Here is a 115,343-nt window from a genome sequence, read left to right on the forward strand (position 1 = left end):
CCGGTTTCCTCCGCGGGGGAGTGAGGTCTGGCGATGGTGACGTTCGCGCAGGCGCAGGAGCGTGCGGAAGAGTGGATCAACGGGGACGTGCCGTCGTATCAGCACCGTGAGGTGCGGGTGCGGGAGTTCGATCTCGGGTTCGTGGTGTGGGCGGAGGACCGTGCGGACGGGCCGCGTTCGGACGGCGGCGCGCAGCGGCTGGTGATCGCCCGGGACAGTGGTGAGGCCTCGTTGTGGCCCGCGCTGACGGTGGGTGAGGTGATCCGCCGGTACGAGGAGGAGTACGGCCGTGCGGAGGCGGCGCCGGAACCGGCGCCCGCGGCGCGGGTGGATCTGAATCAGACGTCGTTCTTGCTGAGTCCGCCGGAGTGGTTGCAGGAGGCTGCGGACCGGCTCGGGATTCCGGATCGCCGGGGGAGACGTCGGGCGGTTCGGCGGGGGCGGCCGATACCTCCGGCGGGGCCGGCGGCGCTGCCGCGGCGGCGGGCCCGGGGGCCGGTTCTTCCGGTGCCGGGGATTCGGCGCCGGGTGCGCCGGGGAGCGGTGCCGCCTGGCCTGCTGCTGGTGGGGGTGACTCCCGGGCGGGGGCCGCCGGAGTCGTTGCCGGGTCTGGTCCCGGTGCGTCGGGTGGGCCTGCCGGGGCGACGCCGTGGGCCGGTACGGACACGAACGCCGATGCCGGCGAGGACCGTTCCGTGCCGCTGCCGGAGACCGTGTTCGCTCCGCCGCTGAGCCGGTCCGACGACGACACGCCGCTGCCGGCGGCGGACGCGCAGACGGCGCTGATGTCGGGTGGCAGCCGGTTGCCGCCGACGGCGGTGAGCCCGGCGCTCCAGCCCCCGAACGCGCAGGGCGCGCCGGCGTATCCGCCGGCGCCGGACGCCGGGGACATCGCCGACGCCGCGACCCGCAAGGCGACGCCGCCGCGCCGTGGCTCGGGCCCGACGACGCCGCCTCCGCCGGGCGTCCCGGGTACGCCGGGCGCGCGGGCGGGGGGCACGCCCCCGCCGCCGTCCGCGCCCCCGTCGGGCCCCGGCACGCCGGGTGGTTCGGCGGGCGGGTACGTACCGACGCAGATGATGTCGTCGCTGGGGTCCAACGGCCTCGGTGGTTTCGAGGGACCGGAGGGCCAGGGAGGTTCGACGGGCGGCCGGCCGCAGCCCGGCACCCCGACGCCGCCGCCCGGTGCGCCGACGCCGCCGCCCGGTGGGACGCCGCCCGGCGGAGTGCATCATGCCGCGACGATGTTCGCCGACCCCGGCCGGCCGGGTACCGGTGGGGGCGCGCCGCAGCCGCCCGGCCCGCCCGGTGTCCCCGGCGCGCCGCAGCCTCCGGGTGCGCCGGGCGTGCCCGGTCCCCCTGGCGTGCCCGGCGCTCCGGGGGGCGCGGGAGGGCGTGGTCCCGTGCACCACGCGGAGACCATGCTGGCCGGTCCTCCGGTCGGCGGCCCCGGCGCGCCTCCGCCTCCACCCGGTGTTCCCGGGACGCCGCCGCCTCCCGCACCCCCTGGGGTGCCCGGCGGTGTGCCCGGTGCGGTGTCTCCGGCGTACGGCTATCCGCCGCAGCCCGTCGGACAGCCGACGGTCGGCCCCGGCTATCAGGCGGTTCTGCGCTACCGCGCGCAGGACGGTTCCGAGCGGCAGCTGATCCGGCGTTCGGCGCCGGGCACGCCGCACCCGGAGTGGAAGATCTTCCACGAGCTGCGCGCGATGAACGTTCCGCCGGGTCAAGTGCTCGAGTTGCACACGGAGTTGGAGTCGTGCGAGCTGCCGGGTGCGTACTGCGCGCGGATGATCCGGGAGCAGTGGCCGCAGGCGCGGATCACGCACATCGCCCCGTACGGCACGGATCATGCGAGCCGGCAGCAGGGTATGCAGCAACTGCTCGTGCATCAGGGTGAGTTGCACCAGGTGGCGGACGGGCCTGCCCGGCCGGCGCCGGTGCGTGCGCCGTTGACGCCGGTTCAGCCGGTGCCGCCGGTTCCGCCGGAGGTCGTCGGGCAGGAACTGGCGGGGGCGTTCGGGCCGGGTGTGTTCCGGTTCGAGCAGGCGGCGGTGTCCCGGCAGGGGGTGCCGCCGGTGGTGGCGCACACCCTGGTGGTGGCCGGACTGCCGCTGGACATGGGCCCGTTCTTCTGGGCGCAGGCCCAGCCGGGGCGTCCGGTGCCCACCCTGGCGGAGCTGGCCGCGGAGCGGGGCGCGCAGCCGGCCTCGGACGCGGGGTCGTACCTGGTGATGGGAAGCGACTTCGGCAAGGCGATCTGTGTGCAGTACGGCACGGCGAACATCGTCGCGGTGCCGGTGGAGGCGGTGCCGGGCGGGGCGCCCGTACCGCCGCAGTTCGTGAACACGGGGCTGCCGGAGTTCGCGCGCTGCCTGGCGTTGCTGGGGCGGATGTGGCGGCTGCGGTTCGGTCTGAACCAGGAGCAGGCGGGCCGCTGGACCGTCGACTTCCAGATGCAGCTGGCGGCGCTGGACCCGGCGGCACTCGGTTCGCCGGAGAGCTGGTGGTCGGTCCTGCTGGAGCAGATGTGGGACGGGCTGCTGTGAATTCTGTGCGCAGGGTGATTCCTCGCCGCTGACGGCGGCAAGCAGGTGGGGGCCGGGCCCGGTCGGATGTGACGACCGGGCCCGGCCCGCCTGTGTGGGCGGGTTCTCCCCGCTGCCTTCCACAGGCACGTGACTGGTGGTGCGGCTCAGTGCCTCCGGTGCACCGCTCCGGCGAGGATCAGTCTCTCCACCGCCTCGTACTGGTGTCGCTGTTCCTCCGATTCGGACCGGCCGGAGGCCATCGTGCCGAGCCAGCCGCAGGCGAAGCCGAGGGGGATGGACAGCAGACCGGTCGTGGTGAAGGGGAACCAGTTGAAGTCGGCGTTCGGGAACGCGGACACGGGGGAGCCGGAGACGAGGTTGGTGCCCGGCATCAGCAGCAGCACGGCGAGCGCGCCGCCGATGAGGGTGCTGAGCAGGCCGGTCCGGGTGTAGCGGCGCCAGAAGAGGCTGTAGACGAGTGCGGGTGCGAGTGCGGACGCGCCGAGACAGAACGACAGGGTGACCAGGGGTTGCAGGCTGTGGTGCTGCACCAGGGTGGCGAGCAGGATCGTGGGGACGCCCACCGCGAGCGCGGAGAGACGGGCGAGGGTCATCTCGCGGCGCGGTGACATCTCCTGGACGCGGGCCGCGAAGACGTCGTGGGCGAGGGAGTTGGCGCAGGCGAGGATCATGCCGGCGACGGAGGCGAGGACGGTGAGGAAGATCGCCGTGGTGACGGTGGTGAACAGGAAGGTCTCCGCCGTGGACACCTCGGGGCCGAACGCGGCCTGGGAGCCGAGCAGATAGGCGGTGTTGCCCCGAGGGTCGGCCTGCGCGATCGCTTCCCGTCCGATCAGCGCGGTCGCGCCGAAGCCGACGACGGTGAGGACGAGGACGAAGAGGGCGACGCTCGACACCGCCCAGGACATGGAGCGGCGTATCTGGCGGGTGCTGGAGGCGGTGTACATGCGCATGGTGACGTGGGGGAGGCAGGCGCCGCCGAGGACGACCGTCAGATGCGAGGTGATCATGTCCAGGCCGGGGCTGGCGCCGCCGCTGAACTGGAGGCCGGAGGAGAGGAAGGCCGAGCCCGCACCGCTGTTGTCGGCGGCCGCGTGGAACAGGGCGCCCGGGTTCCAGTCGAACCGGTGCAGGATGAGGGCGGCGACGACGATGCCCGAGCCGAGCAGCATCACGATCTTCATGATCTGGATGAGGGCGGTGCCCTTCATGCCGCCGATCGCCGCGTAGCTGATCATCAAGGCGCCCACTCCGATGATGCAGCCCGTCTGCAGCGACTCGCCGGAGAATCCCAGCAGGAACGCCATCAGCTGTCCGGTGCCGGCGAGTTGCACCAGCATCATGGGCAGCAGTGCGGCGAGGGTGACGGCGCAGGCGGTGATGCGTATCGCGCGTCCGTGCGGCATGCGCCGGGTCAGGACGTCGCCCATGGTGAACCGGCCCGCGTTGCGCAGCGGTTCGGCCAGCAGGAACATCAGCAGCATCAGCGACAGGGCGGTGCTCAGCGCGAGGACGATGCCGTCGTACCCGAACAGGGCGATGACCCCGCCGGTGCCGAGGACGGTCGCCGCGGAGATGTAGTCACCGGCGATCGCCAGGCCGTTGCGCAGGGAGGACAGGGAGCCGTAGCCGGTGTAGAACTCGTCGAGGTCGTCACGGTCGGGACCGGTCATCACGCACAGCAGCAGTGTGATCGTGACGACGGAGGAGAAGCCGACGAGCGCCATGGCCTGCGCGTTTCCGGTGAACTCCGGACTCATGGCGGTCATCGCGCCGCCTCCCGCTTGGCGTCCAGCGCGGCCTGCCTGCGGATGAGGTCCGCGAGGGGGTCGACGCGGCGACGCGCGGTGCCCTCGTACCTCGCGATCGCCAGCCAGGTCACGGGCACTTGGAGCACGGCGAGCAGCAGCCCGGTGGGCACTCCGTCGGCGACGGTGCCGGTCATGAACGACGGGGCGTACGCGGACAGGAACAGGAAGACGGTGAAGTACCCGAGCGCGGTGAGTGTCGCCACGCGCCGCTGCCGGCGGTAGGCGCTGCGCAGGATGCGCAGGTCACTGTGGTGTCCGAGCGGGGCCCGGGTCGCCGCCCGCCGCGGTGGGGGCGGGGCCGGGGGGTGGGGCGGGGGAGCGGGCTGCCACGGGTAGGTGGCGTAGGAGGGGGAGGTGGGGTACGCGTCGCGGTTCGGGGCGGGGGGATACGGGTTCTGGCGCGGGGGCGTCGGCGGGTTCCACGGGATGGGGTCCCATGGAGAGGGGTCCCGCGGTGAGGGAGAGGGGTCGTAGGACATCCCGTGCTCCTTGCAGGCTCGGGTCCGTGCGGGGACGGCAGGGAGTTGGGGGGTGGGGAGAGCGGGTCACGCACGTTACTCGCGCGTACGGCCCGGCGCCGCGTTTTGGCCAAACTGATCGGTCGGTATGTGATTTCCGTACCGCCCCTGGGCCGAACCGGGGTGTTACCCGCGTTAACTCAGGCTTTTGCCGTGTCCGTGCGTCCGTGTGCGAGGTGTCGGCGGATGTAGCTCGCCCCGGGGCGGTGGGCGACGGTTGTGTCCGCCACGCGCGTGAAGCCGTTGCGGGTGAGGACGGTCATCGACGCGGGATTGTCCCACGTGGTGACCGCGGTCAACGTCGTGAGGCCGTACGGCCGCGCCGCCAGGCGGCACGCCTCGGCCGCCGCTGCCGTCGCCACGCCGCGGCCCGCCGCACGTTCCCCCACGCGGTAGCCGATTTCGGCCGAGCCGTCCGCGACGTCGACCAGGTTCACTCGGCCGATGACACTCCCGTCCTCGTCCAGGACGACGTGGAAGTGGCAGGCCCCCGCCTCCTGTTCGGCCAGCAGGGAGGCGTGGCGGGCGGCGAAGCCGGACGGTGTGAAGTACGCGTCCCCCGGTCCGCTACCGAGCGGGCGAAGTAGGCGCGGTTGTCGTGCTCGAAGGCCAGCAGCGCGGGCGCGTGCTCCGCGCGGAGTCGTTCCAGGGTCGGCATGCCGAAACGGTGTGCGGGGAGCGCTCCTGGAGCACCGGGATTCCGCGGCTTGACCCTGACGTGGCGGGAGGGTAGACGCTGAGGGGGACATCAGGAGGAGACGACCCCGAGAAGTGTTCCGCCTGCCGGTGGAGAGCCCTTAGGGGTACCTCCGTACTACGGCTCGGGGAGGGTTCGTACCGACGGATGACGAGACGGGGCGGGTGCGGTCCTTAACCTGGCTTTACGCCGCTGGGGGCGGCGGAGCACACCCCGGGGGTGGGGTTTTCCTCAGGAGAAGACTGCGCTGGGCACCAGGGCGCACGAGCCTCCCCGCCGCCAGACTGAACCACGTCGAACGAACACGCACGAAGCGGCCGTCGGGCATGACGGCGACCGCGTCGGACACCGCTTTCCCCAATTTCTGACCGACATAGGAGAATTACCGTGACATCGGCTGTGACCATTCCCAGGCACGGGGGCACTGGAGGGCGTACGGCCGTTGCCGCGCGGGCGCGGCAGGTCGTGAAGGCGTACGGGTCCGGTGAGACCCGCGTCGTCGCGCTCGACCACGTCGACGTGGACATCGCCCGTGGCCAGTTCACCGCGATCATGGGCCCGTCGGGGTCCGGCAAGTCCACGCTGATGCACTGCCTGGCCGGCCTCGACACCGTCACCAGCGGGCAGATCCACCTGGACGAGACCGAGATCACCGGGCTGAAGGACAAGAAGCTCACGCGGCTGCGCCGGGACCGGATCGGGTTCATCTTCCAGGCGTTCAACCTGCTGCCGACGCTGAACGCGCTCGAGAACATCACGCTTCCCATGGACATCGCCGGCCGTAAGCCGGACCAGCCGTGGCTGGACCGGGTGGTGGAGACCGTCGGCCTGTCCGACCGGCTGAAGCACCGGCCCACCCAGCTGTCCGGCGGTCAGCAGCAGCGTGTCGCCGTGGCGCGGGCGCTGGCGGCCCGACCGGAGATCATCTTCGGTGACGAGCCGACCGGAAACCTCGACTCGCGCGCGGGCGCCGAGGTGCTCGGCTTCCTGCGACGCTCGGTCGACGACCTGGGCCAGACCATCGTGATGGTCACCCACGACCCGGTCGCCGCCTCCTACGCGGACCGTGTGCTGTACCTCGCCGACGGCCGCATCGTCGACGAGATGCACCAGCCGACCGCCGAACAGGTCCTGGACCGCATGAAGGACTTCGACGCCCGGGGGCGTACGTCATGACCGTCCTGAAGACCTCGATGCGCAACTTCCTCGCGCACAAGGGGCGGATGGCGCTGTCGGCGGTGGCGGTGCTGCTGTCCGTGGCGTTCGTGTCCGGGACGCTCGTGTTCACGGACACGATGTCCACGACGTTCGACAAGCTGTTCGCGGCCACGGCGTCGGACGTCACGGTCAGTGCCAAGGACGCCTCCGACAGCGGCGAGACCACCTCGGAAACCGGCAAGCCGCCGGTCATTCCGGAGTCCGTGCTCGCCGATGTGCGGAAGGTGGACGGGGTGAAGTCGGCCGAGGGGGCGTTGCACTCCACCTCGCTGACCGTCGTCGACGGCGACAAAGAGAGCCTCTCGCCCACCAGCGGTGGTCCGACCATCGTCGGCAACTGGACCGCCAACGACGCCCGCACCATGAAGATCACCTCCGGTGCGGCGCCCGAGGGCCCCGACCAGGTCATGGTCGACGCCGACACCGCCGACAAGCACGGCCTGAAGCTCGGTGACGAGATCGGCGTGATCAGCGTGGTCGGCACGCACACCGCGAAGATCTCCGGCATCGCCGATTTCACCGTCACCAACCCCGGTGCCGCGATCTTCTTCCTGGACACGAGGACCGCCCAGCAGGCCCTGATCGGTGAGAGCGGCGTCTTCACCTACGTCAACGCCACGGCCGCCGACGGCGTCAGCGACGCCCAGCTGAAGAAGAACGTCGTGGCTGCTCTGGGCGGCGACTACAAGGTGCTGACCGCGAAGGAGAGCACGGAGGCCGGCCAGAAGGACGTCGAGGGCTTCATGAGCGTCCTGAAGTACGCGATGCTCGGCTTCGCCGGGATCGCGTTCCTCGTCGGCATCTTCCTGATCATCAACACGTTCTCCATGCTGGTCGCCCAGCGCACCCGGGAGATCGGCCTGATGCGGGCCATCGGCTCCTCCCGCAAGCAGGTCAACCGCTCGGTGCTGATCGAGGCGCTGCTCCTCGGCGTCGTCGGTTCGGTGCTCGGGGTGGCCGCGGGCGTCGGGCTCGCGGTCGGGCTGATGAAGCTCATGGGCGCGATCGGCATGGAGCTGTCCACGGACGACCTCACGGTGGCCTGGACGACCCCGGCGATCGGTCTGCTCCTCGGTGTCGTCGTCACCGTCCTGGCCGCCTACCTCCCCGCGCGGCGGGCCGGGAAGATCTCCCCGATGGCCGCGCTGCGCGACGCGGGTGCCCCCGCGGACGCCAGGGCCAGCTGGATCCGGGGTGGCATCGGCACGCTCCTGACCGCGGTCGGCGCGTCCGCGCTGTACCTCACCTCGACTGCGGACGAGGCCACGGAGGGCTCGATGTGGCTGGGCCTGGGCGTGGTGCTGTCGCTGATCGGGTTCGTGCTCATCGGCCCGCTGCTCGCGAGCGGTGTGGTCCGGGTCCTGGGCGTCGTCGTGCTGCGGGTCTTCGGTCCGGTGGGGCGGATGGCCGAGCGCAACGCCCTGCGAAACCCGCGCCGCACCGGCGCCACCGGTGCCGCGCTGATGATCGGGCTGGCCCTGGTGGCGTGCCTGTCGGTGGTCGGCTCGTCCATGGTGGCCTCCGCCACCGACGAGCTCGACCGGACGGTCGGCACGGACTTCATCGTCCAGTCCGACAGCGGTCAGCTGATCACTCCGCAGGCGGTGAAGGCCGTGAAGTCGACGCCTGGGCTGGAGCGGATCACCGAGTACAAGTGGACCGAGGCGGACTTCAGCACGCCCGACGGCAAGACTGTCAAGGACACGGCGATCACGGCGGCCGACCCGTCGTACGCGAGCGACGTGCGGACCGAGACGGTCGCCGGGAAGCTCGCGGACGCCTACCGGCCCGACTCCATGTCCGTGCACGAGGACTTCGCCAAGGACCACGGCGTCAGCATCGGGTCGACGATCGGTCTGGCGTTCGAGGGTGGCTCCACGGGCCGGCTGACCGTGCGGGCGATCACCCGGAGCGACACCGGGATCGATCCCGGCGGGATGTACACGTCGATCGACACCCTCGCCAAGTACCTCCCGGCCGAAAAGATGCCGCTGGACCAGCTGGTCTTCGCCACGGCGAAGGAGGGGCAGCAGAAGGCCGCGTACACGGCGCTGAAGGACTCGCTGCACGACTACCCGCAGTACACCGTGCGCGACCAGACCGAGTACAAGGAAGCGCTCAAGGACCAGATCGGCCAGCTGCTGAACATGATCTACGGTCTGCTGGCCCTGGCGATCGTCGTAGCGATCCTGGGTGTGGTGAACACCCTGGCCCTGTCGGTGGTCGAGCGGACGAGGGAGATCGGCCTGATGCGGGCGATCGGCCTCTCGCGCCGCCAGCTGCGCCGCATGATCCGCCTGGAGTCGGTCGTCATCGCCCTCTTCGGTGCCCTGCTGGGCCTGGGGCTGGGCATGGGCTGGGGCGCCACGGCCCAGCAGCTCCTCGCGCTGGAGGGGCTGAAGGTCCTCGAGGTCCCGTGGCCGACGATCATCGGTGTGTTCATCGGCTCGGCGTTCGTGGGGCTGTTCGCAGCACTGGTCCCGGCGTTCCGGGCGGGACGGATGAACGTCCTGAACGCGATCGCCACGGAGTAGCCACCGCCACGGGGGTTGCGGGGAGAACGCCCGGCGCCGGATCTGTTTGTGCCCGGGCCTCCGGCCAGCCGAGTCGGGTGGTGGGTCGGCACCGGGCGACGGGCCACGACGTTGTCCACAGCCGCCCGTCGTCCGCGGGCGCAGCGTCGTACTCTGGACACCCCCGGCCCGCGGCGCGTGTCGGGCCTGTCGTGTTGCACACCCCCGGATGGAAGCGCCTCGAATGAGCCTGCACGGTCTGCTGGACGCCGTCGTCAAGGACACCGCCCTCGCGGAAGCGATCTCGGCGGCCGCTGACGGCAACCGCACGCACGTCGACCTGGTCGGCCCCTCTGCCGCCCGCCCCTTCGCCGTCGCGGCCCTCGCCCGGGACACCGGCCGTACCGTGCTGGCCGTGACGGCGACCGGCCGTGAGGCGGAGGACCTGGCGGCGGCCCTGCGCTCCCTCCTCCCGCCGGAGGGGGTCGTGGAGTACCCGTCCTGGGAGACGCTGCCGCACGAGCGGCTCAGCCCCCGCAGTGACACGGTCGGACGCCGACTGGCGGTGCTGCGCCGGCTGGTCCACCCCCGGGCGGACGACCCCGAGACCGGCCCCGTGTCCGTCGTCGTCGCACCCGTGCGCTCCGTGCTCCAGCCGCAGGTCAAGGGCCTGGGCGAACTGGAGCCCGTCGCTCTGCGGACGGGGCAGACCGCCGACCTGAACGAGATCGTCGAGGCGCTCGCCGCCGCCGCGTACGCGCGCGTGGAACTGGTCGAGAAGCGCGGCGAGTTCGCGGTGCGCGGCGGCATCCTCGACGTGTTCCCGCCCACCGAGGAACACCCCCTGCGTGTCGAGTTCTGGGGCGACGACGTCGAGGAGATCCGCTACTTCAAGGTCGCCGACCAGCGCTCCCTGGAGATCGCCGACCACGGCCTGTGGGCCCCGCCTTGCCGGGAGCTGCTGCTCACCGACGACGTGCGCGAGCGCGCACGGGTGCTCGCCGAACAGCACCCCGAACTGGGCGAACTGCTCGGGAAGATCGCCGAGGGGATCGCCGTGGAGGGCATGGAGTCCCTCGCGCCGGTCCTCGTCGACGACATGGAACTGCTGCTCGACGTGCTGCCCGAGGGCGCCATGGCCGTCGTGTGCGACCCGGAGCGGGTGCGCACGCGGGCCGCCGACCTGGTGGCGACCTCGCAGGAGTTCCTGCAGGCGTCCTGGGCGGCCACCGCGGGGGGAGGGGAGGCGCCCATCGACGTCGGCGCGGCCTCCCTGTGGTCCCTCGCGGACGTCCGGGACCGGGCGCGCGAGCTGGACATGATGTGGTGGTCGGTGTCGCCGTTCGCCGCCGACGAACAGACGGACAAAGACACCCTCAAGCTCGGCATGCACGCCCCCGAGACCTACCGCGGCGACACCGCGCGGGCACTCGCCAACACCAAGGGCTGGCTCGCCGACGGCTGGCGCACGGTGTTCGTCACCGAGGGCCACGGACCGGCGTCCCGCACGGTGGAGGTGCTGGGCGGCGAGGGCATCGCGGCCCGACTGGAGACGGACCTCGGCGCGATCGCCCCGTCCGTCGTGCACGTCGCCTGCGGCTGCGTCGACCACGGCTTCGTCGACCCCGCGCTCAAGCTCGCCGTGCTCACCGAGACCGACCTGACCGGGCAGAAGGCGTCCGGACGCGAGGGCGCCCGGATGCCCGCCCGGCGCCGCAAGACCATCGATCCGCTCACCCTGGAGCCGGGCGACTACATCGTCCACGAGCAGCACGGCGTCGGCCGCTACATCGAGATGGTGCAGCGCACCGTGCAGGGCGCGACCCGCGAGTACCTGGTGGTGGAGTACGCCCCCGCCAAGCGCGGCCAGCCCGGCGACCGCCTCTACATCCCCACCGACCAACTGGAGCAGATCACCAAGTACGTCGGCGGCGAGGCACCCACCCTGCACCGCCTCGGCGGCGCCGACTGGACCAAGACGAAGGCGCGGGCGAAGAAGGCCGTCAAGGAGATCGCCGCCGACCTGATCAGGCTGTACAGCGCGCGCATGGCGGCACCCGGGCACGCCTTCGGCGGGGACACGCCCTGGCAGCGCGAGCTGGAGGACGCCTTCCCGTACGCGGAGACGCCCGATCAGCTGACCACGATCGCCGAGGTCAAGGAGGACATGGAGAAGTCGGTCCCGATGGACCGGCTGATCTGCGGCGACGTCGGCTACGGCAAGACGGAGATCGCGGTGCGGGCCGCGTTCAAGGCGGTGCAGGACGGCAAGCAGGTCGCCGTCCTCGTCCCCACGACGCTGCTGGTGCAGCAGCACTTCGGGACGTTCGGCGACCGGTACGCGCAGTTCCCGGTGAAGGTGCGGGCCCTGTCCCGCTTCCAGACCGACACGGAGGCGAAGGCGGTCCTCGAAGGGCTGCAGGAGGGGTCGGTGGACGTCGTCATCGGCACCCACCGGCTGTTCTCCTCCGAGACCAGGTTCAAGGACCTGGGCCTGGTCATCGTCGACGAGGAGCAGCGCTTCGGCGTCGAGCACAAGGAGCAGCTGAAGAAGCTGCGCGCCAACGTCGACGTGCTGACCATGTCCGCCACCCCCATCCCGCGCACCCTGGAGATGGCGGTCACCGGCATCCGTGAGATGTCGACGATCACCACGCCGCCGGAGGAGCGCCACCCGGTGCTCACCTTCGTCGGTCCTTACGAGGAGAAGCAGATCGGCGCGGCCGTCCGCCGTGAACTGCTTCGCGAGGGGCAGGTCTTCTACATCCACAACCGGGTGGAGTCGATCGACCGCGCGACGGCCCGGCTGCGCGAGATCGTGCCCGAGGCGCGCATCGCCACCGCCCACGGCCAGATGTCCGAGTCGGCGCTGGAGCAGGTCGTCGTCGACTTCTGGGAGAAGAAGTACGACGTGCTGGTGTCGACGACGATCGTCGAGTCCGGCATCGACATCTCCAACGCCAACACCCTCATCGTGGAGCGCGGCGACAACTTCGGCCTCAGCCAGCTGCACCAGCTGCGCGGCCGGGTCGGCCGCGGCCGGGAGCGCGGTTACGCGTACTTCCTGTATCCGCCGGAGAAGCCGCTGACGGAGACCGCGCACGAGCGGCTCGCGACCATCGCCCAGCACACCGAGATGGGCGCGGGCATGTACGTGGCGATGAAGGACCTGGAGATCCGCGGCGCCGGAAACCTGCTCGGCGGCGAGCAGTCGGGACACATCGCGGGCGTCGGCTTCGACCTGTACGTACGGATGGTCGGCGAGGCCGTCGCGGACTACCGGCGCCAGCTGGAGAGCGGCGAGATCCAGGAGGAGCCGCCGCTCGAGGTCAAGATCGAGCTGCCCGTCGACGCCCACGTCCCGCACGACTACGCGCCCGGCGAGCGGCTCCGCCTCCAGGCGTACCGGGCGATCGCCTCCGCCAACTCGGAGGAGGACGTCAAGGGCGTACGCGAGGAACTCGTCGACCGCTACGGCAAGTTGCCGGAGCCGGTGGAGAACCTCCTGCTGGTGGCGGGCCTGCGCATGCTGGCGCGCGCGTGCGGTGTCGGCGAGATCGTGTTGCAGGGCAACAACATCCGGTTCGCCCCGGTGGAGTTGCGCGAGTCCCAGGAGCTGCGCCTCAAGCGGCTCTACCCCGGCACGGTCCTCAAGCCGGCCGCCCACCAGGTGCTGGTGCCCCGCCCGAAGACGGCGAAGGTGGGCGGAAAGCCGCTGGTCGGCAGGGAGTTGCTGGCGTGGGTCGGGGAGTTCCTGACGTCGATCCTGGGGTCGTGACCGGGAAGCCCCGCCGGCCGGCCCGGATGCGCGAGACATGAGCGAAGCCGCCCACGGCGGGGGATTCCGTGGGCGGCTTCCGGCCCGGACTCATGCCTACGGCTGATCGGGGCGGTCGCGCTTGATGCCGAGCCGCTCCTCGGCCTGCCGCTGCCCGGTGTCGATCTGGTCCTCGTACTTTCCGCCGGTCCGCTCGTTGAGCTTCTTCTCAGCGGCATCGGAGGCTTTCCTGGCCTTCTCCTGCGCCGACCTGTTGCTCTTGAACTTGTCGAAGATGCCCATCCGGAGCTCCTTCCGAGGGTGACTCAGCACCGACCCTACGCGTGACATGCGAGCCATGCCCCTTTTGGGTCGATGTGGTCTGGACCTCTCTCTGGCTACGGTGGGACCGGACGCTATACCGGCCGTTCGGGGGCGGGTACGGAAGAACGCACAGAGGAACAAGGCGAGGAGAGGGACGCCGTGGCGCGGTACTCGAGGTGGGGCGGGGCGGAACATGCGGGACGGGCCGGCGAGCGGGAGCGCCGCAGGAGTGGGCCGGGGCTCCCGCGCCGTACGGGGCCCGCGGTGTCGGCGCTGGCCGCCGTGGCGCTCCTCGCCGGCTGTGAGGGTGTGGTGGACACCGGTTCCCCCACCGGGGACAGCCCGGCGGCAGTGGACGGACACGCCGTCAGCCCCCTGGACAACCCGGACGGCACCGAGCCGGGCCTCGCGCCGCTGACCGGGGAGGCTGACCGGGCGGCGGGCATCGAGCTCATCGAGACGGTGGCGACCAAGGGGCGCGGGCCGAAGACGGGTTACGACCGCGACGAGTTCGGCTACGCCTGGAAGGACACGGCCGACGGCGTACCGCTCGCGCGGAACGGGTGCGACACACGGAACGACCTCCTCCAGCGCGACGGCCAGGAGGTGCGCTTCCGGTCCGGTTCCGACTGCGTGGTGGTGGCCATGACCCTGGCCGACCCGTACACCGGCAAGAGCATCAAGTGGCGCAAGGAGGACGCGTCCGAGGTCCAGATAGACCACGTGGTACCGCTCTCCTACAGCTGGCAGATGGGTGCCTCCCGCTGGTCGAGGGAGAAACGGGAGCGACTGGCGAACGACACCCTCAACCTCCTCCCGGTCGAGGGCCGCGCCAACTCCGCCAAGAGCGACTCCGGGCCCGCGTCCTGGCTCCCGCCGAGCAAGCGCGTACGGTGCGCGTACGCGGTCCGCTTCGCCCAGGTCGCCGTCAAGTACGAGATGCCGGTGACCACGGCCGACAAGCAGACGATGCTGCGACAGTGCGGCGGCTGACCGCCGCCGCGTGAGGGGCGGGCGAAGCGACCGGGACGACAACGGTTCGGTACAACCCGGACCGGTTGTCCCCGATGGCCTATACGCTCGGACTCCCAACCGATTTCCGCCCCGCGGCGGACTCACCCGCACGTGTGTACGCGCACTCGCGCAGACGCACCACGTGCACTGCGCACCACGTGCACACAGCACTACCCGTCCCATCGGCTACACCGGTCCAGGAGCAGTCATGTACGGCCACGGCGTGGCACCGCCCACCCGCAGCACGGCAACGGTCATCACCCTGCGCGTGCTGTTCGTCGCCGCCGGTTTCCTGTCCTGCGGGCTGCTGGCCTGTGCGCCGCTGTTCCGGGTGGCGCTCCTGCGGGGACGCGTCGCCGACTGGGTGGCGGCCTGGGTGAGCCTGCCTGTTTCCGTCTTCCTGCTGATGGTGATCGGCTCGCTGCCGGAGACGGACGCCCGTACCGACGTCGCCCTGGCCGGGCTGCTGCTCCTCGGCACCGGCGCCGCCGCGTACTACCTGACCGTGGACATCCGCTTCCACCACGGGTTGCGCCAGTACGGGGTGCACGGCCCGCCGTCGCCCCACGCCACGACGATGCACGCGTCGGGCACCGGTGCCCCCTCCCCGTACGGCTACCCGCAGCCCGCCTCGCCGTACGCGCCCACGCCCGTACCGCGTCCCCAGGCGCAGATGCCCGGGACACCCGGGCCGTCCGCACCGCATCCCGCGCCCGGACCGCACGGTCCCGCGCCGTCCACCCCCGTACCCCCGGTGCCGCAGCAGCGTCCCGGGCAGCCGGCCCGTATCGACCAGGTGCGCGCCGAACTCGACGAGCTCAGCGACTACCTGCGCAGGAGCGATGGGCACGAGGGCGGCGACCAGGGGCACGGCCACGACCGAGGCGGACGGTGAGTGTGACGGCGGGGCGTGTCGTCGCCGGCCGCTATGAATTGTCCACGCTCATCGGGCAGGGCGGCATGGGACAGGTCTGGACGGCCTACGACAAACGGCTGGACCGGCGGGTGGCGGTGAAACTGCTGCGCCCGGACAAGGTGGCCGGACAGGAGGCCGACGAACTGCGCCGCCGTTTCGTGCGCGAGTGTCGGGTGACCGCCCAGGTCGACCACCCGGGCCTGGTCACCGTGCACGACGCGGGCAGCGCGGGCGAGGAACTGTTCCTCGTCATGCAGTACGTCGACGGCGCCGACCTCGGCGACCACCTCGCCGAGCACGACCCGTACCCGTGGCAGTGGGCGGTGGCGGTGGCCGCGCAGCTGTGTGCCGCGCTGAGCGCGGTGCACGCCGTGCCGATCGTCCACCGCGACCTCAAGCCGCGCAACGTGATGGTGAAGCAGGACGGCACGGTCACCGTGCTCGACCTGGGGGTCGCCTCCGTGATGGACAGCGACACCACCCGCCTGACCCACACCGGTTCGCCCATCGGCTCGCCCGCCTACATGGCGCCCGAGCAGGCGATGGGCGGCGCGGTCGGCCCGTACACGGACCTGTACGCACTCGGTGTGCTGCTGCACGAACTGCTCAGCGGCGACGTGCCCTTCGCGGGCTCGACCGCGCTCGGTGTGCTGCACCGGCACCTTTACGAGGCGCCGCGGCCGGTGCGTCAGGTCCGCCAGGAGGTCCCCGAGGCCCTGGAGGCGCTGGTGCTGCGTCTGCTCGCCAAGGACCCGCAGCACCGCCCCGCCTCCGCCCAGGAGGTCTACGAGCACCTGACGCTGCTGCTGCCGTCGCCAGGTACGCCCACCGGGGCGCCCCTCGATCCCACGCGCCCCTTCCTGCGCCCGCACGCCCCCTGGCCGGACCGCGCGCGCACGCCCGCGCCCCAGCCCGCCCTCGCCACGCCGCCCGCGCCCGTCGCGGAGAAGGCCGATGTCGCCGCCGCCGTGGACGAGGTCAAGCGGCTGCTCGGCGAGGGCCGTATCACCCAGGCCGTGGACATCCTCGGCGGGATCCTGCCGGTCGCCGCGGAACAGCACGGCGAGCGCTCCCCGGTCGTGCGCACCCTGCGCAAGCAGTACGCGGCCACCCTCCTGGACGACGGCCAGTTCCGGCGCGCGCTGCCGGAACTGCGCCGCCTCGCCTCCGAACGCGCCGCCGAGGCGGGCCAGGCCGACCCGGAGTCCCTGCGCCACCGCTACGAGGCCGCCCAGTGCCTGGAACAGCTCGGCGACCCGGCGGCGGCGCTCGCCGAGTACCGGGCACTGCTGCCGTACTACGAGAACCGGTACGTGGCCGCGGGCGACCCGCAGCTCGCCCATGACGTCCGCCGCCGCATCGGCCACCTCCTGCTCGCCCTCGGCGACCGCCCCGCCGCGCACGAGACCCTGGTCCGGCTGCTGCACGACGTGGAGCGCTCCCAGGGCCCCGGCCACCCGCTCGCCGCCGACATCCGCCGGACGCTGCAGTGGCTGGGACAGATGCACGGATAACCCGGCCGAAGTGAATCGAAGCAGGACAGGACGGGCCAGATGGTCCGAACCGGGTGCGGCCGGGTCGGTGAGGGCGCGGCGGTGCCGAAGTCCTGGGGAATCGTTGGTCGAATGGGTTGGCCAGAGCTTGGCCGATGCCTACTATCGATCATCGCAGGACTTTGTGCACCGCCGCACAAGCTCTCCTCGGGAGGTTTCCTTGCACCGCCGTCGTCGCACCGCGCTCCTCCTCACCGCCGCCCTCACGGCAGCGGCCCCTCTGCTCACCGCCTGCGGGAACGACGCGCATCCCGGCGCGGCGGCCGTCGTGGGCGGCCAGCGGATCACGGTGTCGCAGCTGGAGAACCGGGTCGGCGAGATCCGCGCGGCCCAGCAGGACGCGGTGCCGGACGCCCAGTACGAGCAGGCCATCGCCCGCACCGGTAGCCTCACCCGCGACACCCTGCACGGCATGGTCCTGGACCGTGTGCTGGAGCGCGCCGCGCGCGACGCCGGGGTGAGCGTCACGCCCAAGGAGATCCAGCAGATGCGGGCCGGCCTGGAGGAACAGGCCGGGGGCGCCGAGGCGCTGGAGACGGCCTGGCTGCAGCAGTACGGCATCCCGCCACAGCGCCTCGACGACAATCTCCGCCTCCAGGTCCAGGCGCAGAAACTCGCCCAGCGGCTCGGCACCGACACCAGCCGCCCGGAGTTCTGGCAGGCCCTGTCCAAGACGAGCGAGAAGCTCGACGTCGACCTCAACCCGCGCTACGGCGCCTGGGACGTCGAGAAGAGCAGCCGCGTCGACGCCACGACCCCGTGGATCCGGGACGTCACAGCGGACGGAACCCAGCCGATCGCCTGACGCGCCAGGCATACCGTCACACCATGCTGGCCCCCTGTGGACAACTTTCGGGGGCCGACGGCGGTGTGGGTTAGTTTCGGATCGTGAACGCAACCAGCCCCGCAGCCCCCTCCGTCGCACCGCCCGGCCGCATCGTCCTGCTCACCACCAGCCACCGCGTCGCGCCCGGCCTGCTGTCCTGGCCCGCCTGGCAGGCCCTGCACGCGGCCGACCGGGTGCTGTGCGCGGACGGTGCCCATCCGCAGCTGCCGTATCTGCGGGAAGCGGGGATAGCGGTCGCCGAGGTGTCCCCGGCCGCCGAGGACCTGGTCGACGCCTGCGCCGGCGGCCGGACCGTGGTCGTCGTGGCGACGGGCGAGGGCGAACCCGCCCTGACCGACGGCCTGGCCCGTCTCGCGGGCACCGGCCGCGTCCGGATGCCGGAGCTGGAACTGCTCCCCGCCTCCTACGACCTGCCGGGCGCCCGCCTGCTCGACCTCGTCCAGGTCATGGACCGCATCCGGGCCGAGTGCCCCTGGTCGTCACTGCAGACCCACAAGGGCCTGGCCAAGTACGGCATCGAGGAGGCGTACGAGCTCGTCGAGGCGATCGAGGAGGGCGACCGGGACGAACTGCGCGAGGAACTGGGCGACGTCCTCCTCCAGGTCGTCTTCCACGCCCGGATCGCCGAGGAGCACCCGGAGGAGCCCTTCTCCGTCGACGACGTGGCCGGCGGCATCGTCGCCAAGCTCATCCACCGCCACCCCCATGTCTTCGGCGACGAGACGGCGACCACCCCCGAGGAGGTCAAGGCGCACTGGCTGCGCACCAAGGCGGTCGAGAAGCGGCGCGCCTCGGTCACCGAGGGCGTCCCGCTCGGCCAGCCCGGCCTGGCCCTCGCCGCCAAACTGGCCTCCCGCGTCCGCACGGCGGGCCTGGACGTCCCCCTGCCTCAGGTGGAGGGCATCGGCTACGAACTGCTCGCCCTGGCGGTGCGGGCCGAGGCGGAGGGAGTCGACCCGGAGGCGGCCCTGCGCGCGGCGGCCCGCGCGTACCGGGACGCGATACGGGCCGCGGAAGGGGCCGGCGAGGAGACGGGCGGAAAGTAGACGGGCGGGGAGGGGACGGGGGGGGAGGGGACGGGGGGCCTTCGGGCGGGGAGGGGACGGATACGGTCGGAGGGTGACCGACCAGCCCCGGGCCCAGTCCGAGAACACCGCCCCCGAACTCTTCACCTGGGAGTTCGCGAGCAACCCCTACCCCGCCTACGCCTGGCTGCGCGAGCACGCGCCCGTGCACCGGACGCGGCTGCCCAGCGGGGTGGAGGCCTGGCTGGTCACCCGGTACGCCGACGCCAGGCAGACCCTCGCCGACCCCCGCCTCTCCAAGAACCCGGCGCACCACGACGAGCCCGCCCACGCCAAGGGCAAGACCGGCATCCCCGGTGAGCGCAAGGCCGAGCTGATGACGCATCTGCTCAACATCGACCCGCCGGACCACACCCGGCTGCGCAGGCTGGTCAGCAAGGCGTTCACGCCGCGCCGTGTCGCCGAGTTCGAGTCCCGGGTGCAGGAGCTCACCGACGGGCTCATCGACAGGTTCGCGGACCGCGGCTCCGCCGACCTCATCCACGAGTTCGCCTTCCCGCTCCCCATCTACGCCATCTGCGACCTGCTCGGCGTTCCACGGGAGGACCAGGACGACTTCCGGGACTGGGCGGGCATGATGATCCGTCACCAGGGGGGACCGAGGGGCGGGGTCGCCCGGTCGGTGAAGAAGATGCGCGGCTACCTGGCCGACCTGATCCACCGCAAGCGGGCGGCGCTGCCCGCTGAACCCGCCCCCGGCGAGGACCTCATCTCCGGCCTGATCCGCGCCTCCGACCACGGCGAGCACCTCACCGAGAACGAGGCCGCCGCCATGGCGTTCATCCTGCTGTTCGCCGGCTTCGAGACCACCGTCAACTTGATCGGCAACGGCACCTACGCCCTGCTCACCCACCCCGAGCAGCGCGACCGGCTGCAGAAGTCCCTCGCCGCCGGGGAGCGCGGGCTGTTGGAGACCGGCGTGGAGGAACTCCTTCGCTTCGACGGACCCGTGGAACTGGCCACCTGGCGGTTCGCCACCGAGGCGCTCACCCTTGGCGGGCAGCACATCGCGGCCGGCGACCCGGTTCTCGTCGTCCTGGCCGCCGCGGACCGCGATCCGGGGCGGTTCGCCGATCCCGACGTGCTCGACCTCGCACGGCGCGACAACCAGCATCTGGGGTACGGCCACGGCATCCACTACTGCCTGGGCGCTCCGCTGGCCCGGCTGGAGGGCCAGACCGCGCTCGCCACGCTGCTGACCCGGCTGCCGGACCTCAGGCTCGCGTCGGATCCGGCCGAACTGCGCTGGCGGGGCGGGCTCATCATGCGCGGACTGCGCACCCTGCCGGTGGAGTTCAGCCCTCCGCCGAAGTGACACCTTCGGGCGGCCGCCGAACCGACCCGCCGCACGGGGCCGTGACGGCCGCCGGGTCGCCGTCGAAATGGCCTTCGTGCGGCCTCCGTACGCCTCCGAAGTGACCGTCGGGCCCCCTCCGGACACGGTCCGTCGCCTCTTCGGTGGAGCGGCGCAGACATGACACTCGCTCAACTCTGTGATCTTCATGTGATCTGCGCGGCATGAACTTGTGACAAGTGATTGTCTGCGGCTACGTTCACCCCTCAAGCACGGTGCCTCGGTTGCACAGCTCCGCAGTTCGACTCGCCGTGCGGGTAACTGTTGTCCTGCGAAAGGTCTCCGCATGCTCTCCGGGAACGGTCGTCACCGTCGCCCTCGCCAGGCTCCGGCTCTTCTCGTCACTGCCGGAGTGACCGGCTCAGCCATCGCGATTCCGCTTCTCGGGCCGGCGGCGCCAGTGCGGCCGAGGGCTCGACCTGGGACCGGGTCGCGGAGTGCGAGTCCGGTGGCTCTTGGAGCCAGAACTCCGGCAACGGCTACTACGGCGGCCTGCAGTTGACCCAGGAGGACTGGGAGAAGTACGGCGGCCTCGACTACGCGTCCAGCGCCGACCAGGCCAGCCGCGGCCAGCAGATAGCCGTGGCCGAGAAGATCCTCGCCGACCAGGGGGTCGGCGCGTGGCGGGCCTGCGGCCTGCTGTCGGGCCTGAACGCCGACTCGGGCAAGGCCGTCATCGACATCGGCGCGGACGGCGGCTCGTCGTACGGCTCGTCCGGCACCGGAGACTCCGCCACTCCGTCGCCGTCCCGGCCCTCCGGCGCCTCGTCGGACAACAAGGGCACCGCGGGCGGCAAGGGGGAGAAGGCGGGCGAAGCGTCCAAGTCCGGCGGTTCGGACGCCGAACCCGGCGCCTCCCCCTCTGCTTCTGCTTCCGCTTCGCCCTCGGCCTCCGCTGAGGGGAACGACTCGGACAAGTCGGGGCAGGAGGTCGGTTCTTCGGAGTCGTCCGCGAGTGAGGCTCCCAGTGGTCGCCATCGCGGCGCCGGCGCCGAGGAAGAGGTGCGCGAGGACCGTGAGGCCGGAGCCCCCGGCCGGCACGCCTCACGCGGTCTCGGTTTCCCGCGCGGCCTCGACGTCTCGTCCCCGGCCGACAGGGTCCCCGTGGACGCCGGAAGCGACTCCTCGGCCGCCGCCGACTCCCTTGCGCTCGGCGGCGGATGGCTCGCCCGGTACAGCGGGGGTGACGAGGTCGTGGGTACGGCGGCCCCCAACCTCATCCTTCCCGGTCAGGCGCTTGCGCTCGGGTTCGGGTCGGGTGAGGGCTGACATCCGAAAGGGTGCGTCGATGACGGCAGTTGAGGTCACGGTTCGCGCTGAATGTCCGTTATAAAGGCGATGAGAGATAGGTCTCAGAAGCCCTGATCGTCTTTGATTATCCGCGGGGCGCGTGTCTACGGTCAGGACCGCTCGCCATCGCGGGCCCCGGCTGCCGCCACGCCGAATCCTGCCAGTGGCAGCACGGGAACACTCGTCGCGTCATGCGCCGTAGGCAGGAGCGGGGGACCCAAGGTAGGCGCCGTACCCGGTGATTGACGCCGGATGCGGCTAGGGGTGGAGCCGCGTCCCGGGAGGGACGCGGCCGGGCAACTCAACCGGCCCGAACCCGACAGCTCACCTCGTAGGCGTCGGTGAGGGGATCCATCCATGCTGTTCTCCGGCAAGGGCAAGCACCGTCGTCCGTCCAAGGCCACCCGTGTCATCGCCGTCGCCGGCGTCACCGGTGCCGCCGTCGCCGCCCCGCTGATGGCGGCCGGCAACGCTTCCGCCGCCACCGCCTCCGAGTGGGACACCGTCGCCCAGTGCGAGTCCGGCGGCAACTGGTCCATCAACACCGGCAACGGCTACTACGGCGGTCTGCAGTTCTCCGCCTCCACCTGGGCCGGCTACGGCGGTACGAAGTACGCCGCCACCGCCGACCAGGCCGGCAAGGCCCAGCAGATCGAGATAGCCGAGAAGGTCCTCGCGGGTCAGGGCAAGGGCGCCTGGCCGGTCTGCGGCAAGGGCCTGTCCAACGCCGCCTACACCGGTGGCGGGTCCGCCGAGGGCGCCGGCAGCTCCGAGAGCACCGGGAACCAGAACAGTGGTTCCCCGCAGAGGACCCAGGAGCAGAGCACCCAGGAGCAGAGCACCGGCTCCGCCCCCGAGCGCTCCACCGAGCAGAAGGCCTCCCGCTCCGAGGAGCGTCCGGCCGCCGAGAAGAAGACCGTCACCACCCCGACCGGCGAGAAGGTCGAGAAGGGCGACGGCGAGTACAAGGTCGTCAAGGGCGACACCCTCAGCTCGATCGCCGAGGAGCGCGACGTCGAGGGCGGCTGGAACAAGCTGTTCAAGCTGAACGACGACATCGTCGAGGACGCCGACCTCATCTACCCGGGCCAGCAGCTGCACCTGAAGTAAGGCAGCGGCCGCGGGCTCAGGGCTCCGTCCCCGCGGAGCCTCCCCCGTCCCCGCGGGGGCTCTCCCCCGCCCCGGTGCGTGTTCCCCGTACGCACCGGGGCGGGGCTTTTCCGTACGTGGCGGGGCCTTCCGGCGCTCGGTGCCGGTCGGCGGGCGCGAGGGTGATCCCGGTTTCCGGGCCCGTCTTTGTTCCGTTCGGAAACAATTTACTCTCGGTTCCGTCCGAGAGGCGGCCGACCGGATGGCCGATCGCCCGGAGCCGGATAGGCTCGGTTCCGCAGGGCCCCCGCGGCCCGGCTGATCCACGCCACATCCATGAAGGAGATGCTCGTGCCGTCCATCGACGTCGTCGTAGCCCGGGAAATCCTGGACTCCCGAGGCAACCCCACGGTCGAGGTCGAGGTCGGCCTCGACGACGGCAGCACGGGTCGTGCCGCCGTCCCGTCCGGCGCCTCCACCGGCGCCTTCGAGGCCATCGAACTCCGTGACGGCGACCCCGACCGTTACCAGGGCAAGGGAGTGGAGAAGGCCGTCCTGGCCGTCATCGAGCAGATCGGCCCGGAGCTCGTCGGCTACGACGCCACCGAGCAGCGCCTGATCGACCAGGCGATGTTCGACCTGGACGCCACCGACAACAAGGGCTCCCTCGGCGCCAACGCCATCCTCGGCGTCTCCCTGGCCGTCGCCCACGCCGCCTCCGAGGCCAGCGACCTGCCCCTCTTCCGCTACCTGGGCGGACCCAACGCGCACCTGCTGCCGGTGCCGATGATGAACATCCTCAACGGCGGCTCGCACGCGGACTCCAACGTGGACATCCAGGAGTTCATGATCGCCCCGATCGGCGCGGAGTCCTTCTCCGAGGCCCTGCGCTGGGGCACTGAGGTCTACCACACGCTGAAGAAGGTGCTGAAGGGTCGCGGCCTGTCCACCGGCCTCGGCGACGAGGGCGGCTTCGCCCCGAACCTCGGCTCCAACCGCGAGGCCCTCGACCTCATCCTCGAGGCCATCGAGGAAGCCGGTTACGCCCCGGGCGAGCAGATCGCCCTCGCGCTCGACGTCGCCGCCTCCGAGTTCCACAAGGACGGCACCTACCTCTTCGAGGGCAAGGAGCGCTCCGCCGCCGAGATGACGGAGTACTACGAGGGGCTCGTCGCGGACTACCCGCTCGTCTCCATCGAGGACCCGCTGTTCGAGGACGACTGGGACGGCTGGAAGGCCCTCACCGACAAGCTCGGCGACAAGGTCCAGATCGTCGGCGACGACCTGTTCGTCACCAACCCGGAGCGCCTGGCCCGCGGCATCGAGGAGGACGCCGCCAACGCGCTGCTGGTGAAGGTGAACCAGATCGGTTCGCTCACCGAGACCCTGGACGCCGTCGAGCTGGCCCAGCGCAACGGCTTCAAGTGCATGATGTCGCACCGCTCCGGCGAGACCGAGGACGTCACCATCGCCGACCTGGCCGTCGCCACCAACTGCGGCCAGATCAAGACCGGTGCCCCGGCCCGCTCCGAGCGCGTCGCCAAGTACAACCAGCTGCTGCGCATCGAGGAGATCCTCGACGACGCCGCGGTGTACGCGGGCCGCAGCGCCTTCCCGCGGTTCCGCAACGCCTGACGCGGCTCCGCCGGTCGTCCGTACGTCCCCGGACACGGTCCCGTACCGTGTCCGGGGACGTACGCGCGTATGAAGTGTGAACGGGAGGCGGGGACATGGCCGTGAAGGACCGGGACCGTTTCTCCACCGCGACCAGGATCCGGCTGATCGGTGAGCAGACCGCGGCCCGGGTCTACCGCTCGCAGACCAAACGCCAGGCCCGCCGCTCCCGGCTGACCGGCCGGGCCGCGTTGCTCGCCATGGTGGTCTGCTCGCTGATCGTGGCCCTCGCCTACCCCATGCGGCAGTACGTGTCCCAGCGCGCCGACATCGCCGACCTCCAGCAGGAGCAGGACGAGGCCCGCCGACGGGTCGAGCAGTTGCGCGACCTCAAGGCGCGCTGGCAGGACGACGCCTACGCCGAGCAGCAGGTCCGCGCGCGGCTGCACTACGTCATGCCCGGCGAGACCGGCTACATCGTGATCGACCCGGGCACGGCCGAAAAGTCGCGCACCGACCTCGGAGCGGCCGACCGCCCCTGGTACGCGAACATCTGGGACGGGGTCGACAAATCCGACGCCGCCGCGCGGTGAGCCCCCGGGTTTAGCCTTATAACTCTTCCACCCTCCCGGACCACCACTTCCCGGAGACCCTCCCGGAAGCCCCCTGGGGCCCCTTCAGGAATCCGGAAGGCCGCACACCCGTACAGAGACCCGCAGAAAGACACGTATGGACACCCCCGCCCGCCGCCCGGCCACCACCCCTCAAGGGCAGCGCTCCGCGCTGGCACTGTTCGATCTGCCCACGACCCCGCGCACCGAGCCGACCGACGCGGACGTCGAGGCCTTCAAGCAGCAGCTCGGGCGGCCCCCGCGCGGGCTGCGCGCCATCGCGCACCGCTGCCCCTGCGGACAGCCCGACGTCGTCGAGACCGCGCCGAGGCTGCCCGACGGCACCCCCTTCCCGACGCTGTACTACCTCACCTGCCCGCGAGCCGCCTCGGCGATCGGGACACTGGAGGCGAACGGCGTGATGAAGGAGATGACGGAGCGGCTGGCGACCGACCCCGAGCTGGCGGCCGCGTACCGCGCGGCGCACGAGGACTACATCCGGCGCCGTGACGAGATCGAGGAACTGCAGAACTTCCCGAGCGCCGGCGGGATGCCGGACCGGGTGAAGTGCCTGCACGTCCTGGTTGCCCACTCGCTGGCCGCCGGCCCCGGCGTCAACCCGCTGGGCGACGAGGCGCTCGCGATGCTGCCGGAGTGGTGGCGCAAGGGCCCCTGCGTGACCCCGCCCGGCGACGACGGTGCCTTCGCCGGTCCCCCCGAGGAGGGTGCGCAGTGACCCGGGTCGCCGCCATCGACTGCGGTACGAACTCCATCCGGCTCCTGGTGGCCGACGCGCACCCGCGGACCGGTGAACTGACCGACCTGGACCGGCGCATGACGATCGTGCGGCTCGGCCAGGACGTCGACCGCACGGGCCTCGCCCCCGAGGCGCTGGAGCGGACGTTCGCCGCCTGCCGCGAGTACGCGGGGATCATCAAGAAGCACGGCGCGAAGCGCCTGCGCTTCGTGGCCACCTCCGCCTCGCGCGACGCCGGGAACCGGGACGCGTTCGTGCGCGGGGTGCTGGACATCCTGGGTGTGGAGCCCGAGGTCATCTCCGGCGACCAGGAGGCCGAGTTCTCCTTCACCGGCGCCACCAAGGAACTGACGGGACGTGCGGACCTGCGCCGCCCGTTCCTGGTCGTGGACATCGGCGGCGGCTCCACCGAGTTCGTCGTCGGCGACGACCACGTGCGTGCCGCCCGGTCCGTTGACGTGGGCTGCGTACGGATGACCGAGCGGCACCTGGTGCGGGACGGGGCGGTGGCGGACCCGCCGACCGAGCAGCAGATCGCGGCGATGCGCGCCGACATCGAGGCAGCCCTCGACCGTGCCGAGGAGACGGTCCCGCTGCGCGAGGCGCGCACCCTGGTCGGCCTGGCCGGATCGGTCACGACGGTGTCGGCGATCGCCCAGGACCTTCCCGCGTACGACTCGACGGCGATCCATCACTCCCGGGTCTCCCAGGAGCGGGTCCGCGAGATCACCGGGTGGCTGCTGCGCGCCACCCACGCCGAGCGCGCGGCGGTCCCGTCCCTGCACCCGGGCCGCGTCGACGTGATCGGCGCGGGCGCTCTCGTCCTCCTCTCGATCATGGAACGGACCGGTGCGAAGGACGTCGTGGTCAGCGAGCACGACATCCTGGACGGCATCGCGTGGTCCGTTGCCACTGACGAGTAGCACTCTGCTGAGCAGCGCGGATACCGTTTGAGCGGTGATCGGAAGGGGCCGATGGGCCCTTTCCGGCGGACGCCGACGGGAAAGTTCGTGAACTTCTTCACAAGGAATCGGCTCCAGTGAGTTGAAGAACTGGGTCCGGTTGACCCTTTCGGGCCTCCAAACCCCCTTTGAACGCGTTCAGAAGGTGGGGGTGGACGTCTCGGGGACGGCCGCTCCGAAGCCCCCGTCCACGGCCTCGCCGTGCCCCGAAATCTGAAGAGAGGCAGCTCACGCGGCATTGACAACGGGCCGCATGGTGTACTCGTTCCTGTTTCCCGGCATGGGCTTGGTCATAAAAGCCGGGAAGTGTAACACAAGCACTGCCCGAGCTTGTGAAGGGGCGCACGAGCTCACCTCCCGGGGCGGGTGGATACTCGATGGCATGAGCACCACGGAGCGTCCCAGGATCCTCGTAGTAGGCGGTGGGTACGTAGGCCTGTACGCAGCTCGACGCATCCAGAAGAAGATGCGTTACGGCGAGGCGACCGTCACCGTCGTCGACCCGCGGTCGTACATGACCTACCAGCCCTTCCTCCCCGAAGCCGCCGCCGGCAACATCTCCCCCCGGCACGTCGTCGTCCCCCTGCGACGCGTGCTCCCCAAGGCGGAGGTACTCACCGGCCGGGTCACCACCATCGACCAGGACCGCAAGGTCGCCACGGTCGCGCCGCTGGTCGGCGAGGCCTACGAGCTGCCCTTCGACTACCTGGTGATCGCGCTCGGCGCGGTCTCCCGCACCTTCCCGATCCCCGGCCTCGCCGAGCAGGGCATCGGCATGAAGGGCATCGAGGAGGCCATCGGCCTGCGCAACCACGTCCTCGAGCAGCTCGACAAGGCCGACTCCACCACGGACGAGGAGATCCGCCGCAAGGCACTCACCTTCGTCTTCGTCGGCGGCGGCTTCGCGGGCGCGGAGACCATCGGTGAGGTCGAGGACCTGGCCCGGGACGCGGCCAAGTACTACAAGAACGTGTCCCGTGAGGACATGCGCTTCATCCTCGTCGACGCCGCCGACAAGATCCTCCCCGAGGTGGGACCGAAGCTCGGCCAGTACGGCAAGGAGCACCTCGAGAGCCGCGGCGTCGAGGTCTACCTCTCCACCTCCATGGACTCCTGCGTCGACGGCCACGTCGTGCTGAAGAACGGCCTCGAGGTCGACTCCCACACCATTGTGTGGACGGCGGGCGTCAAGCCCAACCCGGCCCTGGCCCGCTTCGGCCTGCCGCTGGGCCCGCGCGGCCACGTCGACACCCAGCCGACCCTCCAGGTCACGGGCAGCGACTACATCTGGGCCGCGGGCGACAACGCCCAGGTGCCGGACCTCGTGGGCCGCAAGGCGGGCAACGAGAACGCCTGGTGCCCGCCGAACGCCCAGCACGCGCTGCGCCAGGCCAAGGTGCTCGGCGACAACGTGATCTCCGCCATGCGGGGCTTCCCGCAGAAGGAGTACAGCCACGCCAACAAGGGCGCGGTGGCGGGCCTCGGCCTGCACAAGGGCGTCGCGATGATCGTCGTCGGCAAGATGAGGATCAAGCTCAAGGGCCGTCTCGCCTGGTACATGCACCGGAGCTACCACGGCATGGCGATGCCCACGTGGAACCGCAAGATCCGGGTCTTCGCCGACTGGACGCTCGCCGTGTTCCTCAAGCGCGAGGTCGTCTCGCTGGGTGCGATCCAGTCCCCGCGCGAGGAGTTCTACGAGGCCGCGAAGCCGGCACCGGTGCCCGCGGCCGCCGAGCCCGCGAAGACCGGGGAGAAGACCAGGGCCAAGGCCTCCTGACCTCCGGCCCGTCCGGCCTCAGGGTCATCGGTCACCTTCGAAGGGGCCGCCCGCCATCCGTGGTGCGGGCGGCCTCTTCGGTGTTTTGCCCATTTCTGACGCGTGCCGGGGGCCGTCCGGCGGCCCGCAGGTGCTTACGTGGGGAGGACATTCCGGGATCCCCTTCCCCAAGCTCTCGACCTCGCTCGAGCAGGGGAGGCACCTATCGGAGGTGTAACCATGAGAGACGTCGCTCCGCGGCTGAAGGGCCTCGTCGAACAACTGCTGGGCACACCCGTCCCGCTGCGCGTCCGCGCCTGGGACGGATCACAAGCCGGCCCCCGGGCACACCGACCCTCGTCGTACGCAACCGCCGGGCCGTGCGCCACCTGCTGTGGAAGCCGGGCGAACTCGGCCTCGCCCGCGCCTGGGTGACCGGCGACCTCGGCGTCGACGGCGACCTCTACACCGCCCTCGAGCTGATCTCCGGCCTCATCTGGGAGCGCGACGAGGACGCCCGCACCCTGGCCCAGTCGCTGCGCGACCCCGAAGTCCGCTCCGCCGTCCGCGGCCTCCTCGCGCTGGCGGGCCCGCCGCTGCCGCCCGGCCCGCCCCCGGAGGAGGCCCGCAGGCCCCGCCGCGGGCTGCACACCAAGCGCAGCGACCGACGCGCCATCAGCCACCACTACGACGTCGGCAACGACTTCTACGAGATCGTCCTCGGCCCGTCCATGGTGTACTCCTGCGCCTACTGGGCGGCCCCGCCCCCGCAGGGCACCCTCGAGGAGGCCCAGCGCGACAAGCTGGAACTCGTCTGCCGCAAGCTCGCCCTGAGGCCGGCCGGCGCCTGCTGGACGTCGGCTGCGGCTGGGGCTCCATGGCGATGCACGCCGCCCGCGAGCACGGCGTGAGCGTCGTCGGCGTCACCCTCTCCCAGGAGCAGGCCGCCTACGCCCGTAAGCGCGTCGCCGAGGAAGGGCTCACCGACCGCGTCGAGATCCGGGTACAGGACTACCGTGACGTCCCGGACGGCCCCTACGACGCGATCTCCTCGATCGGCATGGCCGAACACGTCGGCGCCCAGCGGTACTTGGAGTACGCCACGATCCTGTACCGCCTCCTGGGGCCCGGCGGAAGGCTGCTGAACCACCAGATCGCGCGCCGCCCGCACCGGGACGAGTCGGCGTACCGCCTGGACCCGTTCATGGACGCCTACGTCTTCCCCGACGGTGAACTCGCCCCCGCGGGCACCACGGTGTCCCTGCTGGAGCGGGCCGGCTTCGAGATGCGTGACGTCGAGTCGATCCGCGAGCACTACGCCCTCACCCTGCGCCGCTGGGTGGCGAACCTGGAGGCGGGCTGGGACCGGGCGGTCGCGCTCGCCGGCCCGGGACGCACCCGCGTCTGGCAGCTGTACATGGCCGCCTCCGCGCTCGCCTTCGAGCGCGGAGGCATCGGCGTCAACCAGGTGCTGGCCGTGAAGACCCCCGGCTCCGGCGTCTCGGGCCTCCCCCTGCGCGCCCGCACCTGGAACTGACCGGCTCACTCGGGGTCCCGATGCGAAGGCGCGGGCCCGTTGCGGTGACCGGTCACCGCAACGGGCCCGCGCGGACTGCTCGGCTACTCGGCCTTGATCGCCTGCAGCACGTTCAGCCGCGCCGCCCGCCGGGCCGGCCACAACGCCGCCAAGACGCCCACGACACCGGCCAGCAGCAGGAAGATCGCCAACCGGTCCCAGGGCAGGACCAGTTCGTACGTCGACATCCTGGTACCCACGAGCTGACCGGCCGCCCAGCCGAAGAACACGCCCAGGCCGATGCCGAGCACCCCGCCGAACAGGGAGATCACCAGGGACTCCAGGCGGACCATCCGCTTGACGCCCCTGCGGTCCAGGCCGATCGCGCGGAGCATGCCGATCTCCTGGGACCGCTCGAACACCGACATGGCCAGGGTGTTGACGACCCCGATCACCGCGACGAGCACGGCCATGGCCAGCAGCCCGTAGACCATGTTCAGCATCAGCGTGAACATCCCCGCCAGTTCGTCGGAGAGGTCCTGCTTGTCCTGGACCTTGATCGCGGGGTTGCTGCCGAGGGCCCTCTCCAGGTTGTCCTTCGCCGTGTCGGAGGCGCCGCCGGAGGTCTTCACCAGGACCTGCATGTCGCCCGGGTCCGACTGGTGCGGGGCGAGCGTCGCGGTGTCGAGCATGATGCCGCGGAACATCGCGTTGCCCTCGTAGACACCGGCGACCGTCAGCTTCTGCTTCTTGCCGTCCTCGTAGGCGACGGTGAAGCCGGAGCCGGCCTTCCAGCCGCGGCGCTCGGCCGTCTCGTGGTCGACGACGATCCGCGTGCCGTCCACCTCGAAGGCGCCGTCCCGGACCGGGAACTCGGTCAGCTCGCCGATCGTGGCGCCGTCGACGCCGGTCAGGAAGGAGGTCTCCCCGTCGATGCGGGCCGCCGAGTTGCGCAGCGGGCTGGTGGCGGTGACGCCGTCGGCCTCCCGCAGCGTCCGCCCCACGTCCGGCGTCAGCCCGTTGCCGTTCGCCATGAACACCACGTAGTCGGCCTCGATCGCGGAGGCCGCCATCTTGTCGATGGACTTCTGCAGGCTGCCCGCCACCACCGTCATACCGGTGATCAGGGTGAGTCCGATCATCAGCGCGGACGCGGTCGCGGCGGTACGGCGCGGGTTGCGCACCGAGTTCTGCCGGGCCAGTCTCCCGGACACCCCGAAGACGCGGAGCACCGGAGCCGCGGCGGCGATCAGCGGGCGGGACAGCAGGGGCGTCAGGACGAACACACCGATGATCAGCAGCACCGCGCCGAGCCCCATGGGGGCCTGGCCGTCCGCGCCGTCCATCGTCGTGGCCACGAGGACCACCGCGACACCGGCCCCCGCGAAAAGCGCGCCCAGCGTGTTGCGCAGCACCAGCGACTTGGTCGTCGCCTTGGCGTGCACCGAGCTCATCGCCGCCACCGGCGGGATCTTCGCGGCCCGGCGACCGGGCAGCCAGGCGGCGAGCATGGTGATCAGGATGCCGACCGCGAACGCGGTGCCGACGGTGCCCGGCGTGATCACCAAGGGTCCGTCGGGCACGGTCGCGCCCAGCGACCCCACCAGGGAACGCAGCCCGGCGCCGATGCCGATACCGGTGAGCAGCCCGACCACGGCGGCGACCGCGCCCACCAGGAACGCCTCGATCAGCACCGACCGCGTGACCTGCCGGCGGGAGGCGCCGACCGCGCGCATCAGCGCCAGTTCCCTGGTGCGCTGGGCGACCAGCATGGTGAAGGTGTTGGCGATGATGAACGTACCGACGAACAGCGCGATACCGGCGAACACCAGCAGGCTCTGCTTGATGCCGCTCATCGACGAGGCGATCGTCTCCGCCTGTTCGTCGGCGAGCTCGGCGGCGGTCCTGGTGCTGACGGCGCCGGCGGGCAGTGCCTCCTCCAGCTGCGACTGCAGCGCGGCCTCGGAGACACCGTCCTTCGCCTTGACGGCGATCTCGTCGAACGTGCCCGCCTTGCCGAACAGCTTCTGCGCGGTCGCGGTGTCGAACAGGGTGAGGCTTCCGCCGGCCGCGACATTGCCGTCGTCCGTGGTGAAGACGCCGGTGACGACCGGCTCCAGCACGGGACCGTCGACCGACATCCGTACGGTGTCACCGACCTGGTGGCCGGTGCGCTCCGCGGTCGTGGAGTCGATGAGGATCTCGCCCGCGCCCTTGGGCGCACGCCCGTCGGTCAGCGGGTAGCGGGGGTCGTCGTCGCCCCAGTAGTTGCCGCCCTGCGACTGGAATCCGTCACCGATCAGCTTGCCGTCCTTGTCGGCGATGGCGGTGAACCCCTGGACGACCCCGATGGCCCGTGCGGCGCCCGGCACCCCGGCGCTGTCGTCGACCATGGCCGGGGTCAGCTCGTGGTACCCACCGATCCTGTCGCCCTCGGGCTCCTTCCACTCGGCGGTGACTGCGACGTCGACATGGTCGAAGCCCTTGGCGGAGCTCTTCTGGAGAGCGTGGGAGAGGGTGTTGGTGAAGACCAGGGTCCCCGACACGAAGGCCACGCCGAGCATCACGGCGAGCACGGTCATCAGGAGCCGGGCCTTGTGCGCGAGCACATTGCGCAAGGCGGTACGGAACATGGGTGTCTTCTCGAGTCCAGACGTACGGGGGGCGGGGGCGGGACATGCACCGGGGCGTCGAGGCGCCGACCGATGACGCCGCCTCAGTCGGTGGCGGGGATTCGGGTGATGACGATGTCTCAGCTGGTGCGGCCCTTGGCGTTGAACTTCTTCATGCGGTCGAGCACCGAGTCGGCCGTCGGCCCGTGCACCTCGTCCACGATCCTGCCGTCCGCGAGGAACACCACCCGGTCCGCGTACGCCGCGGCGACCGGGTCGTGGGTCACCATGACCACCGTCTGCCCCAGCTCGCGCACGGAGTTGCGCAGGAAGCCGAGCACCTCGGCGCCGGAGCGGGAGTCGAGGTTGCCGGTGGGCTCGTCGCCGAAGATGATGTCGGGCCGGGAGGCCAGCGCCCGCGCCACGGCGACCCGCTGCTGCTGGCCGCCGGAGAGCTGCGCGGGCCGGTGGCTCAGCCGGTCGGACAGGCCGACCATCCCGATCACGGTGTCCAGCCACTGCCTGTCCGGTTTGCGCCCCGCGATGTCCATCGGAAGGGTGATGTTCTCCAGGGCCGTGAGGGTCGGCAGCAGGTTGAACGCCTGGAAGATGAAGCCGATCTTGTCCCGGCGCAGCGTGGTCAGCTGTTTGTCCTTCAGGGAGCCCAGCTCGGTGTCGCCGATGCGCACGGAACCGGACGAGAACGTGTCGAGACCGGCGACGCAGTGCATGAGCGTGGACTTGCCGGACCCCGACGGGCCCATGATCGCGGTGAACTCCGCCTGCCGGAAGTCGACGGAGACCTGGTCGAGGGCGACCACCTGGGTCTCGCCCCGGCCGTAGATCTTCGACAAGTCCGTGGCGCGCGCGGCCACGGCGGTGGCCCGGTCGGCAATGGGTGCGATGGTCACGGGATGGGCACTCCTGTCGGGACGACTGTTTCGCGACGACGTCTTTCGCGACGACGTGTTGCGCGGGAACGGGGACGTGGTCCATCGTTCCGCGCGCTCACCGCCGTGTAGTCACCCGCTGCTCCGGTTGTGGGGGGCGACTCCGGGCTGACCACCGGGGCCGCTGTCATACCTGGGGATGACGGACGACCCCGACCCCGGGAAGGAGCCGGCCCGCGCGACGAACATCGTCAGAACAGGTGGAGTGACCTTGTTCAGACGGTGAAATTCCGTCATTCCGCATGCGCGGCCGGCCCCCACTCGCAAGGCTGGTGGCAAGTGCTGATGGCGTTTTTCGTTTCCTGATGCTCTCTCAGGCGCCAATAAAATAAGACAACATGGGCCCACCACCCCGCTGTTGGGGAGGGGGGTCCCGATAGGCTCGGCGTGTGCCCGACGCGGAGCCCATGGCCTGCCCGGATGGTGGAATGCAGACACGGCGAGCTTAAACCTCGCTGCCCCGGCGAGGGGCGTGCCGGTTCAAGTCCGGCTCCGGGCACCTTCCACGCCCGCGGCCCCTTCCCGGGAAGCCGTCAACGAGGCGGGCCTGCCCGTGGGGACCCGGCGTGCTCCGGCCGTGGTGGGTGAATCCGCCCGTCCGCACCCGCTGAGCGGTCCGCGCCGACGGGCTGGGGCACGTACCCGCGTACGGCTGCGCACCCGCTTATGAGTACGACGACTCATCTATGAGTACGACGACTCATCGGAAACGGGTCATGGGGAGGTGATGATCCGGGTGTCCGAGGCGGTCCGCGCTTCGGGCGCTTTCTCGACGGGGTGGGGCTGTGGCCGTTTCGTCGTGGCTGCGGGTGCTGGTCGCAGGGGTCGTCGTGCTCGGGCCGGTCGGGTGCAGCAAGGCGGATCGTGCGGTGATCGGGGCGCCGGGCTGTCCGGACGGCGGGTCCGGGCGTCCGGAGCCGGCGCGTCCGGAACCGGTGCGGTGTGGGCGTACGGCCCGCATTTCGGTCCGCCCGCCGGTGCGCGGGCCGAGGGCGCGGTGCCGGGGTGGACGGATGTCGTCTCGGTCGCCGACAGCGGCCACACCACTGTGGCGGTGAAGGCCGACGGCACCGTCTGGGCGTACGGCCACAACACCAAGGGCTCCCTGGGACGCGGCACACACGAACGCGTGTACGGAGGTGCGCCGCGGAAGGTGGCCGGGATCAGTGACGCGCGCGCCGTCCACGTCGGCGGTTCGACGTTCATCGTCGTACGGCGGGACGGCACGGTGATGGCGTGGGGGGCGGAGGACATCCTGGTCAACGCGGGAAAGCGGCAGGGGCACGACGGTGTGACCACGCCCCGGGCCGTCCCCGGCGTCGACGGCGTCGTCTCCATGGGGCCGGGCTCCCTCAGCATGTTCGCCCTGCGGTCCGACGGGCGGGTGCTCGGGTGGGGCATCAACCTCACCGACGTCCTGGGGGACAAGGACGGCACCGGCCTGACGAGGATCGACGGCGTCGAAGGCGTCGTGGACGTGGCCTCGGCGGACGGCGCGGTGGTCGCGGTGAAGAGCGACGGCCGGGTCTGCGCCTGGGGGAACAACGCCCACGGGCTGCTCGGCGTGGAGCCACGCGGCGGTCGGACCGGGCGTCCGGTGCTGGTGCCGGGTCTGGAGAACATCGTGCAGGTGGCGGGCGGCAACGACCTCGCCCTCGCCCTCGACGAGAACGGCGCCGTCCGGGCCTGGGGGCGCGGGGTGAGCGGTGCCCTCGGCGACGGCGACAGCTCGGACCACTCCTCGGCGAAGCCGGTCCGGGTGCGCGGCCTTCCCGCCATTCGCCGTATCGCGGCCTTCCAGTACACCGGCTTCGCCATCGACACCGACGGCGGGCTCTGGGGCTGGGGCTCCGGACTGGTGCTGGGTGACCACGGCGAGGGCCGGACCGGTGGGGCGCCCGTGCGCATCCCCGCTCCCGGGCCGGTCCTCGACGTCTCCGGCCGGCACGTGATCGTCGCCGGGGGCGCCGGGCAGGGTGCCGGGGAGGACGCCGCCGGCGCGAGCGGGTGGGGCGGACAACGGTGATCTCCGGCCGGGCCCGGACAGGTTCCAGGTCTGTCATGTCCGGGCCCCTGAGGTGAGGGGAATCACGCAGCCGCGTAGCGTGTTGCGCAGCACGACGAGGGAAAGATCCTTCCCAGGTAGGGGGGTCTTTCCTTTGCCTACCCATTACTCTTGAGCCCAAGGCCATGCTGTGTGGCCATGGAGGAGTGAAATGAGGAGCAGAAACCCGGTCTTCTCGCGACGGGGGTTCAGCCGCGACAACGGCTACGCGGGCTTCAACACCGCGCCGCAGGCCGGGGGTCCCGCTGTCGCCACGCAGGGCAACCCGTACGCGCAGCCCACCGGCAACCCGTACGCGCAGAACCCCTACGCGCAGAACCCGTACGGACAGCAGGATCTGCAGCACGGTGCGCCGCCGCAGGCGCCTGCCGCGACCGGCCGGATGACCATCGACGACGTCATCATGCGCACGGCGAGCACGCTCGGCCTGCTCATCGTCACCGCGGCCCTCTCCTGGGCCCTGCTGCCGGTCGACGACGCCAACATCAGCCGGTCCTACGGCATCGGCATCGGTGCCGCGCTGATCGGCATGGTCCTGGCGCTGGTGCAGTCGTTCAAGCGCAAGGCATCGCCCGCGCTGATCCTGACGTATGCCGCCGTCGAGGGCGTCTTCCTCGGCGTCATCTCCAGCATCGTCGACAACCGCATCGCCGACGGTGCGGCCATGCAGGCCGTGCTCGGCACCATGGCGGTCTTCGCCGCGGTGCTGGTGGCGTACAAGGCGGGCTGGATCCGCGTCAACCGCCGCTTCTACGGCTTCGTGATGGCGGCCGCGCTCGGCTTCATCCTGCTGATGGGCGTGAACCTGCTGTTCGCGGTGTTCGGCGGCGGTGACGGCCTCGGCTTCCGCAGCGGCCCGCTCGGCATCGTCTTCGGTGTCGTCGGCATCATCCTCGGTGCCTGCTTCCTCGCCCTGGACTTCAAGCAGGTCGAGGACGGCCTTGCCTACGGTGCCCCGCGCGAGGAGGCCTGGCTCGCGGCCTTCGGCCTCACGCTGACGCTGGTGTGGATCTACCTGGAGTTCCTGAGGCTCATCTCGATCCTCAACAGCAGCGATTGACACCACGCCGACGCACCGGCACACACGCGGCATACGCGCGAAGGGCCCCGGGTCACCCGGGGCCCTTCGCCGTGGTGCGGACAGGGCACGGCGGACAGTGAGCAGTGGAGTGGGAAGTGCCGACCGGGGCGGCGCACGTGCCTAGAGCAGCTTGCGCGCGGCCCTTCTCAGGTCGTACTCGTGGACGATCGCCTTGGCGTGGCCGTACGCCAGGTCGTATGCGTGGCGGAGCCGGCTGACCTTCTCCTCGAAGCGGAAGAGAGACGGGCCTTCTTCGACGGTGCGCAGCCAGTCGGAGACCTCACGACCGGTGCAGTGCGGGATGCGGGCGAGCAGGTCGCGATGGGTCTCCTCGGAGAAGACTCGGGACATCGGCGCCTCCAGCGCAGGGGATGTAAGCCGGTCCTTCGGGTCACCGTGCCCGAGGGTTCGCCCGTTGGCGACAGCCCCGCCAAGCCGCGTACGCTCACCGCGTGCTTGATACGACGCCCCTCACCCGTGCCGTGGATCATTTCGCCGACCGCCTGCGGGCCGCGCCGCAGAGCCGACTGCAGCGGGGAGCCGCCGCCGAGGCACTCGCTCTGGCCAGGGAGTTGGCCCGGTGGACCCAGCGCGTCGAGGAACCGGGCACCGAGCTGCGCGAGATGCCCGACGCGGGCATGTTCGCCGCCGCGGACCAGATCTCCGTCGCCGGCCACGACCTGGCCCTCGTACTGAAGAACGAGGGGGAGGTCGAGGAGGCGGTGCGGCTCGTGGAGGAGGCGCAGAAACGCGCCGGGGTGTAGGGGGTGGCGGTGTGGAGCACCCCGGGTCCGCGACGCCTGGCACGGCACCTCGCCGCGTTGTCGCATCACCCGAGTACGCCCAGTAAGCGGGTGATGCTCCGCCTTGCGAGGCACGCACCGGGCGCCGCGGCCTGATCCGGGGTGCCCCACACGCCACCCCCGGGCCCACCAGCGGGGCGCGACACCCGGCGCGTGCGGAGCCCTTGTGGGACCCCCGCGTGACGAGCCCGGGTCAGAGGGACGCGATGACGCGGTCCGCCAGGATGTAGACGTTCTCCTCGCCGCAGGCGAAGGTCAGCGCGTACGCGCCCGAGATGCCGGAGCCGCCGAGCAGGAACGGGGCCTTGCCCTCGCGCAGGGCCGTGGCCAGGCGCTCCGCGGTCTCGCGGTGCCCCGGTGTCATGCACAGCGTCGTGCCGTCGGCGAAGACGTAGACGTCCAGCGTGCCCAGCGGGCCGGGGCGGACGTCGGTCAGCTCCACCTCGGAGGCGGCCAGCTCCTCCAGCGTGGACACGGTGCACTCGTCGTCGCCGGCGGCCGGGGCCGGGTTCGGCACGAAGTCCGGGTGCGAGGGGTGCCGGCGACGGGCCGCGGCCAGCTCGGGGGAGTCCGCGGGGGTGCCGCCCTGGACGAAGTCCTTGGGGGCGTACTCGTCGGCGTCGGAGCCCGGCTCGGTCACCGGCTCCAGACCGACGAGATCGGCCTGCCGCGGCAGGAACAGCTCACTGTCGGCCAGGCCCAGCAGGGTCGGCGAGTCGGAGATGTCACGGGCCTCCTGGGCGGCCCAGAACGCCCGCGCCTCGGCGAGCTCCCGCTCCCGCTCCTCCGCGAGCGCCTCGGCCACGGCCGCGCGTATCTCGTCGGCGTCGGCCGAGCGGGCGGTGGGCAGCAGCGCGCGTGTGGCGGCGGCGCGGTTCTCGGCCAGCTCGGTGTGCAGAGCCGCGACCTGTCGGCGCAGCACCAGGATGCTGCGCAGGACAGCGACGCCCACGGCGCCGGTGGCGGCCGTGGTGACCAGCAGGGCGATCGGCATGGCGCTCACTGACGTACTCCCGGTTCAAAGTCGACCCCCGACTTCCTACATCAGCTTGAAGCGCGGACTAACCATCTGTCAGTGCGTAACGTCACAAAACGGACAGAGTGCGGTTTCTGGGCCGGATAGGGGAAAGGCTCTGACCTGCGTGAATCCCGCGGCGAGGGAGATAGGTCACATCCTGGGGGCGATTGGATCACGGAACGGCCCGGAACCCCGGTGGTTCGAGAGTTCCGGGCCGCCGCCTCACCGACCGTGCCGCTCCTGCTACTTTGCGGCGTCGCCGCGGCGGTCGGTCGAGGCGATCAGCTGAGGCGCTCGATGACCATGGCCATGCCCTGGCCGCCGCCGACGCACATCGTCTCCAGGCCGAACTGCTTGTCGTGGAACTGGAGGGAGTTGATGAGCGTGGCGGTGATGCGGGCGCCGGTCATGCCGAACGGGTGGCCGACGGCGATGGCACCGCCGTTGACGTTCAGCTTCTCCAGCGGGATGCCGAGTTCGCGGTAGGAGGGGATCACCTGGGCGGCGAACGCCTCGTTGATCTCGACCAGGTCGATGTCGTCGATGGTGAGACCGGCGCGGCGCAGCGCCTGCCGGGACGCGTCGACCGGGCCGAGGCCCATGATCTCGGGGGAGAGGCCGGAGACGCCGGTGGCCACGATCCGGGCGAGTGGGGTCAGGCCGAGCTCGCGTGCCTTGGTGTCGCTCATGACGACCAGCGCGGCGGCGCCGTCGTTGAGCGGGCAGCAGTTGCCGGCGGTGACCAGGCCGTCGGGGCGGAAGACGGGCTTGAGGCCGGAGACGCCCTCCATGGTGACGCCGGCGCGCGGACCGTCGTCCTTGGCGACGACCGTGCCGTCGGGCAGCGTCACCGGGGTGATCTCGCGCTCCCAGAAGCCGTTCCTGATGGCTTCCTCGGCGAGGTTCTGCGAGCGGACGCCGAACTCGTCCATGTCCTGGCGGGTGACGCCCTTGGCGCGCGCCAGGTTCTCGGCGGTCTGGCCCATCGCGATGTAGGCGTCCGGGACGAGACCGTCCTCGCGCGGGTCGTGCCAGGTGGTGCCCTCCTGCTCCGCGACGGCGGCGGTACGGGCCTCGGCCTCGGCGAAGAACGGGTTGTGGGTGTCGGGAAGGCTGTCGGAGTTGCCCTTCGTGAACCGGGAGACCGTCTCGACGCCGGCCGAGATGAAGACGTCGCCCTCCCCGGCCTTGATGGCGTGCAGCGCCATGCGGGAGGTCTGCAGGGACGACGAGCAGTAGCGGGTGACGGTGCAGCCGGGAAGGTGGTCCATCCCCATCTGCACGGCGACGATGCGGCCGAGGTTGTTGCCCTGCTCCCCGCCGGGCAGGCCGCAGCCGAGCATCAGGTCGTCGATGTCCTTCGGGTCCAGCTCGGGGACCTTGGCGAGGGCGGCCTGGATGACCGAGGCGGTCAGGTCGTCCGGGCGCAGGTCCTTCAGGGAGCCCTTGAAGGCGCGGCCGATGGGGGAGCGGGTGGCTGAGACGATCACGGCTTCGGGCATGACGGCTCCTGAGGGGAGGGGCGGCGCGTAGCGCCTCGTTGAGGGGTGGTGGTCGGGCGGCGGAGGACGTACCGGGTGGTGGGGCAGGGCTGCTTGGGAAGTTACCCGCACGTAGCGGCAGGGTCACGAGAGGCGCGGTGTGACGCTGACCGCAGTCTACTGAGCGCTTGCTTTGGCTGGGGATTCCCCGGAATCCTCCGCCGGAGCGGCTCGCGGCTCGGTCTCCGGTTCCGGCACCCGGCGGCGCTTGCGGCGCTTGAGCAGGGCCCAGGGGCCCCGGGGAGCCGTCGGCGCGGCCGCGGTGACCTCGGTACCCGCCTCCGAAGCGGCCTCGGCCGCCGCCCGGGCGACAGGGAGGAAGCCCTCGCGGCGGGCCGCGTCCGGACGCTCCTCCAGCGCGGGCCACAGGCAGAGCGCGGCGCAGACCGTCGGCAGGACGGCCATGGCGGCCGTGGCGTACCCCTCGGCGGAGGGGTGGTAGCTGTCGGGGCCGAAGAGCTCACGGGGGTTCGCCGCGAACTCGGGGCCCAGCAGGTCGCCCAGCGACACCGTGCGCCCGCCCTGTTCGACCGCGCCGATCGTCTGCGCCGCCGCCAACTGCCGGGAGGCCCGCCGGGCCAGCCAGCGCAGGGGCTGCTGGACCGGCTCGATGGTGCCCAGGTCCGGACAGGTGCCGACGACGACCTCCGCTCCGGCCGTCCGCAGCCGGCGTACCGCCGAGGACAGGTGACGGACGGAGAGGGCGGGCGACAGACGGTGCGTGACGTCGTTCGCCCCGACCATGATCACGCAGATGTCGGGCACCCGGGCCGGATCGGCCAGGGCCCGCGTCACCTGCCGGTCCAGGTCGTCGGAGCGGGCTCCCGGCACCGCCACCGTGCTCAGCCCCACGGGCCGCTCCGCGATCGCCGCGACGCCCGACGCCAGCAGCGCGCCCGGGGTCTGCCCGGCCCGGTGGACCCCCTGCCCGGCGGCCGTGGAGTCGCCCAGCATCGTCAGCCGCAGCGCCGGTACACCGGGCACCGTGTAGGCGGCGCCGTACAGGCCGTCCGCGTTCGGCACGTGCGGCATCCTGCCGTTGTCCACCCGCCGTCGCGCCAGCCGGGCCTGGGCCAGCAGCAGCCCGACGCCGGCCACACCGGCCAGGCCGATCCCGCTGCCCCCGTACGCCGCGCCCGCCGCGATCCGCCGGGCCACCCTCGCCCTCGACATGCGTGTCATGCCTCGCCGCCACCTCCTCGAAGCCGTACACCCAGTGCTTGCCCCGTACGGACCGTCGTCCAATCTCAACGGTGGGTGAACGACCCGGCCGGGTCGGAGCGGGCAGCGGCTCAGAGGCAGGCTCTAGGCTGGCAGCACCACGACAACCACCTCTTTTGCAGCATCCGGAGACAACGGTGCAATTCCACGACTCGATGATCAGCCTCGTCGGCGACACCCCGCTCGTGAGGCTCAACAACGTCACCAAGGGCATAGGGGCGACTGTCCTGGCCAAGGTGGAGTACTTCAACCCCGGCGGATCGGTGAAGGACCGCATCGCCCTGCGCATGATCGAGGCGGCGGAGCAGAGCGGCGAACTGAGGCCGGGCGGCACCATCGTCGAGCCGACCAGTGGCAACACCGGGGTCGGTCTTGCCATCGTGGCCCAGCAGAAGGGCTACAACTGCATCTTCGTCTGCCCCGACAAGGTCTCCCTGGACAAGATCAACGTACTGCGGGCGTACGGGGCGGAAGTGGTCGTCTGCCCGACCGCCGTCGACCCCGAGCACCCCGACTCCTACTACAACGTCTCCGACCGGCTGGTCCGTGAGACGCCGGGGGCCTGGAAGCCGGACCAGTACTCCAACCCCAACAACCCGCTCTCGCACTACCACTCCACCGGTCCCGAGCTGTGGGAGCAGACCGAAGGGAAGATCACCCACTTCGTGGCCGGAGTCGGCACCGGCGGCACCATCTCCGGGACCGGGCGCTACCTCAAGGACGCCAGCGACGGCCGCGTGCAGGTCATCGGCGCCGACCCCGAGGGCTCCGTCTACTCGGGCGGCTCCGGGCGGCCGTACCTGGTGGAGGGCGTGGGCGAGGACTTCTGGCCCACCGCCTACGACCGGACCGTCGCGGACGAGATCGTCCCCGTGTCCGACAAGGACTCCTTCCAGATGACCCGGCGCCTCGCCAAGGAGGAGGGCCTGCTCGTCGGCGGATCGTGCGGCATGGCCGTCGTGGCGGCGCTGCGGGTGGCCGAGCGGCTCAGTGAGGACGACGTCGTGGTGGTGCTGCTCCCGGACAGCGGGCGCGGCTACCTCAGCAAGATCTTCAACGACGAGTGGATGGCCGACTACGGCTTCCTCGAGGACGCCGGTCCGAGCGCCCGCGTCGGTGCCGTCCTCGACCACAAGGAGGGCGGGCACATTCCTTCCCTCGTGCACATGCACCCCGACGAGACGGTCGGGCAGGCCATCGAGGTGCTGCGCGAGTACGGCGTCTCGCAGATGCCGGTCGTCAAGCCGGGCGCCGGTCACCCGGACGTGATGGCCGCCGAGGTCGTCGGCTCGGTGGTGGAACGGGATCTGCTGGACGCGCTGTTCAGCAAGCACGCCTCGCTCGAGGACCCGCTGGAGAAGCACATGTCCGCCCCGCTGCCGCAGGTCGGCTCCGGTGAGCCCGTCGCGGACCTGATGGCCGTGCTGGGCAAGGCGGACGCGGCGATCGTCCTGGTCGAGGGCAAGCCGACCGGTGTGGTCGGCCGCCAGGACCTGCTGTCCTTCCTCGCCAAGGAGGGGAACTGACGGACGGCTGGTGAGGGACCGTCACGGAGGCCGGCGCCGGTCGGCGCCGGCCTCCGGTGTTCGGCCCTCGGTGTTCGGCCCTCGTGAAGCGCCGGTGAACCGGCCGTGGACGCCGGGGAGCCGAGTCGTGCGCGATCTTCATACGCGGTTTTCGTGGGATTCGCGGAAGTGGTACGCGGGTGTCATGTGCGCGCAGCACTCGCTTCACACCGGCCCGGCAGAGTGAGGGGTGTCGGCGGGAAGGCGTGGGCACCTTCCAGGCGTTCAGCGCGGGGAGGCTCCCCTTCCCGGGCCGACAGGGAACGGCGTCGAGGATCTCCGGAGCGGCTCCCGGACCTCCACGGACGCCAGGACGCGCGGCCCGGCCCGGCCGGCCCGCGTCCCCGCGCGGGGACCGCCGTCGTCCCGCCCCCCGGCGACGGGGGTGCGGTGGTCCCCGCGCACAGCCCTTCCGCGGCCGCCCTCGGTGGCCCTCCGCGGCCCCTCCCGTGTGCTCAGTCTTCCCAGGCGTCGTCCGGCTCCCGCCGTCGGCGGCGGGAGCCGAACAGGTCCGGGTTGACGCGTGCGGCCTGGACGACGTTCACGCCGACGATGCCCAGCCAGGCGGCCAACAGGCCGGGCAGATGCGCCACACCCCCGCCGATCGCGGACAGCGGCACCGCCAGGACCAGGGAGACGATCCCGAAGCCGAAGCGCTCGCCCCAGCTGTCCGTGGCCCTCGGTGTCCGGGAGTCCCGGGCCACCGTCATCTGCTGCTCGGCGAGCTGCCGGCGCACCCGGCGCTCCACCACGCCGTCGATGCGCTGGTCGACCTTCTCCATGAACGAGTCGACCAGCGCGGACTCGTACTCGTCGCCCAGTTCCCTGCGTGCCTGCAAGGTGGCGTTGAGTTCCTTCTTCAGCTCGGCGTCCCGCGCGTCCATTCCGCTCATGCCGACCACGGTAGGCAGGCCGGCGGCCCGTGACACTGGGGCTAGCCCCCGTTGTCGGCCGGGGGCCCGCAGGGGCCCGGCGCCCGTCCCGGCGCCCGTTGCCGGTGACCCGAGAACCACGTGGGGAGCCGAGCGACGACGGGCCCGTCGGTCGCCGGCTGTGCGAGAGGAGGGGCCGACCGTCCGTGGAGGGGACCGGCCAGGCCGTGGATGACCGCTTTCGGAAGAAAGTGATCACGCCATCCTTGGCTTGAATTGGGTGAGTCCGCTCCCAGCCATTGAAGACAACTCGACGCATCACTAGTGTCACGCCCTGTCGTGATCACTGACGGCCAACGGGGGTCAGCCGTGGACGGACTGAGGCAGCGTCAGGGTGGCATGCGGCGTCCGGGTGCAAGTGGCCCGGACGGACGGCCCGACGAGGGCGGCGGATGGTCGCTCGCCCCGGTCGCGCTGCTGCGTCACGCGGGGTTCCCCTGCTCCCTTCTGGAGCAGGTCGTCGACGAGCCGGCGGCGCAGGCCGCGGACGCCGTACTCGCCCGCCGCGACGAGGCGGTCCGGCTCGGGCGGCGGCTGAAAGCGGTGCTGCGCGAGGAGCGCGTCGGCACGCGGGGCGACATCGCCTCCGGGGTGGGCATGCTACGTCCCTTCCCGCCACGGGACCTCGCGCGCCTGGAGGCGGAAACCGGCCCGGTCGCCATGGAGTTGGTCAAGCGCTACCAGGATTCGGTGCGGGCCCTGGACGATATGTGGGTGGCCTTCGAAGAGGGCCACGCCGCCGCGCTCACCCGTGCTCGCCAGACCGTCGTGAGCCTGTTCCAAAACCCCGCCCTGCAGCAGGTCCTGCTCCTGTCGAACGACGCTCGTTTCGAGGAGTTCGCCGGCTGGATCGATGGTGGCGGAAGAGGGTCGGACGGACACGTCAAGCGGATGACGGACCTGCTCGCCATGTACCTCCAGCGGGTCACGACCAAGAACGAGACACACTCGCACTTCGGCCCCCTCGCGGTGACCCGGTTCGCACCGGGCGGTACAGGCATCTCCTGGTCCACCGGCCCGCTGCGGCGCGTCGCCTTCCTGAGCCACTGGGCGGGAGAGGCGATGGCCGAGGCGTTCAGCGGTCGTCCGGAGCACTTCGAGGCCGTGCGCCCCCGGCGCCGCCCGCTCGCGTTCGGCGAGGGCGCGCGGATCCAGCTGTACGCGTTCGAGACACGGACGGGCATGCCGGACGACTGGCGTTTCGTCGAGGTGACGGCCGACACCTTCGACGACGACCAGTCATGGCTGTGGGAACGGTGCGACGGCGAACGCACGGTGGCACAGCTCCGCGCCGCGTGGACACGCCGGGAGGGCGCCCCGCCCCGTCGCACCTTCGACGAGGTGCTGCACGAACTGGTCGGCAAGGACTGGCTGATCGGGCGCTGGGAGATTCCCGTCGGAACCGCCGATCCCCTCCGGACGCTGTCCGGGCACCTGGGGGAGGGGGCTCCCGATCTCGCGGTGGTGCGGTCGATCGCCGACAGGCTCCGGCGTTTCGCCGACGGCCCGGTCGAGGACCGCGCGACCCTGCTGGGCCGGCTCAAGGAGACCTTCGAGGAAGTCACCGGGGCCGCGGCCAACCGTTCCCAGGGCCTGCACTACTCCGACCGGAGCATTCTCTACGAAGAGGCCTACAGCCCTGTCAGGAACATGACTCTCGGTCGAGACGTTGAGGACGTCATCAGCCGCGAACTGTCCGTGGTCTACGACCTGACGCTGCTCGCTCCCCGGCTCCGGGTCCGCCGGGAGCGGGACATCCTGCACCGTTGGATGAAGGAACGTTTCGGTACGGGGAACCCCGTTCCGCTCCAGCACTTCTACGCAGGCTTCTTCGAGGACAAGCCGCGCCTCGCCCGCCAGTGCGAGGAAGTGGACCGGGACATCGCGGCGATCGACGACGAGATCACCGCCGTGCTGCTCGAAGGCGTCACCGGCGACGAGCACGAGACGGTCGTCGACCGGGATCGGCTGGAGGAACTGCTCGGACGCCACCCGGCCGCGCCACCCGCGCTGTGCAATCCCGACGTCATGCTTGCCGCACGGGACGCCGAGGCGCTCGCGAGGGGCGAATTCCTCGCCGTCGTGGGCGACTGCCATGCCGTCCGCGAAGCGCTCACCCACTCCAGTTTCGCCCCGCTGATGCAGGCCGAGGCTCCGGAGTTGCTCGACGAGGTCTACGCGCGCTACCGGGGCCTTCTCGACGACGACGAGGTGCTGATCGACCTCTCCCGTGCGCATCCGGACAAGACCGCCGCCCAGCTGACCTATCCCTGCCCGGACCTGGAGGTCCACGGCCTGTCCTCGAAGAGCCGGGACAGCGTGCTGCAGCCCGATCAGCTGTACGTCGTCACAACCGCCGAACGCCTGGAACTCCGCGCGAACGGAGTGGAAGGCCGGTTGAAGCTGCTCGCTCCACTGGCGGGCGGACCCAGCATCCGCCAGGACCCGCTCTCCCCGTTCGCCTTCCCCCGGCACTTCGGGGGCGTCGGACTGCGCAGCACCGGCCACGACCGTCTGCCGCGCATCCGCTGCGGCCGCGTCGTCCTTCACCGGGAGCGGTGGCGTATCCCCGCGGACGCGTTTCGCGGGTGGAGCCCCGGGACGCGCCGGGCCAAAGGAGACGCGGCCGAGTTCGCCGCCGCCCGCAGGCTCCGCCGAGACCTGGGGCTGCCCCGCCACGGCTTCCTGAAAATCCCCGGCGAGCCGAAACCGGTGTACGTCGACTGGGATTCCCCCCTCCTTGTCAGGCAGATCTTCCGTCTCGCCCGGAAGTCGGATTCCCCTCTGGAATTCAGCGAGATGCTCCCTTCTCCGGAGCATCTCTGGCTCGAGATCGACGGAGAGCGCCACACGAGCGAATTGCGCTGTGCGGTCTTCTCCCGCGGTATCCGCTGACCGGGCCGCACCGAGGATGCTTCCCATCGTCATCTACTGAAGGGACGACCGTGCCCAAGAGCTGCATAGTCCAACTCCCCTTCCCTTCCAGTCACGACCCCGACCCCCACCTCTCGGGCTATTACGACGACTACGACCGCAGATTCCGGGCCCTGCTCCCCGAGTACTTCATCCCGGCCGACGGCCTGTGGGAAATGCCGCTGTGGGTCGCCCATCTGACCGCCCTGCTGGACACCGCGGGAATCGACTCCGTCTTCCGTGACCTGTCGAGGACACCGGCGGAACCGGAAGCCTGCTCCGACCCGCTGCTGGCCGCGACGGCTCCCGGTGACCTGGTCCTCATGTCCCCCCTCGCCCAGAACTTCCGCCTCGCGCTGGACGTGGCCAAACACCTGGAGCACGCCGGACGCCGAGTCGTCCTCGGCGGGAACATGGCTCCGCTCGCCCCGGACGGTGCCGTCCACGCCGTGCACCGCGGCCAGCTCGACGCCACCTTCGTGCGCAGACTCGTGGGGCTCGCCTCCGGTGCGGGCGGAGGCCTGGAGAAACCCCTGCTGCCCGGACTGGCGTCCGAGCGGATCAGCTGGGCGCCGGACTACCGCCATCTCGGCGGCTACGGAGGCCAGGTTCCCCTTCTGCGGCTCAACGCCAGCCACGGATGCCTGTACCAGTGCTCGTTCTGCGGCGACGCCTGGAGCAAGCAGCTCACTCTCGTGGACAAGAGTGCCCTCGCGCGGGAAGTGGACGAACTCACCGCCCGGTTCCCGGACACCCGGCTCTTCTATATCGGTGACAAGACATTCGGCCAGTCACGCGAAGCGGTCGGCAACCTGTTGGACGTGTTCCGCGACCGGCCCGGACACCGCTTCATCGTGCAGACGCATGTGATGCAGGTGAAGGACTGGATCGTCGACGCCATGCTCGAACTCGGAGTCGTCGCCGTGGAACTCGGATTCGAGTCGGCCGACTCCCAGATGTTGAAAAGACTGAACAAACTCTCGCGAGGTCTCGAGGACTACACCAAGAAGATCCACCAACTCAGCGACGCCGGCCTGAGGGTCGTACTCAACATGATGGGTGGCCTCGACGAGGAAACGGAAGCCGCGCACGGCCAGACCGTCGAATGGATGCGGGAGAACAGTTCGAGGCTGTGGCTCTTCAACCTCTACAACTTCGTTCCCTATCCGCTCACCCCGGATTTCCCGAGGCTGCGTGAGCGCATATTCAACTGGGACTTCGCCGACTGGCGGGAGGACGTACCCGTCGTCTACCGGCCCCAGCACCTGTCGCCCGCAGCGAGCTGGGACCTGTTCCAGGAGAAGATCGCCGCGGCGCACGACATCATCCGCCCCCCGATGACCGTTGCCACCGCCCTCGCGCAGGAGACGTGACATGACCGAACTCCCCGACTTCGCAGCGCTGCAGAACAGTGTCAAGGCCGAGGACTTCGCGGAGGACCCGCTGCCGGGATGGGCCGGCGTCGCGACCCTCTTCGGCGCCCCCACCGCTCATGCCGACCGGGTGGACGTGGGGGAGGACGGCTGGGTGGTGTCCGGCGTTCCCTACGACGCCACCGCCAGCTCCCGGCCGGGGGCCGCGGAGGGGCCGCGGGCCATCCGCCAGGCGAGCCTGGTCTTCTCCAGCTATCTGACCAGTCTGGGCCAGTGGCGGATGTTGGACACCCGCACCGGCCAGGCCTTCCGCTACCGCGCCCCCCGGGTTGCGGACGCCGGTGACCTGCATGTCTATCCGACGGACACGGTGCGAACGTTCCAAGCCGTCGCCGCGGAGAGCCGCCGTCTGAGCCAGTCCGCGCCACGTCTGATCTTCCTCAACGGTGACCACTCGTGCACCTTCCCCACGTTCGCCGGCTTTCGCGCCGGGCGGCTCGACCGCCAACAGGGCCGCGTGGGATTCATCAACATCGACCACCACTTCGACTTCGGCAACTGGAGCACGCTGCACGGGCCGCTGTACCACGGCTCCAACTCGCGCAGAATCAGCGAGATCCCGGAGATGCGCCCGGAGGACATGGCCTTCGTCGGGGTGGGCGACGTGACCAAGTACGACCAGTTCCGAGGGCTCGTCGACAGTGGCTTTCACATCGTGCCGGGTTCCCAGATCATGAGGGACGGTGCCGCTGCCGCGCTGCGCCCCCTCATCGAGGAACTCGGCTCGCGGTGCGACACGGTCTACGTCTCGCTCGACATCGACGTGCTCGACAGCGCCGTGGCGACCGGCACCGGCCATGTGACCATGGGCGGCATCAGCAGCGGGGAGCTCCTCGACGTCTACGAGGAGCTCCGCGCGCTTCCCGTCGGCGCCGTCGACGTGGCGGAGGTCGCTCCTCGCTACGACCCGTCCGGCGGTACGGCGCAGATCGCGGCCCGCCTGCTCTTCGAGTTCCTCTTCCGCACGGAGTGCGCCCCGTCCGGACTCGCGCCCTGGCCTGCCGGCACGTCCGACGAATCCCTGGAGGAGCAGTGAAATTCACCCCCGCCGAGGCTCGGTTCGACTGCACCGCGCTTGCCACCGGACCGGAGGCCCGGCGAGAGCAGGCACTGGAGGACCTGGCCGCCGAGGCCGTCGACGTCATCCACCGGGTCGGTTTCGCGGTGTTCCGCATCGGCCGCCTACGACTGGGCGTCGAGGAGAGCCGTCGGCTGTCGACGGCCCTGGCCGAACGGCTCCGCGCCGCGCTGATCGCCCGTGGCGCCCCCGCGGAGATGCGGCTGGAGGCCGACCGGCCGCAGCAGACGTACGTGCCCGAGGGCTTCTCCACCCGGACCCTGTTGCCCCACCACGACGGACAGCACTGCTCGTACCTGACGCCCAGTCTCCAGGACGCGCGCGACTGGGATCCCGCGTGGCGGGAATTCGGCGGCTCCGGATACACCACGACTCCCGCGCACAAGATGTACCAGGGCATCTTCCTCCCCGACGTGGGAGAAGGGCTGAGCGTCACCACGTACTACGACTGGCTCGGCGTCATCGACGACGTGCTCGACCGGCGCGGCATCGACACGGGGGAGGACCGGACGGCCACCGCGGCACGCTGGATCGGGGACAACCTGCGTCGGGGGCTGGAGCGTCAGCCGGAGCACGGCTGTGCCTATCCGTCGTTCGGGGCCATGCTCGGGCTGGAGGAACCCCTGTGGCACGGCCTGTCCTTCCACCACGGCGAGGCCGCGCTGACGAAGGAGGAACGGGTCCGCCACCCCGCCGCCGTGCCGCTGGCCCAGCGCTGCGCCTGCGGGGAGTGTGAAGGAGAAGCGGCCCGTCTCTTCTGCCACCAGGTGCTCATGGCCACCGGCCTGACCTGGGCTCGGTTCCGGCGCCGCTGGGAGGTCCTTGCCCCGGGCGAGCACTGCGACCTGCTGTTCGGCCACAACCTCACCATGCTCCACGGCGGCCTGGCCGGCGGCCCGGGACGAATCATCGAGCCGTTGTGCCTGGTCATGGACACCCCGTCCGGTCCCGAGTACGAGCGATGGCTGGCCGCGTCCTGGCGGCGCACTCTGCCGGGAGCGCGTTGATGCGGGGGGCGTCCGCCACTCTCGCCACCCCGCTCGACCTGCATCTGCACACCCGGCACTCCGACGGGGACGAGTCTCCGGCCGAGCTGGCACGGCGCTGTGTCGACGCGGGGCTGCGAGTCGCCGCCGTGACCGACCACAACACCGTGGCGGGTGTCGCCGAGTTCGAGCAGGCCGTCGGCGGACGCCTCACCGTGGTACCGGCCTGCGAGATCTCCGCCACGTGGCGCGGCGAGGAGACGCACTGCCTGGCCTACTTCGTCGACCCCCGTGACCCGCGGTTCCGGGAGCGGATCGCGGGCGTCCACGACGCCGAACTGGCATGGTGGCGCACCTGGACCGACCGTGCGCAGGCCATCGGAGTGCCGCTCACCCGGGACGCGGTGGAGCGGCACCTCGGCGGCCACCGAGTGGCCTACGTGGGCGACTATCTGGCCCTCCTGCTGGAGGCGGCGCAGGCGCACGACGACCCGAGGTTCGCCGGGTACACGAGTGCGGAGTACGGCCGGCTCGTCGCCGACTGGTGCCGCCCCGGCCTGCCGCTTCATCTGCGGCATCCTGAGAAGCCCGACGTCATCGACGTCCTGTCGTGGATCGGCGAGGCGGGCGGGGTGGCCGTCCTCGCCCACCCCGGCACGTTCGTGGCGGGCCTGGACGATTCCGAGTGCGCGGCGCTGCTGGAGCCGCTGCGGGAAGCCGGACTCGCCGGACTCGAAGCGTGGACCAGCTGGCACACGCCGACCGACAGCGGCCGCCTGGCCGACGTGTGCGAGTTGCTCGGCCTCGTCGCGACCGCCGGGTCCGACTACCACGGGGCGCGCGTCAAACCCTGGGTGCCGCGCCCCGGTCTGCTGCCCGCGCTCCCCGCGGACCCCTTGGCCGTCATCGACGCGCTGCACGACCGCCGTCCCGTCCGTACGAGTCCCGAGGCAGGGCTGTGACCACCGCCGACGACCCACAGAGCACCACGGACCAGGCCCAGGGCGCCGCATGGAGACTCGTACCGGTCGTCGTGCTGCGGCAGGCCGGCTTCCCGATGGAGGCGCTCGAGCCGCTGGTCGACGCCACCGCCGCCGAGGAGGCCCACGCGCTCCTGGAGAGCATGGACCGACTGGCGTCGCTGGCGCGAGAACTCAAGCCGGTGCTGCGGCAGCACCGGATCCCCGGCTGTCCGCAGACCGCGTCGCGCGTGGGCCGGCGACGGCCGCTGACCGGCCGGGAACTGCGGCGCGCCACCGCCGCACTGCCCGACGAGGCGGCGCGCATCCTGCACACCTACCAGGCGTCCGCGGAGACGTTCGGCGGGGAACAGGAGGCCTTCACCGCCCGGCACCGCACCCGTCTGGACCGCGCGAGAACCGCCGTGGCCGAGGCGTTCGGCGACGAGCGCCTGCGGCAGGTGCTGCTGCTGTCGAACGACTCCGCCTACCCGGAGTTCGCCGCATGGCTCGACACCTTCCAGGGGGACATGGGCCGGCACACCCGCCGGATGACCGACCTGCTCACGATGTACCTCCAGCGGGTGACGACCAAGAACGAGACGCATTCGCACTTCGGACCGTTCACCGTGGGCCGGGTCGGGGACGCGCCGGGCATCGCGTGGACCTCGGAACGGGAGATGGAACGCCGGACGCTCTTCAGCCACTGGGCCGCCGAGAAGGTCGCCCAGAGCGCCGCCGCGGTCCCCGGCCTGTCCGATGTCGTACGTCCGCGCAGGCGCCCGTTGTCCTTCCTGCGCGACGGCCGTATCGACCTGTACGCGTTCACCACTCGGGACGGACTGGACACCGACTGGAATTTCCGGCACCTCGGGGGCCGGGAAGTGGCAGCGCACGAGGAATGGCTGTGGCGGCGCTGCGACGGCGAACGAACCCTCCACGAGCTGCGCGCGGAGTGGGACACCGAACTCGGCTCGCCCGCCCCCTTCGACCAAGTGCTGAAGGAACTGGTCGCGCGTGAATGGGTGGTCGCCGAGTTCGAGATCCCCGTCGGCGACCACGAGCCCCTGGCCGCCCTGCGCCGGCAACTGCTCTCCGCTCCGCCGGAGCGGGCCGCACCGGTCCTCTCGGCCATCGGTCACTTCGAGGAGGACCTGGCCCGCTTCGCGAAGCTGCCCCTGGCCGAGCGGCCGGCCGCGCTGGCCGCGACCAAGGCCAGGTTCGAGAAGCTGACGGGAACACCCGCGAACCGCAACAGCGGCCTGCACTACGCCGACCGGAGCATCCTGTTCGAGGAGGCCCACGGTGAGCCGGTCGGCCTGACCATCGGCCCGGACATCGCCCGCTTCATCACGGACGAGCTGTCGATCGTGTACGAGACGGTGCTCGCGCGTCCACGGCTGCGCATGCGGCGTGAGCGCGCCATTCTCACGCGGTGGGTGGCGGAGCGCTTCGGCGCCGACGTCGAGGTCCCGCTGGACCGCCTCTACTCGGAGTTCTTCCGGGACCGGCACGCCCTCGAGGGGGAGTGCGCCGCTGTGGAGGCCGAACTGGCGGCGCTCGACCGGGTGATCACCGAAGCCCTGCTGGGGGAGGGGGGCGTGGACCGGCCCGAGGTCGTCGTGGAACGGGACCGCATGGAGGCCATCCTCGCCGCCCATCCCCGGACACCCTCGGCGGTCGTCGACCCGGACGTGCTGTTCGCCGCCACGAGCCGTCAGGCCCTGCGCGAGGGCCGGTTCACCGCCGTGATCGGGGACTGCCACGCCGTCCGGGAGGTCATCACCCACACCAGCTTCGGCCCGCTGATCCAGGAACGCGCCCCGGAACTGCTGCCCGAGGTCCACGAGGGCTACCTGTCCCTGCTCGACGACGGCGAGGTCCTCGCCAACCTGTCCCGGGGCCACCCGGACAAGTCGTCGACCCAACTCGTCCACCCCTGTTACGACCTGGAGGTCTACGGCCGTTCCGGGCAGTCCCGCGACCGGGTGGTGCAACCCTCCCAGCTGTACGTCGTGCTGTGTGACGGGCGGCTGGAACTGCGCGCCCACGGGATCGCGGGCAGGCTGCGCCTCATGGCACCGCCTGCGGCGGACCGAGCATCCGTCAGGACCCGCTCTCCCCGTTCGCCTTCCCGCGCCACTTCGGCGGGGCGGGACTGGACGCCCCCGCCCTGGAGCACATTCCCCGTATCCTCTGCGGCCGTGTGGTCCTGCAACGCGAGACCTGGCGGGTCCCTGCCGCCCGGCTGCGCGGTGCGGACATGTTCGACGGCCCCGCGGGACGGACGGGTGCACAGGAGGCCGCGGAGTTCGTCGCCGCCTGCCGGCTGAGCTCCGACCTCGGCCTTCCCCGGCACGTCTTCGTCAAGGTCCCCGGAGAGCCGAAGCCGATCTACGTCGACTGGCAGGCTCCGCTCCTGGTACGGCAGTTGTGCCGGCTGGCCGCACGGAGGGACGGCACGTTGGAGATCTCCGAGATGCTGCCCACGCCCGACCAGCGCTGGCTGAGCGTGCACGGTCATCGCTACACCAGCGAGCTGCGGTGCGCCGTGTTCTCACCGGGGAGTCCGAGGTGAGCGCGCCCACCGCCTTCCGCTTCAGTTCCGGCTACCACCGGGTGATCGGTGCCGCGAGCGCGTCGGCGGTCGGCGACGGCATGCGCTTCGCGGCCCTTCCGCTGCTGTCCGCCGCGCTGCTGCACGACGCGTTCCAGGTGTCCGCGGTCACCGCGGCCACGACGGTGCCCTGGCTGCTGTTCGGTCTGCCCGCCGGGGCGTACGCCGACCGGTTCGAGCGCCGCCGCCTGATGGTCCTCGCCGATGTGCTGCGCGCCGTGACCCTGATCGTCACCGTGGTGCTGCTCGCCTGCGGCTGGCTGACGTTCTGGCCCCTGCTGGCCGTGGCGTTCCTGCTGGGTGTCGGGGAGGTGCTGTTCGACTGCGCGTCCTTCGCGCTGCTGCCGAGCATCGTTCCCAAGGAAAAGCTGGAGACGGCGAACGGCCGGCTCTTCGCGGTCCAGACGGTGGGCCGCGATCTGCTGGGACATGTGCTCGGCGGCGTGCTGTTCGTGGCGGGCCGGGCGGTCCCCCTCCTGCTCGACGCGCTCACCTTCCTGCTGTCCGCGGCGCTGCTGACCGGTGTTCGCGGGCCGCAGCCCGAGCGGTCCACCGCCAGACCGCGGCTTCTGACGGACATCCGCGAGGGATGGGTCCACGTGCTGCGTGACCCTCTGCTGCGCGCCCTGACCGTCTCCGCGGGCGTCATCAACGCCGTGTACCTCGGCCAGATCGCCGTCTTCGTCATCCTGGTGCGCGACGTGCTGGAGCTCCCGGACGCCGCATACGGAGCACTGCTGGCCGCCGGAGCCGCCGGAGGCGTGGTCGGCAGCGTGGCCGCGAGCCGTATGACCGGAGCGATCGGCCGAGTCCCCACCCTGATCGGAAACCTGGCACTCATGGGCGCCGCGGGCCTGGCGGTGGCGGCGACCGACAGCGTGTACGTGGTCACCGTCGCCTACTGCGCCGCCGGGTTCGGCCTCATGGTCTGGAACGTCGTGGCCGTCTCCCTGCGGCAGGAACTCATCCCGGACCGCCTCCTCGGCCGGGCGACCGGCGTGTACCGACTGTTCGCCTGGGGGACGATGCCCCTCGGCGCGCTGCTCTTCGGCTGGCTGAGCACGTGGGCGGGACCGCGGGCGGCCTTCGCGGCCGGCGGCGCGGTCACACTGGTGATGTGCCTGCCCATCGCTTTCACTCTGCTGAAGGACAGCAGGATCACCGACGACCGCAAGACCCCCGAGGGTGCACATGATGAGTGAGCGATTCGCCGAGTTGGACAGCCTGGCCGAGCGGTGGGGGCTGAGCGGTCTGGAACCGGTCGGCAAGGGGCTGGAATTCTCGGTCCACCGGGCGCGGGGGCGCGACGGGGAAACCGTCGCGGTGCGTCTCGCGCACCGGCGGTTCGACTCGAACGCCAATGACCCCCATGTGGATACCCGGGCCCTGCTCCTGCAGGAGTACGGAATCGCGCGGCATCTGGCCGCCCACGGTCTGCCCGTCGCCGAGGTGAAGGAACTCGTCCTGGCGGACGAACCGGGGTCCCCCGACGTACTGCTGTCCGCCTATGTCCCCGACGACGGCTCGGATCTCGACTCCTTCGCGCTCGGGCAGCTCCTCGCGCGGCTCCATCAGGTGCCGCCGCCGCGTCTGACGCCCGTCGCATCGGAGGGAGTGTCCACGGCGCGTGCGATCACCGCCCGTATCGGGCGGCGTTGGGCGGAGATCGGCCGGCTGGTCGACGACTGGCCCGAGCCGCCGGATCCGTCCCTCGTCGCCGGACAGCTCAGCGGCCTCACCGAGGGCAGCCTCCTGCACCTCGACGTCCGCAGCGACAACATCCGGCGCCGGCAGGGCCGGGTCGTCGCCCTGCTGGACTGGTCGAACGCCCTGCTCGGCTCACCCTCGGTGGAGTTCGGGCGCCTGATCGAGTACGCCCGGTACCCGGAGAACGAGCTCGATGTGGAAGCGATCCGCAGCGGATACGCGAAGACGGCGACGGCGCCGCCCGGCAGCGACCCGTGCCTGTTGGTGTGCCGACTGGACGCCGCGCTGATGCTGGCTCTCGTCTTCCTTTCCGAGGCACCCGACCCGAGCCGTGGACCGGCGGCGGCCGACCACGCACGAGAACTCGCGCTCAGGGTGACCGCACCTCACGCGTAACCGTTCACTCCACCGCGCATCCGCCGGTGTACGCGGGGCGGGCGGCCGGCTCCCGGTCGTGCGCGCCTCCGCTGTGCGACTGTATAGGGGCATGCAGGAATCGCGGTATGTGAATAGGCCGAGGAACAGGTCGAGGGGGAGCCACGTCATGAGTGTCACCGAGGGCCCTGGCGCGCGCCTTCAGGCGCTCTTCGAGGGGCACCGGCTGACACCCACGCAGCGGCGCATCGCGCACAGCATGGTGCGACGCGCCGCCGACGTCCCGTTCCTGTCCAGCGTGGAACTGGCCGAGATGGCCGGGGTCAGCCAGCCCTCAGTGACCCGGTTCGCCGTCGCCCTCGGCTTCGACGGCTACCCCGCGCTGCGGCGGCATCTGCGCGAGGTCGCGCCCGCCGGGCCCACGTCGGAGACCGGCCCGTACAACGAGTACCAGCAGGCCGTCGAGGCCGAGATCGCGAACCTGCGGCACCTCGCGGAGGTGCTGGCCGATCCGGAGCCCGTACGGCGGGCGGGACGGATCCTCGCGGCCAGCAGGCCGCTGCCCGTGCTCGGGCTGCGCGCGGCGGCGGCGCAGGCCCACGGCTTCGCCTACTTCGCCGCCAAGGTCCATCCCGACGTGCGGCTGCTCAACGAGGGCGGCACCATGCTGCACGACCGCATCGACGCCGCCGCCGGGGCCGGTGCCGGGGCCCTGCTGTGCTTCGCGCTGCCCCGGCACCCCCGCGAGGTCGTCGACGCACTCACACACGCCAGGGAGACGGGGCTGACCGTCGTCACCGTCGCCGACTCCGCCTTCGCGCCGGTCGCCAAGGTCTCCGACCTGCTGCTGCCCGCCGCCGTCGGCACCGGGCTCGCCTTCGACACGGCGTGCGCGCCGATGCTGCTGGGCCGGGTGCTGCTGGAGGCGATGTGCGACGACCTGCCCGACGCGCAGGCCCGGCTGGAGGAGTTCGACACGAAGGCGGCGGCCCGCGGCCTGTTCGTGGACTGACGGCGGGGCGGGGAGGTCCGGCGCCCGGCGCCTTGGGCGGTATCTCAGACTTCTCTCACGTCGATTCACTAATCTGCCCCCGGGGACCCTACGGACTCTCCACTGACGTGGGACGGGAGGCTGGACGTGATGCACGGAGGACAGGGGCTGGCTCGGGTGGCCGTCGTCGTACGGGCCGGGGCCGCCCCGCTGTGGTGGCTGGGCGTGTTCGCGGCGGGCATCGGTGTACTGGTGCCGGGACTGACCGGCCGCCGGATCGGTGTGCTGGCCGGGGCCGCGCTGTTCCTCGTGGCCATGGCCGTGGTGGCGTACACGCGGCGGGGGCGGTACCGCGCGCTGGCCCGGCCGGCGGTCCGGGCGGGCAGGCACGATGTGCTCCAGGACCGCGCGGTCAGCGTGCGCAACTGGCGTCGCGGCCACCGCTGGTGGCTGCTGCTCGCCTTCCTCGCCGCCCTGGGCTGCTCGTTCGCGCTCCCCGCGGCGGGCGGTCTGCTGCTCGCCGGGTGCGGGGCCGGCCTGTGGCTGAAGGCGTCCTGGATCGGCCGCCTGGAGGAGGCCGGCCAGATCCTGCTGTGGGTCCGCGTCGACCGGCTGCGCGCGGGCGCGGGCAGCCCGGTCGGCAAGGAGGTCAAGGCGTACCGCACCACAGGCATCGCGGCGGGCGACGCGACCCCGGGCGGGGCCCGCCGCCGCGCCTCGGCCCTGGTCTGACCCGGGCCGGGCGGGCGGATGGTCGGACGGGCGGATGGTCAGGCGGTCAGGGCGTCGGCGTGGGCGCCGCCCGATTCGGCCACGATCTCCTCGACGGTCTGGGCCGGGCGCACGAGCGCGAACGAGACCTGGCCAGAGCCGTCGGCGGTGAAGCCGTGGACGGCCGGTCGGGGGAGCGAGTTGTACGCGTAGTGGTGGGCGAAGTAGTACGCGCCCGTGTCCAGCGCCGCCGCGTAGTCGCCCTGCTCCAGCAGCGGCAGCGCCTGCGCCTGGGCGAGCAGGTCGCCCGCGAAGCAGGCCGGTCCCGCCACGTCCTGCACCACCGCCGGGCCCTCCTTCGGCCACCCCTTGGCGCCGTACGCGGCGATCCTGAGCGGCCACGCGGCCGGCGCGTACACCGTCCGTGCCGCCACCTGCACGCCCGCGTGCGTCACCGCGACCGGACGCCCGCCGGCGCTCTTGGCGTACTCCACCCGGGCGACGACCGTGCCGTGCTTGGCCAGCAGTGACCGCCCGAACTCGGTGATCAGCCCGTACCGCCCGTCGAACAGCCCCGGCACGGTCTCCTTCAGCAGCCGCGCGTACCGCGTGTACGTCGGGTCGGTCGCGTCGGAGGCGAAGTTCACCGGCAGGCCGCCGCCGATGTCGACGGTGTCGACCTGCTGCCGCCCCGCGCGCCGGTTGATCTCCTCCGCCAGCGCGTACGTCTCCGCCACACCCTTCGCCATCAGGGGCAGCGCGATGCCCTGGGAGCCGGTGTGCGCGTGTAGCCGGGTCAGCCACGGCCGGTCCAGAAAGGCCCGTACGACCCACTCCCGCGCTCCCTCGTCGCGCAGCGCCACCCCGAACTTCGAGGTCGCCGTGGCGGTGGACAGTGCCTCGATGGTGCCCCCGCCCACCTGCGGGTTCACCCGAATGCCAAGGGAGGAGCGGGGGAGCGGCGACCGGTCGGCCGCGCCGAGGCGTCGGCCATCAGGGCGTCGAGACGCGCCAGCTCCTGCGGATTGTCCGCGTTGACGGCGATGCCCAGTGCCAGTGCCTCCCGCAGCTCGGCCGGTGTCTTGGCGGGCGAGTCCAGCACCGTCCGCTCCGGGGGCACGCCCGCCGCCCGCGCCAGCGCCAGCTCCCCGGGGCTCGCCACCTCCGCCCCGATGCCCTCCGTGTGCAGCAGCCGCAGCACCGGCACCAGTGGGGTCGCCTTCACGGCGAAGGCGTGCAGCACGGGTGTGCCGGGCGGTGTCACCGCCGCGAAGGCCGCCCGCAGCTCGGCCGCCGACTCCCGGATGCCGGTGACGTCGAGCAGGGCCGCCAGAGGGTGGTCGGGACCGAGCAGCCCCTGCTCCACCGCGGCCCGCACCGCCTCGTCCCGCCGGGCCGCCCGCCCGGCGCCCGGTCCGGCCCCGCCGCCCGGCCCGCCCTCGTCACAAGCCATCGCTTCCCGCGCCTCCTCGGCGTTCTCCCTGTCAGTGCCCATGGGTCCAGCCAAACACCGTCCGGCGGCCCGCGCCGACACACCGGCCGTATTGACTAGCTCTATTCAGGCTGCGAATGTGTGAATATCTGCAGTAGGTGCGGGAGCACGTCACCAGGAGGCGGACCATGTCAGGACCCAGAGTCGTCCGAGCGCCGCGCGGCACCGAACTGAGCGCCCTGGGATGGCCCCAGGAGGCCGCCCTGCGCATGCTGCGGAACAACCTCGACCCGGAGGTCGCCGAGCACCCCGACCAGCTCGTCGTCTACGGCGGCACCGGCAAGGCGGCCCGCGACTGGCGCTCCTTCGACGCCATGGTCCGCACCCTCAGGACCCTGAAGCAGGACGAGACGATGCTCGTCCAGTCCGGCCGTCCCGTCGGCGTCATGCAGACCCACGAATGGGCCCCGCGCGTCCTCATCGCCAACTCCCACCTCGTCGGCGACTGGGCCAACTGGGAGGAGTTCCGCCGCCTGGAGGCCCTCGGCCTGACCATGTACGGGCAGATGACCGCCGGCTCCTGGATCTACATCGGCACCCAGGGCATCCTCCAGGGCACCTACGAGACGTTCGCCGCCGTCGCCGCCAAGAAGTTCGGCGGCACCCTCGCCGGGACCCTCACCCTGACCGCCGGCCTCGGCGGCATGGGCGGCGCCCAGCCGCTCGCCGTCACCATGAACGACGGCGTCGCGATCTGCGTCGACTGCGACCCCCGCGCCATCGACCGCCGCATCGAGCACCGGTACCTGGACGTGCGGGCCGACTCCCTCGGCCACGCCCTGCGGCTGGCCGCCGAGGCCCGCGACGCCCGCCGCCCGCTGTCGATCGGCGTCCTCGGCAACGCCGCCGAGGTGCTCCCGCAACTTCTGGCCATGGGCGCCCCCGTGGACATCGTCACGGACCAGACCTCCGCCCACGACCCACTGGCCTACCTGCCCGTCGGGGTCTCCTTCGAGGACATGGCCGACGCCGCCGCCAAGGACCCGGCCGGCTTCACCGCCCGCGCCCGCCAGTCCATGGCCCGGCACGTTGAGGCGATGGTCGGCTTCATGGATGCCGGGGCCGAGGTCTTCGACTACGGCAACTCCATCCGGGGCGAGGCCCAACTCGCCGGGTACGACCGGGCCTTCGCCTTCCCCGGCTTCGTCCCCGCCTACATTCGCCCGCTGTTCTGCGAGGGCAGGGGCCCCTTCCGCTGGGCCGCCCTGTCCGGCGACCCCGCCGACATCGCGAAGACCGACCGGGCCGTCCTCGACCTGTTCCCCGAGGCCGAGTCCCCCAGAACGCGTCCCTCGCCCGCTGGATGCGCATGGCGGGGGAACGGGTCCGGTTCCAGGGTCTGCCCGCGCGCATCTGCTGGCTCGGATACGGCGAGCGGGACAAGGCGGGCGAGCGGTTCAACGACATGGTCGCGAGCGGCGAGCTGTCGGCACCCGTGGTCATCGGCCGCGACCACCTCGACTGCGGCTCCGTCGCATCCCCGTACCGCGAGACCGAGGCCATGCTCGACGGGTCCGACGCGATCGCCGACTGGCCGCTGCTCAACGCGATGGTGAACGTGGCGTCCGGGGCCTCCTGGGTGTCCCTCCACCACGGCGGCGGCGTCGGCATGGGCCGCTCCCTGCACGCGGGGCAGGTGACGGTCGCCGACGGCACCCGCCTGGCCGGCGAGAAGATCCGGCGCGTGCTGACCAACGACCCCGAGATGGGAGTCATCCGGCACGTGGACGCCGGATACGAGAGCGCGGACTCGGTGGCGTCCGAGCGAGGGGTGCGCGTGCCGATGCGCGAGGGGCGCGAGGGTGAGGACGAGCGCGCGTGACCCGCGACGAGAACGTGACCCGCGACGAGAACGTGACCCGCGAGGAGAGCGGGACCCACGGCACCGCACCGGCCCCACCGGCCACGGCGACGACCCCGTCGGCCACACCCCCACCTTCCAGGCGATGTGGCGTGAACTGCTCCCCCTCGGCCGCCACCCCGGCTCCGGCGGCTACCGGCGATACGCCTGGACCGGCGCCGACGCCGAATGCCGGGCCTGGTTCACCGCACAGGCCGAACTGCGGGGGCTGCGGCTCGACGTCGACCGGAACGGGAACCAATGGGCCTGGCTGGGCGATCCCGCCGCCGGGGACGCCGTCGTCACCGGGTCCCATCTGGACTCCGTGCCGGACGGCGGCGCCTTCGACGGGCCCCTCGGAGTCGTCTCCGCCTTCGCCGCCCTCGATGAACTGCGCCGGAGAGGAACGCCGTTCAGCCGCCCCCTCGGCATCGTCAACTTCGGCGACGAGGAGGGCGCCCGCTTCGGGCTCGCCTGCGTCGGCTCACGGCTCACCGCCGGACAGCTCACCCGCGCGCAGGCGCACCGCCTCACCGACGGCGACGGGACCCCCCTGCCCCGGGCGATGGAGGCCGCCGGACACGACCCCGACGCCATCGGCCCCGACCCCGAACGGCTCGCCCGTATCGGCGCCTTCGTCGAACTGCACGTCGAACAGGGCCGAGCCCTCGACCTGTCCGGCGACCGGGTCGGCATCGCCAGCGCCATCTGGCCGCACGGCCGCTGGCGGTTCGACTTCCGCGGCGAGGCCAACCACGCCGGCACCACCCGCCTCACCGACCGCCGCGATCCCATGCTGCCGTACGCCGAGACCGTCCTCGCCGCCCGCCGCGAGGCCGAACTCGCCGGTGCCGTCGCCACCTTCGGCAAGATCGCCGTGGAACCGAACGGCGTCAACGCCATCCCCTCCCTGGTGCGCGGCTGGCTCGACTCCCGCGCCGCCGACCAGCCGAGCCTGGACGCCGTGGTCGCCGGGGTGGAGAAGGCGGCCCGCGACCACGCAGCCGCCCACGGCGTGGACCTGGACGTGGTCCGCGAGTCCCGCACGCCCGTCGTCGAGTTCGACCACGTCCTGCGCGACGAACTCGCCCGCATCCTGGGCCGCGACAGCGACCGCGCGGTCCCCGTCCTCGGCACCGGCGCCGGACACGACGCCGGAATCCTCTCCGGAAGCATCCCGACCGCCATGCTGTTCGTGCGCAACCCCACGGGCGTCTCGCACTCCCCGGCCGAGTACGCCGACGAGGACGACTGCGTCGCCGGGGTGGCCGCACTCGCCGACGTACTGGAAGGACTGGCCCGCACGTGACCACCCGACGGACGTACTGGCTGGAGCACGCCTGGCTCGGCACCCACGTCGAGCCGGGCGTCACCGTCGAGGTCGCGGACGGGCGCATCACCGCCGTCCGCCAAGACGTCCCCGCCCCGCCGCGCGGCGCCGAGGTGCTGCGCGGCCTGACGATCCCCGGCCTGGCCAACACCCACAGCCATGCCTTTCATCGCGCGCTGCGCGGCACCGTCCAGGTCGGCTCCGGAACTTTCTGGACCTGGCGCGAGGTCATGTACTCGGTCGCCGACCGGCTGACCCCCGAGACCTACCACCGGCTCGCCCGCGCCGTGTACGCCGAGATGGCCCTCGCCGGCGTCACCGCCGTCGGCGAGTTCCACTACGTCCACCACGCGCCCGGCGGTACCCGCTACGCCGAGCCCAACGCCATGGGCGAGGCCCTCATCGCGGCCGCCGCCGAGGCCGGCATCCGCATCACCCTCCTCGACGCCGCCTACCTGTCCGCCGGCTTCGGCGAGCCGCCCCACACCCACCAGCTCCGCTTCTCCGACGGCACCGCCGAGGCATGGGCCGAACGCTGTTCAGTTCTCAAGGAACGGGATCACGCGCGGATCGGTGCCGCCATCCACTCCGTACGGGCCGTGCCCGCCCGTCAGCTGGCGACCGTGGCACGCTGGGCCGAGGAGCGGCGGGCCCCGCTGCATGTGCACCTGTCCGAGCAGATCGCGGAGAACGACGCCTGCCTGGAGGCGCACGGCCGCACCCCGACCCGCCTGCTCGCCGACCACGGCGTGCTCGGGCCGCGCACCACCGGCATCCACAACACGCACCTCACCGGCCAGGACATGACGCTGATCGGCGGCAGCGGCACCGGCACCTGTATGTGCCCCACCACCGAACGCGACCTCGCCGACGGCATCGGCCCCGCCGTCTCCCTCCAGCGCCGGGGCTCCCCGCTCTCCCTCGGCTCGGACAGCCACGCCGTCATCGACCTGCTGGAGGAGGCGCGCGCCCTGGAGCTCAACGAGCGCCTGCGCACCCGCACCCGCGGCCACTGGACGGCGAACGCCCTGCTGCGGGCGGCCACCGCCGACGGTCACGCCGCCCTCGGTTGGGAGCGGGCGGGCGCCGTCGAGCCCGGAGCGCTCGCCGACCTGACCACCCTCACGCTGGAGTCGGTCAGAACCGCGGGGCCACCACCCCGACTCGGCGCCGAGACGGCCGTATTCGCCGCGACGGCGGCCGACGTACGGCACACGATCGTGGCCGGACGGCACGTCGTACGCGACGGGGCGCACACCCTCGTCCCCGACGTGCCGCACGCCCTCGCGCAGGCGATCGAGGCACTGAACGCCTGAGTATCGAGCGCTTGGACCTCGCGCGCTGGAACGCCGAGTGCCTGAGCCCGCCCCCCGGCCCCGCAACCGCCGCCACCCACGAGGACGCCATGAGCAGCACCGCCATCGTCAACATCGCCACGCTGGTCACCAACGACCCCTCCCTCGGAGGGGGGTCCCCCGCTCGAGCACGTCCGGCACCGGGGGAGCATCCCCCCTCGGTGCGATCCGCGACGCGGCCGTCGTCATGGACGGTGACCGCATCGTGTGGACCGGTGAATCGAGCAAAGCACCCGCCACTGACAACCGGGTCGACGCCGAGGGCCGTGCGGTGATCCCGGGCTTCGTCGACTCGCACTCCCACCTGGTCTTCGCGGGAGACCGCACCGACGAGTTCAACGCCCGGATGTCCGGCCGCCCCTACAGCGCGGGCGGCATCCGCACCACCGTCGCCGCCACCCGGGCCGCGAGCGACGCGGAACTGGAGGCGAACCTGACCCGCCTGCTCACCGAGGCGCTCCGTCAGGGCACCACCACCCTCGAGACCAAGTCGGGCTACGGCCTGACCGCCGAGGACGAGGCCCGCGCCCTGCGACTGGCCGCCCGCCACACCGACGAGGTCACCTACCTCGGCGCCCACATCGTCGCCCCCGAGTACGCCGACGACCCGGCCGGCGACGTCGCCCTGGTCACCGGCGCGATGCTGGACGCCTGCGCGCCGTACGCCCGCTGGATCGACGTCTTCTGCGAGAAGGGGGCCTTCGACGGCGACCAGGCGCGCGCCGTCCTCACCGCGGGCAGGGCGAAGGGCCTGCACCCGCGCGTCCACGCCAACCAGCTCTCCCACGGCCCCGGCGTCCAGCTCGCCGTCGAACTCGACGCGGCCAGCGCCGACCACTGCACCCACCTCACCGACACGGACGTCGACGCCCTGGCCAACAGTCGAACGGTGGCGACCCTGCTGCCGGGTGCCGAGTTCTCCACCCGGGCCGCGTGGCCGGACGCCCGTCGGCTGCTCGACGCGGGCGTCACCGTCGCGCTGTCCACGGACTGCAACCCGGGGTCGTCCTTCACGTCCTCGGTGCCGTTCTGCGTCGCGCTCGCCGTGCGGGACATGGGCATGACGCCCGACGAGGCCCTCTGGTCGGCCACCGCGGGCGGCGCCGCGGCCCTGCGCCGCACCGACATCGGCCGCCTCACCCCCGGCGCCCGCGCCGACCTCGTCCTCCTCGACGCCCCGAGCCATGTCCACCTGGCCTACCGCCCCGGCGTCCCGCTGGTCAGCGGCGTGTGGCGGCGCGGCGTCCGCGCGCTCTGACCAGTGGGTTCAGGCCCCGGCCCGCCACCGCTGATCCGCCCGCCCCGCCTCCCTGACCAGGGACACCGAGCCGCCCCCGGCCGGCGTCACCGCATGGTCCGGCGCGATGGCCGGGCGGACCACCCCCCGGGCGTCGACGGCGAAGCGCAGGTTCTGCCCATTGCGCCCGTCCACCGAGTCGCACTCCCAGATGCCGACGCCCCGGCTCACCGCGCCACGGCTGTCCAGGCAGTAGTCGGAGTCGGCGTAGGACCGCAGCACACCGCGCTCCGCGTCGACCCGCCACCGCTGCGAGCGGGAGGAGTCGCAGGGGGCCGTGACGACGTCCGTGCGGTTCTCCAGGTCGCCGGCGATGTCCAGGCACAGGCCCGACGCCAGATTCACCACCCGCGCGTACGTGCCGCCCGGTGGCGGATACGCGGAGGTGGGGGACGACGTGGGGGACGGCGTGGGGTGCGGGGTGTTCGACGGGCTGGGCTTCCTGCTCTTCGAGGGTGACGGTGAGGGGGAGTGCGTCGCGGACGCGGCGGGGGGCGGTGAGGGTGTGGCCGTCACGGTCACCGGCGGCGGGACCGCCGGGGTGGGGACCGAATCCGAGGTGCGGTCGGCCGGCGTATCGGCCGGTGACCACAGCAGGAGCAGCAGCGGCACCACGGCCACGCCGAGTGCCGTCGAGGCCAGCACCAGACGCCGGGACAGCGGCCGCGTCCCGACCTCGGTACCGGGGCCGGCGGACGGCTCGGCCGACCCCGGCAGGGGTGCGGTGTACGACGTGCCCGCCCACGGCAGCAGCCCCTCGGCCAGGGTGGCGCGCGGTGCGTCCCGCAGGGCGCACAGTTCCTCGTACGCCGCGGTGCAGTGCCCGCAGTGGGCCATGTGGGTGTGCAGGTCGGCGCTGTCGCGGGGGCCGTCGGGCCGTACCGACTCCTCGATGAGCCGGCGGAAGTCGGCGCACCGGGGGTCGTCCGAGGCGGCCAGCCGGGACCGCAGACAGGCCTGGCCCAGAGACTGCAGCGCGGGCCGGGTGCCGTAGGCCACGTCCTGACGGGTGAGGCCGAGAAGCGTCGCCGTACGGTCCGCGGGCTCCTGTTCCACGATGCCGTACCAGAGGAGGCCCTGCGCCCGGTAGGGCAGTGTCCGGAAGGCGGCGAGCATGGACGGGACCGGGCCGTCGGGGCCGGACGAGCTCAGCACGAGGTGCAGTCCGGAGTCGAGCCCGCCGGCCCGTCCGTCGGTGGCCCAGGTCGCTGCCACCCGGGCGGTCAACAGCAGGAGTCGGTGGCGCAGGGGGCCACCGGGATCGGTGCCGCGGGCGGTCTCGCGGGCGGCGTCCGTGAAGGCCTGCGCGGCGAGTTGACGCGCGCTGGAGTCGCTCGTGGTGCACCGGCGGGCGTAGGCGAGCACGGACGGGCCGTGCCGGGCGCGGAGTTCCTGGAGTGCCGAGTACGCGGCCGGGGTGTCGGCGCGCAGCGATTCGGTCAGCCGGAGGTCGGACGCGCCCGCGTGCGTACCTGGTCGTCCGTCACCGACCCCGTCGCCATGGAAGGTTCCGTCGTCCCGAGCCATGCACCGCCTCCTAGGCCCTGTCGGACCTGCTGTCCTGACATACCAGCCGGTTTGGGCGTGCCCATAGTGGAGGAAGAAGGCCCGGGGGAAAGGGGTGACCGTGGGTAACGCGTCGCGCCCCGTGCCCGGCCGGTGCCCGGTGCCCGCAAGGGGCGGTCGGCGCCGACAGGGCACGGGGCGCGGCCCGTCATTCCTCGACCGTCAGCCCCTTGCGCAGCCGCACCAGTGTGCGTGACAGCAGCCGTGAGACGTGCATCTGTGAAATGCCCAGCTCCTCGCCGATCTCCGACTGGGTCATCCCCGCGACGAAGCGCAGCGAGAGGATCTTGCGGTCGCGCGGGGTGAGTTCGGCGATCAGCGGCTTCAACGACTCGACGTACTCGATGCCTTCGAGTCCGTGGTCCTCGTAGCCGATCCGGTCCGCCAGCGCGCCCTCGGAGTCGTCCTCCTCCGGCTGGGCGTCCAGCGAGGAGGCGGTGTAGGCGTTCGACGCCGCCATGCCCTCGACGACCTCGTCCTTGGAGATGTCCAGGCGCTCGGCCAGTTCGGCCACGGTCGGGGACCGGTCGAGCTGCTGGGCCAGCTCGTCGCCGGCCTTGGCCAGGTCGAGCCGGAGTTCCTGCAGCCTGCGCGGTACGCGCACGGACCACGAGGTGTCACGGAAGAAGCGCTTGATCTCGCCGATGATGGTCGGCATCGCGAAGGTGGGGAACTCCACACCGCGCGAAAGCTCGAAGCGGTCGATCGCCTTGATCAGACCGATGGTGCCGACCTGGACGATGTCCTCCATCGGCTCGCTGCGCGAGCGGAACCGGGAGGCGGCGAACTTGACCAGGGCCAGGTTCAGTTCGACGAGCGTGTTGCGTACGTAGGAATATTCGCGGGTGCCTTCCTCCAGCGACTCCAGCCGCTCGAAGAGGCTCTTGGACAACGCCCGCGCGTCGACCGGGCCCACTTCGTCGTAAGGGGGGATCTCCGGGAGGCCGGCGAGGAGGCCGTCGTCCGGGACGACACCCATGTCGTCCTGCTCGATGGGAGCCAGATGTTCCGGAGGGAGTGCCGACGTCGCTTTCTGGGTAGGCGATCCGTCGAGCCGGGGTGACATGATGTCCTCCATCGTTCTCGGCATATGGCTGCCGATGCCGTTACGTGCACTGCGGTGTGCGGCGCCTCCAAAGCCGGCCGTGTCGGGTACGTGTCCTTACTAGCCCTACCCGTTTTCCCGAGCTCGCCGCAAGTGAGTTCTATGGCCATATGTCCGTTTGTGGCTGATTGTTCGGCTGTCGAAGCGCGGCGGTAGGGCGTAATGTTCGACAACGTCAGCAGCAGTCACGACCGGTGGGAGAGAGAGTCGGCATGGACCGCGGGACGGTCGGCAGCGCACAGTCGGGCCGGCTTCTGGTCGAGGTACGAGAAGAGGGCCCCAGTGCCGTCGTGACCCCGGCGGGTGAGTTGGATCACCACACCGCCGATCTGTTGCGTGAGCCACTGGAGGACTTCCTCGCCAAGGGATTCAACCGGCTTGTCATCGACTGCTCGGGGCTGGAGTTCTGCGACTCCACCGGGCTCAACGTGCTGCTCGGTGCCCGGCTGAAGGCGGACGCCGCGGGGGGCGGGGTGCACCTCGCGGGGATGCAGCCCATGGTCGCGCGCGTGTTCGAGATCACCGGGGCGGAAGCGGTGTTCACCCTTCACGACAGCCTCGAGGCGGCTCTCGCCGACGATTCCGGATGACCGCGCGGGCAGGCCGGCGCCATCCCGGGGCGAGCCCCGGGACCGCCGTTCTCCTTCCGGCGCGTCTTTCTTCGCGTCCCGCGACGCGTCCTCTCCTGCGTCACCCTCCGTGTCACCTGCCTGCCGTTGCGCCTTCCTCGTGCGAACACGGGGGTGTTCCCCCGGTAACCCAGGGCAGGAGACAAGCTGAACGTGTCCGCTGCCGTGGTCGCGGGGATGCCGAGAACCGGACGATCCCGCACCGTGTGACTGACTGAATACGGATTCTTTGAAATCGTGAACTGGTGAATCGGTGAGGTGAAGCGCTGATGAGCACCACCCGGCCCTACCCGCCGGGCGACCGCGGTCCGGAGCCCAGCGGCGCTCCCGGGGGCGGCGCACCGACGGCGAGCGCGTCCGGAGAGGTGGCCGCGCCGTCCGGATCGTCGTCCGGGCCGGCGGGGCCGTCGTCCGGGTCGTCGGGTTCGCCGGGAGGGCGCCAGGTCCGCCGACTGAGCTTCGACGACCAGAGCGGCGTCGTGCCCCTCGCCCGTGACTTCACCCGCCAGGCGCTGCACGCGTGGGGCTGGCTGCCCGCCGCCACCGCCGATCGGCGGGCCGCCGCCGAGGACGTCCTGCTCGTCGTGTCCGAACTGGTCACCAACGCCTGCCTGCACGCCGAGGGGCCCGATCAGCTGGGCATCGTCTGCGACAACAAGATGATCCGGCTCGAGGTCACCGACCGGGGCACCGGCCAGCCGGCCCCGCGCACCCCGCACCGGTCGGGCCTGCCCGGTGGCCACGGCATGTTCATCGTCCAGCGGCTCTGCCTCGACTGGGGGGTCGTACGCACTCCGGGCATCGCGGGCAAGACCGTGTGGGCTGAACTCGGGGCACCCGCCTGACCGACGGCGGCGCCCCGCCCCCGCCCGCCGCTTGAACGCCCGGAGGGCCCCGCGTCCACGTACCTGTGGACGCGGGGCCCTCCGTCGCGAGACGGTGGCCGGCGAGCTGGCCGGGCTCAGGCGATCAGCGGATGTCGCCCATGAGGGACTTGACCTTGCTGCGGTACACCCACACCGCGATACCGGCGACCACGGCGAGGGTGGCCTCCATCGCGACGACGCCCGGCCTGTTCAGGTCGACGCCGGCGGTGGACAGCAGGCCGGTCGTGGCGGTACCGGCGGTGACGGCCAGGAACCAGACGCCCATCATCTGCGAGGCGTACTTCGCGGGCGCCATCTTCGTGGTGACCGACAGGCCGACCGGGGAGACCAGCAGCTCGGCGACAGTCTGCGTGAAGTAGATCGCCACCAGCCAGGCCGCCGCCACCTTGTGACCGCCCTCGGCGATCGACAGCGGGGCGAGGAACAGGAAGAAGGACGCGCCGATCAGGACCAGACCGGAGCCGAACTTCACGATCGTGCTGGGCTCCTTGCCACGCCGGTTCAGCGCCAGCCAGAACCAGGCGAAGACCGGGGCCAGCGCCATGATCAGGACTGGGTTGACCGACTGGTACCAGGAGACCGGGAACTCCCAGCCGAGGACGCTGTTCTCGGCCGACGAGTCGGCGAAGAGCGAAAGGGTCGAACCGCCCTGGTCGTAGATCATCCAGAACACGGCCGCGGCCACGAAGAACCAGATGTACGCGGACATCTTCGACTGCTCGGCCTGGTCCAGGTCCCGGTCGCGCTTGATCCGGACCAGCACCAGCACCGGGATGATCAGGCCGAGCAGCGTCAGCGGGACCAGGATCCAGTTCAGCGTGTAGTTGCCGGAGAAGCCGACGATGGCGTAGGCGACGACGGCGATGCCGGCCCAGAAAGCGGCCTTGCGCAGCGTGGAGGACTTCTCCGCGGCGGTCAGCGGCTTGGGTACGACGCTGGAGTGCGCGGCGAGGTGACGGCTGCCCAGCAGGAACTGGACCAGGCCGAGCCCCATGCCGAGCGCGGCGAGCCCGAAGCCCAGGTGCCAGTTGACGCCCTCACCGACGGTGCCGATGATCAGCGGCGCGAAGAAGGCACCGAGGTTGATGCCCATGTAGAAGACGGTGAAGCCGCCGTCGCGGCGCGGGTCGTCCGGACCGTCGTAGAGCTGGCCGACCATCGTGGAGATGTTGGCCTTCAGCAGACCGGAACCGATGGCGACCAGGCCGAGGCCCGCGTAGAAGGTGCCGGCGGACGGCAGGGCCAGCGTCAGATGGCCGAGCACGACTACCGCACCGGCGACGGCGACGGTCTTGCGCGGTCCCAGGACCCGGTCGGCGAACCAGCCGCCCGGCATCGTGAGCAGGTACACCAGCGACAGGTACACCGAGTAGATGGCCGTCGCCGTGCCGGCGCTCAGGCCCATGCCGCCCGGGGCGACGAGGTACAGCGGGAGCAAAGCTCGCATGCCGTAGTAGGAGAATCGCTCCCACATCTCGGTCATGAAGAGAGTGGCCAGTCCGCGGGGGTGGCCGAAGAAGGTCTTCTCGGAGCCGGGGGTGCCGGGTGGGACCGAGTCCTTCGTCAGGCTGGACGCCATGGTCGTTCCTTGCTGATCGGGACGCGTCGCGCGAGCGGGTACGCGCCCGGTGGGGGCGGCCGGCACCGGCGGGCCGTGCCGTCCACCCCACGCCCCTGGGGAGTCCGCTCCGGATCACGGAGAGGGGGACGGTGACCACCGGGATCCACGCCTCTACGCGCGTCAATGTGCGTAGCGGCCCGGCCACAGGTCATTCCTTACGGGGCCGGCGGGAAACCGGCCCGCGCAGGCCGGCGGAAGCCGGCCCGCACGCAAAAGAGACCCTCGGCGTCAACAGCGCCAAAGGTCCCCGTAGTGCAACAGGCGTTGATTCACCATACGGCAGGACAGTGCCGGATATGGAAGGACTTGAGACAGGGATCACAGGCCAAGGAGGAACCGTAATCACTCAATCGAAGGTTCTTTTCAGGATCGCACCCCACAGCCCCAGGCCCGTCGCGCGGCCCCCGAAGTGAGGAACAGGTGTGCGTGCGGTAGGAATCGGCGTCCGTGATCACACCCCGGGCCGTGTCGCGGCGGGACTACCATCGGTGCATGACCCGTGTACTGCTCGCCGAGGACGACGCGTCCATCTCGGAGCCACTGGCCCGTGCCCTGCGCCGGGAGGGCTACGAGGTGGAGGTGCGTGAGGACGGACCCAGCGCGCTCGACGCAGGCCTGCAGGGCGGCATCGACCTGGTGGTGCTGGACCTCGGGCTGCCCGGCATGGACGGCCTGGAGGTCGCCCGCCGGCTGCGTTCCGACGGTCACACGGTTCCCGTCCTGATCCTGACCGCGCGCGCCGACGAGGTGGACACCGTCGTCGGTCTGGACGCCGGCGCCGACGACTACGTCACCAAGCCGTTCCGGCTCGCCGAACTGCTCGCCCGGGTACGGGCCCTGCTCCGCCGCGGTGCCACCGAGCCGCAGCAGCCGCCCGCGACCCACGGCGTGCGCATCGACGTCGAGTCGCACCGGGCGTGGATGGGCGAGGAGGAACTGCAGCTCACCGCCAAGGAGTTCGACCTGCTACGGGTCCTGGTCCGGGACGCGGGCCGGGTCGTCACCCGCGACCAGCTGATGCGCGAGGTCTGGGACACCACCTGGTGGTCGTCCACCAAGACCCTCGACATGCACATCTCCTGGCTGCGCAAGAAACTCGGCGACGACGCGGCCAACCCCCGCTACATCGCGACCGTCCGGGGTGTGGGTTTCCGCTTCGAGAAGAGCTGAACCCCACCACAGGGGGGTTCTTTGGGGTAAGAGGTCATGCGCCGCCGACTGATCCATTCCACGCTCGCCGTGGTGCTCGTCGTGATCGCCGTCTTCGGCGTGTCCCTGGTGATCGTGGAAACCCGCACGATCAGCGACAGCGCCAGGGAACGGGTCGAGTCCGAGGCCGTACGGCTGGCCAGCATCGTCGACAGCCGACTGCTCGTCGAGGAGAAGGTCACCGCCGAGGTCCTGAGCGACCAGATCGCCGAGGACCGCTACGCCGTCATCCGCATCCCCGGCAGGGCGCCCATCGAGGTGGGCGACAAGCCGGACGGCGACGTCATCAGCGCCTCGGTACCGGGCGAGGAGGGCGAGACGGTCACCGTTCAGGAGCCGCGCTCCTCGGTGACCCGGGAGGTCGGCCGTACGCTGCTGATCATCGGGCTGGTGGCGTTGCTGGCGGTGATCGCCGCGGTGCTGCTGGCGGTCCGCCAGGCCAACCGGCTCGCCTCCCCGCTGACCGACCTCGCGGAGACCGCCGAGCGCCTCGGCTCGGGCGACCCGCGCCCCCGCCACCGGCGGTACGGCGTCCCCGAGCTGGACCGGGTCGCGGACGTGCTGGACTCCTCCGCCGAGCGCATCGCCCGCATGCTGACCGCGGAACGGCGACTGGCCGCCGATGCCTCCCACCAGCTGCGCACCCCCCTCACCGCCCTGTCCATGCGCCTCGAGGAGATCACCCTCACCGACGACCCGGACACGGTGAAGGAGGAGGCGACCATCGCGCTGACGCAGGTGGAACGCCTCACGGACGTGGTGGAACGGCTGCTGACCAACGCCCGCGATCCGCGCAACGGCTCCGCGGTCACCTTCGAACTCGACGAGGTGATCCAGCAGCAGCTCGCCGAGTGGCGCCCCGCCTACCGCAGTGCCGGCCGCGCCATTGTCAGCTCCGGCAAGCGGAACCTGCGGGCGGTGGGCACGCCGGGCGCGGTCGCCCAGGTCCTGGCCGCCCTGATCGAGAACTCGCTCATGCACGGCGGCGGCACGGTCGCCCTGCGCACCCGCGTCACCGGAAACCAGGTCGTCGTGGAGGTCACGGACGAGGGCCCCGGGGTGCCCGGCGACCTGGGCGCCCGCATCTTCGAACGGGCGATCAGCGGCCACAACTCCACCGGCATCGGCCTCGCGGTCGCCCGGGACCTCGCGGAGGCGGACGGCGGCCGACTGGAGATGCTCCAGGCCAAGCCCCCGGTCTTCGGCCTGTTCCTGTCCCGCACAACGCCGCGGAAGGCCCGGGACGACGACCGCCGCACGGTCAGGTAGCGGGCGGTCCGAGGAGGGCAGAGGACAGGAGGGGGCGGGGCCGTCGGCGCCTACGGCACGCGCTGCCGGGCAGGTGGCTTCGCCGACCCGTCCTTCGCGAAGGGACCCGCGACCGATCCCGCGACCGCTCCCGCCGCGCTCCCGGTGCCCGGCTCGCGGGCCGGCAGGGCGCGGAACACCCACGTGCGGTAGGACCAGAAACGGAACAGGGTGGCGACACCGATGCCGAGGAACTTGAAGATGTTGCTCTGCAGCGGGCTGTCCCAGCCGAACCCGTACGTCGCCGTGTACAGCAGACCGTTCTCGATCACCAGACCGACCACGCTGAACAGCAGGAACAGCGACATCTCCTTGGTGCGCCCGGACTTGTCGCGCTCCCGGTAGGTGAAGTAGCGGAAGCCCAGGTAGTTGAAGACGATCGCGACGATGGTCGCGATGACGCTCGCTCGCACCACCTGGAGGTCGGTCACCTGCCGGACCAGGTTGAACACGAGGAGATTGACCAACAGCCCGGCCCCGCCGACCGCACCGAACTTCACGGCCTCACGGACGAGCCGGTCGAGGCGGTGCCGCACGGTGCCGCGCGGGGCCGGGGCTGTCGAAGGCCCCGAGGAACCGCGTCCCATGGTCGTGCCGGCCCCCGTCCGTAGTGTGGCGTCAGAGTGGCGTCAACCACACCATGCTAACCACCCGTTCTCGCGATCTTCCTGCGGACGGACCTTTCGGCCGCAGACCGTCCGGGAATGACCGGGGAAAGGCCGGAGGAGACGGGGAAAGGGGCGGAGGACCGCCGAAGGGTACGGGCGGACCACCGGCGGGGTCCGAGAACAGCCGTGGAATCGGCCACCGTGGCTCGACCGATACCCTGGGGGTGTGACGTTCCCGGTAGTCGGCATGGTCGGCGGGGGCCAGCTCGCTCGTATGACACACGAGGCGGGCATCCCGCTCGGCATCAGGTTCAAGCTCCTCAGTGACACTCCGCAGGATTCCGCGGCGCAGGTCGTCAGCGATGTCGTCGTCGGCGACTACCGTGACCTGGACACGCTGCGCGCGTTCGCGCGCGGCTGCGACGTGATCACCTTCGACCACGAGCACGTGCCCACCGAGCACCTCAGGGCCCTGGAGGCCGACGGCATCCCCGTCCGCCCCGGCCCCGACGCGCTGGTGCACGCCCAGGACAAGGGCGTGATGCGGGCGAAGCTCGACGCGATGGGCGTGCCCTGCCCGCGGCACCGCATCGTCACCGGTCCCGAGGACGTGGCCGCGTTCGCCGCGGAGCTCGAAAGGGATGGGTGCGAAGCGCCCTCCGACAAGGGTGGCGGGCGACGGGCGGGCGGCTTCCCGGTCGTCCTGAAGACGGTGCGCGGCGGCTACGACGGCAAGGGCGTGTGGGTGGTCGACTCCGCGGCCGAGGCCGCCGAGCCCTTCAAGGCCGGGGTCCCGGTGCTGGCCGAGGAGAAGGTCGACTTCGTGCGTGAGCTGGCCGCCAACGTGGTCCGCTCCCCGCACGGTCAGGCCGTCGCCTACCCGGTCGTCGAGTCCCAGCAGGTCAACGGCGTCTGCGACACGGTGATCGCCCCCGCGCCCGGCCTCGACGAGGCCCTCGCGCTGCGCGCCGAGGAGATGGCGCTGCGCATCGCCAAGGAACTCGGCGTCGTCGGCCATCTCGCCGTGGAGCTGTTCCAGACCCGCGACGGTCGCGTCCTCGTCAACGAACTCGCGATGCGTCCGCACAACTCCGGCCACTGGTCCATGGACGGCGCGGTCACCTCCCAGTTCGCCAACCACGTCCGCGCCGTCCTCGACCTGCCGCTCGGCGACCCCCGCCCGCGCGCCAAGTGGACGGTCATGGCCAACGTCCTCGGCGGCGACTATCCCGACATGTACTCCGCGTACCTGCACTGCATGGCCCGCGACCCCCGGCTGAAGATCCACATGTACGGCAAGGACGTGAAGCCCGGCCGCAAGGTCGGCCACGTCAACACCTACGGCGACGACCTGGACGACGTGCTGGAACGCGCCCGTCACGCAGCCGGCTACCTGAGAGGCACGATCACCGAATGAGCCCCAGCCCCGTAGTCGGCATCGTCATGGGATCGGACTCCGACTGGCCCGTCATGGAGGCCGCGGCCAAGGCCCTCGACGAGTTCGAGATCGACCACGAGGTCGACGTCGTCTCCGCGCACCGCATGCCCCGCGAGATGATCGCCTACGGCGAGCAGGCCGCGGACCGGGGACTGAAGGTGATCATCGCGGGTGCGGGCGGCGCCGCCCATCTTCCCGGCATGCTCGCCTCGGTCACCCCGCTGCCGGTCATCGGCGTCCCGGTGCCGCTGAAGCACCTCGACGGCATGGACAGCCTGCTCTCCATCGTGCAGATGCCGGCCGGTGTCCCGGTCGCCACCGTCTCGGTGGCCGGCGCCCGCAACGCGGGCCTGCTGGCGGTCCGCATGCTCGCCGCCCACGACGAGGAACTCCTCGGCCGGATGCGGGAGTTCCAGCAGGACCTCAATGACCGGGCCACGGAGAAGGGCAAGCGGCTGCGCGCCCGGACCGAAGGTTCCGGCAACGGCTTCGGCTTCGGGAAGTGAGCCCCATGACCTCTCCGGACGGTTCCTCACTCGACGTCGCCCGCGCCCTCCTCGCCGACTTCCCCGTCGTGGACGGGCACAACGACCTGCCCTGGGCACTGCGCGAACAGGTCCGCTACGACCTCGACGCCCGGAACATCGCCGGCGACCAGTCCGCGCACCTGCACACCGACATCCCCCGGCTGCGCGCGGGCGGCGTCGGCGCCCAGTTCTGGTCGGTGTACGTCCGCGCGGACCTCCCCGACGCGGTGCCGGCCACCCTGGAGCAGATCGACTGCGTAAGGCAGTTGCTGGCCCGCCACCCGGAGGACCTGGCGCCCGCGCTGACCGCCGCCGACATGGAGGCCGCGCGCGAACAGGGCCGCATCGCCTCGCTCATGGGAGCGGAGGGCGGTCACTCCATCGCCAACTCCCTGGGTACCCTGCGCGGGTTGTACGACCTCGGCGTGCGCTACCTGACCCTCACCCACAACTACAACGTGGACTGGGCGGACTCGGCGACGGACGAGCCCGGCGTGGGCGGCCTGTCGGAGTTCGGCCGCGAGGTGGTCCGGGAGATGAACCGGCTCGGCATGCTGGTCGACCTCTCGCACGTCGCCGCCACGACCATGCGGGACGCGTTGGACGCCACGGCCGCGCCGGTGATCTTCTCCCACTCCTCCGCCCGCGCGGTCTGCGACCACCCGCGCAACATTCCGGACGACGTACTGGAGCGGCTGCCCGCCAACGGCGGCGTCGCGATGGTGACGTTCGTGCCGAAGTTCGTGCTTCAGGCGGCGGTCGACTGGACGACCGAGGCCGACGAGAACATGCGCGCCCACGGTCTCCACCACCTGGAGACCACCGCGGAGGCGATGAGGGTGCACGCCGCCTTCGAGGAGCGCCACCCGCGCCCGGTCGCCACGGTCGCCACGGTGGCCGACCACCTGGACCACATGCGTGAGGTCGCCGGAATCGACCACCTCGGCATCGGCGGCGACTACGACGGCACCGCCTTCACCCCGGACGGCCTCGACGACGTGTCCGGCTACCCGAACCTGATCGCCGAACTGCACGACCGCGGCTGGTCCAGGTCCGACCTGGCCAAGCTGACCTGGCAGAACGCGGTACGGGTACTGGGCGCCGCCGAGGACACGGCCCGGGAACTCCGGGCGACCCGCGGACCGTCCCACGCGACCATCGAGTCACTCGACGGCTGAGCGCACACGCGCACACGTACGGGGGCGAAGGGCGGTAGGGCCCGCCCTTCGCCCCCGTACCCGGTTCCCCGTACCCGCTCGATCAGGGCTGTTCGACCCGGCACAGGCAGAACGGATGCCTCGCCGGGTCGGCGTACACCCGGAAGTCCTTCTCCGCGCCCTCCTCAGGGCTCTCCCGGTCCAGCACCCGCGCCCCCAGCGCCAGCACCTTCTGCTCGGCGTCGTCGATCTCCTCCCAGGTGCCTCCCGCGTCGAAGTCGAGGTGGAACTGCTGGGAGCCGTGGTCGGCCCGCGGCCAGTCCGGCGGGGCGTACCCGGGTGCCCGCTGGAAGGCCAGCCGCGGCCCGGCGGGGATCTGGAGCACCACCCGGTCCGGGGCCTCCTCCTCGGACGTGCCACCCGCGACGGCCGCGTAGAAGCGGCCCGGCTCGCGCGGCTCGGGGCAGTCGACGACGACGGAACGCAGGCGGGCCGCGGCGGTCACGGGTCCTCCCGGTGTCAGCCGGCGCACAGGCAGAACGGATGCCCCGCCGGGTCCGCGTACACCCGGAAGGTCCGCGAGCGGTCCTCCGCGTCCAGCGGCTTCGCGCCGAGCGCCAGCACCTCCTTCTCCGCGGCGTCCAGGTCCTCGACGGTCAGGTCCAGGTGGAACTGCTGCGAGTGGTCCGGCGCCGGCCACCGCGGCGGTACGTGTCCGGGGGCCGCCTGGAACGCGAGCGTGGGTCCGCCGGGCACCCGGAGGTCCACCCATTCGCCCTCGTCCACGACCGTGCCGCCCACCACCTCGGCGTAGAAACCGGCCAGCGCACGCGGGTCGGGGCAGTCCAGGACGACGGCGCCCACCTTGGCAACGGACATGACTTCCTCCTCCGAATCCCTCGGTTACCCGTAGAGGCGGGTAACCAGTAACCGTTACTGCATGCTGCCGCACAGGGGGTAACGTCGCAAGGGGAAACGCACGGGGACGCGAGAGGTACCGTCCGGACATGAGCGAGAGATCGGCTGCGCCCGGTGGGCTGGTCCTGGTCGAGGACCTCGTCAACACGCTCGACATCGAGACGGGCGACGACGCGCTGGACACGGCGGACGGCCGCGCGCGCTTCGGGCTCACGGAGGACGGCACGGCGGGCGTCGAGGCGGCACGCGAGCTGCGCGAGGCGCTGCGCGCGACCCTGCTCGCCCACGCCGGCCATCCGCCGCACCGCGAGGTCGTCCCGCTCGGCATGCTGCTCGCGCGCGCCCCTCTGGTGGTCACCGTCGACCCGGCGGACGGCTCCGCCGCTCTCGCACCCGTCGACGAGGGGCCGCTGCTCTCACGGATCGCGGCGGCCGTGGCGGAAGCGGTCACGGCGGGTACCTGGATCAGGCTGAAGGCCTGCGAGGCCGCCGACTGCCACTGGGCGTACTACGACCGCAGTCCCGCCGGCCGCGGCCGCTGGTGCTCCATGCGGGTGTGCGGGGCCCGCGCCAAGATGCGCCGCTACCGCGCGAAGGGGGCCTGAAGGGGGTCCGAGTGGGCCCCGAGGGAGCTCGGAGAGCCCTGCGCGGCGGCCGATGGGCCCCAGGAGCCCCACCCGGCCCACCCCGTGGTGCAGAATGCAGTCGGACGCCGGTTCGGCCGACTGAGCCTCGGCCGAACCGGCGTCACCCGTTCCGTCAGGCGGTGGGGCGGCCCATCGCGCGGTAGCGCCATCCGGCCCGGCGCCACGCCTCGGCGTCCAGTGCGTTGCGCCCGTCGAGGACCAGCCGCTGGGCCGCGACCTCGCCCAGCGCCGCCGGGTCCAGCTCGCGGAACTCCCGCCACTCCGTCAGGTGCAGTACGACATCGGCGCCGCGCACCGCGTCCAGCGCCGAGTCCGCGTACCCCAGGGTGGGGAAGAGGCGCCGGGCGTTGTCCATGCCCTTCGGGTCGTACACGGTGACCTGACCGCCCTGCAGGTGTATCTGGCCGGCGACGTTCAGCGCCGGCGAGTCCCGTACGTCGTCCGAGTCCGGCTTGAAGGTGGCGCCCAGCACCGCGACCCGCTTGCCCAGGAACGCGCCGCCGCCCAGCTCCTGACGGGTCAGCTCCACCATCCGGCCGCGCTGACGCATGTTGATCGAGTCGATCTCCCGCAGGAAGGTCAGCGCCTGGTCCGCGCCCAGCTCACCGGCGCGTGCCATGAACGCCCGGATGTCCTTCGGCAGGCACCCGCCGCCGAAACCGATCCCGGCCCGCAGGAACTTCCCGCCGATCCGGTCGTCGTACCCGATGGCCTCCGCCAGCCTGGCCACGTCACCGCCCGTGGCCTCGCACAGCTCGGCCATGGCGTTGATGAACGAGATCTTGGTGGCCAGGAAGGAGTTCGCGGAGGTCTTCACCAGCTCCGCGGTCGGGAAGTCGGTCGCCACGAACGGGGTGCCCTCGCCGACCGGCGTGGCGTACACCTCCCGCAGCAGCTTCTCCGCCCGCTCGCTGCGCACGCCCGCCACGATCCGGTCCGGATGCAGCGTGTCCTGGACGGCGAAGCCCTCACGCAGGAACTCCGGGTTCCAGGCCAGCTCGGCGTCCTCGCCCGCCGGCGCGTGCTCGGTCAGGTAGGCGGCCAGCCGGTCGGCCGAGCCCACCGGCACGGTCGACTTGCCGACGACCAGCGCGGGGCCGGTCAGGTGCGGGGCCAGCGAGGCGAACGCGGAGTCGACGTACGACATGTCGCAGGCGTACTCGCCGTGCCGCTGCGGAGTGTTCACGCAGACGAAGTGGATGTCGCCGAACGCCCCGACCTCGGCCCAGTCCATGGTGAACCGCAGCCTGCCGGTGGACCCCTCGATCCCCGCCACATGCCGCCGCAGCAGCTCCTCGAGCCCCGGCTCGTACATCGGGACCTCGCCCCGCCGGAGCATGCCGACCTTCTCCGGCACGACATCGAGGCCCAGTACCTCGAACCCGAGCTCCGCCATGGCCGCAGCGTGTGTCGCACCGAGATAACCGGTGCCGATCACGGTGATCCTGAGGGCCATGCGTGCTCCAAGGGGTATACGGCAGGTGGTGCGGGCCTGAGCATAACCGGGGTCGACGAGCGTGCCGCAGCGGAGATCCGGCCCGTTGTCGGCAAACTCACCTACTCCCGCGCGGACGGAAGTTCTAATATGGGAGTTACTTAACGGTAGTTAGCATCATCAGAGCGTCGCCCCCGTCGTCTTTGGAGTGAGAGACCTTGGCCGGATCGGCTGATTTCGACCTGTACCGCCCGTCCGAGGAGCACGACATGCTCCGTGACGCCGTCCGCTCGCTGGCCGAGGCGAAGATCGCGCCGTACGCCGCCGCGGTGGACGAGGACGCCCGCTTCCCGCGGGAGGCGCTCGACGCGCTCCGCGCCAACGACCTGCACGCCGTCCACGTGCCCGAACAGTACGGCGGCGCGGGCGCCGACGCGCTCGCCACCGTCATCGTGATCGAGGAGGTGGCCCGCGTCTGCGCGTCCTCCTCCCTCATCCCCGCCGTGAACAAGCTCGGCTCCCTCCCGGTGATCCTCTCCGGTTCCGAGGCGCTGAAGAAGAAGTACCTGAGCCCGCTCGCCCAGGGCGACGGCATGTTCTCCTACTGCCTCTCCGAGCCGGACGCCGGCTCCGACGCGGCCGGCATGAAGACCAAGGCGGTCCGCGACGGCGACACCTACGTCCTGAGCGGCGTCAAGCGCTGGATCACCAACGCCGGCGAGTCCGAGTACTACACGGTCATGGCGGTCACCGACCCCACCAAGCGCTCCCGGGGCATCTCCGCCTTCGTCGTCGAGAAGTCCGACGAGGGCGTCTCCTTCGGCGCCCCGGAGAAGAAGCTCGGCATCAAGGGCTCGCCCACCCGCGAGGTCTACCTCGACAACGTCCGCATCCCCGCCGACCGCATGATCGGCGAGGAGGGCACCGGCTTCGCCACCGCGATGCGGACCCTCGACCACACCCGCATCACCATCGCCGCCCAGGCCCTCGGCATCGCCCAGGGCGCCCTCGACTACGCCAAGGGCTACGTCCGGGAGCGCAAGCAGTTCGGCAGGCCGATCGCCGACTTCCAGGGCGTCCAGTTCATGCTCGCCGACATGGCCATGAAGATCGAGGCCGCCCGCCAGCTCACCTACGCCGCCGCCGCCAAGTCCGAGCGCGGCGACGCCGACCTCACCTTCCAGGGCGCCGCCGCCAAGTGCTTCGCCTCCGACGTCGCCATGGAGATCACCACGGACGCCGTGCAGCTCCTCGGCGGCTACGGCTACACCCGCGACTACCCGGTCGAGCGGATGATGCGGGACGCGAAGATCACACAGATCTACGAGGGCACCAACCAGGTCCAGCGCATCGTCATGGCCCGCAACCTGCCGTAACGGCGGGTTTCGTCCGTCCTGTGGTGGTCATGGGGCGGCGGGCGTAGGACGGAGGGGAGGGGGCCGGACCCCGGCTCCCCCGCTCCCCGGGAGGAACCATGACCCAGCAGTCTGCCGCCACGACCCCGATGAGCAAGGAGATGCAGGACTGCGTCAACGCGTGCATGTCCTGCCACAGCGTCTGCGAGGAGACCATGAGCTCCTGTCTGCAGATGACCGACCACGCCCCCACGCAGATCATGCGGGCCCTCATGGACTGCGCCGAGACGACCCGCATGTGCGCCGACATGATGATGCGTCGTTCGCCGCTCGCCGCCGAGGTGTGCGCGATGTGTGCCACGGCCTGTGACCTGGGCGCCGAGGCGTGTATGTCCATGCCGGACGACGCGCAGATGATGCGCTGCGCGGAGTCCTGCCGCCGTTGTGCCGAGTCCTGCCGTGCCATGGCGGGCGCCACGATGTGACACCGCGTGGCAGCGCCGACGGGCATGGCCGAGGGCACCCCGCGGGGTGCCCTCGGTCGCGGTCCGGGTCGCGGGTCAGTTGCCCTTGACGGTGACCTTCTCGTCGTTGTTCAGCTCGTTCACCAGCTGCTTCACCTTCGCCTTGTCCCAGAGCAGGTTGCCGCCGGAGGAGCCCGAGACGGGCATGTTCATGGAGGTGCCGTCGCCGCCGCTGACGCCCTTCATCGACCAGAACATGTCGGCCAGGCCGAACAGGCTCATGTCCTTGTCGACGATCAGCGAGTCCAGGCCCGCGCCCATGGTCGGGTACAGCTTGAACGGGTTCAGGACGGTGGCCGGTGTCGCCACCTGGCCGGCGAGGGCGGAGAGGAACTTCTGCTGGTTCTTCGTACGGTCCAGGTCGGAGCCGGCCAGCGCGTACCGGGTGCGGACGAAGGCGAGGGCCTCCTCGCCGTTCAGGGTCTGCTTGCCCTTCTTCAAGTCGGCGCCGGACTTGGTGTCCTTGATGTCCTGCGGGATGTCCATCTCCACGCCGCCGACCGCGTCCACGATGTTCGCGAAGCCGGCGAAGCCGATCTCCACGTAGTGGTCGATGTGCAGGCCCGTGTTGAACTCGACCGTGCGGACCAGGAGTTCGGGACCGTCCTCCGCGTACGCGGCGTTCAGCTTCACCTGACGGCCCGTGCCCTGGTAGGTCTTGCCGGAATCGGAGCCCTTGAAGGTGGGTATCTCCACGTTCGAGTCGCGGGGCAGCGAGATCAGGGTGGAGCCGTTGCTGCCGGTGTGCAGGATCATCATCGAGTCCGTGCGCTTGCCCTCGGCGGACCCGGTGTGCAGGTTCTTCTTCTGCTCGTCGGTCAGCCCGGCCCGGCTGTCGGAGCCGACGATCAGGTAGTTCGTGCCCTTGCCCGCCTCCGGTCGGTCGAGGACGAGGGACAGGTCGACCTCGCGGTTGAGCTTGGAGTCGGCCCAGAAATAGGTGCCGACGGTCGTCACGACCAGCAGCGTCGCGACCGTGATCGCCGTCAGCTTGACGCGACGGCGCCAGTCCGGTGCGGGACCGTGCGCGTAGTGGCCGTCGCCGCCCGGTCCGCCGTAGCCACCCGCGGTGGAAGACCCGTAGACCCGGCCGGTGTGGTAGCCGCTGTCGTGGCCGCCGTGCCCGCGGCCGTCCACGTACGACGCCTGGTGCGGCACCCCGCCGCCGTACGCCTCCTGGCCGGGCGGGGCCGCCGGGCCGCGGCGGACCTGCCGCATGATGCGGGCGCTCTCGGGCTGCGCGCTCCCGCTCCCGCGTCCGTAGCGGGGGCCGCGGTTGTCCTGGGGCCGTGCCTCGGGCCAATCATTCATGCGCAACAGTGTGCAGGTCCGGGCCGCGCGCCGTACCGGTCACCGGGAAATAGCAGCAGCGCTGTTGCCAAGCTGACACAAACTTCCCGGATGCGACCTCGGCATAAGGTGGAGGCCATGACAGATCAGGCTCCGGCCGCACCCACGGAGATTCCCGACATCCCGGGCAAGCCCGCCTCGGCGTCGCGGACGACCCTCAGCCACATCATGACCCACAACGACACCAACCTGCTGGGTACGGTGCACGGCGGCGTGATCATGAAACTGGTCGACAACGCGGCGGGCGCGGTCGCCGGGCGCCACTCCGGAGGGCCCGCCGTCACCGCATCCATGGACGAGATGGCCTTCCTGGAGCCGGTCCGCGTCGGCGACCTGGTCCATGTGAAAGCCCAGGTCAACTGGACCGGCCGGACGTCGATGGAGGTCGGCGTGCGGGTCCTGGCCGAGCGCTGGAACGAGTCCACCCCGCCCACCCAGGTCGGCTCGGCGTACCTCGTCTTCGCGGCCGTCGACGCCGACGGCAGACCGCGCCGGGTGCCGCCGGTGATACCGGAGACCGAGCGGGACCGGCGCCGCAGCCAGGAGGCCCAGATCCGCCGTACCCACCGCCTGGCCCGCCGCCGCGCCATCATGGAGCTGCGCGAGAAGCGGGCGGCGGACGGAATCGAAGACTGACCCGACTGATCCCACGTCCCGCGCGGCAGGGCTGAGCGCGTCTCCGCCGCGTACCTCCGTCGCGGACCTACGAGCACCCCACCTCGTCACCCCGCACCACCCCGAACTCGTCCTTCCCGGGGTCCTCGGCCCGGACCTTGCGGACCTTCTCGAAGTCGCTGCCGGCGATCACCTTCAGGGTGGCGCCCTGGCCCTTCACCGCACGCAGTTCGCTGCCCGGCAGGGCGGCGGCGAGGGACTTCGCGGAGCGGTCCCAGCGGGGGTCGTGGGCGACGACGGTCCGCCGCACGGAGCGGTTCGCCGCGTTGACGGGGGCGCGGGTGGTGCGGAAACCGGTCGCCGCGAGAGCCGCGTCCACGCGGCGGCCGAGACCTTTGATCCCGGTGCCGTTCTCGACCTGGACCCGGATCTGGTGGGGGTCCACCGGGACGCGCAGCGCCGCGTCGGGCGAGGAGTGTGTGGAGAGCGGCTTGTCCTCGCGCAGCGCCTCGAAGATGTGCTTCGACTTCTCGGGGTGCCACTTCAGTGTCGAGCCGAGGCCCTTGACCGCGATTCCCTTCTTGCCGAGCGGCACGGTGGTGAACTCGGAGGAGGAGGGCGAGAAGTTCCGCATCGCCCGCCCCAGGTCCAGCAGTTCGTCGGTACCGAAGCCCTTGTCGGCGCGGACCGAACCGAGCACCGCGCGGGTCATGTCCCGGAACTTCATCGGGTTCAGCAGGATCCCGGAGGACGTGGCCCGGTCCACCAACGCCGCCATGAAGCGCTGCTGGCGTTTCATCCGGCCGAGGTCGGCGGCGCCGTCGACGTACCGGGCGCGTACGTACTGCAGGGCCTCGCCGCCCCGCAGGGTGTGCCGGCCGGCGGGCAGGTCGAGGCCGGTGTGGCTGTCCCTCAGCGGTTCGGTGGTGCACAGCTCGACGCCGCCGACCACGTCGACGGTCTTCATGAAGCTGGTGAAATCGAGCTCCAGGTAGTGGTCGATCTTCACCCGGGTCATCTTCTCCACCGTGCGCACGGTCAGCTGCGGCCCGCCCTCCGCGTACACCGCGTTCAGCTTGACGGGATGCCCCTCGTGCTCCTCGCCGCTCACCCGGTCGGTGTGCGGGGGCGTCATGGCGTACGAGTCGCGCGGCAGGCTGACGACACTGGCCCGCTCCCGGTCCTCCGAGATGTGCACGATCATGAGGGTGTCGGCGCAGTTGCAGGGCGCCCCGCCGAGCCGGTACTTCCGCCGCTCCTCCTTGCTGATCTTCTCGCGGCCGTCCGTGCCGACGAGCAGGACGTTCATGCCGTGGCCGGACTCGGGACGGTTCTTCATGTCCCGGAACGGGTCGACCCGGTCGATCCCCGCGTCGAGGCTGGTGACCACCACGTGCCCGATCCCGGCGGAGGCGAGCACCACGACCGACAGCGTGGTCACCGCCCGCATGCCCCAGCGCGGCCTCCGGCGCCCCGCCGGTCTCGGACCGCTCCGGCTGGGCGGACGCGGATGGCGCTGTGGCCTGGTGCGGGGACGAGGACGGGGACTGGGGCGGGGGGACGGTGGCTGCGGGGGCACAGGGAGGACACCTCCGGACGAGGGCCGTACGAGGGCTGCGGGACCGTGTACAGGGCCGTACGGGGCCGTACCCGGGATCCCGAGCACCGTAGGCCGGTACGATCTGCGGCCCGGCGCAACCGCACCCGGCGCGCGCACCGCTGTCCCCCGTTCGCGGTAACGTGAGGCCCCTATGAACGCCAATCCCGACGTGCGGCACCCCGCCGTTTCCGTGATCATGCCCGTCCTCAACGAGGAGAGGCATCTGCGTGGCGCCATCCACGCGATCCTCGCCCAGGAGTACGCCGGCGAGATGGAGGTCGTGATCGCCCTCGGTCCGTCCACGGACCGCACGGACGAGATCGCCGCCGCACTCGTGGCCGAGGACCCGCGAGTGCGTACCGTGCCCAACCCGACCGGCCGCACCCCGGCCGCCCTCAACGCGGCGATCAAGGCCTCGAGCCATCCGATCGTGGTCCGCGTCGACGGGCACGGGATGCTCTCGCCGGGCTACATCACCACCGCGGTAAGGCTCCTCGAGGAGACCGGCGCGCAGAACGTCGGCGGCATCATGCACGCCGAGGGCGAGAACGACTGGGAGCACGCGGTCGCCGCCGCGATGACGTCACGGATAGGCGTCGGCAACGCGGCCTTCCACACCGGTGGCGCGGCGGGTCCCGCCGAGACCGTCTACCTCGGGGTGTTCCGGCGCGAGGCGCTGGAGCAGCAGGGCGGCTACAACGTGGAGTTCATCCGCGCCCAGGACTGGGAGCTGAACTTCCGCATCCGCGAGGCCGGCGGGCTGGTCTGGTTCTCGCCGGAGCTGAAGGTGTCTTACCGGCCCCGGCCGAGCGTGCGGGCGCTGGCCAAGCAGTACAAGGACTACGGCCGCTGGCGGCATGTCGTGGCCCGCTACCACGCCGGCTCCATCAACCTGCGCTACCTGGCCCCGCCGGCCGCGGTGTGCGCGATCGCGGCCGGGACCCTGGCCGGCGCCCTGTTCACCCCGTGGGGCCTCCTCGTGCCCGGCGGGTACCTCGCGGCGATCGTGCTCGGTTCGATACCGGCGGGCAAGGGGCTGCCGGTGAAGGCGCGCCTGCGGATCCCGGTGGCGCTGGCCACCATGCATCTGACGTGGGGCTGGGGCTTTCTGACCAGCCCGCGCTCGCTTGCGAAGAAGGTCATCGCCTCCCGGCGGCCCGCGGTCCACGCGGACGCCCCGGCCGCCTGACCCGCGCTCACCGCGGACACCGCAGGGCCCCCTTCCCCGACCGGGAAGGGGGCCCTGCGGTGTGTCTGCCGCACCGGGTCGCCCGGTTGCCGTGTCAGGACCAGGTGAAGGCCGGGTTGACCTCCATGCAGGCCGTGTCGTCCGCGCCGTTGAGGGCGTCCGCCGACTCGGGGATGGTGTCGTCCTGTTCGGGCGCCTCGTACGTCGCCCCCTCACGCCAGTCGGCGCCCACGACGAGCGTGACTCCGGAGATGTCGGTGGACCGCTTGACCGAACTCTTCGGAACCCCGAGGGACTCGGCGATGCGCTGCGCGTCGCCCTCCAGGTCGGTGCTCGGGTACCGCACCACCGTCCGCTCCTCGCTGAGGGAACCGGCGGCGTCGGCGACCGCGCTGGTGAAGCCCTTTTCCCGCAGAATTCCGGTCACGGTGCTCGCGCGGTCGGACGCCGCGGCCAGGGTGTCGGTGCGGGTGCCGTTGACGACCTGGACCGCGATCTCGGCGTCGGGGGCGGCCGGTTCGGTGGGCGCGGTCTCCTCCTCGTCCTCCGTCGGCTTCTCGTCCTTGCCGTCCAGTGCGATGTCCTCGCGGACCAGTCGGAAGAGCTGCTCGGCGTCCTCGGTCGGCTCCACGCGGGCGCCCACGTACCGATTGGGCATCGTGGTCATGGTGACGCGCTCCGGCTCCACCTTGCGCAGCTCGTTGCTGAGGTCGTACAGCTTCTTGACGGTGTCGAGGCCGGGGTCGACGGTGAGCGCCCGGGTGGCCTCCTCGGCCAGCCTGCGCAGCTTGTTGGGGCTGCTCAGGGTGGCGTTCTCCCGCAACTCGCGGACCAGTGAGTTCATGTACATGTGCTGGGCCTTGGCACGGGCGAGGTCGCTGCCGTCCTCGAAGCCGTAGCGCGTACGCAGCCACTGCAGGGCCTGCTCGCCCTTGACCGGGTGGGTGCCCTCGGGCAGCTTCAGCCCGGAGCCGTGGCCCTTGCTGTCGCGCGAGAGGATGTTGGCGTCCACGCACACCGGGACGCCGCCGACGGCGTCCGCCATGGCGACCACGCCGGCGAAGTCGACCATGACGAAGTGGTCGATGTGGATGCCGGTGAGCTCCTGCCAGGTGGCCACGGTGCAGCCCGGACCGCCGTGCCCGAGGCTCTGGTTGGTCATGGTCCGCCCGCTGCTCGCCTCGTACACGGTTCCGTCGTCGGGGTCGGTGCACTTGGGGATCCGGACGAGGGTGTCGCGGGGCATGCTGATCACGGACATGTTGGTCCGGTCGGCGGACAGGTGCAGCAGCATCTGCACATCGGCCAGCGGTGTCGAGCCGAACGTCTCCCGGGCGCCGCCGAGTTGCTGGTTCTCCTTGCTGTCCCGGGCGTCGGAGCCGATCAGCAGGATGTTCAGCGGGGTCTGCCCGGCGGCGTTCGGCGTCGGCTCGGCGACCTTGTTGTCGCCCAGGTTCAGTGGGTTCTTCTTGATGTTGCCGTTCAGGTGCCGGTAGTAGGCGTAGCCGGCCCCGGCCGAGCCGATGAGGAGCAACGCGAGGACCGCCGCGAACCACTTGAGTATCCGGCGCCGCGGGCGACGGCCGGCGTCCGGATCGGACGCCGGTATGTCCCCGCCGTCGCCCTCGGATGCGCCGTCGGCCGGCTCGTCGTCCCGTTCACGCCGGTCGTCGCGGAGTGTCCTCCGCGCGGCGCTCTGCGTCACTGCCGCCGTCCTCCCCACCCCTGATACTCCTCGCGTCATGGAACAAGGCCCGCCCTGCGTTCTGTTAGACGCACGACGGGCCCGTCAGTTGCACGCGGAACGCAACCGATTCAACAACTTTTGGTGAGCCTTCCGCATCCGCTCGGCTGAACGTCAGCTCGCGCACTCGACCTTGTCGGCCGTGGACTTCTCGATGTCGTCCGGCGCCTTGGAGGGAGTTGTCAGGGAGACGCCCGCGCCCTTGAAGTCCTCGCCGAGGGTCAGGGTCATCGCGGGCAGGCCCTGGGCGTTGGTGACGCTCTCGCCGGGTTTCATCCCCGATCCGGGCAGGCCGAGGATCTCGGCGAGGCGGCGGGCCTGGTCGGCCTGGTCGGGCGCGTACTCGAGGGTGGTCCTCTTCAGTGTCTCCGGGGCGTTCCCGGCGTTCTCCGACTTGCTGACGCCCTCCTCGACCTGGAGCCACGTGAGGGTCTCCTGGGCGCTGCCCGCCGGGGCGCCGCCGTTGTAGACCTGCACCCGGACCTCGGAGGCGGCTGCCTTGGGGCCCTTGAGGCGGGCGGCGACGGCGGCCTTCTCCTTCTTCTCCTGCTGCTTGACCTCGGTGAACGACACGTCGTTCTTGATCAGGTCGAGCACCTGCGGCGCCTTGGACTCGTCGAGGACGACGGTCGCCTTCACCGTCTCCGCGGGGTTGTCCTTCACCGGAAGCGTGGTGAACGAGATGTTCTTCGGCGGTACCTTCTTCAGCTCCAGGGCGACGTCCTTGAGCGTGCTCACGTTGCCGATTCCGGTGTCCACGGTCAGCGCGTTGGTGGCGGCCTCGGCCAGCTTCACCAGCTTGGTGGGACTGGTGAGGGTGTCGCCGGAGGACATCTTGCGCATCAGCGAGGCCAGGAAGTGCTGCTGCACCTTGATCCGGTCGAGGTCGCCCTCGTTGCCGAAGCTGTGCCGGGTACGGACGAAGGCGAGGGCGTCCTCGCCCGCCACCGTCGACTCGCCCGCCGGCAGCTTCAGCTTCGACTGCTTGTCGTCGACGGCGTGCTCCAGGCACACCTTGACGCCGTCGACCGCCGAGGTGAGCGTCTTGACCGCGTTGAAGTCGGCCATCATGAAGTGGTCGACGGAGATGCCGGTGGCCTCCTCCACGGTGCGCATCGTGCAGCCCGGGTCCCGGCCGCCCTCGCCGAGGCTGCGGTTGAACCGGGCGCCCTGCAGCCCCGGGATCACCTTCTCCGTCCCGTCCTCCAGCTTCGTGGGGCAGTCGGGGATGTCGACGATGAGGTCGCGCGGGATGCTGAGCGCGGTGGCGTTCGTACGGTCCTTGGAGACGTGCAGCAGGATCGTGGTGTCGGCGTGCCCGACGCTGTTCTTGTCGCCGTAGCCCTCGTTGCCGGAGCCGGTGCGCTTGTCGGTGCCGAGGACCAGGATGTTGAAGGCCTCGTCCTTGCTGAAGTTGCCCGAGCCCGCGTCGCCGATGTCGGTCGTGTTGACGTTGTCCTCGAGGTACTTCAGATAGACGTCAGCCGGCCGTGCCGGTGGCGAGCACCACGAACGCCATCGCCCCGCCCGTCCACAGCAGGGCCTTCCTCGCCCTCGGCTTGCGCTGCGTCGGCCGGTCGCCGCGCCGTCCGGGCGGCGTCTCGGGGGCACCGCGCCGCCGTGACGGCGGGACCTCACGGCCGGGCACGGCATCGTCCGCGTGGCGGCGGCCGCGGCGGGGGCCCGGGACGGGTGACTGCGGTGCGGAGGGGCCCAGTCGCAGTTCGTATTCACCGGTGGCCGGGTTGAGTATCCATTGGTCTGCGGGGTCGACATTGTCCGCCCGCCCACGGCTCTGCGCGTCCACGCTCGTCCGAATCCTCCGTCCGGGCCACGCGGCACCCTTTCCCCTCCGGAGGGTGTCCGCGCGTGCTGGTCACCACCGCGCGCGACGCCAGGACGGTCCTCGCGGCCGGGGCACTGGAGCGCTCACATTAGCCGCCCGCCTGAGCGAGGAGTGGCTTCAGTGACGAATTCCTCGTCCTCGGAACGGGGCAATCCGCCCCATTGGGTGGGGAAATGGCGCCGCCGGCCCCTGTCCGCCGTAGGGCCGCCCGGCAGGGTCACCCGGTGACCTGCCCGGCAGGTCACTTGGCGCACTCGACCTTGTCGGCCGTGGACGTGTCCTTGACGACCTCGTCCGGCGCCTTGGAGGGAGTTGTCAGGGAGACGCCCGCGCCCTTGAAGTCCTCGCCGAGGGTCAGGGTCATCGCGGGCAGGCCCTGGGCGTTGGTGACGCTCTCGCCGGGTTTCATCCCCGATCCGGGCAGGCCGAGGATCTCGGCGAGGCGGCGGGCCTGGTCGGCCTGGTCGGGCGCGTACTCGAGGGTGGTCCTCTTCAGTGTCTCCGGGGCGTTCCCGGCGTTCTCCGACTTGCTGACGCCCTCCTCGACCTGGAGCCACGTGAGGGTCTCCTGGGCGCTGCCCGCCGGGGCGCCGCCGTTGTAGACCTGCACCCGGACCTCGGAGGCGGCTGCCTTGGGGCCCTTGAGGCGGGCGGCGACGGCGGCCTTCTCCTTCTTCTCCTGCTGCTTGACCTCGGTGAACGACACGTCGTTCTTGATCAGGTCGAGCACCTGCGGCGCCTTGGACTCGTCGAGGACGACGGTCGCCTTCACCGTCTCCGCGGGGTTGTCCTTCACCGGAAGCGTGGTGAAGGACAGGTTCTTGGTGTTGAGCTTGCCCAGCTCCAGACCGAGGTCCTTCAGCTTGTCGATGCTGTCCAGCTGGGAGTCGACGGTGAGCGCCTCGGTGCCGGCCTCCGCCAGCTTGATCATCTTCGTCGGGCTGGTGAGCGTGTCGCTGGACTTCAGCTGCCGCATCAGCGCGCCGAGGAACTGCTGCTGCACCTTGATGCGGTCGAGGTCGCCCTGGTTGCCCCACGCGTGCCGGGTGCGGACGAACGCCAAGGCCTCTTCGCCCTCGATGGTGTGCGTGCCGGCGGACAGATTGAGCTTGGAATCCTTGTCGTCGACGGCTTCGGCGAGGCAGACCGGGACCCCGCCGACCGCTGTGGTCAGGGTCTTGACCGCGTTGAAGTCCGCCACCATGAAGTTGTCCGGGGTGATTCCGGTCAGCTCGGTGACGGTCCGCATGGTGCAGCTCGGCGTACGTTCGCTCTGGCCGAGGCTGGTGTTGAAGCGGCCCCTGGAGCCCGGGATCACCTTCTCCGTCCCGTCCTCCAGCGTCGTGGGGCAGTCGGGGATGTCGACGATGAGGTCGCGCGGGATGCTGAGCGCGGTGGCGTTCGTACGGTCCTTGGAGACGTGCAGCAACAGCGTGGTGTCGGCGTGCCCGGCGCTGCCCGCGTCGCCGTAGCCCTCGTTGCCGGAGCCGGTGCGCTTGTCGGTGCCGATCAGCAGGATGTTGATGGCCTCGTCCTTCCGGAAGCCACCGGTGCTCGCGCCGTCGTCGGGGAGGGTGTCGATGTTGTCGCTGAGGTGCTCCAGATACAGGTAGCCGGCCGTGCCGGTGGCGAGCACCACGCACGCCATCGCCCCGCCCGTCCACAGCAGGGCCTTCTTCGCCTTCGACTTCTTCTTCACCGGCCGGCGCCGCGCCGGCCCGGCGGCGGTTCCTCCGGCGCACCCCGGCGCCTGCGCGACGGCGGGCCCCCGCCCTCGGGTGTCCCGCGCTCGGACGTCCCGCGGCCGGCGGGCCGCTCCGCCGCGCGCCCGGGCGTATCGGTACGGCCGCGCGGTGCACCCGCGTCGGCACCCTTGCCCGCACCCGCGCCGCCACCCGGAGCCACGCCGGAGGGGCGCCGCCCACGGGGAGAGGGAACCGGTGGCTGCGGTGCGGAATCATTCAGTCGCAGTTCGTAATCGCCGGTGTCCGGGTTGAGCACCCACTGGTCTGCGGGGTCCATGTCGTTGCCCCGCCCACGGCTTTGCGCGTCCACGGTCGCTCGAATCCTCCGTCGGTGCCACGCGGCGCCTTTCCCCTTCTTGGGCGCCCGGTCGGTCACGCAGTGCGCGACTGCAGGGCGAACCTCGGGTGCGCGCGCACCGGAGCGCTCACACTAACGGCACGGAACAGCCTTCGGTGACGCCGGGGACACATTCCACTTTCCTACAACTGGGCAATTCGCTCATATCCCTTGACATGGCTTCACGGTCTTGGAGTCGGCTGTGTGCCGGCTTTACTCGCAGGTGTCCTCGGCTGCCGTGTTTCCGGAGAATGTGGGTGCGGGGGAAGGGGTCTCGGGCGGCTCCGCGGATTCCCTCCGGGTGACCTTTCCGTCACTGTCCGTGCCGTCGTCGTCCGAATTCCCGGACGGCGCACCGGGGTCGGTTTCCGTGCCGGAACTCTGCGCCGCATCCTGTGCGACCGTCACCGACGCGTCCCTGCGCAACCGCTCGAACAGCGTCTCCGCCTCGGGCTCCGCGAGTTGGTCCCGATTGGCGTCGGCGGCATACGGCTCTCGCGGAACCGTGAGGAATTGCACGCGTCCCGTGGGGATGTTGCGCAGTCCACGGACGAGTTCGTACAAACCGCGCAGACTCGCCAGTTTCGGGTCGGTCGTCAGCGCCGAAGTGGCCGCGTCCAGAACGGGGTACAGCTTCACCGGATTCAGCAGGACGTCATTGCTGCGCACCTTGTTGACGAGCGCCCCGAGGAACCGCTGCTGACGTTCCATACGGTGCGTGTCGCTGCCGTCACCGAGCGACTTGCGGGCGCGGACATAGCCGAGGGCCTGTTCCCCGTTCAGCGTCACCCGACCCGCGGGCAGTTTCAGTTCGGCCGCCTTGTCGTCGATGGGTTCGCGCAGGCACACCTCGACGCCGTCGACCGCCTCGACCATCTCCTTGAAGCCGTGGAAGTCCACGACGATGTGATGGTCCACGCGAATGCCGGTGAGTTTCTCGACGGTACGGATGGCGCAGGCCGAACCACCCCGCTGGAAGGCTTGATTGAACATCGTGAACACGGGCTCGGCGCGGGTGCCGTCCGGGCGCGGGCAGCCCGGCACGTCCACCATCAGGTCACGGGGCAGGGACACGGCGGTGGCGCTGCGCGGGCCCGCCGACAGATGCAGCAGGATCGCGGTGTCGGACCGTTCCGTCCCCGGGTCCCGGCCGTAGCGGCGGTTCCCGTCCCCGGAGCGCGAGTCCGAGCCGATCAGCAGGATGTTCCGGGCCTCCTTGACCAGCGCGGAGGGCCGTTCCTTCTCGAACCGTGCGAGTTCGGCCGCGGCCGCCTCGTCCGGCGTGATGTTCCCGTCGAGCTTCACGTACACCGCCCACCCGGCCCCGGCGGTCAGAACGAGCAGCGTGGCGAGACCGAGCCCGGTGCCACGCACCCACCGCCGCCGCCTGCGCCGCGCCAGCCCCGCCCCGCTCGCCGAGGCTCCCGTGCCCGGCCCGAGGGCGCGCCCGCCCCCCGCGCCCGTGGGGGACGCGCCTGCGGTGTCGCTCATGACCGGCCCACCCCCTCACTGCGTACGGCGTGCGGTGGATGCCGTACGCGCCGTGCGTGCCGCTGGTACGACGATGACCCGGATACGGGGCGGAGGCGGGCACTGCTGAGCCGTACGGGGGACGGGACGCGGCGGACGGGGTACGGCCCGGCGGCTTCGGTTTGGACGAGCCCGCCCGCGCCGAGGCAGGCCCTAGCGGGCGATGACCGTGACCCGTTCGCTCTCGACCCGTTTGTCCAGCGCGTCGTTCCCGAGCCGGTCCAGGTTGCGGCACAGCACCACCGAACCGCCGGTCGCCAGCGGCCCGTACAGGCCCGCGTGCAGGCCCTCCCACGTGTCGTACGGCAGACCCGACAGGATGCGCGAGCCCGGTCCGATCAGCCCGAGGTCCGTCGCCTCCGCGCGGGCCCGTTCCACCACCTCGGCCCCGGTGAACTCCCGCCCCGCCGCGATCAGCGCCGGAGCCTCGGGGTCGACCGGCGCGTACGGCGCGAACCGGTCGCCCTGACCCGGAACCTCCACGGCGTAGTCGGCGAAGCCCTCCGGCGGCTGCGGGAACCGTCCCCCGAGCGGCCTGAGCGCCAGCGCGATTCGCGGGCCCGAGCACGCCCGCGCGGCCTCCAGCGAGTCCGGCCCGCTCACCACGACGTCGGCGGCCGCCGGGTCGCCGGACACGTCCGCGACCGTGCCCACCGACGCGCACGCCAGCAGCCACACGGCCGTCTGCCAGTGCGCGGGCAGCAGGAGCGACACGCGGTCGCCCGGCTCGGCGGACAGTTCGTCCTGGAGCAGATTCGCGGTCTTGGCCACCCAGTTGGCGAAGGTGGCCACGGACAATTCGACACGTTCGCCCGTGGCGTTGTCGTAGAAGGTCACCAGGGGGCGGCCCGGATCCGCGGCGAGCGCGGAACCCAGCAGGTCGGCGGGGGTGCGGTCGGTGGCGTTCACCCGCGCAAGCGTACGCGGACGAGGCCGCGCGCACCGAGCGGCGGGACACCGGTTCGGCGGAACGGGCCCCGACATCCCGTCAATTCCCCCGTGGACAGATTTGTCTGACTATGTCAAGGATCAGGGGCATGCGTAGAATTCTTTCTTCCGCCATCGGTGTCACCTGCGCGACCGCTCTCGCCCTCCCCCTCGCCCCGTTCGCCGTCGCGGCGACCGCGGGACCGGGGCAGCCGACCCGAGCGGCCCCGCGCGCGGCGGTGACGGCCGAGTCCGGTACCCCCGGCAGCACCGAGTCGCTGCCCCTGCAACCCCTCGATCCCGACCGTGCCTCCGGCGCCGCCACGTTCGGCCTCGCTCCCCGGTCCGTACGGCACTTCTCCCTCCTCGGCGTCATCTGGGACGACCCTGCCGCCGAACTCCACGGCCAGGTCCAGGTCCGCACCCGCGCGGCCCGTACCGGCTCCTGGTCCGACTGGCAGGACGTCGAGGCGCACAACGCCGACCACGCGGCCGATCCCGGAACCCCCGAATTCAGGGAACGCGCCTCGGGCCGGGTCCGCGGCGCCACCGCACCGCTGTGGGTGGGCGAGTCGGACGGCGTGGAGATCAGGGTCCTGGCGGAGTCCGGCGGACCGGGCCGGCGGGGTCCGCCGGACCGGGGCGCACCGGTACGGCTGCCGAGGGGGCCGAGGACGACACCGCCCTGCCGCTGCCGTCCGGGATGCGTCTCGAACTCATCGACCCCGGCGAGGACGCCCCGTCCGCGGACGGCACCGCGGGCGGCACCGCGGACGGCGCCCGTACCGGTGCGGCGAGCGCCGGGGCGGCCGGGCAGGGAAAGGACGCGGCCGCGCGGCAGCGGGCGAACCCGTACATCGGCCCGCGTCCTGACATCGTCACGCGGGCCGGCTGGAGTGCGGACGAGAGCCTGCGGGCGAAGGAGTTCGTCTACACGGACGAGGTCGGTGCGGCCTTCGTGCACCACACCGCCTCCGGCAACGACTACACGTGCGAGGAGGCGCCTTCACTCATCCGCAGTATCTACCGCTACCACACGGGGAGCATGGGCTGGCGGGACATCGGCTACAACTTCCTCGTCGACAAGTGCGGAAAGATCTACGAGGGCCGCGCCGGGGGAGTGGCGGAGCCGGTCCTGGGCGCCCACACTCTGGGGTTCAACGCCCACACCATGGGCGTGGCGGTCCTCGGTACCTACAGCTCCACGGAGCCGTCGGCCTCGGCGGTGGAGGGCATCGCACAGCTCACCGCGTGGAAGCTCGGGCTGCACGGCGTGGATCCGAGCGCGGAGACATATCTGACGTCCGAGGGTGGCAATCTCTATGCAAAAGGCACGCAGGTGCGACTGAACGTGATCTCCGGTCACCGGGACGGGTTCAACACCGTGTGCCCAGGGGAAGCTCTACGACAAGCTCGGCACCACCCGCTCCACGGCGGCCGGTTACCAGGGCCGCTGAACCGCGCGGAGCCGCCGGGCCGGGTTCCTTCCTGCCGGAGACACCGCCGTCGAAAGCGCTGTGGAACGGTCTGCATACACTGGCCGGCCGAAAGACAGTTCGGCCGGTCCCGGCAGGAAGCAGAGACGACAGGTGACAGAAGCGATCCTCCTGGTCGGCGGCAAGGGCACGCGGTTGCGCCCGCTCACGGTGCACACGCCGAAGCCCATGGTCCGGGCGGCCGGGGTGCCCTTCCTCACGCACCAGCTGGCGAGAGCGAAAGCGGCGGGCGTCGAGCACATCGTCCTGGCCACGTCCTACCTGGCCGAGGTCTTCGAACCGTACTTCGGCGACGGGTCGTCGCTGGGGCTCCACGTCGAGTACGTGACGGAGGAGGAGCCGCTCGGCACGGGCGGCGCGATCCGCAACGTCGCCTCCCGGCTGCACTCGGGCCCGGACGAACCCGTGCTGATCTTCAACGGCGACATCCTCACGGGCCTGGACATCCGGGCACTGGTGCGCACCCACGAGACGACGGGTGCGGACGTCTCGCTGCACCTGACGAAGGTGACCGACCCACGGGCGTACGGACTGGTCCCCACGGACGACACGGGCAGGGTCCTGGCGTTCCTGGAGAAGCCGCAGACGCCCGAGGAGATCGTCACCGACCAGATCAACGCGGGGGCGTACGTCTTCCGGCGCTCGGTCATCGACACGATCCCGACGGGCCGGCCGGTGTCGGTGGAGCGGGAGACGTTCCCGGATCTGCTGTCGGCGGGGGCACACCTCCAGGGCCTGGTCGACTCCACGTACTGGCTGGACCTCGGTACCCCGGCCGCCTTCGTCCGCGGCTCCGCGGACCTGGTGCTGGGCCGCGCCCCGTCCCCGGCGGTCCCCGGGCGCTGCGGCGACCGGCTGGTCCTGCCGACGGCGACGGTGGCACCGGACGCCAAGCTGGCGGGCGGGACGGTGGTGGGTGAGGGCGCGTTCGTGGCGGAGGGCGCGCGTGTCTTCGGCAGCACGATCCTGCCGGGTGCGGTCATCGAACCCGGCGCGGTCGTCACCGACTCGCTGATCGGCACGCGCGCGCGGGTGGGGGAGCGGTCGGTCCTCACCGGGACGGTCATAGGCGACGGCGCGGTCATCGGCGCCCGCAACGAACTCAGGGACGGGGTCCGGGTGTGGTGCGACGCGCGGATCCCGGCGGGGGCGGTGCGGTTCTCCTCGGACGAGTAGCCGGGCGGAAACCGGGCCGCGTACCGGCCGGTGCGGGACCAGGGCGGCTGAGGGCTCGGGCGGCTGAGGGCTCGGGCCTCACAGCCGTCCGATGTTCCGGCGTGGCGTCTTCGGTGCCCGCCGCGCCGGCGTTCTTCCGCTCAGCAGGATCAGCCGGGCCGCCCGGTGCCGCTGCCCGGCATACGGCTCCAGCAGTTCGAGCATCACCGCGTCGTCCGCGTCCCGGTCCCCGGCGAGGGCCCACCCCACGATGCCCGGCAGGTGCAGATCCCCCACGGTCACCTCGTCCGCCGCGCCATGACTGCGCTGCACTGTCTCCGCGGACGTCCACGGACCGATGCCCGACACCAGCTCCAGCCGCGCCCGCGCCGCCGCCGGAGCCATCCCGGCCGCCTCCTCCAGCCGCGCGGCGACGCGCACCGCCCGCAGGACCGTGGACGCCCGCTTGTCGTCGACGCCGGCCCGGTGCCACTCCCAGGAGGGGATCAGCGCCCAGGTCCGGGGCGACGGCATCACCGACATCCGTTCGGGCGCGGGCCCGGGTGCCGGCTCCCCGTACTTCCGTACCAGCAGCCGCCACGCCCGGTACGCCTCCCCCACGGTGACCTTCTGCTCCAGGACCGACGGGATCAACGACTCCAGCACCAGCCCGGTCCGGAGCAGCCGCAGGCCCGGACGCCGATACCGGGCGAGCGCCAGCAACTTGTGCCGGGGGACGAACGCCGCCGGGTCGTCCGCGGCCCCGAGCAGGTCCGGCAGCCGCTCCAGGAGCCAGCCGGAGCCCGGACCCCAGGCCTCGCCCCGCACCTCGCCACCGTGCCGCGTCACCCGCAGCGTCCCCGGCCCGGCGGGCGTCAGGCTCGCCCGCCAGACGGAGCCGTCCGGCAGCGCGCGGAACGTCGGGTCCCCGGGCCCGCGGCGCAGCGGCGCGAGGACCAGACCGAGGTCCAACGGCCCGTCCGGCACCCAGGTCCGCACCAGGGCCGGGGCCGATACCTGCCGCGGCGCCCCCGCGGGCACGGCGGTCCGTCCGCCTCGCACGGTCGTGCGAGCGGGCCGGGGAGCGAAACGTCCTGCCACAGAGAGGATCCCGGGGGAGTGGGAAGCGGGGGGAGCGGGGGAGCCCTACCGGAGTGGGACTCCGCCAGGCCGGTGGGCGCGGGCCCCTACGAGGGGAGGCGCCCCGCGCGTGTGGCTCACCGCACCTCGATGAACGCGGCCGCGTCCCGCTCCGGTCGCGGCCGGGGGTCCTCGGCGGGATGGCCGACCGCCACCGCGCCCATCGGGTCCCAGTCCGCGGGCAGGTCCAGGACCTCGCGGACCACGTCCCGGCAGAACATCGTCGACGACACCCAGGCCGAGCCGAGCCGCTCACCGGCCAGGGCGACCAGGAAGTTCTGCACGCCGGCGCCCGTCGCGACCACGAACATCTCGCGCTCGGCAGCGTCCCGCCGCGCGTCCCCGTAGCTGTGCGAGCCGTCCATGACCAGGCAGGGCACGACCAGGCAGGGCGCGTTGCGCAGGACGTCCCCGCGACGGATCCGCCTGGCGACGGACTCCTCGGACTTGCCGTCCCGGCGCAGGTCCGCGATCCAGGCGTCCCGCATGGCGTCCAGCAGACGGACGCGGGACTCCGGGGACTCCAGCAGGACGAAACGCCACGGCGTGGTGTGGTGCGGCGCCGGAGCCGTCACGGCCGCGGCCACCGCGCGGCGCACCGACCCCGGGTCCACGGGCTCGTCGGTGAAGGCCCGTACCGTGCGGCGCTGGGTCACCGCCTGCCGTACCGCCTCCGACGTGCCGAGCCGGAACATGTCGTCGCGGGAGTCGCGGACCAGGGCCCGCGCGCCGTCGCCGTGGTCGTCGTCGGCCGTGACCAGGGCGGGCAGCCCGCGGACGACGGCCACCGGCAGGCCGGCGGCCTTGCCCTTGACCAGGTCGCCCGCCGCGGCGAGTTCGTCGGCGGTGGCGACGACGGTGGCGTCGAGCGGATTGCCGTGCGCGTCCGTGCCGCCGCGCAGGTCGTCCAGTACGTGAACGCCCGCGGCGCCGATCGCGACGTCCGTCAGACCCGCGCGCCAGGGGCGTCCGAAGGTGTCGGTGACCAGCACGCCGACCGTCACCCCCAAGGCGTCGCGCAGGCCCTCGCGGATCGCCCGCGCGGACCCGTCCGGGTCCTCGGGCAGCAGCAGCACCGTGCCGGAAGGAGTGTTGGACGCGTCGACCCCGGCCGCGGCCATGACGAGGCCCTGCCGGTTCTCTACGATGCGCAGGGCGCCGCGCCGGGCCACCACCCGAACTGTCTCCGCGTCGATCGCGGCCTCCCGGTCGGAGGCCTCGAGTATCCGGCCCTCCGCCTTGGAGACGATCTTGGAGGTGACGAGCAGCACATCCCCGTCGGCCAGCCCCGGCTCCGCGGCCGCGATCAGCTTGGCCAGGTCGTCCCCCCGCCGGACCTCGGGCAGGCCCGCGACGGCCCACACCCGGTACCCCGCGGACGCCGCGCCGCCCGAACCGCCCGCGTGCGGGTCGTCGTGCACGAGTGCGTAGTTCACGTCGTTGTTCAAACCGTCCGCACCTCCTCCGCCAGCGCCAGCGCCTCCCGAGCCATCCGCGTGGTCGCGTCGACATCGGTCATTATCAGCGGTACCGCCCGGCAGCGGATCCCGGCCTCCTCGACGCGTTCCACACAGGCCGCGTCGACCGTGTCGACCAGCCAGCCGTCCAGCAGGCCCGAGCCGTAGTGCTCGGCCACCGCCGGCGCGGTGGACTCCACGCCGACCGCCGCGAGCACCTTGTCCGCCATGCCGCGCACGGGCGCGTCCCCGACGATCGGCGACAGGCCGACCACCGGCACGCCCGCGTCGGCGATCGCCTCACGGATGCCGGGGACGGCGAGGATCGTGCCGATGGAGACGACCGGGTTGGACGGCGGGAAGAGGATCACGTCCGCCTCGGCGATCGCCTCCAGCACACCCGGCGCCGGCTTGGCCTGCTCCGCGCCGACCGGCACGACCGCCTCGGCCGGGACCGAAGCCCGCAGCCGTACCCAGTACTCCTGGAAGTGGATCACCCTGCGCTCGCCGGGTCCCGCAGCCCCTGCCTCAGGTCCCACCGCGGTCCCCGTCCTCGAGCCCGCCGTGGTCCCCGCCGAGTCGTCGGCGGGCAGGGTGACGGCGACATGGGTCTCGACGCGGTCGTCGGTCATCGGGATCAGCCGGACGCCCGGCTGCCAGCGGTCGCAGAGCGCCTCGGTCACCGCGCTCAGCGGATATCCGGCGGCGAGCATCTGCGTCCGCACGATGTGGGTGGCGAAGTCCCGGTCGCCGAGCCCGAACCACCCCGGGCCGACGCCGTACGCCGCGAGCTCCTCCTTGAGGCGGAAGCTCTCGTCGGTCCGCCCCCAGCCCCGCTCCTCGTCGATGCCGCCGCCGAGGGTGTACATCACCGTGTCGAGGTCCGGGCAGACCTTCAGCCCGAAGAGGTGGATGTCGTCCCCGGTGTTGCCGATGACCGTGATGTCCGCGTCCGGCGCGGCCCGCTTCAGACCGCGCAGGAAACGGGCACCGCCGATGCCGCCTGCCAGAACCACAATGTGCATGGGAAACAGTGTGTCAGCCGCCGGGCCGGCCGTGGCACCCGTGTCAGACGGTCAGGGCCCCGGGCGCCGTCCGCGCCTCGCAGTGCGGGGCGAGGGGGCGCATCGGCATCTCGGTCAGGCCCGGGTAGTACACGTGCAGGCTGACCGCCGACTCCAGCGTGTCGTTGACGACCTCGTGCACATAGCCGGGTGCGAACACCCGCTCCGTACCGGTCGTCAACGCGCGCGTGCCGCGCCCGGTGCGCTCGGTGAGGGTGCCGTCCAGGACGGTCATGACTCCGGAGGAGGGGCCGTGGCCGTGCGGTCCGCTGCCCTGGCCGGGAACCCAGGACAGCAGCCACACCTCGTAGCCGATGGGGGTCTCCCCTGCTCGCGCGGAGCCGAGGACTCGGGGAACGGTGCTCAGCCGGTGGTACCAGCGGCTGGTCGCGTCGTACCGCACCAGGCGCTCCCACGAGGAGCGGTCGGCTGCGAGGGAACGGACCAGCCCGACGAACTCGGCGACGGTCGCCGGGTGCTCGCGCGGGGTCTGCAGCAGGTGCGGTACTTCGAGGATGTCGCCGGCGATCTGGAGGTCGCTGTCGCTGTTCATGGGATGCGGTGTTCCTCGGCGGAGAAGCGGTCGGGAAGCGGTGAGCGGCGGGGAGGACTACAGCGTGTGCTGTCGCGTACGTCCGGGTCGCGGACGGCGGCGAGGAGCGCCCCGGTGGCGACGGCGGAAACAGGGCTGGAGTCGAGGGTGACTCGGAGGGTCGGAGCGCGTTGGGCTCAACAACCGGAACAGTGACAGCTACAGCGAGCGCGGGCAGCACCGAGGGACCCGGCGGAGCGGGTCGAGGCGAGTGCCAAGTTCGCGAGCATGCCCACAAGGACAACGGTTCACACCTCCAGTGTCAACTCGACGCCCGGATCGTGGGACACGGTTCACTCCATCCGGTTCACCTGCGGGGCGAAAGGTTTGTTCACGTGATTCCGGGGACACAAGGTGCGCACGGCGGGTGCGCAAGTGCCGTTGCGGTCCTGTGATCCGAATGTGATCAGGCTCGCTGCGGTGCCGGTGCGGCAACGGGGCCGATCGTCCGGGCGTCCTTCCTTGTGGAGGCTCCGCGCGGGGCGGGACACTCGCGCGGGGTCATCTGTGTGTCAAGGTTTATGGCGATTTGAACACTTTCGGCTTGGGCTTGGTTCCGCAGAGTGAATAAGGGCGCCAATAGCAGATCTCAGCTTGACTCGCCCGGAGCAGCACACTTGTAATTTCACTCGTGTCGTTTGGCCGGAATCGGTAACGGCAGCATCACGGGGACGCGAAAGACAGACGAGGGGCGCACATGACGGAGCTGGTGCAGCAACTGCTGGTCGACGACGCGGACGAGGAACTCGGCTGGCAGGAGCGCGCGCTGTGCGCCCAGACCGACCCCGAGTCGTTCTTTCCCGAGAAGGGTGGTTCCACCCGGGAGGCCAAGAAGGTCTGCCTCGCCTGTGAGGTCCGTTCCGAGTGCCTCGAGTACGCCCTCGCCAACGATGAGCGCTTCGGTATCTGGGGCGGCCTGTCCGAGCGGGAGCGGCGCCGGCTGAAGAAGGCGGCGGTCTGAGGGCGGTCGGCGGCTGACGAGGGCCGTCCGCTGAGGTGCGTCGTCGCGTCGTCCGAGGGTGCCGCCCGGCGAACGGGGCGTCATATCCGGTGTGTCATCCCCGCATACGCGTCATATCCGCGCACACGTCACATATTCCCTATGCGTGCATGTATCGCGTACGGCCCGTCACGGGTGGGTTGTCCACAGGCGGCGGACCGCCTTGCCGCCCAGCCGATAGTGTGGTCGCTCGTCCGAGACGTCACGCCGCCCCCACCGGGCACGGGCGTCCCCCACAGTCCACCGAACCGGGGCCCGTACCTCGATGTCCGTGCACAGTCACCCGGCAGCCCGTCAAGACGTCGCTGCCGCTCCAGAGTTCCCGCGTCATGTGGTGACCGCGGTCCTCGTCTCCCACGACGGAGCCCGCTGGCTGCCCGACGCGCTCGCCGGGCTACTCGGCCAGGAACGCCCCGTCCAGTTCGCCATGGGCGCCGACACCGGCAGCGGTGACGACTCCGCCCGACTGGTCACCGAAGCCCTCGGCGACGACCGCGTCCTGCACCTCGCCCGGCGCACCGGCTTCGGCCAGGCCGTCGAGGAGTGCAACCGTGCCGCGCCGCACCTCACCCCGGACGACCTGCCCTACCTGAAGCGGCCGAGCGGCTGGGACCCGGTCACGCGCAGCTGGCACGACGACGCGTACGACCTGCCCGACCTCCCGCACGGCGAGCCGGTGCAGTGGCTGTGGCTGCTGCACGACGACTGCGCCCCCGAACCCGACGCGCTGGCCCGGTTGCTGAGTGTCGTGGACAACGAGTACGAGCTCGGGCGTGACGACGTCGCCGTCGTCGGTCCCAAGCTGCGCGGCTGGTACGACCGCCGGCAACTGCTGGAGGTCGGCGTCTCCATCGCCAACTCCGGCCGCCGCTGGACCGGCCTGGACCGCCGCGAACAGGACCAGGGCCAGCACGACCAGGTCCGGTCCGTGCTGTCGGTGTCCACCGCCGGCATGCTGGTCCGCCGCGACGTCTTCGATCAACTCGGCGGCTTCGACCGGCACCTGCCCCTGATGCGTGACGACGTCGACCTGTGCTGGCGCGCGCACACGGCGGGACACCGGGTGCTCATAGCCCCCGACGCGGTCGTACGGCACGCCGAGGCGGCCTCCCGCGAGCGCCGCGCCGTCGACTGCGTCGGCCGTACCGCCGCCTCCCCGCACAAGGTGGACAAGGCGGGCGCCGTCCACGCCCTGCTCGTCAACACCCGTACCGCGGCCCTTCCCTGGGTGTTGCTGCGGGTCGTCCTCGGCACCCTGCTGCGGACCCTCGCCTACCTCGTCGGCAAGGTCCCCGGGCAGGCCGTCGACGAGATCCGCGGTCTCATGGGCACCCTGCTGCGGCCCGAGCGCATCCTCGCCGGACGGCGCCGCCGCGGCAAGCCGCAGGTCGACAAGGGCGAACTGCGGCCGCTGTTCCCGCCCCCCGGCGCGACCATCCGCGTCACCGTCGAACAGGCCGCGAGCAGCCTCGTCGGCCGCTCCGACCCCGAAGCCACCTCCGGCGCCGGACGGCACGGCGGCGCCGTCGAATCCGGACCCGGCGGGGACGACGCCGACTTCCTGCAGGTCGAGCAGTTCGCCCGGCTCAAGCGGATCGCCCGCAAGCCCGGCCCGGTGCTCTTCCTGGGCCTGCTGCTCCTCTCCCTCGCGGCCTGCCGCGAACTCCTCGGCGGCGGCGCGCTCGCGGGCGGCGCACTGCTCCCCGCCCCCGCCGACCTCTGGGCGCGGTACACCGACACCTGGCACGCGGTGGGCGCCGGCGGCACCGGGTCCGCGCCGCCCTACCTCGCCGTCGTGGCGGCCCTGGGCACCCTGCTGCTCGGCTCGACCGGGGTCGCCGTGACGGTCCTGCTCGTCGGCTCGGTGCCACTGGCCGGCTTCAGCGCGTACCTCGCCTCCCGCCCGCTCGTCGAGTCCCGGCTGCTGCGCGCGTGGGCCGCCATCGCCTATGCCTTCCTGCCCGCCGTCGCCGGCGCCCTCGCCGGCGGCCGGATCGGCACCGCCGTCCTCGCCGTGCTGCTGCCGCTGCTCGCCCGCGCGGGCATCGCCGCGAGCGGACTCACGGGCTCTCCGGACGTCCGCGGCAGTTGGCGCGCGACCTGGGCGTACGCGCTGCTGCTCACCCTCACCACCGCGTTCACCCCGACCGTGTGGCCCATCGCCCTGGTCCTCGGCCTCGGCGTCCTCGCCCTGCGCAGGTCCGACCTCCCGGCGTACGGGCTCCGCTTCCTCGCCCAGCTCGGCACACCGTTGCTGGTCCTGGCCCCCTGGTCGCTGTCGCTGCTCCCGTTCGGCTTCTTCCAGGAGGCGGGCCTGGAGTACGGCTCCTCCGCCGCCTCCGCCCTCGACCTGCTCGGCGCGAGCCCCGGCGGGCCCGGCACGGCCGGCGGGCTGGTGCTCATCGGCATCGTGCTCGCCGCCCTCGCCGCCCTGCTCCGCTCCGAGCGGAACCTCGCCATCCGCGTCGCCTGGACGGCCGCCCTGGTGGGACTCGTCTTCGCGGTCCTGTCCAACGGCTCCGCCTGGGCGGGCCCGGCGACCCTCGTCTACGGCATCGCCCTGCTGGCCGCAGCCGTCCTCGGCGCCGACGGGGCACGCGCGCGTGTCGCCGAGCAGAGCTTCGGCTGGCGTCAGCCGGTCGCCGTCCTGATCGCCCTCGCCTGCGCGGTCGGCCCGCTGTTGGTCGCCGCCGGCTGGGTGATCCGCGGCGCCGACGGCCCGTTGCAGCGGCGCGACCCCGTGCAGGTGCCCGCGTTCGTCGCCGAGGAGAGCGGCACCCGCGACCAGGCCCGCACCCTCATCCTCGACAGCGACTCCGCCGCCCGCGTCGACTACGTGCTGGTCCGCGGCTCCGGCGCCCGCATGGGCGACGCCGAGATCGCCGCCTCGGACGGCGGGAACAGCGGGCTCGACAAGGTCGTCGCCAACCTCGTCGCCGGCTCGGGCGCCGACCAGGCCGACCAGCTCGACGGGTTCGCGGTGCGCTACGTCCTCGTCCACCCGGGCGCGCCCCGCGACGTGACCCGCGTCCTGGACGCCACTCCGGGTCTGACCCGGCTCAGCCAGCAGGCGGGCGGCGCGCTGTGGCGCGTGGACCAGGACGTGGCCCGCGCGAGCATCGTCCCCGGCAAGGGGAGCGAGGGCGAGTCGCAGCCGGTGGCCGCGGGACCCGTCGAGATCCACACGAAGATCCCGAACGGCTCCGAGGGGCGCGTCCTGCGCCTGGCCGACTCCGCGGCCGAGGGCTGGACCGCCACCCTCGACGGCAAGCCGCTGACCCCCACCACGGTCGACGACTGGGCCCAGGGCTTCGAACTGCCCGCCACCGGCGGACGACTGGACGTCACTTACGACGACCCGGTCACCCACACCGCGTGGCTGTGGACGCAGGGCCTGCTCGTCGTCGTCCTCGTCGTACTCGCACTGCCCGGCCGGCGCCGCGACATCGACGACGACCTGCCCGAGGAACCGGACGTCCCCGCCGAGGCGCTCGCCGGGGACGGCCGCCGCGCCCGCCGCCTGCGCGCCCAGGCCGATGCGGAGGCGGAGGCCGCCGCCGAGGAGACGGGCACGCACGGGGAAGCGGGTGAGGACGCGGGCACGGACGACGGATTCGACGCCCCGCCGGAGCCGCCTCCAGCGACCGTTCCGCAGCAGCAGGAGCCCTACGCCGGATGGGACGCGGCGAGCTACCCGGCCCCCGAGTACGACGGCGCCTACCCCGCCGAGCAGTACCAGCAGGAGCAACAGCAGTACGCGACGGACGGCTACGGCCGGACGTACCCCGCGGATCAGTACCAGGGCGGCCAGTACGACCCGTACGCCTACGACGGCACGCCCCAGCAGCAGCCACCGTACGACCCCGCGACGTACGGACAGGGCTACGAGGGCTACGACCAGACCTACGCGCAGGGCTACGACGCGTCGTACGACCCCGAGCAGCCGCACCGCCCTCAGCCGGGCAGTGAGCGTTCCGACGGGAGCCAGCAGTGAACCGCACCACCCTGTCCCTGATCGCGGGAGCCACCGCACTCGCCGCCGTCACCGGCTTCGCGGCACTGTCCGCGCCGGACCCCACGGCCGCGGACGACGGCGTCGAGGCCGCTGCGGCGCACCTGCCCGTGGAACGCACCAGCCTGCTGTGCCCGACGCCCAGCACCTCCGACCTCGCCGAGACGACGTACACGTCCTTCACGCCCATCACGAAGGGCGCGGAGAGCGAGGGCAGGGCCGCACTCCGGTCGGCCACCGAGGAGCGATCCGCGGCGGAGGACGCGAAGGACGGCGACGGCGACCAGGCCGCCGACGGCGAAGAGACTGCCGAGGACAGCGAGAAGGACGCAGACGGCGAGAAGGCCGAGAAGCCGGTTCTCGAGCCCAAGGAGCCCGGCAAGCCGGTCGTCGCGGACGTCTCCGGAGGCGAGGAGCCGGCGCTCGTCGGCACCGCCGAGGGCCGCTTCGCCCCGGGCTGGACCGTGCAGCAGACGACCGAGGTCGCCGCGGGCACCGGCCGGGGCCTGCAGGGTGTCAGCTGCACTGCCCCCGACACGGAGTTCTGGTTCCCCGGCGCGAGCACCGCGACCGAGCGCACCGACTACGTCCACCTCACCAACCCCGACGACTCCGCGGCCGTCGTGGACATCGAGGTCTACGGCAAGGACGGCGCCCTCGAGACGGAGGCGGGGGAGGGCATCACGGTCCAGCCGCACTCCGCCGAGCCGGTGCTGCTGTCCACGCTCACCGACGAGGAGCAGACGAATGTGACCGTGCACGTCGTCGTCCGCAGCGGGCGGATCGGCGCGGCCGTGCAGGCCCTGGACGACACGCTCGGCGGTGACTGGCTGGCCGCGTCGGCCAACCCGGCGGGCAGCGTGGTCCTGCCCGGCATCCCCGAGGACGCCACCGCCGTGCGCCTGGTCGCCTTCACCCCCGGTGAGGTGGACGCCGACCTGAAGGTGCAGCTCGCCTCGCCCTCCGGGCTGATCACACCGGCCGGCAACGAGACGGTGCATGTGAAGGGCGGCATGACGACCGCCGTCGACCTCGGCGACGTCACGCGCGGTGAGGCGGGCTCCCTGGTCCTCACGCCGACGGACCGCTCGGTGCCGGTCGTGGCGGCGGTCCGGGTGCTGCGCGGCAAGGGCGACAACCAGGAGTCGGCCTTCGTCCCGGCAGCCCGCCCGGTCGGCCTGCGCGCCACGGCCGTCGGCAACACGGCCAAGGGCAGCACCCTCGCCGTGACCGCGCCCGAGGGCGCCGCCAAGATCAAGGTCACCGCGTCCGCGGGCAGCGAGGGCGGTACACCGACGTCCGAGACGTACACGATCAAGGCCGGCACCACCCAGCACATCGAGGCCCCGGTTCCGGACGGCGTCGAGGGCACGTACGCCCTGACGATCGAACCCGAGTCGGACGACACCCCCGTGTACGCGTCCCGGACCCTCTCCGTCACCGACGACGGCCTCCCGGCCTTCACCGTCCAGACCCTCCCCGACGACCGGGGCCTGGTGGCGGTACCGAAGGCGGAGGAGGACCTGTCGGTCCTGCAGAGGTAGGCGCCCTTCGGCGGAGCGGGCGCCAAAGCCGCCGCTCAGTCCTCCCCGTACCGGGGATCGACGGTCTCCGGCGTCAGCCCCAGCAGCTCGGCGACCTGCTCCACGACGACCTCGTGGACCAGCGCCGCCCGCTCGTCGCGTCCCTTGGTGCGGATCTCCACCGGCCGGCGGTAGACCACGACCCGCGCCGGGTGGTTTTCCCGGCCGGGCACGGTGCCGCCCAGCGGCACCGCCTCGTCGCTCCATCGAAGTCCGGGCCCGTCCAGCCGTGGGACCTCCAGGACGAGGAAGTCGATGTCGGCCAGTTGCGGCCAGCGCCGCTCCAGCCGCTCCACGGAGTCCTGCACGAGATCGGCGAAGGCCTCCGCGCGGCTGGCGGCGAGCGGCACCTGGGGTGGTGCGATCGGCCCGCGCATGCCCCGGCCGTGGCGATCACGACGGCGGGGCCCGCGGCCGGCGGCACGGGGAGTCACAGGGGTGTCCATCAGGCTGAAGGGTAGTCTCCGCCGGTCCGGCGTGCCCGGCCCCCACACGGCTTCGGGACCGCGACACCCCCGTGTCGTCGGGGCGCGGCGTCGGTCCGCCCGGCGGCATGTCGTCACATGACCATTCCGGCCAAGGTTCGGCTCGATTCCATATCTTTCGGGGATCGATGATCTCAGGATATTTGACGGTGTTTGTACCAACTGATGACCGGAGGAGGGGTCGCGGATCTCTCGAACACGGGCGTCGGAGCAGGTCAACGACGTGTGCCCACGGGGCCGGGTGAGGCGTTTCAGGCCACGACACGAGGGAGCGCCGGGGTGGGGAGTCTTCGCGACCCGCTCAAGAGTGCGGTACCGTCCAACATCGTGAGCCCTGTACGTCGCTGTTCGCGCACCGCTTGCGGCCGTCCCGCCGTCGCGACGCTGACGTACGTCTACGCCGACTCGACCGCGGTCCTCGGCCCGCTCGCCACCTACGCCGAACCCCACTGCTACGACCTGTGCGCCGAGCACTCCGAGCGCCTCACCGCGCCGCGCGGCTGGGAGGTCGTCCGCCTTCTCGACGGTTCGGCTCCCGCGCAGCCCAGCGGGGACGATCTGGAAGCGCTCGCGGACGCGGTGCGCGAAGCCGCCCGCCCTCAGGGGCGAGCGGCCGGGGGCGCGGGGCGTGGCGCGGACCCGATGGAGGTCGCGCGCCGCGGCCACCTGCGCGTGCTCCGCTCTCCCGACAACTGATCGCGGCCGACCGCCGACCCCGGGCCGCGACCGCGTCGACGGCCGGGATTCGTCGCTCCCGCCCTCCCCGCTCTCCTCTCCTGCCTCATCTCTCCCGTCGGTAAGGTGCCGCACACTCATTGACGCGCGTTTGTCGGGGACACGGCAACTTCGGGCACGTAGCGGGAATCCTCTTTCGCATCACGGAATTCAGGAGGCGTGTCCGTGTACGTCCAGGGACCGGAACCAGTCGCTGACTCACTCGGCCTCTCCGCCCTCGTGGCGGCATCACCACTCGCGATCGTCCTCGTCCTGCTCGGCGGCCTCCGCATGAAGGCGTACCTGGCGGGCCTGATCGGGCTGCTGGGCGCCGTCCTGGTGGCCTGCCTGGCGTACGGCATGCCGCTGGACCAGACGCTCTCCAGCGCCGTTCAGGGAGCCGTCTTCGGTCTCTTCCCCCTCATGTGGATCGTCGTCAACGCGCTGTGCGTATAGCGGATGACGGTTGGCACCCGGCACTTCGACATCCTGCGCCGCTCCTTCGGCCGACTCTCCGACGACCCGCGGATCCAGGCCCTGGTCGTCGCCTTCTGCTTCGGGGTGCTGCTGGAGGCGCTCGCCGGTTTCGGCGCCCCCGTCGCGTTCTCCGCCGTGATGCTCGTGGCGCTCGGCTTCGATCCGGTGCGTGCCGCGATCGTCGCGCTGGTCGCCAACACCGCGCCGGTGGCGTTCGGCGCCATGGGAACACCGGTGGTCACGCTCGCCCAGGTCACCGGGCTGCCACTGGACGCGGTGGCGTCCGTCGTCGGCGGCCGGACCCCGCTGCTGGCCCTCGTGGTGCCGCTGGGTGCTGGTCCGGCTGGTGGACGGGCGACGCGGGCTGCGGGACACCTGGGTGCCCGCGGCGGTGTGCGGAGTCGCCTTCGCCCTCGCCCAGTTCGTCGCGTCCGACTACGTCTCCGCGCAACTCGCCGACATCGCCGCGGCCATGGCGGGCGCGGGCGCCCTGGTCGCCGTGCCGCATTCGCGCGTGCCGGCCTCGGAGGCCGTACGCACCTCGGTACTGACCGGCGTGCGCAGCGAGGAACTGGACGAGGAGGACCCGCGCGGCGAGGTCCTGCGGGCGTACGCCCCGTACGCGCTGATCGTGGCGGTCTTCTCCGTCGCGCAGATTCCGGTGATCAAGGACTGGCCGGCCGGGGCGACCCAGAAGACCGACTGGCCCTTCCTCGACGTCGCCGCGCCGAACGGGGAGCCGGTCGGCGCCAATGTGTTCACCTGGCTGATCGTCTCGACCGGCGGCGCCCTCGTCCTGTTCGCCGGGGTGGCCACCGCGGTCGTGCTCGGTGGGCACGCGCGCGTGGCGGTCAGGGAATGGGCCGCGACCGTGTACGAACTGCGCTTCGCCCTCCTCGCGGTGACCTCCGTGCCGGCGCTCGCCCACGTCATGAACCTCTCCGGCCAGGCGGCGACGATCGGCTACTTCGTGGCCGCCGCCGGCGCCGGACTGGCCTTCCTGTCGCCCGTGCCGGGCTGGTTCGGCGTTGCCGTCACCGGGTCGGACACCTCGGCCAACGCCCTCTTCGGCGCCCTCCAGGCGACCGCCGCCCGGGAGTCCGGGCTGTCGCCCGAACTGCCGGCGGCCGCGAACAGTTCGGGCGGTGTCCTCGGCAAGATGATCTCGCCGCAGAACCTCACCATCGCCTGCGCCGCCGTCGGGCCGGCGGGCAAGGAGGGAGACCTGCTGCGCAAGGTGCTGCCCTGGAGCCTCGGCCTGCTGCTCGTGATGTGCCTGGTCGTGGTGGGGCAGAGCACCGCGGTGCTGGGATGGATGCCGCCCTGAACTGACACGACACCCGGGAAGGCATGCGAGGGGCACCTGGGACGACGTCCCGTGAGTCCGATCGGACCACACCGAACCGCCGGCAGCGGAGTGTCATCCTCTGCGGGTAGTTTGTGGTGACCACAGGACTTTCGGAAGGGTTGGCCGTGGCTGCTGATCTGTCACAGATCGTGAAGGCGTACGACGTACGCGGGGTCGTCCCCGACCAGTGGGACGAGTCCCTGGCCGAACTCTTCGGCGCGGCCTTCGCCCGGGTGACCGACGCGAGCGCCATCGTCACCGGCCACGACATGCGGCCCTCCTCGCCCGGCCTGTCGGGCGCCTTCGCCCGCGGGGCCGCGGCCCACGGCGTCGACGTGACCGAGATCGGCCTCTGCTCCACGGACCAGCTCTACTACGCCTCGGGTGCGCTGGACCTGCCCGGCGCGATGTTCACCGCCTCGCACAACCCGGCCCAGTACAACGGCATCAAGTTGTGCCGCGCGGGCGCCGCCCCGGTCGGCCAGAACACCGGGCTGGCGGAGATCCGCGAACTCGTCGAAAAATGGAGCGAGTCGGGGGCCCAGCCGGCCGGCCCGGTGGGAAAGATCACCCGACGGGACACGCTGGGCGACTACGCGGCACATCTGCGTTCCCTCGTCGACCTGACCGCCGGCCGCCCCCTGAAGGTCGTCGTCGACGCGGGCAACGGCATGGGAGGGCACACCGTTCCCACGGTGCTGGCAGGCCTGCCGCTCACCGTCGTCCCCATGTACTTCGAACTCGACGGCACCTTCCCCAACCACGAGGCCAATCCGCTCGACCCGGCCAACCTCGTCGATCTGCGGCAGCGGGTCCGGGAGGAGGACGCCGACCTCGGCCTCGCCTTCGACGGCGACGCCGACCGCTGCTTCGTCGTCGACGAGCGGGGCGAACCGGTCTCCCCGTCCGCGATCACCGCCCTGGTCGCTGCCCGCGAACTGGCCCGCAACGGCGGCAAGGGCACGATCATCCACAACCTGATCACCTCCTGGTCGGTGCCGGAGGTCGTCGAGGAGAACGGCGGCACACCGGTACGCACGCGCGTGGGCCACTCCTTCATCAAGGCCGAGATGGCCACGAACGGCGCGATCTTCGGCGGGGAGCACTCGGCGCACTACTACTTCCGGGACTTCTGGAACGCCGACACGGGCATGCTGGCCGCCCTGCACGTCCTCGCCGCCCTCGGCGGCCAGCAGGGCACCCTGTCCGCCCTGGTCGCCCAGTACGACCGCTACGCCGGCTCGGGCGAGATCAACTCCACGGTCGACGACCAGGCGGCCCGCCTCGCCGCGATCAGGGCCGCGTACGAGGGCCGCGAAGGCGTCACCCTGGACGAACTGGACGGCCTCACCGTCACCGCCGCCGACTGGTGGTTCAACGTCCGCCCCTCCAACACGGAACCCCTCCTCCGCCTGAACGCGGAGGCCCGCGACGAGGCCACCATGACCAAGATCCGCGACGAGGCCCTGACCATCATCCGAGGCTGAAGCCCCACGACGCCCGCCACGCGCGCGTGCCCGCCCGGTGTCCTCGGGGCGTCCCGGGCGGGCCGGGTGCCGGCCCAACATCCCCGTCCCGCCCGCCCCGGCTCCACCGGCGGTACCCTGACCAGGCACATCCGCATACGCCCGCTCCGAAGGGAACCCCCATGCCGCTGGAAACCGGCCTCCTGGAGATCCTCGCCTGCCCGGCCTGCCACTCCCCCCTCAAGGAGCAGGACAGTGAGCTGGTCTGCACCGGTCAGGAGTGCGGCCTGGTGTACCCGATCCGCGACGGCATCCCCGTCCTCCTCGTCGACGAGGCCCGCCGCCCCGCGTAACCGACGATCCGGCGACCCTGCGCACCAGCGACCCGCCGTCCCGCGTACTGCCGCCCCGCGTACCGCCGCCCCGCCGTTCGAAGGCTGCCGCCCATGATCGACGAATCGCTGCTCGACTCACCGGAGGGCCTCGCCGAGGCCGACCACCGCGGTCTGCTCCGCGGCGCCGCCGAAGCGGGCGCCCGCGTCCGCACCGCCGCCCGGTATGCCGCCGAGGCCGGTGTCCACGACCTCAAGCCCGACGGCCGTCCCCGCGCCGTCCTGATCGCGGGCCCCGGCGCCGCCGCCACCCAGACCGCCGACCTCCTCGGCACCCTCGCCAGCGCCGGCAGCCCCGTCACCCGGCTCACGCCCACCGGGGTGGCCCCCGCCGGGGGCGCGCTGCGCTGGGAGCTGCCCGGCTGGGCCGGCTCCGTGGACCTGCTCCTGATCGCCACCCCGGACGGCACCGAACCGGGCTTGTCCCTGCTCTCCGAACAGGCCTACCGGCGCGGCTGCACCGTCGTCGCCGTGGCCCCGGCCCGCACCCCGCTCGCCGACGCGGTCAGTGGCTCCCACGGCCTGTTCGTCCCCATGGCGACCGCGCCCTACGAGCAGGACGAGCAGCAGGAGGAACCGCTCGCCTCCTCCGCCCCCGGGGCCCTGTGGGCGCTGCTCACCCCGCTGCTCGCGCTGCTGGACCGCACCGGCCTGCTCACCGCTCCGCCGGACGCCCTGGAGAAGGTCGCCGACCGGCTCGACCGCGTCGCCGAACGCTGCGGCCCGGCCATCGCCCTCTACAGCAACCCTGCCAAGACCCTGGCCGCCGAACTCGCCGACACGCTCCCCGTCGTATGGACCGAGGGCACCTCGGCCGGCCCGGCGGGCCGCCGCTTCGCCGCCGCGCTCGCGGAACTGTCCGGCAACCCCGCCGTCGTCGCCGAACTCCCCGAGGCGCTCGGCGTGCACAGCGCCCTGCTGGCGGGCCCGCTCGCCGCCCGCGCCAACCCGGAAGACTTCTTCCGCGACCGGGTGGAGGAGCCGCCCGCCATGCACGCGCGCGTGGTGCTGCTCCGCGACCGTCCGATCGGCGGCCTCACCGCCGCTCCGGCCGCCCGCGAACTGGCCCTCAGCCACGACACACCGATCAGCGAACTGGAACCGGAGGAGGGCGGCGAACTGGAGACCCTCGCCGAACTGATCGCCGTCACGGATTTCGCCGCCGTTTACCTGGCGCTCACCTCGAGAGCCTGATCATGCCCAGGACGGCCTGACCCGGACGTCCAGACGCGGAAGTCCCGACGTGGACGGCTCGACGTGGACGGCCCGACGTGGGCGGCCCGCCCTCCGTACGAGCACCTGCCGAAGGACCCAGAGAGAACCCCCATGGATCGCCTCGACAACACCATCCGCCCCTACGCCTGGGGTTCCACCACCGCCATCGCCGAGCTGCTCGGCGTCGAACCGACCGGCGAGCCGCAGGCGGAGATGTGGCTGGGCGCCCACCCCGGCGCGCCCTCGCGGACCGACCGGGGCACGCTCGCCGAGGTCATCGACGCCGACCCGGAGCGGGAACTCGGCGCGGCCTCGGTCGCGAAGTTCGGCCCGCGCCTGCCCTTCCTCCTCAAACTCCTCGCCGCCGGAGCGCCCCTCTCCCTCCAGGTCCACCCCGATCTGGACCAGGCGAAGGCGGGCTACGCGGACGAGGAGCGACGCGGCGTCCCCGTCACCGCCCCGCACCGCAACTACAGGGACGCCAACCACAAGCCCGAACTGGTCTGCGCACTCACCGACTTCGACGGCCTGTGCGGCTTCCGCGACCCGCGGCGCACCGCCGAACTGCTCGACGCCCTCGGCGTGGACTCCCTCAAGCCGTACGTCGACCTGCTGCGCGCCCGCCCCGAGGACGCGGCCCTGCGCGAGGTCCTCACCGCGATCCTCACCGCCGACCGCGACGAGATGGCCCGCACCGTCACGGAAGCGGCCGCCGCCTGCGAACGCCTCGGCGGCGATCACGCCCCGTACGCCGACATCGCCCACCACTACCCGGGCGACCCCGGCGTCATCGCCGCCATGCTCCTCAACCACGTCCGGCTCCAGCCCGGCGAGGCCCTCTACCTCGGCGCCGGCGTCCCGCACGCCTACCTGAACGGCCTCGGCGTCGAGATCATGGCCAACTCCGACAACGTCCTGCGCTGCGGGCTGACCCCCAAGCACGTCGACGTCCCCGAACTCCTGCGCATCGTCCGCTTCGAGCCCCGCGACCCCGGCGTGCTGCGCCCGGAGGCCGCACCGGACGGCGAGGAGCTCTACGAAACCCCCACCGACGAGTTCCGGCTCTCCCGCTACGTCCTCACCGCGGGCGGCACCACCCACGACCTCACGCTGGCCACCCCGCAGATCCTGCTCTGCACGGCCGGTTCGGTACGGGCCGGTGAGCACGAGCTGTCCCCGGGCACCTCGGTGTTCGTACCGACGGGCGAAAAGGCCGAAGTCTCCGGTATCGGGACACTGTTCAGAGCCACCGTCGTCGCCTGACCTCCCGGTGACGACGTTCTGGCACACCGTTGACCGAT

The 115,343-nt window shown here is 71.7% G+C and carries 81 protein-coding genes, 1 tRNA gene, 11 pseudogenes and 1 riboswitch (1 of these 94 only partly in view); of the genes and pseudogenes, 62 read left to right on the plus strand and 31 right to left on the minus strand.

Features of this window, described 5'->3' with window-relative positions:
• On the plus strand, positions 1 to 24 hold the final stretch of the coding sequence (locus tag WJ438_RS24745) for an SMI1/KNR4 family protein (protein WP_406727188.1). Its footprint begins 966 nt before the window's first position; the window shows 24 of its 990 coding nt (coding positions 967-990); the start codon falls outside the window, past its left edge; the stop codon is at positions 22 to 24.
• Positions 25 to 33: 9 nt separating this feature from the next.
• A pseudogene (locus WJ438_RS24750) lies at positions 34 to 2,549 on the plus strand (SUKH-4 family immunity protein).
• 146 nt (positions 2,550 to 2,695) lie between these two features.
• On the opposite strand, the gene WJ438_RS24755 reads toward WJ438_RS24750, so the two are convergent.
• The 3 genes and pseudogenes from WJ438_RS24755 to WJ438_RS24765 all read right to left on the minus strand — a co-directional run bounded on the left by WJ438_RS24755 (position 2,696) and on the right by WJ438_RS24765 (position 5,539).
• On the minus strand, positions 2,696 to 4,312 hold the full coding sequence (locus WJ438_RS24755; protein WP_406729799.1) for a cation acetate symporter: 1,617 nt from the start codon (positions 4,310 to 4,312) through the stop codon (positions 2,696 to 2,698).
• Positions 4,313 to 4,317: 5 nt separating this feature from the next.
• Complete coding sequence (locus WJ438_RS24760; protein WP_406727189.1) at positions 4,318 to 4,842, minus strand: DUF485 domain-containing protein; 525 nt, start codon at positions 4,840 to 4,842, stop codon at positions 4,318 to 4,320.
• Positions 4,843 to 5,021: 179 nt separating this feature from the next.
• A pseudogene (locus tag WJ438_RS24765) lies at positions 5,022 to 5,539 on the minus strand (GNAT family N-acetyltransferase).
• A gap of 426 nt (positions 5,540 to 5,965) precedes the next feature.
• Here WJ438_RS24765 and WJ438_RS24770 point away from each other — a divergent pair.
• The 3 genes from WJ438_RS24770 (at position 5,966) to mfd (ending at position 13,087) form a co-directional block, all read left to right on the plus strand.
• Positions 5,966 to 6,754 carry an ABC transporter ATP-binding protein gene (locus WJ438_RS24770; RefSeq protein ID WP_406727190.1) on the plus strand — a complete coding sequence of 263 codons (789 nt, stop codon included), beginning with the start codon at positions 5,966 to 5,968 and terminating at the stop codon, positions 6,752 to 6,754.
• On the plus strand, positions 6,751 to 9,330 hold the full coding sequence (locus WJ438_RS24775) for an ABC transporter permease (protein ID WP_406727191.1): 2,580 nt from the start codon (positions 6,751 to 6,753) through the stop codon (positions 9,328 to 9,330). Before WJ438_RS24770 ends, WJ438_RS24775 begins: the two co-directional genes overlap by 4 nt.
• 223 nt (positions 9,331 to 9,553) lie before the next feature.
• Positions 9,554 to 13,087 carry a transcription-repair coupling factor gene (gene mfd, locus WJ438_RS24780; RefSeq protein ID WP_406727192.1) on the plus strand — a complete coding sequence of 1,178 codons (3,534 nt, stop codon included), beginning with the start codon at positions 9,554 to 9,556 and terminating at the stop codon, positions 13,085 to 13,087.
• A 96-nt stretch (positions 13,088 to 13,183) separates the two neighbouring features.
• On the opposite strand, the gene WJ438_RS24785 is transcribed toward mfd, so the two are convergent.
• A complete protein-coding gene (locus WJ438_RS24785) occupies positions 13,184 to 13,369 on the minus strand; it encodes an antitoxin (RefSeq protein WP_406727193.1) in 186 nt (61 codons plus the stop codon).
• Between the two features lie 285 nt (positions 13,370 to 13,654).
• Here WJ438_RS24785 and WJ438_RS24790 point away from each other — a divergent pair, with 285 nt between their 5' ends.
• The 14 genes and pseudogenes from WJ438_RS24790 (at position 13,655) to WJ438_RS24855 (ending at position 29,778) form a co-directional block, all read left to right on the plus strand.
• Positions 13,655 to 14,383 carry an HNH endonuclease family protein gene (locus tag WJ438_RS24790; RefSeq protein WP_406729800.1) on the plus strand — a complete coding sequence of 243 codons (729 nt, stop codon included), beginning with the start codon at positions 13,655 to 13,657 and terminating at the stop codon, positions 14,381 to 14,383.
• A 229-nt stretch (positions 14,384 to 14,612) separates the two neighbouring features.
• Complete coding sequence (locus WJ438_RS24795) at positions 14,613 to 15,299, plus strand: hypothetical protein (RefSeq protein WP_406727194.1); 687 nt, start codon at positions 14,613 to 14,615, stop codon at positions 15,297 to 15,299.
• Between the two features lie 38 nt (positions 15,300 to 15,337).
• Positions 15,338 to 16,834 (plus strand): protein kinase domain-containing protein, encoded by a 1,497-nt coding sequence (locus WJ438_RS24800; RefSeq protein WP_406729801.1) that lies wholly within the window; start codon positions 15,338 to 15,340, stop codon positions 16,832 to 16,834.
• A gap of 199 nt (positions 16,835 to 17,033) precedes the next feature.
• Positions 17,034 to 17,678 (plus strand): SurA N-terminal domain-containing protein, encoded by a 645-nt coding sequence (locus tag WJ438_RS24805; protein WP_406727195.1) that lies wholly within the window; start codon positions 17,034 to 17,036, stop codon positions 17,676 to 17,678.
• 83 nt (positions 17,679 to 17,761) lie between these two features.
• On the plus strand, positions 17,762 to 18,766 hold the full coding sequence (locus WJ438_RS24810; RefSeq protein ID WP_406727196.1) for a nucleoside triphosphate pyrophosphohydrolase: 1,005 nt from the start codon (positions 17,762 to 17,764) through the stop codon (positions 18,764 to 18,766).
• A gap of 73 nt (positions 18,767 to 18,839) precedes the next feature.
• A complete protein-coding gene (locus WJ438_RS24815; protein ID WP_406727197.1) occupies positions 18,840 to 20,120 on the plus strand; it encodes a cytochrome P450 in 1,281 nt (426 codons plus the stop codon).
• 325 nt (positions 20,121 to 20,445) lie between these two features.
• Positions 20,446 to 21,428, plus strand: a pseudogene (locus tag WJ438_RS24820) (transglycosylase family protein).
• 205 nt (positions 21,429 to 21,633) lie between these two features.
• Positions 21,634 to 21,802: riboswitch (cyclic di-AMP (ydaO/yuaA leader) on the plus strand.
• Positions 21,803 to 21,806: 4 nt separating this feature from the next.
• Complete coding sequence (locus WJ438_RS24825) at positions 21,807 to 22,559, plus strand: transglycosylase family protein (protein WP_406727198.1); 753 nt, start codon at positions 21,807 to 21,809, stop codon at positions 22,557 to 22,559.
• 330 nt (positions 22,560 to 22,889) lie between these two features.
• Positions 22,890 to 24,173, plus strand: coding sequence for a phosphopyruvate hydratase (gene eno / locus WJ438_RS24830; RefSeq protein ID WP_406729802.1), 1,284 nt, complete (start codon positions 22,890 to 22,892; stop codon positions 24,171 to 24,173).
• Between the two features lie 95 nt (positions 24,174 to 24,268).
• On the plus strand, positions 24,269 to 24,745 hold the full coding sequence (locus WJ438_RS24835; protein WP_406727199.1) for a septum formation initiator family protein: 477 nt from the start codon (positions 24,269 to 24,271) through the stop codon (positions 24,743 to 24,745).
• A 136-nt stretch (positions 24,746 to 24,881) separates the two neighbouring features.
• Complete coding sequence (locus tag WJ438_RS24840) at positions 24,882 to 25,499, plus strand: DUF501 domain-containing protein (protein WP_406727200.1); 618 nt, start codon at positions 24,882 to 24,884, stop codon at positions 25,497 to 25,499.
• Entirely contained in the window at positions 25,496 to 26,443 is a 948-nt protein-coding gene (locus tag WJ438_RS24845; RefSeq protein ID WP_406727201.1) for an exopolyphosphatase, read from the plus strand. The genes WJ438_RS24840 and WJ438_RS24845 overlap by 4 nt, the downstream gene beginning before the upstream one ends.
• Positions 26,444 to 26,864: 421 nt before the next feature.
• Entirely contained in the window at positions 26,865 to 28,262 is a 1,398-nt protein-coding gene (locus tag WJ438_RS24850; RefSeq protein WP_406727202.1) for an NAD(P)/FAD-dependent oxidoreductase, read from the plus strand.
• Positions 28,263 to 28,481: 219 nt separating this feature from the next.
• Positions 28,482 to 29,778 (plus strand): annotated as a pseudogene (locus tag WJ438_RS24855) (class I SAM-dependent methyltransferase).
• An 83-nt stretch (positions 29,779 to 29,861) separates the two neighbouring features.
• Here WJ438_RS24855 and WJ438_RS24860 read toward each other — a convergent pair.
• The gene (locus WJ438_RS24860; protein ID WP_406727203.1) at positions 29,862 to 32,390 is read right to left on the minus strand and encodes an ABC transporter permease; all 2,529 of its coding nucleotides are present in this window, start codon (positions 32,388 to 32,390) and stop codon (positions 29,862 to 29,864) included.
• A gap of 119 nt (positions 32,391 to 32,509) precedes the next feature.
• Positions 32,510 to 33,280, minus strand: a complete 771-nt coding sequence (locus WJ438_RS24865; RefSeq protein ID WP_406727204.1) for an ABC transporter ATP-binding protein — start codon at positions 33,278 to 33,280, stop codon at positions 32,510 to 32,512.
• Positions 33,281 to 33,733: 453 nt separating this feature from the next.
• Here WJ438_RS24865 and WJ438_RS24870 point away from each other — a divergent pair.
• The 3 genes from WJ438_RS24870 to WJ438_RS24880 all read left to right on the plus strand — a co-directional run bounded on the left by WJ438_RS24870 (position 33,734) and on the right by WJ438_RS24880 (position 36,444).
• Positions 33,734 to 33,818: transfer RNA gene (locus tag WJ438_RS24870), tRNA-Leu, on the plus strand.
• Between the two features lie 441 nt (positions 33,819 to 34,259).
• The gene (locus tag WJ438_RS24875) at positions 34,260 to 35,345 is read left to right on the plus strand and encodes an RCC1 domain-containing protein (RefSeq protein WP_406727205.1); all 1,086 of its coding nucleotides are present in this window, start codon (positions 34,260 to 34,262) and stop codon (positions 35,343 to 35,345) included.
• 190 nt (positions 35,346 to 35,535) lie between these two features.
• The gene (locus WJ438_RS24880; protein WP_406727206.1) at positions 35,536 to 36,444 is read left to right on the plus strand and encodes a Bax inhibitor-1/YccA family protein; all 909 of its coding nucleotides are present in this window, start codon (positions 35,536 to 35,538) and stop codon (positions 36,442 to 36,444) included.
• Positions 36,445 to 36,585: 141 nt separating this feature from the next.
• On the opposite strand, the gene WJ438_RS24885 is transcribed toward WJ438_RS24880, so the two are convergent.
• Entirely contained in the window at positions 36,586 to 36,816 is a 231-nt protein-coding gene (locus WJ438_RS24885) for a DUF4287 domain-containing protein (RefSeq protein WP_406727207.1), read from the minus strand.
• A gap of 101 nt (positions 36,817 to 36,917) precedes the next feature.
• Here WJ438_RS24885 and WJ438_RS24890 point away from each other — a divergent pair, with 101 nt between their 5' ends.
• The gene (locus WJ438_RS24890) at positions 36,918 to 37,229 is read left to right on the plus strand and encodes a hypothetical protein (RefSeq protein WP_406727208.1); all 312 of its coding nucleotides are present in this window, start codon (positions 36,918 to 36,920) and stop codon (positions 37,227 to 37,229) included.
• Positions 37,230 to 37,461: 232 nt separating this feature from the next.
• Here WJ438_RS24890 and WJ438_RS24895 read toward each other — a convergent pair whose 3' ends face one another.
• The 3 genes from WJ438_RS24895 to WJ438_RS24905 form a co-directional block, all read right to left on the minus strand.
• Complete coding sequence (locus WJ438_RS24895) at positions 37,462 to 38,271, minus strand: hypothetical protein (protein WP_406727209.1); 810 nt, start codon at positions 38,269 to 38,271, stop codon at positions 37,462 to 37,464.
• Between the two features lie 296 nt (positions 38,272 to 38,567).
• A complete protein-coding gene (locus WJ438_RS24900; protein ID WP_406727210.1) occupies positions 38,568 to 39,788 on the minus strand; it encodes an acetyl-CoA C-acetyltransferase in 1,221 nt (406 codons plus the stop codon).
• Between the two features lie 156 nt (positions 39,789 to 39,944).
• On the minus strand, positions 39,945 to 41,009 hold the full coding sequence (locus WJ438_RS24905; protein WP_406727211.1) for an SGNH/GDSL hydrolase family protein: 1,065 nt from the start codon (positions 41,007 to 41,009) through the stop codon (positions 39,945 to 39,947).
• 176 nt (positions 41,010 to 41,185) lie between these two features.
• Between WJ438_RS24905 and WJ438_RS24910 the strand changes: the two genes are divergently transcribed.
• On the plus strand, positions 41,186 to 42,574 hold the full coding sequence (locus tag WJ438_RS24910; RefSeq protein WP_406727212.1) for a cystathionine beta-synthase: 1,389 nt from the start codon (positions 41,186 to 41,188) through the stop codon (positions 42,572 to 42,574).
• Between the two features lie 494 nt (positions 42,575 to 43,068).
• Here the strand turns inward: WJ438_RS24910 and WJ438_RS24915 are convergent, their stop codons facing one another.
• On the minus strand, positions 43,069 to 43,497 hold the full coding sequence (locus tag WJ438_RS24915) for a hypothetical protein (protein WP_406729803.1): 429 nt from the start codon (positions 43,495 to 43,497) through the stop codon (positions 43,069 to 43,071).
• 387 nt (positions 43,498 to 43,884) lie between these two features.
• Between WJ438_RS24915 and WJ438_RS24920 the strand changes: the two genes are divergently transcribed.
• The 11 genes from WJ438_RS24920 (at position 43,885) to WJ438_RS24970 (ending at position 57,336) form a co-directional block, all read left to right on the plus strand.
• Positions 43,885 to 46,440, plus strand: a complete 2,556-nt coding sequence (locus WJ438_RS24920; RefSeq protein WP_406727213.1) for a lantibiotic dehydratase — start codon at positions 43,885 to 43,887, stop codon at positions 46,438 to 46,440.
• A gap of 50 nt (positions 46,441 to 46,490) precedes the next feature.
• Positions 46,491 to 47,831, plus strand: coding sequence for a B12-binding domain-containing radical SAM protein (locus WJ438_RS24925; protein WP_406727214.1), 1,341 nt, complete (start codon positions 46,491 to 46,493; stop codon positions 47,829 to 47,831).
• A gap of 1 nt (position 47,832) precedes the next feature.
• Complete coding sequence (locus tag WJ438_RS24930; RefSeq protein ID WP_406727215.1) at positions 47,833 to 48,927, plus strand: arginase family protein; 1,095 nt, start codon at positions 47,833 to 47,835, stop codon at positions 48,925 to 48,927.
• On the plus strand, positions 48,924 to 49,976 hold the full coding sequence (locus WJ438_RS24935; protein ID WP_406727216.1) for a hypothetical protein: 1,053 nt from the start codon (positions 48,924 to 48,926) through the stop codon (positions 49,974 to 49,976). The genes WJ438_RS24930 and WJ438_RS24935 overlap by 4 nt, the downstream gene beginning before the upstream one ends.
• The gene (locus WJ438_RS24940; protein ID WP_406727217.1) at positions 49,976 to 50,917 is read left to right on the plus strand and encodes a PHP domain-containing protein; all 942 of its coding nucleotides are present in this window, start codon (positions 49,976 to 49,978) and stop codon (positions 50,915 to 50,917) included. The genes WJ438_RS24935 and WJ438_RS24940 overlap by 1 nt, the downstream gene beginning before the upstream one ends.
• Positions 50,914 to 53,247: a hypothetical protein gene (locus WJ438_RS24945; RefSeq protein ID WP_406727218.1), complete on the plus strand. Its 2,334-nt coding sequence runs from the start codon at positions 50,914 to 50,916 to the stop codon at positions 53,245 to 53,247. The genes WJ438_RS24940 and WJ438_RS24945 overlap by 4 nt, the downstream gene beginning before the upstream one ends.
• Positions 53,178 to 53,492, plus strand: coding sequence for a hypothetical protein (locus WJ438_RS24950; protein WP_406727219.1), 315 nt, complete (start codon positions 53,178 to 53,180; stop codon positions 53,490 to 53,492). Before WJ438_RS24945 ends, WJ438_RS24950 begins: the two co-directional genes overlap by 70 nt.
• Positions 53,489 to 54,733 (plus strand): MFS transporter, encoded by a 1,245-nt coding sequence (locus WJ438_RS24955; RefSeq protein ID WP_406727220.1) that lies wholly within the window; start codon positions 53,489 to 53,491, stop codon positions 54,731 to 54,733. Before WJ438_RS24950 ends, WJ438_RS24955 begins: the two co-directional genes overlap by 4 nt.
• Positions 54,723 to 55,634 carry a phosphotransferase family protein gene (locus WJ438_RS24960; RefSeq protein ID WP_406727221.1) on the plus strand — a complete coding sequence of 304 codons (912 nt, stop codon included), beginning with the start codon at positions 54,723 to 54,725 and terminating at the stop codon, positions 55,632 to 55,634. The genes WJ438_RS24955 and WJ438_RS24960 overlap by 11 nt, the downstream gene beginning before the upstream one ends.
• A 148-nt stretch (positions 55,635 to 55,782) precedes the next feature.
• Entirely contained in the window at positions 55,783 to 56,625 is an 843-nt protein-coding gene (locus WJ438_RS24965; protein ID WP_406727222.1) for a MurR/RpiR family transcriptional regulator, read from the plus strand.
• Positions 56,626 to 56,754: 129 nt separating this feature from the next.
• Positions 56,755 to 57,336: a hypothetical protein gene (locus WJ438_RS24970; RefSeq protein ID WP_406727223.1), complete on the plus strand. Its 582-nt coding sequence runs from the start codon at positions 56,755 to 56,757 to the stop codon at positions 57,334 to 57,336.
• A gap of 38 nt (positions 57,337 to 57,374) precedes the next feature.
• Here WJ438_RS24970 and WJ438_RS24975 read toward each other — a convergent pair.
• A pseudogene (locus WJ438_RS24975) lies at positions 57,375 to 58,768 on the minus strand (diaminopimelate decarboxylase).
• A 167-nt stretch (positions 58,769 to 58,935) separates the two neighbouring features.
• Here WJ438_RS24975 and hutU point away from each other — a divergent pair.
• From hutU to hutI, 4 genes and pseudogenes are all read left to right on the plus strand, one after another.
• Positions 58,936 to 60,629, plus strand: a pseudogene (gene hutU, locus WJ438_RS24980) (urocanate hydratase).
• Between the two features lie 124 nt (positions 60,630 to 60,753).
• The gene (locus WJ438_RS24985; RefSeq protein WP_406727224.1) at positions 60,754 to 61,956 is read left to right on the plus strand and encodes an allantoate amidohydrolase; all 1,203 of its coding nucleotides are present in this window, start codon (positions 60,754 to 60,756) and stop codon (positions 61,954 to 61,956) included.
• Entirely contained in the window at positions 61,953 to 63,293 is a 1,341-nt protein-coding gene (locus WJ438_RS24990; protein WP_406727225.1) for a formimidoylglutamate deiminase, read from the plus strand. The genes WJ438_RS24985 and WJ438_RS24990 overlap by 4 nt, the downstream gene beginning before the upstream one ends.
• 89 nt (positions 63,294 to 63,382) lie before the next feature.
• Positions 63,383 to 64,590: pseudogene (gene hutI, locus WJ438_RS24995) on the plus strand (imidazolonepropionase).
• A 9-nt stretch (positions 64,591 to 64,599) separates the two neighbouring features.
• Here hutI and WJ438_RS25000 read toward each other — a convergent pair.
• Together WJ438_RS25000 and WJ438_RS25005 are read right to left on the minus strand one after the other, a co-directional pair.
• Complete coding sequence (locus tag WJ438_RS25000) at positions 64,600 to 66,156, minus strand: ricin-type beta-trefoil lectin domain protein (RefSeq protein WP_406727226.1); 1,557 nt, start codon at positions 66,154 to 66,156, stop codon at positions 64,600 to 64,602.
• Positions 66,157 to 66,343: 187 nt separating this feature from the next.
• A complete protein-coding gene (locus WJ438_RS25005; RefSeq protein WP_406727227.1) occupies positions 66,344 to 67,273 on the minus strand; it encodes an RNA polymerase sigma factor SigF in 930 nt (309 codons plus the stop codon).
• A 239-nt stretch (positions 67,274 to 67,512) separates the two neighbouring features.
• Between WJ438_RS25005 and WJ438_RS25010 the strand changes: the two genes are divergently transcribed.
• Together WJ438_RS25010 and WJ438_RS25015 are read left to right on the plus strand one after the other, a co-directional pair.
• Complete coding sequence (locus tag WJ438_RS25010) at positions 67,513 to 67,890, plus strand: STAS domain-containing protein (RefSeq protein WP_406729804.1); 378 nt, start codon at positions 67,513 to 67,515, stop codon at positions 67,888 to 67,890.
• A 308-nt stretch (positions 67,891 to 68,198) separates the two neighbouring features.
• Positions 68,199 to 68,774 carry an ATP-binding protein gene (locus WJ438_RS25015; protein WP_406727228.1) on the plus strand — a complete coding sequence of 192 codons (576 nt, stop codon included), beginning with the start codon at positions 68,199 to 68,201 and terminating at the stop codon, positions 68,772 to 68,774.
• A gap of 124 nt (positions 68,775 to 68,898) precedes the next feature.
• Here WJ438_RS25015 and WJ438_RS25020 read toward each other — a convergent pair whose 3' ends face one another.
• Positions 68,899 to 70,395 carry an oligopeptide:H+ symporter gene (locus tag WJ438_RS25020; protein WP_406727229.1) on the minus strand — a complete coding sequence of 499 codons (1,497 nt, stop codon included), beginning with the start codon at positions 70,393 to 70,395 and terminating at the stop codon, positions 68,899 to 68,901.
• A 534-nt stretch (positions 70,396 to 70,929) separates the two neighbouring features.
• Between WJ438_RS25020 and WJ438_RS25025 the strand changes: the two genes are divergently transcribed.
• Together WJ438_RS25025 and WJ438_RS25030 are read left to right on the plus strand one after the other, a co-directional pair.
• Positions 70,930 to 71,607, plus strand: a complete 678-nt coding sequence (locus WJ438_RS25025; RefSeq protein ID WP_406727230.1) for a response regulator transcription factor — start codon at positions 70,930 to 70,932, stop codon at positions 71,605 to 71,607.
• A gap of 36 nt (positions 71,608 to 71,643) precedes the next feature.
• Positions 71,644 to 72,915 carry an ATP-binding protein gene (locus WJ438_RS25030; RefSeq protein ID WP_406727231.1) on the plus strand — a complete coding sequence of 424 codons (1,272 nt, stop codon included), beginning with the start codon at positions 71,644 to 71,646 and terminating at the stop codon, positions 72,913 to 72,915.
• Between the two features lie 50 nt (positions 72,916 to 72,965).
• Here WJ438_RS25030 and WJ438_RS25035 read toward each other — a convergent pair whose 3' ends face one another.
• Positions 72,966 to 73,541 (minus strand): GtrA family protein, encoded by a 576-nt coding sequence (locus WJ438_RS25035; protein ID WP_406727232.1) that lies wholly within the window; start codon positions 73,539 to 73,541, stop codon positions 72,966 to 72,968.
• A gap of 247 nt (positions 73,542 to 73,788) precedes the next feature.
• Between WJ438_RS25035 and WJ438_RS25040 the strand changes: the two genes are divergently transcribed.
• From WJ438_RS25040 to WJ438_RS25050, 3 genes are read left to right on the plus strand one after another with little or no spacing between them, the layout of a single operon-like run.
• Positions 73,789 to 74,979: a 5-(carboxyamino)imidazole ribonucleotide synthase gene (locus WJ438_RS25040; RefSeq protein ID WP_406727233.1), complete on the plus strand. Its 1,191-nt coding sequence runs from the start codon at positions 73,789 to 73,791 to the stop codon at positions 74,977 to 74,979.
• Complete coding sequence (gene purE / locus WJ438_RS25045; RefSeq protein WP_406727234.1) at positions 74,976 to 75,506, plus strand: 5-(carboxyamino)imidazole ribonucleotide mutase; 531 nt, start codon at positions 74,976 to 74,978, stop codon at positions 75,504 to 75,506. Before WJ438_RS25040 ends, purE begins: the two co-directional genes overlap by 4 nt.
• A 5-nt stretch (positions 75,507 to 75,511) precedes the next feature.
• A complete protein-coding gene (locus WJ438_RS25050) occupies positions 75,512 to 76,705 on the plus strand; it encodes a dipeptidase (RefSeq protein ID WP_406727235.1) in 1,194 nt (397 codons plus the stop codon).
• Positions 76,706 to 76,787: 82 nt separating this feature from the next.
• Here WJ438_RS25050 and WJ438_RS25055 read toward each other — a convergent pair whose 3' ends face one another.
• Together WJ438_RS25055 and WJ438_RS25060 are read right to left on the minus strand one after the other, a co-directional pair.
• Positions 76,788 to 77,189, minus strand: coding sequence for a VOC family protein (locus tag WJ438_RS25055; protein ID WP_406727236.1), 402 nt, complete (start codon positions 77,187 to 77,189; stop codon positions 76,788 to 76,790).
• A 14-nt stretch (positions 77,190 to 77,203) separates the two neighbouring features.
• A complete protein-coding gene (locus WJ438_RS25060; RefSeq protein WP_406727237.1) occupies positions 77,204 to 77,563 on the minus strand; it encodes a VOC family protein in 360 nt (119 codons plus the stop codon).
• Between the two features lie 128 nt (positions 77,564 to 77,691).
• On the opposite strand from WJ438_RS25060, the gene WJ438_RS25065 reads away from it, so the two are divergent.
• The gene (locus tag WJ438_RS25065; protein WP_406727238.1) at positions 77,692 to 78,207 is read left to right on the plus strand and encodes a CGNR zinc finger domain-containing protein; all 516 of its coding nucleotides are present in this window, start codon (positions 77,692 to 77,694) and stop codon (positions 78,205 to 78,207) included.
• Positions 78,208 to 78,361: 154 nt separating this feature from the next.
• On the opposite strand, the gene WJ438_RS25070 is transcribed toward WJ438_RS25065, so the two are convergent.
• Complete coding sequence (locus tag WJ438_RS25070; RefSeq protein WP_406727239.1) at positions 78,362 to 79,705, minus strand: UDP-glucose dehydrogenase family protein; 1,344 nt, start codon at positions 79,703 to 79,705, stop codon at positions 78,362 to 78,364.
• Positions 79,706 to 79,902: 197 nt separating this feature from the next.
• Between WJ438_RS25070 and WJ438_RS25075 the strand changes: the two genes are divergently transcribed.
• Together WJ438_RS25075 and WJ438_RS25080 are read left to right on the plus strand one after the other, a co-directional pair.
• The gene (locus tag WJ438_RS25075) at positions 79,903 to 81,060 is read left to right on the plus strand and encodes an acyl-CoA dehydrogenase family protein (RefSeq protein ID WP_406727240.1); all 1,158 of its coding nucleotides are present in this window, start codon (positions 79,903 to 79,905) and stop codon (positions 81,058 to 81,060) included.
• 98 nt (positions 81,061 to 81,158) lie between these two features.
• A complete protein-coding gene (locus tag WJ438_RS25080; protein WP_406727241.1) occupies positions 81,159 to 81,524 on the plus strand; it encodes a four-helix bundle copper-binding protein in 366 nt (121 codons plus the stop codon).
• A gap of 75 nt (positions 81,525 to 81,599) precedes the next feature.
• Here WJ438_RS25080 and WJ438_RS25085 read toward each other — a convergent pair whose 3' ends face one another.
• Positions 81,600 to 82,874, minus strand: a complete 1,275-nt coding sequence (locus tag WJ438_RS25085) for an LCP family protein (protein WP_406727242.1) — start codon at positions 82,872 to 82,874, stop codon at positions 81,600 to 81,602.
• Between the two features lie 117 nt (positions 82,875 to 82,991).
• Between WJ438_RS25085 and WJ438_RS25090 the strand changes: the two genes are divergently transcribed.
• Positions 82,992 to 83,549: an acyl-CoA thioesterase gene (locus WJ438_RS25090; protein ID WP_406727243.1), complete on the plus strand. Its 558-nt coding sequence runs from the start codon at positions 82,992 to 82,994 to the stop codon at positions 83,547 to 83,549.
• A 67-nt stretch (positions 83,550 to 83,616) separates the two neighbouring features.
• Here WJ438_RS25090 and WJ438_RS25095 read toward each other — a convergent pair whose 3' ends face one another.
• Positions 83,617 to 84,978: an LCP family protein gene (locus WJ438_RS25095; RefSeq protein ID WP_406727244.1), complete on the minus strand. Its 1,362-nt coding sequence runs from the start codon at positions 84,976 to 84,978 to the stop codon at positions 83,617 to 83,619.
• 301 nt (positions 84,979 to 85,279) lie between these two features.
• Between WJ438_RS25095 and WJ438_RS25100 the strand changes: the two genes are divergently transcribed.
• Positions 85,280 to 86,317, plus strand: coding sequence for a glycosyltransferase family 2 protein (locus WJ438_RS25100; RefSeq protein WP_406727245.1), 1,038 nt, complete (start codon positions 85,280 to 85,282; stop codon positions 86,315 to 86,317).
• 94 nt (positions 86,318 to 86,411) lie between these two features.
• On the opposite strand, the gene WJ438_RS25105 is transcribed toward WJ438_RS25100, so the two are convergent.
• The 5 genes and pseudogenes from WJ438_RS25105 to WJ438_RS25125 form a co-directional block, all read right to left on the minus strand.
• Positions 86,412 to 88,022: an LCP family protein gene (locus WJ438_RS25105; RefSeq protein ID WP_406727246.1), complete on the minus strand. Its 1,611-nt coding sequence runs from the start codon at positions 88,020 to 88,022 to the stop codon at positions 86,412 to 86,414.
• A gap of 153 nt (positions 88,023 to 88,175) precedes the next feature.
• Positions 88,176 to 89,868 (minus strand): annotated as a pseudogene (locus WJ438_RS25110) (LCP family protein).
• Positions 89,869 to 90,148: 280 nt separating this feature from the next.
• Positions 90,149 to 91,962: pseudogene (locus tag WJ438_RS25115) on the minus strand (LCP family protein).
• A gap of 240 nt (positions 91,963 to 92,202) precedes the next feature.
• Complete coding sequence (locus WJ438_RS25120) at positions 92,203 to 93,480, minus strand: LCP family protein (RefSeq protein WP_406727247.1); 1,278 nt, start codon at positions 93,478 to 93,480, stop codon at positions 92,203 to 92,205.
• Positions 93,481 to 93,672: 192 nt separating this feature from the next.
• Positions 93,673 to 94,428 carry a TIGR03089 family protein gene (locus WJ438_RS25125; RefSeq protein ID WP_406727248.1) on the minus strand — a complete coding sequence of 252 codons (756 nt, stop codon included), beginning with the start codon at positions 94,426 to 94,428 and terminating at the stop codon, positions 93,673 to 93,675.
• Positions 94,429 to 94,556: 128 nt separating this feature from the next.
• On the opposite strand from WJ438_RS25125, the pseudogene WJ438_RS25130 reads away from it, so the two are divergent.
• Positions 94,557 to 95,903: pseudogene (locus WJ438_RS25130) on the plus strand (peptidoglycan recognition protein).
• A 132-nt stretch (positions 95,904 to 96,035) separates the two neighbouring features.
• Positions 96,036 to 97,118: a sugar phosphate nucleotidyltransferase gene (locus WJ438_RS25135; protein WP_406727249.1), complete on the plus strand. Its 1,083-nt coding sequence runs from the start codon at positions 96,036 to 96,038 to the stop codon at positions 97,116 to 97,118.
• Between the two features lie 78 nt (positions 97,119 to 97,196).
• Here WJ438_RS25135 and WJ438_RS25140 read toward each other — a convergent pair whose 3' ends face one another.
• From WJ438_RS25140 to WJ438_RS25155, 4 genes are all read right to left on the minus strand, one after another.
• Positions 97,197 to 98,198: a DNA-3-methyladenine glycosylase family protein gene (locus WJ438_RS25140; RefSeq protein WP_406727250.1), complete on the minus strand. Its 1,002-nt coding sequence runs from the start codon at positions 98,196 to 98,198 to the stop codon at positions 97,197 to 97,199.
• Positions 98,199 to 98,314: 116 nt separating this feature from the next.
• Positions 98,315 to 99,658, minus strand: coding sequence for a coenzyme F420-0:L-glutamate ligase (locus WJ438_RS25145; RefSeq protein WP_406729805.1), 1,344 nt, complete (start codon positions 99,656 to 99,658; stop codon positions 98,315 to 98,317).
• A gap of 23 nt (positions 99,659 to 99,681) precedes the next feature.
• The gene (locus WJ438_RS25150) at positions 99,682 to 100,719 is read right to left on the minus strand and encodes a 2-phospho-L-lactate transferase (RefSeq protein WP_406727251.1); all 1,038 of its coding nucleotides are present in this window, start codon (positions 100,717 to 100,719) and stop codon (positions 99,682 to 99,684) included.
• 43 nt (positions 100,720 to 100,762) lie between these two features.
• The gene (locus tag WJ438_RS25155) at positions 100,763 to 101,311 is read right to left on the minus strand and encodes a cysteine dioxygenase (protein ID WP_406727252.1); all 549 of its coding nucleotides are present in this window, start codon (positions 101,309 to 101,311) and stop codon (positions 100,763 to 100,765) included.
• 736 nt (positions 101,312 to 102,047) lie between these two features.
• On the opposite strand from WJ438_RS25155, the gene WJ438_RS25160 reads away from it, so the two are divergent.
• The 3 genes from WJ438_RS25160 (at position 102,048) to WJ438_RS25170 (ending at position 107,906) form a co-directional block, all read left to right on the plus strand.
• Positions 102,048 to 102,311, plus strand: coding sequence for a WhiB family transcriptional regulator (locus WJ438_RS25160; protein ID WP_003975777.1), 264 nt, complete (start codon positions 102,048 to 102,050; stop codon positions 102,309 to 102,311).
• A gap of 304 nt (positions 102,312 to 102,615) precedes the next feature.
• Positions 102,616 to 106,344 (plus strand): glycosyltransferase, encoded by a 3,729-nt coding sequence (locus tag WJ438_RS25165; RefSeq protein ID WP_406727253.1) that lies wholly within the window; start codon positions 102,616 to 102,618, stop codon positions 106,342 to 106,344.
• On the plus strand, positions 106,341 to 107,906 hold the full coding sequence (locus tag WJ438_RS25170; protein WP_406727254.1) for a DUF5719 family protein: 1,566 nt from the start codon (positions 106,341 to 106,343) through the stop codon (positions 107,904 to 107,906). The genes WJ438_RS25165 and WJ438_RS25170 overlap by 4 nt, the downstream gene beginning before the upstream one ends.
• A gap of 35 nt (positions 107,907 to 107,941) precedes the next feature.
• Here the strand turns inward: WJ438_RS25170 and WJ438_RS25175 are convergent, their stop codons facing one another.
• A complete protein-coding gene (locus tag WJ438_RS25175) occupies positions 107,942 to 108,391 on the minus strand; it encodes a metallopeptidase family protein (protein WP_406727255.1) in 450 nt (149 codons plus the stop codon).
• 318 nt (positions 108,392 to 108,709) lie between these two features.
• Between WJ438_RS25175 and WJ438_RS25180 the strand changes: the two genes are divergently transcribed.
• From WJ438_RS25180 to manA, 6 genes and pseudogenes are all read left to right on the plus strand, one after another.
• A complete protein-coding gene (locus WJ438_RS25180; RefSeq protein WP_406727256.1) occupies positions 108,710 to 109,126 on the plus strand; it encodes a DUF3499 domain-containing protein in 417 nt (138 codons plus the stop codon).
• 204 nt (positions 109,127 to 109,330) lie between these two features.
• A pseudogene (locus WJ438_RS25185) lies at positions 109,331 to 110,948 on the plus strand (L-lactate permease).
• 146 nt (positions 110,949 to 111,094) lie between these two features.
• A complete protein-coding gene (locus tag WJ438_RS25190) occupies positions 111,095 to 112,456 on the plus strand; it encodes a phosphomannomutase/phosphoglucomutase (protein WP_406727257.1) in 1,362 nt (453 codons plus the stop codon).
• Between the two features lie 161 nt (positions 112,457 to 112,617).
• A complete protein-coding gene (locus tag WJ438_RS25195) occupies positions 112,618 to 112,788 on the plus strand; it encodes a Trm112 family protein (RefSeq protein ID WP_406727258.1) in 171 nt (56 codons plus the stop codon).
• Positions 112,789 to 112,881: 93 nt separating this feature from the next.
• The gene (locus tag WJ438_RS25200) at positions 112,882 to 114,021 is read left to right on the plus strand and encodes an SIS domain-containing protein (RefSeq protein ID WP_406727259.1); all 1,140 of its coding nucleotides are present in this window, start codon (positions 112,882 to 112,884) and stop codon (positions 114,019 to 114,021) included.
• A 132-nt stretch (positions 114,022 to 114,153) separates the two neighbouring features.
• A complete protein-coding gene (gene manA, locus WJ438_RS25205; protein WP_406727260.1) occupies positions 114,154 to 115,305 on the plus strand; it encodes a mannose-6-phosphate isomerase, class I in 1,152 nt (383 codons plus the stop codon).
• Positions 115,306 to 115,343: the final 38 nt, after the last annotated feature.

Origin of the sequence: Streptomyces sp. GD-15H, assembly GCF_045291515.1 — a bacterium.
Taxonomy (GTDB): Bacteria; Actinomycetota; Actinomycetes; order Streptomycetales; family Streptomycetaceae; genus Streptomyces.

Coding starts and splice junctions, on each gene's coding strand:
- WJ438_RS25095 (WP_406727244.1), bottom strand. CDS start 84,978: ATGCGGGCGGTGACCACGCTGTCGGTCGTGGTGCTCGCCTCCGCCGGG.
- WJ438_RS24860 (WP_406727203.1), bottom strand. CDS start 32,390: ATGTTCCGTACCGCCTTGCGCAATGTGCTCGCGCACAAGGCCCGGCTC.
- WJ438_RS24950 (WP_406727219.1), top strand. CDS start 53,178: ATGTTCGACGGCCCCGCGGGACGGACGGGTGCACAGGAGGCCGCGGAG.
- WJ438_RS24795 (WP_406727194.1), top strand. CDS start 14,613: ATGTACGGCCACGGCGTGGCACCGCCCACCCGCAGCACGGCAACGGTC.
- WJ438_RS24755 (WP_406729799.1), bottom strand. CDS start 4,312: ATGAGTCCGGAGTTCACCGGAAACGCGCAGGCCATGGCGCTCGTCGGC.
- WJ438_RS24930 (WP_406727215.1), top strand. CDS start 47,833: ATGACCGAACTCCCCGACTTCGCAGCGCTGCAGAACAGTGTCAAGGCC.
- WJ438_RS24940 (WP_406727217.1), top strand. CDS start 49,976: ATGCGGGGGGCGTCCGCCACTCTCGCCACCCCGCTCGACCTGCATCTG.
- manA (WP_406727260.1), top strand. CDS start 114,154: ATGGATCGCCTCGACAACACCATCCGCCCCTACGCCTGGGGTTCCACC.
- WJ438_RS25000 (WP_406727226.1), bottom strand. CDS start 66,156: ATGGCTCGGGACGACGGAACCTTCCATGGCGACGGGGTCGGTGACGGA.
- WJ438_RS24835 (WP_406727199.1), top strand. CDS start 24,269: ATGGCCGTGAAGGACCGGGACCGTTTCTCCACCGCGACCAGGATCCGG.
- WJ438_RS24850 (WP_406727202.1), top strand. CDS start 26,865: ATGAGCACCACGGAGCGTCCCAGGATCCTCGTAGTAGGCGGTGGGTAC.
- WJ438_RS25030 (WP_406727231.1), top strand. CDS start 71,644: ATGCGCCGCCGACTGATCCATTCCACGCTCGCCGTGGTGCTCGTCGTG.
- WJ438_RS25165 (WP_406727253.1), top strand. CDS start 102,616: ATGTCCGTGCACAGTCACCCGGCAGCCCGTCAAGACGTCGCTGCCGCT.
- WJ438_RS25065 (WP_406727238.1), top strand. CDS start 77,692: ATGAGCGAGAGATCGGCTGCGCCCGGTGGGCTGGTCCTGGTCGAGGAC.
- WJ438_RS25175 (WP_406727255.1), bottom strand. CDS start 108,391: ATGGACACCCCTGTGACTCCCCGTGCCGCCGGCCGCGGGCCCCGCCGT.
- WJ438_RS24985 (WP_406727224.1), top strand. CDS start 60,754: ATGTGGCGTGAACTGCTCCCCCTCGGCCGCCACCCCGGCTCCGGCGGC.
- WJ438_RS25150 (WP_406727251.1), bottom strand. CDS start 100,719: ATGCACATTGTGGTTCTGGCAGGCGGCATCGGCGGTGCCCGTTTCCTG.
- WJ438_RS25090 (WP_406727243.1), top strand. CDS start 82,992: ATGACAGATCAGGCTCCGGCCGCACCCACGGAGATTCCCGACATCCCG.
- WJ438_RS25020 (WP_406727229.1), bottom strand. CDS start 70,395: ATGGCGTCCAGCCTGACGAAGGACTCGGTCCCACCCGGCACCCCCGGC.
- WJ438_RS25160 (WP_003975777.1), top strand. CDS start 102,048: ATGACGGAGCTGGTGCAGCAACTGCTGGTCGACGACGCGGACGAGGAA.
- WJ438_RS25195 (WP_406727258.1), top strand. CDS start 112,618: ATGCCGCTGGAAACCGGCCTCCTGGAGATCCTCGCCTGCCCGGCCTGC.
- WJ438_RS25005 (WP_406727227.1), bottom strand. CDS start 67,273: ATGGAGGACATCATGTCACCCCGGCTCGACGGATCGCCTACCCAGAAA.
- WJ438_RS25080 (WP_406727241.1), top strand. CDS start 81,159: ATGACCCAGCAGTCTGCCGCCACGACCCCGATGAGCAAGGAGATGCAG.
- WJ438_RS24960 (WP_406727221.1), top strand. CDS start 54,723: ATGATGAGTGAGCGATTCGCCGAGTTGGACAGCCTGGCCGAGCGGTGG.
- WJ438_RS24920 (WP_406727213.1), top strand. CDS start 43,885: ATGCGGCGTCCGGGTGCAAGTGGCCCGGACGGACGGCCCGACGAGGGC.
- WJ438_RS25010 (WP_406729804.1), top strand. CDS start 67,513: ATGGACCGCGGGACGGTCGGCAGCGCACAGTCGGGCCGGCTTCTGGTC.
- WJ438_RS24785 (WP_406727193.1), bottom strand. CDS start 13,369: ATGGGCATCTTCGACAAGTTCAAGAGCAACAGGTCGGCGCAGGAGAAG.
- WJ438_RS25200 (WP_406727259.1), top strand. CDS start 112,882: ATGATCGACGAATCGCTGCTCGACTCACCGGAGGGCCTCGCCGAGGCC.
- WJ438_RS25025 (WP_406727230.1), top strand. CDS start 70,930: ATGACCCGTGTACTGCTCGCCGAGGACGACGCGTCCATCTCGGAGCCA.
- WJ438_RS25035 (WP_406727232.1), bottom strand. CDS start 73,541: ATGGGACGCGGTTCCTCGGGGCCTTCGACAGCCCCGGCCCCGCGCGGC.
- mfd (WP_406727192.1), top strand. CDS start 9,554: ATGAGCCTGCACGGTCTGCTGGACGCCGTCGTCAAGGACACCGCCCTC.
- WJ438_RS24840 (WP_406727200.1), top strand. CDS start 24,882: ATGGACACCCCCGCCCGCCGCCCGGCCACCACCCCTCAAGGGCAGCGC.
- WJ438_RS24900 (WP_406727210.1), bottom strand. CDS start 39,788: ATGCCCGAAGCCGTGATCGTCTCAGCCACCCGCTCCCCCATCGGCCGC.
- WJ438_RS25050 (WP_406727235.1), top strand. CDS start 75,512: ATGACCTCTCCGGACGGTTCCTCACTCGACGTCGCCCGCGCCCTCCTC.
- WJ438_RS24970 (WP_406727223.1), top strand. CDS start 56,755: ATGCACGGAGGACAGGGGCTGGCTCGGGTGGCCGTCGTCGTACGGGCC.
- WJ438_RS24885 (WP_406727207.1), bottom strand. CDS start 36,816: ATGTCCCGAGTCTTCTCCGAGGAGACCCATCGCGACCTGCTCGCCCGC.
- WJ438_RS25100 (WP_406727245.1), top strand. CDS start 85,280: ATGAACGCCAATCCCGACGTGCGGCACCCCGCCGTTTCCGTGATCATG.
- WJ438_RS25015 (WP_406727228.1), top strand. CDS start 68,199: ATGAGCACCACCCGGCCCTACCCGCCGGGCGACCGCGGTCCGGAGCCC.
- WJ438_RS24905 (WP_406727211.1), bottom strand. CDS start 41,009: ATGACACGCATGTCGAGGGCGAGGGTGGCCCGGCGGATCGCGGCGGGC.
- WJ438_RS24760 (WP_406727189.1), bottom strand. CDS start 4,842: ATGTCCTACGACCCCTCTCCCTCACCGCGGGACCCCTCTCCATGGGAC.
- WJ438_RS25155 (WP_406727252.1), bottom strand. CDS start 101,311: ATGAACAGCGACAGCGACCTCCAGATCGCCGGCGACATCCTCGAAGTA.
- WJ438_RS24880 (WP_406727206.1), top strand. CDS start 35,536: ATGAGGAGCAGAAACCCGGTCTTCTCGCGACGGGGGTTCAGCCGCGAC.
- WJ438_RS25120 (WP_406727247.1), bottom strand. CDS start 93,480: ATGAGCGACACCGCAGGCGCGTCCCCCACGGGCGCGGGGGGCGGGCGC.
- WJ438_RS24915 (WP_406729803.1), bottom strand. CDS start 43,497: ATGGACGCGCGGGACGCCGAGCTGAAGAAGGAACTCAACGCCACCTTG.
- WJ438_RS25060 (WP_406727237.1), bottom strand. CDS start 77,563: ATGTCCGTTGCCAAGGTGGGCGCCGTCGTCCTGGACTGCCCCGACCCG.
- WJ438_RS25085 (WP_406727242.1), bottom strand. CDS start 82,874: ATGAATGATTGGCCCGAGGCACGGCCCCAGGACAACCGCGGCCCCCGC.
- WJ438_RS24775 (WP_406727191.1), top strand. CDS start 6,751: ATGACCGTCCTGAAGACCTCGATGCGCAACTTCCTCGCGCACAAGGGG.
- purE (WP_406727234.1), top strand. CDS start 74,976: ATGAGCCCCAGCCCCGTAGTCGGCATCGTCATGGGATCGGACTCCGAC.
- WJ438_RS25070 (WP_406727239.1), bottom strand. CDS start 79,705: ATGGCCCTCAGGATCACCGTGATCGGCACCGGTTATCTCGGTGCGACA.
- WJ438_RS24965 (WP_406727222.1), top strand. CDS start 55,783: ATGAGTGTCACCGAGGGCCCTGGCGCGCGCCTTCAGGCGCTCTTCGAG.
- WJ438_RS24825 (WP_406727198.1), top strand. CDS start 21,807: ATGCTGTTCTCCGGCAAGGGCAAGCACCGTCGTCCGTCCAAGGCCACC.